85 protein-coding genes, 1 tRNA gene, 1 pseudogene and 1 riboswitch are annotated in these 105447 nt (G+C 46.1%); of the genes and pseudogenes, 45 read left to right on the forward strand and 42 right to left on the reverse strand.

Annotated features, from left to right (window positions below; all coding sequences use genetic code 11):
- A pseudogene (locus tag QUA34_RS13890) lies at positions 1-111 on the forward strand (photosystem II q(b) protein); the annotation flags it as partial.
- A gap of 438 nt (positions 112-549) precedes the next feature.
- Complete coding sequence (locus QUA34_RS13895; protein WP_333329799.1) at positions 550-1305, forward strand: GerMN domain-containing protein; 756 nt, start codon at positions 550-552, stop codon at positions 1303-1305.
- 115 nt (positions 1306-1420) lie between these two features.
- Here the strand turns inward: QUA34_RS13895 and QUA34_RS13900 are convergent, their stop codons facing one another.
- From QUA34_RS13900 to efp, 3 genes are all read right to left on the reverse strand, one after another.
- Entirely contained in the window at positions 1421-1813 is a 393-nt protein-coding gene (locus QUA34_RS13900) for an ArsR/SmtB family transcription factor (protein WP_006631662.1), read from the reverse strand.
- A gap of 30 nt (positions 1814-1843) precedes the next feature.
- Entirely contained in the window at positions 1844-2401 is a 558-nt protein-coding gene (gene accB, locus QUA34_RS13905; RefSeq protein ID WP_333329797.1) for an acetyl-CoA carboxylase biotin carboxyl carrier protein, read from the reverse strand.
- Positions 2402-2600: 199 nt separating this feature from the next.
- A complete protein-coding gene (gene efp, locus QUA34_RS13910) occupies positions 2601-3158 on the reverse strand; it encodes an elongation factor P (RefSeq protein WP_041622404.1) in 558 nt (185 codons plus the stop codon).
- Positions 3159-3588: 430 nt separating this feature from the next.
- Between efp and QUA34_RS13915 the strand changes: the two genes are divergently transcribed.
- From QUA34_RS13915 to thiL, 3 genes are all read left to right on the forward strand, one after another.
- A complete protein-coding gene (locus QUA34_RS13915) occupies positions 3589-4713 on the forward strand; it encodes a peptidylprolyl isomerase (protein ID WP_333329794.1) in 1125 nt (374 codons plus the stop codon).
- Between the two features lie 242 nt (positions 4714-4955).
- Positions 4956-5270 (forward strand): hypothetical protein, encoded by a 315-nt coding sequence (locus tag QUA34_RS13920; protein WP_333083817.1) that lies wholly within the window; start codon positions 4956-4958, stop codon positions 5268-5270.
- Positions 5271-5443: 173 nt separating this feature from the next.
- Positions 5444-6439 carry a thiamine-phosphate kinase gene (gene thiL / locus QUA34_RS13925; protein ID WP_333387409.1) on the forward strand — a complete coding sequence of 332 codons (996 nt, stop codon included), beginning with the start codon at positions 5444-5446 and terminating at the stop codon, positions 6437-6439.
- A gap of 71 nt (positions 6440-6510) precedes the next feature.
- Here the strand turns inward: thiL and QUA34_RS13930 are convergent, their stop codons facing one another.
- From QUA34_RS13930 to QUA34_RS13945, 4 genes are all read right to left on the reverse strand, one after another.
- Entirely contained in the window at positions 6511-7167 is a 657-nt protein-coding gene (locus tag QUA34_RS13930) for a hypothetical protein (protein ID WP_333387412.1), read from the reverse strand.
- 172 nt (positions 7168-7339) lie between these two features.
- Positions 7340-8119, reverse strand: coding sequence for a Uma2 family endonuclease (locus tag QUA34_RS13935; protein WP_333387415.1), 780 nt, complete (start codon positions 8117-8119; stop codon positions 7340-7342).
- A gap of 96 nt (positions 8120-8215) precedes the next feature.
- Positions 8216-9406, reverse strand: coding sequence for a cysteine desulfurase family protein (locus QUA34_RS13940; RefSeq protein ID WP_333387418.1), 1191 nt, complete (start codon positions 9404-9406; stop codon positions 8216-8218).
- A gap of 276 nt (positions 9407-9682) precedes the next feature.
- Positions 9683-10087, reverse strand: a complete 405-nt coding sequence (locus QUA34_RS13945; RefSeq protein ID WP_333387421.1) for a DUF7682 family zinc-binding protein — start codon at positions 10085-10087, stop codon at positions 9683-9685.
- Positions 10088-10278: 191 nt separating this feature from the next.
- Between QUA34_RS13945 and QUA34_RS13950 the strand changes: the two genes are divergently transcribed.
- Positions 10279-11943 (forward strand): DUF655 domain-containing protein, encoded by a 1665-nt coding sequence (locus QUA34_RS13950; RefSeq protein WP_333387424.1) that lies wholly within the window; start codon positions 10279-10281, stop codon positions 11941-11943.
- A gap of 202 nt (positions 11944-12145) precedes the next feature.
- Positions 12146-12790 (forward strand): hypothetical protein, encoded by a 645-nt coding sequence (locus QUA34_RS13955; protein ID WP_333329774.1) that lies wholly within the window; start codon positions 12146-12148, stop codon positions 12788-12790.
- 253 nt (positions 12791-13043) lie between these two features.
- Here the strand turns inward: QUA34_RS13955 and cax are convergent, their stop codons facing one another.
- Complete coding sequence (gene cax / locus QUA34_RS13960) at positions 13044-14144, reverse strand: calcium/proton exchanger (RefSeq protein WP_333083821.1); 1101 nt, start codon at positions 14142-14144, stop codon at positions 13044-13046.
- Between the two features lie 194 nt (positions 14145-14338).
- Here cax and QUA34_RS13965 point away from each other — a divergent pair, with 194 nt between their 5' ends.
- The gene (locus QUA34_RS13965; RefSeq protein WP_333387427.1) at positions 14339-15109 is read left to right on the forward strand and encodes a Uma2 family endonuclease; all 771 of its coding nucleotides are present in this window, start codon (positions 14339-14341) and stop codon (positions 15107-15109) included.
- A 225-nt stretch (positions 15110-15334) separates the two neighbouring features.
- Here the strand turns inward: QUA34_RS13965 and QUA34_RS13970 are convergent, their stop codons facing one another.
- From QUA34_RS13970 to QUA34_RS13985, 4 genes are all read right to left on the reverse strand, one after another.
- Positions 15335-15955 carry a DUF6391 domain-containing protein gene (locus QUA34_RS13970; RefSeq protein ID WP_333329768.1) on the reverse strand — a complete coding sequence of 207 codons (621 nt, stop codon included), beginning with the start codon at positions 15953-15955 and terminating at the stop codon, positions 15335-15337.
- A gap of 177 nt (positions 15956-16132) precedes the next feature.
- On the reverse strand, positions 16133-16846 hold the full coding sequence (locus QUA34_RS13975; RefSeq protein ID WP_333329766.1) for an MORN motif-containing protein: 714 nt from the start codon (positions 16844-16846) through the stop codon (positions 16133-16135).
- Between the two features lie 105 nt (positions 16847-16951).
- The gene (locus QUA34_RS13980; protein ID WP_333329763.1) at positions 16952-17704 is read right to left on the reverse strand and encodes an MORN motif-containing protein; all 753 of its coding nucleotides are present in this window, start codon (positions 17702-17704) and stop codon (positions 16952-16954) included.
- Positions 17705-17887: 183 nt separating this feature from the next.
- A complete protein-coding gene (locus QUA34_RS13985) occupies positions 17888-19300 on the reverse strand; it encodes a hypothetical protein (RefSeq protein ID WP_333329761.1) in 1413 nt (470 codons plus the stop codon).
- Between the two features lie 231 nt (positions 19301-19531).
- On the opposite strand from QUA34_RS13985, the gene QUA34_RS13990 reads away from it, so the two are divergent.
- From QUA34_RS13990 to QUA34_RS14010, 5 genes are all read left to right on the forward strand, one after another.
- Positions 19532-20203: a retropepsin-like aspartic protease gene (locus QUA34_RS13990; RefSeq protein WP_333329755.1), complete on the forward strand. Its 672-nt coding sequence runs from the start codon at positions 19532-19534 to the stop codon at positions 20201-20203.
- A gap of 429 nt (positions 20204-20632) precedes the next feature.
- Positions 20633-22231: a 2,3-bisphosphoglycerate-independent phosphoglycerate mutase gene (gene gpmI, locus QUA34_RS13995; protein ID WP_333387432.1), complete on the forward strand. Its 1599-nt coding sequence runs from the start codon at positions 20633-20635 to the stop codon at positions 22229-22231.
- A gap of 337 nt (positions 22232-22568) precedes the next feature.
- On the forward strand, positions 22569-22808 hold the full coding sequence (gene secG, locus QUA34_RS14000; RefSeq protein ID WP_333057626.1) for a preprotein translocase subunit SecG: 240 nt from the start codon (positions 22569-22571) through the stop codon (positions 22806-22808).
- Positions 22809-22899: 91 nt separating this feature from the next.
- Positions 22900-23646, forward strand: a complete 747-nt coding sequence (locus tag QUA34_RS14005; protein ID WP_333387434.1) for a peptidase — start codon at positions 22900-22902, stop codon at positions 23644-23646.
- Positions 23647-23720: 74 nt separating this feature from the next.
- Positions 23721-24155 carry an NUDIX domain-containing protein gene (locus QUA34_RS14010; RefSeq protein WP_333387437.1) on the forward strand — a complete coding sequence of 145 codons (435 nt, stop codon included), beginning with the start codon at positions 23721-23723 and terminating at the stop codon, positions 24153-24155.
- 290 nt (positions 24156-24445) lie between these two features.
- On the opposite strand, the gene QUA34_RS14015 is transcribed toward QUA34_RS14010, so the two are convergent.
- The gene (locus QUA34_RS14015) at positions 24446-24958 is read right to left on the reverse strand and encodes a rhodanese-like domain-containing protein (protein ID WP_333387440.1); all 513 of its coding nucleotides are present in this window, start codon (positions 24956-24958) and stop codon (positions 24446-24448) included.
- 379 nt (positions 24959-25337) lie between these two features.
- Between QUA34_RS14015 and QUA34_RS14020 the strand changes: the two genes are divergently transcribed.
- Genes QUA34_RS14020 through QUA34_RS14030 form a run of 3 tightly spaced genes read left to right on the forward strand, consistent with a single transcriptional unit; the run spans position 25338 to position 29534 of the window.
- On the forward strand, positions 25338-26060 hold the full coding sequence (locus QUA34_RS14020; RefSeq protein WP_333387443.1) for a hypothetical protein: 723 nt from the start codon (positions 25338-25340) through the stop codon (positions 26058-26060).
- Between the two features lie 48 nt (positions 26061-26108).
- On the forward strand, positions 26109-28037 hold the full coding sequence (locus QUA34_RS14025; protein WP_333387446.1) for a P-loop NTPase fold protein: 1929 nt from the start codon (positions 26109-26111) through the stop codon (positions 28035-28037).
- Between the two features lie 42 nt (positions 28038-28079).
- Positions 28080-29534 (forward strand): DUF1802 family protein, encoded by a 1455-nt coding sequence (locus tag QUA34_RS14030; RefSeq protein WP_333387448.1) that lies wholly within the window; start codon positions 28080-28082, stop codon positions 29532-29534.
- Positions 29535-29593: 59 nt separating this feature from the next.
- On the opposite strand, the gene QUA34_RS14035 is transcribed toward QUA34_RS14030, so the two are convergent.
- The 3 genes from QUA34_RS14035 to QUA34_RS14045 form a co-directional block, all read right to left on the reverse strand.
- Positions 29594-30385 (reverse strand): Uma2 family endonuclease, encoded by a 792-nt coding sequence (locus QUA34_RS14035; protein ID WP_333387450.1) that lies wholly within the window; start codon positions 30383-30385, stop codon positions 29594-29596.
- A gap of 163 nt (positions 30386-30548) precedes the next feature.
- Complete coding sequence (locus QUA34_RS14040) at positions 30549-33560, reverse strand: EAL domain-containing protein (protein ID WP_333387454.1); 3012 nt, start codon at positions 33558-33560, stop codon at positions 30549-30551.
- Positions 33561-33833: 273 nt separating this feature from the next.
- Positions 33834-34667 carry a prohibitin family protein gene (locus QUA34_RS14045; RefSeq protein WP_333387457.1) on the reverse strand — a complete coding sequence of 278 codons (834 nt, stop codon included), beginning with the start codon at positions 34665-34667 and terminating at the stop codon, positions 33834-33836.
- A 727-nt stretch (positions 34668-35394) separates the two neighbouring features.
- Here QUA34_RS14045 and nfi point away from each other — a divergent pair.
- The 12 genes from nfi to QUA34_RS14105 all read left to right on the forward strand — a co-directional run bounded on the left by nfi (position 35395) and on the right by QUA34_RS14105 (position 48817).
- The gene (nfi, locus tag QUA34_RS14050; protein ID WP_333387460.1) at positions 35395-36042 is read left to right on the forward strand and encodes a deoxyribonuclease V; all 648 of its coding nucleotides are present in this window, start codon (positions 35395-35397) and stop codon (positions 36040-36042) included.
- A gap of 458 nt (positions 36043-36500) precedes the next feature.
- Entirely contained in the window at positions 36501-36731 is a 231-nt protein-coding gene (locus QUA34_RS14055) for a KGG domain-containing protein (protein WP_333083789.1), read from the forward strand.
- Between the two features lie 478 nt (positions 36732-37209).
- Positions 37210-37737, forward strand: a complete 528-nt coding sequence (locus tag QUA34_RS14060) for an FHA domain-containing protein (protein ID WP_333387463.1) — start codon at positions 37210-37212, stop codon at positions 37735-37737.
- A gap of 237 nt (positions 37738-37974) precedes the next feature.
- Positions 37975-39978, forward strand: coding sequence for an FHA domain-containing protein (locus QUA34_RS14065; RefSeq protein WP_333387466.1), 2004 nt, complete (start codon positions 37975-37977; stop codon positions 39976-39978).
- A gap of 59 nt (positions 39979-40037) precedes the next feature.
- The gene (locus QUA34_RS14070) at positions 40038-40466 is read left to right on the forward strand and encodes a hypothetical protein (RefSeq protein WP_333387469.1); all 429 of its coding nucleotides are present in this window, start codon (positions 40038-40040) and stop codon (positions 40464-40466) included.
- Between the two features lie 126 nt (positions 40467-40592).
- Entirely contained in the window at positions 40593-41744 is a 1152-nt protein-coding gene (locus QUA34_RS14075; protein WP_333387472.1) for a DNA cytosine methyltransferase, read from the forward strand.
- Between the two features lie 195 nt (positions 41745-41939).
- Positions 41940-43280, forward strand: coding sequence for a tRNA (N6-isopentenyl adenosine(37)-C2)-methylthiotransferase MiaB (gene miaB, locus QUA34_RS14080; protein WP_333042505.1), 1341 nt, complete (start codon positions 41940-41942; stop codon positions 43278-43280).
- A 193-nt stretch (positions 43281-43473) separates the two neighbouring features.
- Entirely contained in the window at positions 43474-44544 is a 1071-nt protein-coding gene (locus QUA34_RS14085) for a D-alanine--D-alanine ligase family protein (protein WP_333387475.1), read from the forward strand.
- 261 nt (positions 44545-44805) lie between these two features.
- The gene (locus QUA34_RS14090; protein WP_333387478.1) at positions 44806-45888 is read left to right on the forward strand and encodes an AI-2E family transporter; all 1083 of its coding nucleotides are present in this window, start codon (positions 44806-44808) and stop codon (positions 45886-45888) included.
- A 271-nt stretch (positions 45889-46159) separates the two neighbouring features.
- On the forward strand, positions 46160-46360 hold the full coding sequence (locus QUA34_RS14095) for a hypothetical protein (protein WP_333387480.1): 201 nt from the start codon (positions 46160-46162) through the stop codon (positions 46358-46360).
- 102 nt (positions 46361-46462) lie between these two features.
- Positions 46463-47701, forward strand: a complete 1239-nt coding sequence (locus tag QUA34_RS14100) for an HhoA/HhoB/HtrA family serine endopeptidase (protein ID WP_445242819.1) — start codon at positions 46463-46465, stop codon at positions 47699-47701.
- Between the two features lie 243 nt (positions 47702-47944).
- A complete protein-coding gene (locus tag QUA34_RS14105) occupies positions 47945-48817 on the forward strand; it encodes an MBL fold metallo-hydrolase (RefSeq protein ID WP_333387486.1) in 873 nt (290 codons plus the stop codon).
- An 11-nt stretch (positions 48818-48828) separates the two neighbouring features.
- Here the strand turns inward: QUA34_RS14105 and QUA34_RS14110 are convergent, their stop codons facing one another.
- The 8 genes from QUA34_RS14110 to acsF all read right to left on the reverse strand — a co-directional run bounded on the left by QUA34_RS14110 (position 48829) and on the right by acsF (position 56918).
- On the reverse strand, positions 48829-49464 hold the full coding sequence (locus QUA34_RS14110) for a 4Fe-4S single cluster domain-containing protein (protein WP_333387489.1): 636 nt from the start codon (positions 49462-49464) through the stop codon (positions 48829-48831).
- Positions 49461-50276 (reverse strand): radical SAM protein, encoded by an 816-nt coding sequence (locus tag QUA34_RS14115; protein ID WP_333387492.1) that lies wholly within the window; start codon positions 50274-50276, stop codon positions 49461-49463. Before QUA34_RS14115 ends, QUA34_RS14110 begins: the two co-directional genes overlap by 4 nt.
- Positions 50277-50298: 22 nt before the next feature.
- Complete coding sequence (locus QUA34_RS14120; RefSeq protein ID WP_333329699.1) at positions 50299-51147, reverse strand: fatty acid desaturase; 849 nt, start codon at positions 51145-51147, stop codon at positions 50299-50301.
- Between the two features lie 200 nt (positions 51148-51347).
- Positions 51348-51449, reverse strand: a complete 102-nt coding sequence (locus tag QUA34_RS14125; protein ID WP_333329696.1) for a helix-turn-helix domain-containing protein — start codon at positions 51447-51449, stop codon at positions 51348-51350.
- 390 nt (positions 51450-51839) lie between these two features.
- Positions 51840-53489, reverse strand: coding sequence for a hydroxylamine reductase (gene hcp, locus QUA34_RS14130; RefSeq protein WP_333387496.1), 1650 nt, complete (start codon positions 53487-53489; stop codon positions 51840-51842).
- 110 nt (positions 53490-53599) lie between these two features.
- Entirely contained in the window at positions 53600-54997 is a 1398-nt protein-coding gene (gene hemN / locus QUA34_RS14135; RefSeq protein ID WP_333387499.1) for an oxygen-independent coproporphyrinogen III oxidase, read from the reverse strand.
- Positions 54998-55083: 86 nt separating this feature from the next.
- Entirely contained in the window at positions 55084-55830 is a 747-nt protein-coding gene (locus tag QUA34_RS14140) for a heme oxygenase (biliverdin-producing) (RefSeq protein ID WP_333387502.1), read from the reverse strand.
- A gap of 11 nt (positions 55831-55841) precedes the next feature.
- The gene (gene acsF / locus QUA34_RS14145) at positions 55842-56918 is read right to left on the reverse strand and encodes a magnesium-protoporphyrin IX monomethyl ester (oxidative) cyclase (RefSeq protein WP_333387505.1); all 1077 of its coding nucleotides are present in this window, start codon (positions 56916-56918) and stop codon (positions 55842-55844) included.
- A 189-nt stretch (positions 56919-57107) separates the two neighbouring features.
- Here acsF and QUA34_RS14150 point away from each other — a divergent pair, with 189 nt between their 5' ends.
- Positions 57108-57509, forward strand: coding sequence for a helix-turn-helix domain-containing protein (locus tag QUA34_RS14150; RefSeq protein ID WP_333387508.1), 402 nt, complete (start codon positions 57108-57110; stop codon positions 57507-57509).
- Positions 57510-57622: 113 nt separating this feature from the next.
- Here the strand turns inward: QUA34_RS14150 and QUA34_RS14155 are convergent, their stop codons facing one another.
- The 3 genes from QUA34_RS14155 to gcvH all read right to left on the reverse strand — a co-directional run bounded on the left by QUA34_RS14155 (position 57623) and on the right by gcvH (position 61864).
- Positions 57623-57934, reverse strand: a complete 312-nt coding sequence (locus QUA34_RS14155) for a hypothetical protein (protein WP_333387511.1) — start codon at positions 57932-57934, stop codon at positions 57623-57625.
- A gap of 164 nt (positions 57935-58098) precedes the next feature.
- A complete protein-coding gene (gene gcvP / locus QUA34_RS14160; RefSeq protein ID WP_333387514.1) occupies positions 58099-61050 on the reverse strand; it encodes an aminomethyl-transferring glycine dehydrogenase in 2952 nt (983 codons plus the stop codon).
- Positions 61051-61474: 424 nt separating this feature from the next.
- Positions 61475-61864, reverse strand: a complete 390-nt coding sequence (gcvH, locus tag QUA34_RS14165; RefSeq protein ID WP_333307394.1) for a glycine cleavage system protein GcvH — start codon at positions 61862-61864, stop codon at positions 61475-61477.
- Between the two features lie 60 nt (positions 61865-61924).
- Here gcvH and QUA34_RS14170 point away from each other — a divergent pair, with 60 nt between their 5' ends.
- The gene (locus tag QUA34_RS14170; protein WP_333387517.1) at positions 61925-62767 is read left to right on the forward strand and encodes an alpha/beta hydrolase; all 843 of its coding nucleotides are present in this window, start codon (positions 61925-61927) and stop codon (positions 62765-62767) included.
- 100 nt (positions 62768-62867) lie between these two features.
- Here the strand turns inward: QUA34_RS14170 and gcvT are convergent, their stop codons facing one another.
- The 3 genes from gcvT to QUA34_RS14185 form a co-directional block, all read right to left on the reverse strand.
- Complete coding sequence (gene gcvT / locus QUA34_RS14175) at positions 62868-64019, reverse strand: glycine cleavage system aminomethyltransferase GcvT (RefSeq protein ID WP_333387520.1); 1152 nt, start codon at positions 64017-64019, stop codon at positions 62868-62870.
- 192 nt (positions 64020-64211) lie between these two features.
- Positions 64212-64284: transfer RNA gene (locus QUA34_RS14180), tRNA-Ala, on the reverse strand.
- A 153-nt stretch (positions 64285-64437) separates the two neighbouring features.
- On the reverse strand, positions 64438-64641 hold the full coding sequence (locus tag QUA34_RS14185) for a hypothetical protein (protein ID WP_333085722.1): 204 nt from the start codon (positions 64639-64641) through the stop codon (positions 64438-64440).
- A gap of 381 nt (positions 64642-65022) precedes the next feature.
- Between QUA34_RS14185 and QUA34_RS14190 the strand changes: the two genes are divergently transcribed.
- From QUA34_RS14190 to QUA34_RS14200, 3 genes are all read left to right on the forward strand, one after another.
- Positions 65023-68406 (forward strand): Eco57I restriction-modification methylase domain-containing protein, encoded by a 3384-nt coding sequence (locus QUA34_RS14190; protein WP_333387523.1) that lies wholly within the window; start codon positions 65023-65025, stop codon positions 68404-68406.
- Positions 68407-68527: 121 nt separating this feature from the next.
- Positions 68528-68761 carry a hypothetical protein gene (locus QUA34_RS14195; RefSeq protein WP_242718023.1) on the forward strand — a complete coding sequence of 78 codons (234 nt, stop codon included), beginning with the start codon at positions 68528-68530 and terminating at the stop codon, positions 68759-68761.
- A gap of 6 nt (positions 68762-68767) precedes the next feature.
- Positions 68768-69166, forward strand: coding sequence for a PIN domain-containing protein (locus QUA34_RS14200; protein WP_333332407.1), 399 nt, complete (start codon positions 68768-68770; stop codon positions 69164-69166).
- A 176-nt stretch (positions 69167-69342) separates the two neighbouring features.
- Here the strand turns inward: QUA34_RS14200 and QUA34_RS14205 are convergent, their stop codons facing one another.
- A complete protein-coding gene (locus QUA34_RS14205) occupies positions 69343-74073 on the reverse strand; it encodes a glutamate synthase-related protein (protein WP_333387526.1) in 4731 nt (1576 codons plus the stop codon).
- A 1559-nt stretch (positions 74074-75632) separates the two neighbouring features.
- Here QUA34_RS14205 and QUA34_RS14210 point away from each other — a divergent pair.
- From QUA34_RS14210 to QUA34_RS14225, 4 genes are all read left to right on the forward strand, one after another.
- Entirely contained in the window at positions 75633-81125 is a 5493-nt protein-coding gene (locus tag QUA34_RS14210; RefSeq protein ID WP_333387529.1) for an AAA family ATPase, read from the forward strand.
- Between the two features lie 165 nt (positions 81126-81290).
- Positions 81291-83390, forward strand: coding sequence for a phosphodiester glycosidase family protein (locus tag QUA34_RS14215; RefSeq protein ID WP_333387532.1), 2100 nt, complete (start codon positions 81291-81293; stop codon positions 83388-83390).
- 567 nt (positions 83391-83957) lie between these two features.
- Entirely contained in the window at positions 83958-84818 is an 861-nt protein-coding gene (gene aroF, locus QUA34_RS14220) for a 3-deoxy-7-phosphoheptulonate synthase (protein ID WP_333325028.1), read from the forward strand.
- Between the two features lie 173 nt (positions 84819-84991).
- Positions 84992-85189 (forward strand): heavy-metal-associated domain-containing protein, encoded by a 198-nt coding sequence (locus QUA34_RS14225; protein WP_333081422.1) that lies wholly within the window; start codon positions 84992-84994, stop codon positions 85187-85189.
- Between the two features lie 163 nt (positions 85190-85352).
- Here the strand turns inward: QUA34_RS14225 and QUA34_RS14230 are convergent, their stop codons facing one another.
- Positions 85353-85760: a metalloregulator ArsR/SmtB family transcription factor gene (locus QUA34_RS14230; protein WP_333081430.1), complete on the reverse strand. Its 408-nt coding sequence runs from the start codon at positions 85758-85760 to the stop codon at positions 85353-85355.
- A 146-nt stretch (positions 85761-85906) separates the two neighbouring features.
- Here QUA34_RS14230 and QUA34_RS14235 point away from each other — a divergent pair, with 146 nt between their 5' ends.
- Positions 85907-86074, forward strand: coding sequence for a metallothionein (locus QUA34_RS14235; protein ID WP_333081421.1), 168 nt, complete (start codon positions 85907-85909; stop codon positions 86072-86074).
- 289 nt (positions 86075-86363) lie between these two features.
- Positions 86364-86624: a DUF7219 family protein gene (locus tag QUA34_RS14240; RefSeq protein ID WP_006631574.1), complete on the forward strand. Its 261-nt coding sequence runs from the start codon at positions 86364-86366 to the stop codon at positions 86622-86624.
- Positions 86625-86741: 117 nt separating this feature from the next.
- Here QUA34_RS14240 and QUA34_RS14245 read toward each other — a convergent pair whose 3' ends face one another.
- A complete protein-coding gene (locus QUA34_RS14245) occupies positions 86742-87842 on the reverse strand; it encodes a metal ABC transporter solute-binding protein, Zn/Mn family (protein ID WP_333387537.1) in 1101 nt (366 codons plus the stop codon).
- 66 nt (positions 87843-87908) lie between these two features.
- On the opposite strand from QUA34_RS14245, the gene QUA34_RS14250 reads away from it, so the two are divergent.
- Complete coding sequence (locus tag QUA34_RS14250; protein ID WP_333307430.1) at positions 87909-88628, forward strand: metal ABC transporter ATP-binding protein; 720 nt, start codon at positions 87909-87911, stop codon at positions 88626-88628.
- Between the two features lie 192 nt (positions 88629-88820).
- Positions 88821-89657: a metal ABC transporter permease gene (locus QUA34_RS14255; RefSeq protein WP_333325022.1), complete on the forward strand. Its 837-nt coding sequence runs from the start codon at positions 88821-88823 to the stop codon at positions 89655-89657.
- Positions 89658-90003: 346 nt separating this feature from the next.
- On the opposite strand, the gene QUA34_RS14260 is transcribed toward QUA34_RS14255, so the two are convergent.
- From QUA34_RS14260 to QUA34_RS14280, 5 genes are all read right to left on the reverse strand, one after another.
- The gene (locus tag QUA34_RS14260; protein WP_333325020.1) at positions 90004-90684 is read right to left on the reverse strand and encodes a CADD family putative folate metabolism protein; all 681 of its coding nucleotides are present in this window, start codon (positions 90682-90684) and stop codon (positions 90004-90006) included.
- Positions 90685-90805: 121 nt separating this feature from the next.
- A complete protein-coding gene (locus QUA34_RS14265; protein WP_333387541.1) occupies positions 90806-91894 on the reverse strand; it encodes a WD40 repeat domain-containing protein in 1089 nt (362 codons plus the stop codon).
- A gap of 189 nt (positions 91895-92083) precedes the next feature.
- The gene (locus QUA34_RS14270) at positions 92084-93055 is read right to left on the reverse strand and encodes a GTP-binding protein (RefSeq protein ID WP_333387547.1); all 972 of its coding nucleotides are present in this window, start codon (positions 93053-93055) and stop codon (positions 92084-92086) included.
- A 182-nt stretch (positions 93056-93237) separates the two neighbouring features.
- Positions 93238-94272, reverse strand: a complete 1035-nt coding sequence (cobW, locus tag QUA34_RS14275) for a cobalamin biosynthesis protein CobW (protein WP_333325017.1) — start codon at positions 94270-94272, stop codon at positions 93238-93240.
- Positions 94273-94535: 263 nt separating this feature from the next.
- Positions 94536-94946, reverse strand: coding sequence for a DUF1636 domain-containing protein (locus QUA34_RS14280; protein ID WP_333325015.1), 411 nt, complete (start codon positions 94944-94946; stop codon positions 94536-94538).
- A gap of 22 nt (positions 94947-94968) precedes the next feature.
- Positions 94969-95115, reverse strand: a riboswitch (cobalamin riboswitch).
- Positions 95116-95249: 134 nt separating this feature from the next.
- Here QUA34_RS14280 and QUA34_RS14285 point away from each other — a divergent pair.
- Positions 95250-97211, forward strand: coding sequence for a serine/threonine-protein kinase (locus QUA34_RS14285; protein ID WP_333325013.1), 1962 nt, complete (start codon positions 95250-95252; stop codon positions 97209-97211).
- Positions 97212-97294: 83 nt separating this feature from the next.
- Positions 97295-98569, forward strand: a complete 1275-nt coding sequence (locus QUA34_RS14290) for a serine/threonine-protein kinase (protein WP_333325011.1) — start codon at positions 97295-97297, stop codon at positions 98567-98569.
- Here QUA34_RS14290 and QUA34_RS14295 read toward each other — a convergent pair.
- From QUA34_RS14295 to cynS, 3 genes are all read right to left on the reverse strand, one after another.
- Entirely contained in the window at positions 98561-99157 is a 597-nt protein-coding gene (locus QUA34_RS14295) for a type IV pilin-like G/H family protein (RefSeq protein ID WP_333325009.1), read from the reverse strand. The two genes, QUA34_RS14290 and QUA34_RS14295, sit on opposite strands and share 9 nt — an antisense overlap.
- Positions 99158-99212: 55 nt before the next feature.
- On the reverse strand, positions 99213-100592 hold the full coding sequence (gene clpX, locus QUA34_RS14300; protein WP_333325008.1) for an ATP-dependent protease ATP-binding subunit ClpX: 1380 nt from the start codon (positions 100590-100592) through the stop codon (positions 99213-99215).
- A 226-nt stretch (positions 100593-100818) separates the two neighbouring features.
- Positions 100819-101262 carry a cyanase gene (cynS, locus tag QUA34_RS14305; protein ID WP_333325007.1) on the reverse strand — a complete coding sequence of 148 codons (444 nt, stop codon included), beginning with the start codon at positions 101260-101262 and terminating at the stop codon, positions 100819-100821.
- A gap of 451 nt (positions 101263-101713) precedes the next feature.
- Between cynS and QUA34_RS14310 the strand changes: the two genes are divergently transcribed.
- The gene (locus QUA34_RS14310; RefSeq protein ID WP_333081406.1) at positions 101714-102058 is read left to right on the forward strand and encodes a slr1659 superfamily regulator; all 345 of its coding nucleotides are present in this window, start codon (positions 101714-101716) and stop codon (positions 102056-102058) included.
- 147 nt (positions 102059-102205) lie between these two features.
- Entirely contained in the window at positions 102206-104344 is a 2139-nt protein-coding gene (locus tag QUA34_RS14315) for an ATP-binding protein (protein WP_333325006.1), read from the forward strand.
- A 725-nt stretch (positions 104345-105069) separates the two neighbouring features.
- Here the strand turns inward: QUA34_RS14315 and QUA34_RS14320 are convergent.
- Positions 105070-105327, reverse strand: a complete 258-nt coding sequence (locus QUA34_RS14320; RefSeq protein WP_333387545.1) for a hypothetical protein — start codon at positions 105325-105327, stop codon at positions 105070-105072.
- Between the last annotated feature and the right edge of the window lie 120 nt (positions 105328-105447).

The raw sequence follows: 105447 nt of genomic DNA on the forward strand, positions 1-105447 counted from the left end.
AACTTGGGTATGGAAGTAATGCACGAGCGCAATGCTCACAACTTCCCGCTTGACTTGGCTGCAAGTGAAGTCACTCCCGTAGCTTTGGTTGCTCCTTCTATCAATGGCTAAGTTTTAGCTATCGATTGACAAAAAGCGCTCCTAGTAATAGGGGCGCTTTTTGTTTGGGGAAAAATATTTTCCTAGAACTGTTTCTATCCGTTAAATCCCTTAAATCCGTTACCCCCCTTACCTCCGTTACATCCATCCGTGACATTTCTTCTTGCTTTTTACTTATTTTTTCTTCCTTTATTCTTTAATTTTTTATGATTACTATAGAATATAGCCACTAGGCCGATCGAGATACTGTGACATACTCCACGGGCGAAATCTTATATTATGGTCTAGGATTCCAATAGTCGGATTCAGAATATGTTGGGCTTGCTATAAAGTGTTCGCTAGCAGCAATGCAATTGTGTCAATTCCAGAATCTAACCATAGACAAATGTAGCTGATCGGGAGTCGCTCCTCACCGTCCCAAGCGCTCTATTTCTAAAGAGGATTTGTATTATGAAAGATGGACAAGAAGTACGCCGCGTCTCCACAGCCGTCATTGCCGGTGTTTGCGGGTTGGCTTTACTGACGGGAGGGGGCATTGCCTGGTGGACTGCGAACCGTTCGCCAACCCCCGCAGATACGCCGTCTTCTGCTCAGACTACCGCTCCGCCGCTGTCCCCAAGTCCAGCGGAATCTCCTGCTGTAGTTATCCCCGTACCCCCTCCAAATCCTGTACAAGTGCCACAGGTTCAGACGCCACAGGTTCAGACGCCGCAGGTTCAGACGCCTAACGCTCTGATCCCAAAATCGCCGCAGCCAAAGCCTTTGCCACAGACTGATGTCCAGACAGTGCAAGTCTACTGGGTTAAAGATGCCAGCGGCAAATTTGAGGGAGTTCCTACGAAAGTAGCTGTCAAACAAGCTGACAAGCCTGATGCAGCTTTACAAGCTGCTTTTAACAGTTTGTTGGCTGGGCCGAAGGATGGAACTGTTTCTAGCGAAATTCCTAATGGGACAAAACTCAGGGGTTTGAGTGTTAAGAATGACGGAGTTTATGTCGATTTGTCGGCCGAATTTACTTCGGGGGGAGGGAGCAATTCGATGACTGGCCGGTTAGGGCAAGTTATCTATACGGCTACGAGTTTACAACCGAATACCAAGGTTTGGATTTCGGTGGAAGGCAAGCCTTTAGAACTTTTGGGTGGCGAAGGTTTGGAGGTGGCTCAGCCGAGTACACGCCAAAGTTTTGACAAAAATTTTCCCCTTTAGTAATGATGAGTCATTAGTTACAAGTGATTAGTCATCGGTCTGAAGGCCGAGAATAGGAATTGATAACTGATGACTCATGACTGAGGATTGAGGATTGAGGACTGGCAACTAATTTTCAGTGCTTCGTAGTTAGGCTAAATGCCCGAAAGTGTAGGGCTTGCTGTTCGATCCGGCTGGCAAGCCGATCGCACACCATATTACACAGCTCAAAAATTAACTCGTCTTGCACCTTATAATAAGCTGAAGTCCCTTCACTCCGGCGAGTGAGGATACCAGCTTGGAGCATGAGTTTTAGGTGCTTAGAAACATTGGCTTGACTCGTTTGAGTAGCTTCCACCAATTCTTGCACGCATTTTTCGCCGTCGCGAAGCAAGTTCAAAATTCGTAAACGCATAGGTTCGCTCAAAATACTGAAATACTCAGCAACTTGTTGCACGACCTCTTGCGGGACAGGCTGGGATGACTTCATCAAACTCACCGGAGAGAAGTGATCGGGAAATATTAGCATTTATTCTGTCCATAACAATAAAGTAATCCTTCAATCCGGATTAATTCGCATCAACACTTGACCGTATTCGACAGGTTCGCCATTTTGAACTAAAATTTCCATCACTTGACCGGAGACTTCATCAGCATCGATCTCGTTCATCAGCTTCATCGCTTCGATAATACAGACTGTCTGGCCGACCTTGATGCGATCGCCCACATTGACAAAAGGTGGCTCATCAGGAGCAGCAGCGCGATAAAAGGTTCCTACCATCGGCGAGATAATTGGCACCCATTTCGTATCGACAGAAGCAGGTACGGCAGCAGGTACGGCGACAGGGGCGACGGGTACAGGTGCAGCCAGATCCGCTGCTAAATTTTGGTCAACAGCAGGAGGTGACGCTAAGGTGGGGCTAGCAACAGCGCCCAACAGGCTCGGAGCGACACTCGCCACAGCAGCAGGGAGCGCAGCAGAGGTGCCTGGTGAACTTGCCAGAATGCCTTTGCGTACTGTCAGTTCGATATCCCCACTTTTTAAGGTGAGTTCCGAAATGCCAGTTTTGTCTAATACAGTTAGCAGGTCACAAAGCTGGTTTAAGTCTAGTTGCACAGCAGATTCAAGGGTAATTGAGAATTGAAAATTGAGAATTGAAAATTGAAAATTCAGAATCAGGCGAAGCTAGGAGCATCAACGACTTTGGAGGAAAAAGGGATAGTTTTTAAGCTGTGAGCGATGAGTATTGAATTGGGAATTCTTTAACTCATAACTCAGAACTAAAAACTAAAAACTCCCTTTTATTCCCTCGTTTCTATTCTCGGCCGAGGTACTTGTCTTCACGAGTATCAATCCGAATCCGTTCTCCAATGGAAATAAATAGAGGCACCATAACCTGAGCTCCGGTGGAGACGATCGCGGGTTTGCTGCCACCGGTGGCAGTATCTCCTTTGACTCCGGGATCGGTTTGCAGCACTTCCAAGACAACAGAGTTGGGCAGTTCCACTTCCATGATTTGGTCGTTCCAGCGGAGGATGCTGACTTCCATCCCTTCACTGAGGTACTTGACTCGATCGCCTATTTGCTTAGCATTGAGGCGACTTTCCTCGTAAGTTTCCATATCCATAAAGACGAAATCGTCGCCCTCTTTATAGGTATGCTGCATCACACTCTTTTCCAGGTTGGCTTGAGGCATAGTCTCGCCCGCCCGGAAGGTTTGTTCTACTACGTTTCCGGTTTGGACGTTTTTTAATTTTGTCCGCACGAAAGCCGAGCCTTTTCCTGGCTTGACGTGGAGGAATTCGATAACCCGCCACACGCCGTTATTCCATTCAATTGAAACACCTGGTCGAAAGTCGTTACTGGAGATCATATAAATTTTTGCGGGCAATCCCGTCGCCTTGAGGCACGGGGGAACTAAAGTCAGTCGATTTTAGATTTTAGATTTTAGATTTTAGATTTACTCCACAGATGAATTTGGGAGATTGAACCTTGGTCTAAAATTTTGATCTCTCCACGACAGGAGTCTGGGGATTGTATCCGTTTTTGAGCGGCTCAGGTTAAAGCCGCAGTCTAGCTGACGGCATCAAAAAGCAATTGGCATTTTATTTTACCGTTCAAAGGGAGCAAGTGCTTTACTGAAATGTTAATGGCAGTGGGCAGTGGGCTGTTGTCAGTTGACTGTTGACTGTTGTTAGTGGGCAACTCCTCCCGGGCCAAACCAACAGGCACTTTAGATGGGTAGCAGCTTAGAGGGCGGGCAGCGCTGTGGGAAGATAAGAGAGGCAATAAAAGTTAAAGTTATGTTGCATTGGCCTAATTTCTCGATCGATACGTGCAAGCGCTGGGTCAAAACCGTCGCTTTAGCACTCTTGCTGTTCACTCTCTCCCTGAGTTTCAGTGCAGTCTCCCATGCGAAACGCCCCAGCAGCAGTATGCCTGCAGGGAATGCGATTACGGACGGGCGGGCGCTGCTGCGCTTCGCTTTACCTATTGACAATCAGACTGTACGAGAGTTGCAAATTAGTCTCGAAGACATTGGCAACCACATACGGTCTAAACGTTGGGGACCTATTAGCAGCGATGTCAGCAAGGCTTCCAGGATTCTCAACCTTCGGGAATCTGACCTTTTAGAGAGTATTCCCGACGCCAAAAAGCCGGAAGCGGAGGCGCTAGTTGCAGGAGTCAAGGAGAAAGTTGCTCAACTGGAAAAGGCTGTTGAGGCTAAAGACAGGGACAAAGTGATGGACTTGAAAGCCACAATCCTAGGTTCGGTAGGCGAAATCGAAGAGTTGATGGTGACAAAGTTTCCGTTTGAAGTGCCTGCCAAGTATGCTAATCTGCCTCAACTGAAAGGCCGCGCTACTGTGGCTGTACAAACTGAAAAAGGGGAAATTACTGTTGTGGTTGACGGCTACAGCGCCCCGGTTACGGCTGGTAACTTTGTGGATTTAGTCGATCGAGGTTTTTATGACGGTTTGCCGTTTATTCGATCGGAAGAATCCTACGTTTTGCAAACCGGAGACCCCGAAGGCAAGGAAGAGGGTTTTATTGACCCAGCTACTGGCAAATACCGGAATATACCGCTAGAAGTGCTCGTCAGGGAGGAAAAAGAACCTATTTACGGGATTACTCTAGAAGATGCGGGACGTTATCGCGACGAACCTGTTTTGCCTTTTTCTGCTTTCGGTACTGTGGCCATGGCCCGTACAGAAACTGACCCTGATAGCGCTTCTTCTCAGTTTTTCTTTTTCTTGTTTGAACCTGAACTCACGCCCGCTGGCCTGAATCTGTTGGACGGCCGCTATGCTGTTTTTGGTTACATGATTGAAGGAAAAGAAGTTTTGGAGCAACTGAAGCAGGGAGACAAGATTGTATCTGCTAAGGTAGTTAAAGGAATCGAAAATTTGGTGCGACCTCAAGTTTAATTAATGACGGCGATTGAAATCGCTTTTACACCAAAGTGACGGCGAGTGAAATCGCTTTTACAGAAACAAAGCCCGCCTGCGCGGGCTGAAAAAATCAATAGTGACAGGCATTGAAATCTTTTCTAAATACAGATGACGGCGATTGAAATCAATTTGACATAGACAAAGCCCGCCGGAATCAGGCTGGAAGAAGAGATAATTTTTATAGTTTCGTTATTGAAAATAGGAATTCAATCGAGAATATGGCTATTTTACAATTTTTATTGGTAATGGGTTTGGGCGGATTCGCAGGCTTGTTGATTGTAAAAAATGTGAATGAAAACAAGCAAAAGCAGCGGTTGGATGAGGCTTTTTATCAGTTGTTGGAAACTCAAAATAGTCAAATTGCGCTGATTCAACTGGCGGCTAATGCTAGAGTTGAGGCTGAAGTTGCTCAGCAGTATTTAACTCGGCAAGTTAAGATTTTTTCGGCCGTTTTAGAGGTAGATGATGAAGGAGATACTTTTTATAGGTTTCCTAGGTTGCGCTTACCACCGAGTTCGGGTAAGGAATGGTAATACAGTTGACAGTTGACAGTTGACAGTTGACAGTTGACAGTTGACAGTTGTCATTGGTTCAGGAATTACGCACCAATAACGTGCTACAGGTAAGATACCTGTTCCATAATACATTGAGTTTATTGTGGGATGGGCATCTTGCCCGCCCGCTTCTCACTAAAAAATCCTTTTTAATGCTGATTAAAGATATCGGTGAACAAGGTCTTTTAAGAATATTGCAAAAATTCTGCCCCGCAGAGATAGTTGGTGATGATTGCGCTGTCATACCTACAACTCCCAACCAATCTCTGGCTATCACTACAGATATGTTGGTGGATGGAGTGCATTTCAGTGATCGCACTACGGGGCCTTATTACGCAGGATGGCGCGCCGCAGCGGCAAATTTGTCGGATCTGGCTGCGATGGGAGCAACACCTCTGGCGGTGACTGTAGCCCTCGCTGTGGCGGCGGATACGGCTGTGGAGTGGGTTGAAGAGTTTTATCGGGGGATGACGGCTTGCTTGCAAGAATATCATACGCCGATCGTCGGTGGCGATGTTGTGCGATCGCCCGTGGTGACGGTGGCGATTACTGCTTTTGGACAGGTTGAGTGCGATCGTACCATTAGTCGGTCAAATGCGCGATCGGGCTGGGCGATTGTGGCTACTGGGGTTCACGGAGCATCGCGCGCGGGATTAGAATTGCTGTTAAATCCTGAATTTGGGCAAAATCTGGGAAAGGTCGATCGGGCTTCTCTAATTCTCGCTCACCAGCGCCCTAAACCGAGGCTGGATGTTTTGCCGGTGGTTTGGGAAATATTAGGTTTCGAAAGTGAATTTTCCATCGCCGGGATGGACAGTAGCGACGGTTTAGCAGATGCGATTATTCAAATTTCTCGGGCTAGCGGTGTTGGCGCAAAGGTCGATCGCACAAAAATACCAATTCCCGATATTTGCAGCAAAATCGTATCAACCGAAAAAGCTTTAGATTGGGCATTATATGGCGGCGAAGACTTCGAGTTAGTGCTGTTTTTGCCAATAACAAGCGCTCACTTATTGGTAGAAAAAATAGGAAATGGAGCCGCGATTGTGGGAACCGCTACGGATAGCACCGATATTTGGTTGACTGATAGCAGCGGCATTTATCCTGATACTGTATTAAAGCTCGATCGAGGATTTCAACACTTCTGAATTATCTCGCTTATCCGCATAGGCTGACTTGGTTTGTATAGACGCGGTTTTAAGCGCCTAGTTTTTGCGCGTTACAGATTTTCCGCCAGCGAACCGTTGATTCTGTTATTGTAGGCAGTAGCCAGATTATTTTGAGTTTGCGTCCATTTTTCGCTACCTGGTTCCCGATTACTTAAAACTATTTGATAACCAGTAATGGCAATTTCAATATTATTCGCTCTCTTCCCACTGGGAAAGTCACTAATATGAATACTCAAATTTTCAAGAAGACCGATAATTGAGCTAATTGTTTCTGAGTTTTCGCCGGCAATTAACTTCTGCGCCACTTGCTGTAAAGTCTCTGCAAAAGTGGCATTAAGGAGATGTTGTCGCTCTTCCAGCATGGGGTAAATTACTGCTATATCCCCGTTGCTATCTTGTTCTGCTTGCAATAATTCTAGGAAAAAATTTGCATACTCTTGGAATTTTTCACTCTTCGAGTTGTTGCTATTTACGTCATCGTTCATATCGATGAGTTGCGCTAGGTAACGGGCTAGATGTCGGAGGAATTTAGCGCCATTTTCCCCTCCTTGCTCTGCTAAGGTTGATGCTACTAACTCGCAAGTTTCCAGAAATCCGCGATCGAGTAATTCTGAGTTATCCTGTAATATTTGCGGTTCGTCTCCTTTGGGGGCATTCAGCAGAGTGTGAATTAATTGCAGATAGGCTTGGGCGCGGGTTTCGTCCATTGTGGGGAGTTGTGAATAACACCGGGATTTATTTTATCATGCTTGGTGGGTGGCCAGAAACCGGGTTTTTGCGAGAATATTTGGTTACAGGCGAAGATTCTGGAAAAAACCCGGTTTCTTTGGTTGTGCGTAGAAAGAATGGACTCGGCGGTTTCAATCGCCGAATCATCTATTACAATTGATTTAGATCGATTCCCATTTCTCGCAGTCTTGATTCTAAAGCTTGCGATCGCGATCGTTCTTGTTGCAGCAAAGTTTCTGTCTCACTGGCGCGTCGCTCTGCTTGCTGAGCTTGTTGCTCTGCTTGTTGTCGCAGTTGCTCTGCTTGCTGAGCTTGTTGCTCTGCCTCAATAGCCCGCGCTTGGGCCTGTCGTCGCAATTGAGCGAGTTCCACAAAACTCATAAACGCTTCTCCAGACGGCCCAAACATTTCGAGTCCCGTTTCAGATAATTGAAACCGGACGCCCAGTCTGGGACTGATCCAACCGTCTATTTGTTCGATCGCTTCTAATTGTTCCTCTTGACGTTGCCATCCAGTCAACTCTAATGTTTGTGGGTCGTACAAATAGTATTCTTCCACACCATAACGTTCGTAAAATTTGAACTTTTGAATCATCGGAGCGGGCCGATTTCCCGGCGACCAAATTTCAAACACAACTTGTGGCCCAATATTATCTTCATTCCACTGTTGATAGGAACCACGATAACCTTTTGGTCTACCAAAAACTACCATCACATCTGGTGCTTGGCAAAGTTTATTATTTCCTTCAACGGGATACCAAAGTAAGTCACCGGCGACAAAAACATTCGGGTCATTCGCAAACAATAGTTCAGAATTTTCTTTAATCCAAACGATTAATCGAAACTGCTCGGTATTATCTGACATTGGTTCGCCGTTATCGTCGGGGTAGATGATATTTTGTTTGTCGGGAGATTGCAGTTTTGTAACCATTGCTTTTTCCCCAAAATAGATGGTGATTTTATTTTATTGTAAATGATATCAAGCGGCTTTTTTGTGGGAAACGTGTTTTCAAGATCGGAATCATTCCTAACGCCTAGATAATGCTACCTTTGGCATTAATCTATCCAAAATTTGCTCGATCGCAATTACTGTCCAATCAATATCAGCTTCTGTGGTTTCTAGTCCGAGAGTCAAGCGGATTCCACCAACGGCGCCGATTTCGTCATATCCCATTGCTAATAATATCGGACTGGGAGTTAGTTTGCCGCTGCTACAAGCAGAACCGGAACTAATGCCAATTCCTGCTAAATTTAGCTGCCGCACCAGAGTTTTGCCTGTGATTCGCCCTGTATCTCTCTTTTGGTAAGGGCGGGAGGAAGGGGAGATTATGCAAAAACTTACGTGGTGTGGGAGTCGGAAATATCGATCGCCAGTTGGTACTAAACTGGGTACGTGGGATAATCGGTCAAAAAGTCGATCGCGCAATGCAATTAACCTCGGCGTTTCCACATCTATTTCCTGCAATGCTAACTCTGCCGCTACCCCAAAACCGACAATTGCCGGCAGCGCTTGTGTCCCGGAACGCAGTTTCAATTCTTGGCCACCACCGCCTAACATTGGCACTAATTCTACTCCCGGACGCACGTAAAGCGCGCCTGCACCTTGTGGCCCGTAAAGTTTGTGACTGGAAACCGAAAGCAAGTCTACGGGCAGTTTCTGCACGTCAACTTGCAGCTTGCCGGCAACTTGAACTGCATCGGTATGAAACATGATATTGCGATCGCGCGCAATTTGTCCTAATGCCTCAATTGGTTGCAGCGTGCCAACTTCACTTTGTCCGTAAATGATTGAAATTAACACTGTATTTGATCGCAGCGACTCTTGCAAATCCAAAGGGTGAATGCGCCCAAATTTATCCACTGGTAGGCGCGTTACCTCCCATCCCAACTGTTCGAGTTGTCGCGCCGGTTCTGCTACTGCGGAATGCTCTACACTGGAGATAATAATATGCTGTGGCTTTGTATAAAGACGGGCAATTCCCAGAATTGCCAAATTATCCGCTTCAGTGCCGCCACTGGTAAAAATTATCGATTCCGGTAGCGCGTTAATCAAGCTAGCAACCTGCATTCTTGCTAATTCTAAAGCTGTCGCCGCCCTTTGTCCCCACTCGTGCAAGCTGGAAGGATTTCCCCACTGCTGAGTGAGAGCTTTTTGCATGGCTTGAATCGCTTCTGGGCGTGTCGGCGTTGTAGCACTATAGTCGAGATAAATTTGCATGGCTTTAATTAAATGACGAACTAATAATGAATGATTGACTACCTAATGAATAAGGCACTTATCCTAAAGGCATAAATGATTATTGACTCATGACTCATGATTGTTAAATTATGACTGATCGCAACCGCCAATTGCCAACTAATAACGGCAAAGCCAACTCACAACTGTCAAATCCCAACTCCCAACAGTCAACTGTCAACTCCCAACCCTTCTCTCTTGCAAGCTGTCAACTGTCAACTGCCAACTGTCAACTGTCAACTGTCAACTGTCAACTGACTAATGACTTCCGGGTTTACAGACGTTGTAATCTTCGTGCGACAAAACTTTTTGGGGAATTAAGAAAGTGCCGCAATCTTCACAAAGCATTCTGTAGTTGCGAGTTACAGGAATACTGATTATCAAACGGTTGTGACGCAGGCGTTTGCCGCCGAAATCTCTGTAATTCTTATTTTCGCCCAAAGCTGCTATAATTGCGCGGGCTTTAGTAACTACGTGGTCTGGCAGACCTCTGAGATCGATGATATCTTTAGCAAATGATGCTTCCCTCTCTTGTTTTTTGGTTTGTTTTTGTGTCAGCACTTCAACGTAATGCTGCTGCGCCACCAACTCTTGCGTGCAGCGATGGCACGCTTTACCATATCCTTTGTGACCGCACGGAAAAATTCTTTTTCTTTTAGCCATAAAGCAGCGGTATCGGGTTTGACCCACGCCCCTGAATGCTGCTACCCTACCAGTGATGCTTCCGGCATCGAGGCAGTTCTACAAGACGCAAAATCTATTCCCTTGCATAAATTTAATAGGTTGTAACTTTACTTGATCCAATAACTTTGAACTTTGGTTCGGCTAATAACCTCTATTTTTTTTAAAATTTTGTGACTGTATTGTATTATCATTTACTCGGTTTGTGTTTTGCTGGGCTGGTGGCGATCAATCTGGCGGGCTGCGGACAAACAAAGCAAGACGTGCAGAATTTACCTCTCAGTCTGGCTCCATTGCCTCAAGACCCCTTGTTGCAAGTATACTTCAATCAGTCGATCGCTTCGAGTTATACAGAGCCTTACCGCCAGCAAACTAGACCTGGAGATGATTTAGAAAATTTGATCACTGTGGCGATCGCTAGTGCTGGATCGACGGTAGATGTAGCAGTTCAGGAGTTTCGATTGCCAGGTATTGCGAGGGTTTTGGCCGATCGACAGCGATCGGGAATTAAAGTGAGATTAATTGTCGAACATATCTATAGTCGCCCTTGGAGCGATTTTACAGCTCAGGAGTTAGCGAAATTACCGGAAAGAGAGCGCGATCGTTATACCGAATTTGTGCAACTTGCCGATACCAATAAAGACGGTAAATTAACGGCCGAGGAAATCAAGCAAAACGATGCTTTGGTAATTGTCAAGGATGCGGGTATTCCTGTAATTGATGATACTGCTGACGGCAGTAAAGGCAGCGGTTTGATGCACCACAAATTTGTGGTAATTGATGGCAAAACCGTAATCGTCACTTCTGCTAATTTTACCACAAGCGATATACATGGCGATTTCAAGACAGCCGCAAGTCGCGGCAATGCGAACAATTTACTGAAAATAGAAAATGCTCAATTAGCGCAACTGTTTACTCAAGAATTTAACATCATGTGGGGCGACGGGCCCGGAGGAAAACCGGACAGCAAGTTGGGCATCAAAAAGCCGTTTCGTCAAGTGCAAAAAGTAAGAGTAGGGAATTCGACAGTTGCGGTGCAATTTTCGCCGACTTCCCAGACTTTGCCTTGGGAAAAAAGCGTTAACAGTTTGATAAATCGAACTTTGGGTAGTGCGAAAAAGTCGGTCGATTTGGCATTGTTTGTATTTTCGGCTCAGCGGTTGTCAAATACTTTGGAAATTGAAGCTAGCCGGGGAGTTGCGGTGCGAGCTTTAATTGACTCTAATTTTATTTATCGCTCTTACAGTGAAGGGTTGGATATGATGGGGGCGACTTTGATGCAAGATTGCGGGTTAGAAACTAACAATCGCCCTTGGAGAAAGCCGCTGACTACGGTGGGAGTCCCGCTGTTACCAATGGGCGATCGCCTGCACCACAAATTCGGCGTTGTGGACGGCAAAACGGTGCTTACAGGTTCTCACAACTGGAGTGAGGCGGCAAATCACGGGAATGACGAGACGCTGCTGGCGATCGAGAGTCCCGTAGTTGCAGCCCATTTTGAGCGGGAGTTCGATCGGCTTTACAAAGGTGCAATTTTGGGAATTCCCGCCCGAATCAAACAGAGAATTGATGCTAAGAAAAAAGAATGCGATTCACTACAAGCAGCATCAAAATTGCCGAGTGCTAAACCTCAAATTGCTGCGGGAAAAAAGTTAGTTAATTTGAATGCAGCGACTCAGGAAGAATTAGAAACCTTGCCTGGGGTTGGCCCGAAGTTAGCCGAGAGAATTATTGCAGCGCGGCAACAGCAACCTTTCACTTCTTTGGAGGATGTGGCACGGGTACAGGGAGTTGGGGACAAGATTTTAGAGAGATGGCGCGATCGAGTAACTTGGTAGTTAAGTTCGTACTCAGGACTTCATTCCTGACTCCACAAAGTTCGCACGCACTCAGGAGTTCAGTTTTCCCTTTCGCAACTCAGGATCAAAGACTCAAGTCCTCACTAGAAACCTATTGGATCTACTTTGACAACACATCAGCTCTCAAGTTAAAATAACTTCTAAACAAAATGCTATCTATTCACCTGAGAGGTAGAGAGAGATGGAACACGCCAGATTTGTTACGGGGAGGCCACAAATCAAATTTCTAGCTATTTTTCTGGGGGCAATTTTTTTGACGCTAGCAGCTTTCACAGTTAGCGCCCAGCAGAGTAGCGAAGCACAATTTAGGGTCAAAAACGAAAACGCTTTTAATATTAATTTAATTCAATTTAAGCGCACTGAATATGTAGGCCCGTGTGCCGGTACTGTCTTCTCCCCTGATTCGCAAAGCGCTCGATTTGTCTCCAGCAAGACTCCTCCCGGCCCTAACAGAAGGGTAATGATTAAAAATGTGACTGATGGCATGGAAACTAACCCCTATCCTTACACAGACCGAGGTTACAATAAAGGTGAGTTCTCCGAGGATTTTGGATTTAAGTTGGGTAACAGTCACAAAACAAGAACTTTTTCGGTTTTAGAGGGAGAAAATAAGTTTCTCTATGAAATTAAAGAAAATGACCAAGTTATAGAACAGGGTGCGCTTACGGCTGAAGTTTCTATACAAAACTTAGGTACTTTTCCCCGTCAGCAAATTTGTCAAGATCAGGTAGAATGTCGGGATACTTCTGATTGTCGCGATCGTAAAGGCAGAAAAAGAAGTTGCAGACAAGAGTGTTTTCCTGTTCAACAATGTCGCTGTCCCTAACTACTTTCTGTCCAAAAAATTTTTTATTTAATTAAGGCCAGAAGACAAAGAGGAATAACAAACCAGAAACAAGATAAGTTATTACTCGTTACCAGGCAGAGCCTGGTAACGCAGATCCGGAGGCTCTGCCTCCAATTTTCATGGAAGCAAACGAGGCAGAGCCTCGCTTACATCGGTTCCCAGGCACAGCCTAGGAACCAGTTAAGAAAATTGAGTTTTTGTGGAACAGGCAAGATGCCTGTTCCACGAGAAATCAAGTAATGGGGTGAAAGTAAAATGCGGCTCCTAACACGATGTATGTTGCTAAAAGCAACACTCCTTCGAGCCAATTCGATCGCCCGTCAAGACTAATTAGATTAGCAATTGTCACGGCAATGGCAACTGCAACTACTTCAAACGGATTGAAGTTTAAATCCATCGGCTGATGAATTATTAATCCGATAATTACCAACACCGGCGCTACCAGCAAAGCAACTAGCAAACTCGAACCCATTGCGACAGAAACTGACAAATCCATATTGTTTTTCATGGCAACTCCCACCGCAGTTACATACTCGGCCGCGCCGCCAACAATCGGCAACAGAATTACCCCTGTAAACAGTGGCGTCAATCCCAATCCTTTGGTAGTTTCTTCGACAACACCCACGAAAATTTCTGATTCAAAAGCAACAGCAACAGTTGAGGCAACTAGCACTCCTATCCACAACCACAAATTCGGTTTGTGCGTAGTAGATTCCTCTTTGGTATTTTGAGAATTTTCTGACTCGAGTTCTAGTAAGCTAACATCGTAAAGATAGCTGTGGGTTTTTAATGAAAATAGCAGAGTTAGAGCGTAAACTGCGATTAGGACGATCGCAGTTATTAAGGAAAGATTCTGAATGGCTGCGGGTTCGACTCCATTTGAGGTGTAAATTACCATTGTCGGCAGCAGGATGGCAATCACTGCTAGAGTCATTGTGGAACCGTTCACCCGCGCGATTATTGGCTTAAATTCCTGTTCTTTGTAGCGGATTCCTCCTAACAGCATGGAAAATCCCATGACTAAAAGCAAGTTGCTGATAATTGTACCGGTTATGCTGGCTTTCACAATGTCAATTAAGCCAGCTTTCAGAGCAACTATTGCAATAATTAATTCCGTAGCATTGCCGAAGACTGCATTTAATAAGCCGCCTATGGAGGGGCCTGTAACGATCGCCACTTCTTCTGTTGCTGTGCTCAACCAAATAGCCAGAGGTATAATGCCTAAAGCGGATGTGATGAAAACTGCGAGGGAACCCCAATGCAAATACTCAGCGGCGATGGAAATGGGGATGAAAATTAACAGCGCTATGGAAAGAATTTTTTTGATTGACATAGGAACTCGGATGGTGTAATGAAGGGTGAGGTCTAGTTACCGGGGCGATCGCAAAGTTGATTTTACACTATTCAACTATTCTCTGACAATTCTGGTGGCGAGTGCGATCGATAATTGGGAATTTTTAACCGCAAATGCACGCAGATCGAGGCAGATTAAATATAATAGAATTATATCGACATCGGTGAAAAGATATGTCTCAATCGGTAGTGCCAGTTGTTGAATCAAAGCAAATTGATACTTCACCCACCTTGACCTTTGAAGAATACCGATTTTATCAAACTGCTTCCGATCTACAATATGAACTGTACAAAGGCAAATTAATTCCGATACCAACCGCCACAGTTTTACACATCAAAATTTGCGAATATTTAGTTTACAAATTGCAGCGTTACCTAGCTGAATACAATCTTGATTTAGTAGCAAAAACAGGTTTAGGAGTAAGAACAGAAGAAGATACCTCTCGGATTCCTGATGTAGTTGTTTGCACTCAAAGTCTTTTGGAACAAGCTGCTGCTAGACCAAGTTCTGGTATCCTCGATTTTGAGGAAAAGCCGCTGTTAGTCATAGAGGTAGTGAGTCAAAATCGGCGCGCCGATTATGTGATTAAACGAGCTGAGTACGAACTAGCTAACGTACCTGAATATGTCATTGTTGACCCTACACCTCACAAAGAATTGGTGCGAGTTTTAGCCTTTCCTGAAGGTGAAGACATCTATACCCAGACTGATTTTAGGGCGGGGCAACAAATGGTGTCTGTAGTATTTCCCAATCTAACATTATCAGTGAATGAAATACTGTCTCCGCCATTAGTTGAAGGGTTGATTAAAGCAGAACAAGCTCGGTTCCAGGAACTTGAGCAGCAAGCTGCGGTGGAGCGCCAACGGGCTGATGAGCAGGGCCAACGGGCTGAAAGATTGGCGGCGATGTTGCTAGAATTAGGAGTAGATCCCGATCGCATTTAGGAGCTTAGATGACCCAGAATTCATGAGTTAATGGTTATTAGTTATATCAAAGCAGCCCTGCATCATAATTATTCAGATATCTATGCTCGACCTCTGCTTGAATTAGCTTCAATTTATTGTCATCTGCGGTTAATAAATTCTCTTTTTTTAACCGCAGATACAGGCAGATAAACACAGATTAACGCAGATGAGCTAGATCTATCGATCGGGCTTGATACTGTGCAACTATTCAACCCAACGCACCCGCACAAAATGAGCTTCGCGTCCCCAGAAGTCGTGACTTACAGTAATATCAACAACACTCAAATTAAACGGAATAGCAGTGGTGACGTATCGCTGAGCCAGAGCTCCCACATCAGGGGCTAACTGAGCCGCCGCCGCCGCCGCTGCACCCAAACCTAAAAGTTGCAGAATGGGCCCGCGAGGCAGGGCTAAATTGATGCCAACAGCAAGTCCTGCCGTTAGCAGCATTGCCACCGACAAATTCGTGCCACAGCGGGGATGTACAGCTAAATCCCACTCTCCGCTGGCAATCCGCTGCAAAGCCTCGCGCACTGCCTGACGCAACTGTGCAATGTTAACGTGGCCATAAAGATAAAACCCTTGGTCTGTGGACATCCCGCCCAATAACTCATTATCGGTTCTTGCTGTGGTCGCACCAAACGATTGGCCCAGTACCCAAACAGTAGCGTGTTCCAAAGCATGAACTTGGCGCAAAGTCAAGACTTCCTTCAAACCGGGCACAAAATTGAGTTGTCGCAACAAATCAGCATCTTGAGTGCGCTGCGGGGCAAAGTCGAAGGGAAACTGGCCGGTGCGGCCGGAAGCAGAAGCAGTAGTTGTCATATCAAAACGCCTCCATTAACTCCATTAAGTGGATATTTAACATTAGCAATTCGGTTGAGAAAAAGCCGGTCATAAATTATCAATAGTTTTGACTTTAAAACCTAGCAATGGCAGGTTTTGTGCAAAAATTATTAGCCCTCAACCTGCCCTTACTAATAGATCGCACTTATTCCCAGTTTATTGCTCTTGCCGCTGGCCGTCGCGGAATACTCCCGGAATTCGCCGGCCTCTGGTATCGATAATTGTGCCTTTACCGTGAGGCAATCCCTTGCGTAACTCTCCCTCATAGCGGATACCGTTGGAGAACGAACAGTTACCCCTGCCATCAAGTTCTTGAGTATAGAACTGTCCCGAACACCGACTGCCGTCAGCGCGGGTGAACGCTCCTGTACCTAAAGGCTTGCCTCCTAAAAATTGACCCACAAAGCGATCGCCATTAGCAAAAATGAATTGGCCTTGTCCCGTGGGCACGCCTACTTTTTGATCAAGAGAAAACGACCCCACATACCGATCGCCATTAGTAAAAATAGCTGTGCCGGAACTAACTTTGCCATCTCGGAATATGCCCTCGACGCGGGCGTCGTCCTTAAATATAAATTGTCCTCGACCATTTGGTTTGCCCAGACGGAACTGCCCCTCATAGCGATCGCCGTTGGAATATATGTATACCCCAGTGCCACTGGGCAAACCGTTAACGAACTGTCCGATGTAGCTATCACCGCTGTCATAATCGCACCTAACTCTACCTGTAGCGATAGCTGGCACGCACCGGCCGGTTCTAGCTTCTGTTCCTTGCGCCATTGAGGGCAAAGGATAAGTCGCGTAACTACCAATTCCCAACACTGATGCAACTAATAAAGCGATTCCACTGGTCCAAGAACGGGAAATCATCAATCAACTTGCTCCTATGCGCTGTTAGATATTATCTTCTTCTGTCCTTTGTCTTTTATCCCATTTGTTGTCAAAAGTTAGCTGAAAACCTCAATCATTTATCCTTTACGAAACTCCGGGCTTGCCATTGCGAAATACCCCCGGAAAGCGCCTACCGCTAGCATCGATCATCGTCCCGACACCGTGAGGCACTCCCTTTCGCAATTCTCCTTCATAGCGCGTCCCGTTGGGGAAAGTGCAGGTGACAGTAGCATCAAGTTCTTGATTAAAAAACCTGCCAGAACAGCGAGTGCCGTCTTTGCGTACTAATACCCCTGGGCCAAAGGGGGAACCTGCAAAGAATTGTCCTTCATAGCGATCGCCATTAGTATAAAAAAATTGACCCCGCCCTGCTGGTTGGCTGCTAATAACTTTAGTCTGAAGGTTCTGGACGACTCCGAAGTCTCCCACGTAGCGCTCACCGTTGGGGAAAACCACCGTCCCAGATCTCATCGTGCCGTCTTGGAACACGCCTATGTAGCGGCCATCATCTTTAAAAATGAATGTCCCTCTACCATTGGGCACTCCCCTCCGAAATTGTCCTTCGTAGCGATCGCCATTAGCGTAGACGTAAACTCCGCTGCCGTCGGGGAGGCCGTTAACGAAGTTTCCCTCGTAGTTATCGCCTGTCTCGTAATTGCATTTCACTCTTCCCGTAGGAAGGCTGCCTTGGCAGAAGGGAGAGCGTTTTTCTTCTTCTGGTTTTGGATCAGGTGTTGCTTGAGCCATTGATGGCTGGGGATTGAAGAGATTAGTAGCGCTGCCGATAGAAGAAGCAACTAATATCACCATCCCTAATTTTTGAATTGAACCGAGCATGATCAATCTCCTTTAACTTCAATTACTAATAGGGATTTTCTAGAAGCTAATACTCGCTGAAAAGTCGTCTATTTTTTAATCCCTGTACTAATTTTACCTTCAGGTTTGAGATCTGCCCTAAATGCAAAAAGGCAAAAATTAGAGTTTTTGCCTTTAGCATTTTTCCTGCTTTACTGTCAATTTTCAGCGTCGCGTTGAGCTATTCGGATTTGGGAGACGGCTAATAACTGCATTGGCTGGTTGTGGTTGGCGACTGGCGGGTTTTTCGCCCACACCTTTGGCTACCTCAACGCCGTTTTCCTCCAGAATCACGATCGGATCTGCTCCTTGCTTGAGATCGACCCGCTTCACCAACACTTGCCCGTTAGACAGCCGCTGCCCGACTTTGACATATCGGCTGGTTGGTTCATTCGGTACTTTGACAATCACTTGCGTCTCGTTCCCGACTTTTACCACGCCACTGACTTCAGTGCCTGTAGCGAGGTCAGTAGAAGGCGGTGGCGGAACTACTGGGATGACGGGAGGAGGCGGGGGATTTGGGTCTACCCACTGGGGGGGGCGCTTGTCTACTGGCAGTTCCGGCAGATCCGGCACTCCTATGGGTCTCGCTGCTATTGGCTGGGGCGGGCGCGGGGGTGCTGGAGGGCGACGCTGCGGATTCCGCGCATCTTGGGGTCTACTTGCTATTGGCCCAGTAGTTCCAGGGGGACGGGTGCCAGGACCTCTTCTTACCCTGGCATTGGGGTCTCTCCATTGGGGGGGGCGCTTGTCTACTGGCAGTTCCGGCAGATCCGGCACTCCTATGGGTCTCGCTGCAATGGGTTCGAGTCCAGGGGGGGATGTACGATTACGACCTAACTGAGGAGCATCTAGCCCCGGAACTATGGGCGGCAAGCCAATTTGTCCCCCGGTGCTGCCTCCGGGTAAGGAACCATTTCTGCCACCGCCACCGCCACCTAACCGAGGAGCAGTTGGCCCTGGAACTATGGGACGCGAGTCAATTTGCGCCCCATCACCTTCGGGAAGTAAATTTCCCGATCCATCTCGTAGTTGCTGAGTGCGTCCTCGACGATCCGTGCGTGACATGGGGATAACCGTCTGATTAGGCCTGTTAAGTGGGGGGGGAGCCAATAACTCGGGAAGTTCGGGTAGCACGGCAACTTGTCGCTGTGGCAGTTTGGGGAGTTCTGAGGTAGTCCCACCCGCTCCGTTGGCTCCTGGAGGGATTTGTAATACGATCGGCGGCAGCGGCCCAAAGGGGTCTAACTGAGAAGGATTGGCTGTCACAGGGCCTTGGGGCACGGGCTGAAGCGGAAGCGTTGGATTCCTGTCCTTGTTGTCGCCGATATTTGTTTGAGCCTGTCTGGCCCGTTCGTCTGGGTTGGTTGATCGAATTAACCCTGGAGGCTGGGCGGCTACTACTGGGGACGGGAAAGCCTGAGCTGCTGGGGTGGGGCTGGCAGAGGCGGTCGGAGATGGAGAGGCTGCACTGGGGCTGGGGCTGGGGCTGGCTGTGTTGCTGGCCTCGTCGCCACCGCATCCTCCGATCGAGAAAGCTAGTAGTCCTATAGTCGCAAAATATAAAAGTTTGTGCATTGCCGATCGCCCCCAAATGCTTAATTTCAAGATATCCAACAAGGCTATGCAATTACAGCCTGTTGCCGTTTATTAGTTTATCTGTGTTTCGATGTTATGTGATCGCTTGAAAATTGCCAAGTTTTCCTGATGATCTGATCGGACTCTTCGGCCGCTGGGTTTTCTGGAGCAAGTTAGGATATCAATGGCGGTCGTTGTGGGAAATATTGAATCAATCAAGGTATTTAGATCATGGCAAAAGTCATTCTCAAGCGGATTTGGCGATCGAGCTTGGTTTGTGCGAGCGTTTTGGTTGGTCTGGGATCGGTGGGGGGTGGCGAGGTGCATTCTGATTCACATCAGCCAGAAACTCAGGTGATGACATTGGTTTCCGATGTGAGTTCCCAGCAGCACGCGCGGCGGAGCTATCCCGAAGGGAATCGGACTATAACGGGATCGGGATTGACAACTGGCCCATTGTACTCTCAGTTTTGGAACCCATCCAATCCTGGTGCCAAACCGCGAGCAATTCAACCGGCGAAGCCACCGGGGAATCCACAGGTATTTCAAGCTAAAATCAAGCGTCGCGCTGGCGGGACGCCGGTGATTGATGTGGTATTTAACGGCAACAAGACTTTTGAGATGATTCTCGATACCGGGGCCAGCGGCACTTTGATTTCTCAGCGGATGGCTACTGCACTGGGAGTGAGGCCGGTGCGTACCATCAGAGCGGGGATCGCTGACGGTAGCGTTGTCGAGTTCCCGATCGGTCTAGTGCGATCGATCCGGGTTGGGGGTGCTGTGATCCAAAATGTCGAAGTGGCGATCGCCAAACAAATGCCAATAGGTCTGCTCGGTCACGATTTCTTTGGCAATTACGATGTCAAAATTAAAAAAGATGTTGTAGAATTTTATGTTCGCTGAAAGTGAGCGGAGTCGGAAACCGATTTTTGCTCAACTCGTGTCCTATAAAGTTATTCGCAGCCCGGTCAAGGCTTTTAAATTTATTTTTTGAAGCAGTAGCAAAATGCAACCAAGTGTGGTATGGTTTCTAGTGTTTCAACAGCCACCGACGGTTAAACTATCCGTGAAATCCGGCCACAAAAGCACGGCTGCTGTTGGTGAGATCGGTAACAGTCTGCGACAACGATTCACAGTACAAGCCAAGGCAATCAATTAAACAATTCGCCAAGCCGGTCGAAATAAGTTCCCAAAATGCTGTGGCTGAGGGAATTTTGGTTGGCATTGTTCAGCCGGAGCTTAGAAAATATGTAAACTGATTAGCGGCAGATGTTCCGCAAAATCGGCAATCATGACGATCGAGAAATTAATTATTGTAAATAAGGTATTCACATGGCACAAGCGTCTGTATCTCCTGTAGTGCTGATTATTCTAGACGGCTGGGGTTATCGTGAAGAAAAAGAGGGAAATGCGATCGCCGCTGCGAAAACACCCGTGATGGACAGTCTCTGGGCTGCTTATCCCAGAACTCTGATTAAAACATCGGGTCGGGCGGTAGGGCTGCCTGACGGGCAAATGGGTAACTCAGAGGTTGGTCACTTGAATCTGGGCGCAGGCCGCGTCGTTCCTCAAGAGTTGGTGCGGATATCGGATGCCGTGGAAGATGGTTCTTTGCTCAACAATCAAGCGCTGGTTAGGCTTTGCGAGAAAGTCCGGGCCACGGGCGGCAAGTTGCACCTGACTGGTCTTTGTTCTGAAGGTGGGGTTCATTCCCATCTCAGTCATATTAAGGGTTTGCTGCAATTAGCAAAGGCACAGGGTATTTCTGATGTCTGCATTCACGCGATTACAGACGGTCGTGATACTACTCCGAAAGAGGGTGTCGAAGCTTTAGGCAAGATTGAAAGTTATATCGCAGAGGTCGGGGTCGGTCGGATTGCGACCATCAGCGGCCGCTACTACGCGATGGACAGGGACAAGCGCTGGGATCGGGTGCAGCGCGCTTACGAGGTGATGACGACTGAGGGTGCTCCTGACGGTCGATCGGCTGTTGATGTCTTGCAGGCCTTCTATGCTGAAGGAGTGACCGACGAGTTTGCAGTTCCGACTCGGATTTCGCGCGGGGCGGTGGCATCCGGGGATGGGGTAATTTTCTTTAATTTTCGCCCGGACAGGGCTAGAGAATTGACTCAGGCTTTTGTATCTCCCGATTTTAAGGGGTTTGAACGGCAGTTAATTGAGCCGCTGGCGTTTGCGACTTTTACTCAGTACGACCCGAAACTGTCGGTAATGGTGGCTTTTGAACCGCAGAATTTGAACAATATTCTGGGCGAGGTGATTTCTAAGCACGGTTTGCAGCAGTTGCGGACGGCGGAAACTGAAAAGTACGCTCATGTGACTTATTTTTTTAATGGGGGTCTGGAAGAGCCTTTTATCGGGGAACACCGGGAGTTGGTGCAGAGCCCGATGGTGGGGACTTACGATGAGGCGCCCCAGATGTCGGCGGACTTGGTGACGGATGGGGTGGTGACGGCTTTGGAAAGAGGCATCTATTCGTTTATGGTGATTAACTACGCTAACCCGGATATGGTTGGTCATACGGGGATGATGGATGCGACGATAGTTGCGATCGAAACTGTGGATAAATGTTTGGGGCGGCTGGTGAGCGCCATTAGTAAAGCTGGGGGAACGGCAATTATTATTGCTGACCACGGAAATGCTGAGCAGATGTTTGACGAGGACGGGAATCCCTGGACGGCTCACACTACTAACCCCGTGCCGTTTATTCTGGTAGAGGGTGAAGGTCGGAAGATTCCGGGTCACGGAACGGATGTTCCTCTGAGGGCGGACGGTTGTTTGGCGGATATTGCACCGACGATTCTGGAGCTGTTGAGGTTGCCTCAGCCCCCGGAGATGACGGGACGCTCTATGATTCGATCGCCTGAGTTTGAAGTTCGTGCCAATCGCACTCCGGTGCGAGTCCGATTGTAGTAGGGCTGGGCGAAATCTCGCTAAAGGTGGGGACACGGCCTCGTGTCCATTGTTGTCTATTTAAGGTATAACCCATAGTCCGACAGGGGTTGAAACCCCTGCCTCATAGCGAAAGTCCTCTCAAGAGGACTGAGAAGAAAAATTTTTAAACTCATGAGTCCTCATAGCGAGGACTTTAGCTATTAGACAGGGAATTCATTCCCTGGCGGACTGGCGGACTAACAGCTTAATTTGACAACAATGGGTACTGCCGTGCCCCTAAGCGAGTTTGCGGGCGATCGACCAAATTTGATATCATAATAAATTACCGATTACTAATTACCAATTCCCCCCGATTATGAATATTGTTGCTGTGTTACAAGTTATCTGGTCTTTGTCTGCTTTAGGACTTGTGATTTTTGTGTTGCTGCACAGTCCTAAAGGCGATGGTATTGGCGGGATTGGCGGACAAGCTCAATTGTTTACCAGCGCCAAGAGTGCAGAAACAAGTCTGAACCGGATTACTTGGGGTCTGTCTATTGTTTTTATGGGTTTGACTGTGATTTTGAGTGCTGGTTGGTTGGCGCCTAAGTTATAAGATTTGGATTTTTAACCGCAGATGAACGCAGATAGACGCAGATAATATCAAGTTCATCTGCGTTTATTTTCGTCTATTTTCGGTTGCAAAAATGCGGTTGTGGAAAGTTACGGTAAAATCTCGATTGCTGGCTGGCTTGGGATTGGCTGTATGTTGTTTTAGCCTGATAATTTTTACTCAGGTTAATACTCCGGCTGCAAGTCTTTCTTCTCTCCCGAATAGTTTGCCGAATCCACAGCTTCACCCTTTGCCACCAACGCTAGCGAATTGGCAAGATTCCACGGATAGCGGTGATTATTTTGACCAGGTTAAGCCACCGAATTTCGGTCATTTGTTGTGGTCGAAGTTTCCAATTCAGGTTTATGTTGAGCGTCCTGTTGATGCTAATAAGTCTGGAGAATGGGTGGCGACTGTGTTGGATGTGGTGCGGGAATGGGGGGTTTATTTGCCTTTGGAAGTGGTGGATAGTTCGGAGGGGGCTGATATTAGGATTTTACGTCGGGCTCCGCCTTTGCGTCAAGGGATTTTGCGATCGCGCTCTGGAGAGGCTACCTATGAATTGTACGCCCGTCGGGATGGGGATAAAACTGTGTTATCTCATCGGTTTTCGGTTTATTTGAATCCGAATCAAGTGGGTAAGTATATTCCGGCGACGGCGCGGCACGAGTTGGGTCACGCTTTGGGAATTTGGGGCCACAGTTTGATGGAAACTGATGTGCTTTATTTTTCTCAGGTGAGAAATCCTCCGCCTATTTCAGCGAGGGATGTTAATACTTTGAAGCGGGTTTATGCACAGCAGACTCGCTTGGGGTGGGAATTTCAGAGACTCAGCGATTGAAATCGCATCTACACAAATTAAGTTCGCTTACGCGGACTAACAAAACCTAATAGTTAATAGGAAACATCAGGAAAATGAAAGATGAATGTTTTGGGATTGTGCCGATTTTTGGAAAGGAAGCTGATGCTTTGTTTTTGTTGATTCAACATCAAGCGGGACATTGGGCGTTTCCCAAAGGTCACGCGAATCCGGGGGAATCTCCAGCGGAAACGGCTAGGCGGGAATTTGAGGAGGAAACTGGTATATCGGATTTTGAAATGCTGGATGAGCCGAGTTTTACGGAACACTATTCTTTTGTTAAGGATGGGGAGCCGATTGAAAAGACTGTGACTTATTTTTTAGGTTTTGTCAATTCGATGGAAGTTGTTTTGCAAGAGGAGGAAGTTCAAAATTCTGCTTGGCTTGCTTTTGAGGAAGCGGTTAAACGGATTACTTTTGATGCAAATCGCCAAATGTTTGGGGAAGTTAAGGCATATTTGGATGGCAGGAAGTTAAGAGTCGGCGGTTGAAACCAAGGCTATACAAAGGAAGTCACTCTGTAAGAGACTAAGAAAATTGAGGCAGGATTTGGTATAAGTCAATATGGTTCAGTTAAGCCCGATCCCCTTCTTAAGGGGGGGACAAGAAGTTACTCAAAGTCCCCCTTCTTAAGGGGAATTTAGGGGGATCTCCGGGGAATAAACAGTTTTAACCCAAGCGTATTGGGGTATAAGTTCTGATAGAAAAACCCGGTAACTTTTGCGATACCGGGTTTATTAAGTGTCAGATTTTATGGGCGACTCCTGCCGCCAATCTGAGGTTATTTGTGGATTTTCTGAGCTTCGGCGTGGTGTTGCAAGCGAGAGAAAACGTTGTAGGCGTCGGGGCCGGGAGTATCGTGTTCGGCAGCGCCGTCGATGGGGCCGTCAATGGCTTTCCAAGCAGGAATTCCGCCTTTTAGTTCGGCTACTTTTCTAAAGCCTGCTGCGCGGAGAAGATTGGCAGCTTCGGCGGTTTGTTCGTCGTTTTCGCCGTAGATGTAGATGTCGCGGATGGGTTCTAAACTCGATTGTGCTCTAGCGACTAATTCGTCCATTGGCATCATTACGGCGCCGGTAATGTGGCTTTTGGTGAAGCTTTCAAAGTCACGGGCATCGATGATTGTGAGTCCGGGTTCGCCCCAGTCTAAACGGGCTTTGAGGTCGTGGCTAGATGCTTGAGCTTTTAAACCGGGAGGGGTGGGAGTAACGTCGGGAAGTTTTTCTTTGATGTTGGAAATTTGGTCGGGAATAGTTTTCATGGGTAAAATGTTGTTCAATGTTTTGATTGCCATTGCAATGTAACAAGAGGTTTAGGTTGAATTCGTCTTTCTAAAGGCTGAATCTGGCATTGAACTAAAGTCGCAGTTAAGCTGATTTGCTGGTTGTTAGCTGCGGTTGGGATCGCTACATTTGTTGAGGTTGCTAGAGTGTAGCGGGCTGTGCTAAAAATTGTTTCGATCGCATTTGGTGCAGAGAATTTGAACTGCGATCGCTCGTTTGATTCGCTATTTTATCAAAAGAACACATTTTAGTCAATTCCAATTATTTTTAAATGAAATTTGCATAAGTTGTGGGTAGCCTCCGGCGGAATTTTTCGGAAAAGTTTAAATGTTTCCCAGCAAGGTTTCTGGTAAGATTTGATAGTAAGAACAAGTATTTAAAGGTATAGATATGTCTGAGAAAGATGAAATTGCGGTGCCTAAATCTTTGACACCTGAAGAGCAAGCGCTTTGGGATGCGAAGGCTAAAGTTCGGGTACTGCTGAATTTGTGGGATTTGAGCGGCGGGAAGATGAAGGTGAAAAAGGGGGAGTTGACTAAGCGGATTGTGCGGACTAATGAGACGAGTCAGAGATATGTGGAAGTGCTCGGCGAGTTGCAGGCAAGTGGGGCGATCGAGTATTCGCTGGTAAATCGGGTGACGCTGGTGGAATTGACGGCGAAAGGGAAAGAAGTTTTAGCGCAGGGGCTCAAAAGTAAGGATTCTTTGTTTGAGTTTGATGGTTCTCAAATTGGTACTCGGCTGGGAAATTCTTTGTTGAAGTGGATTCGCCATCAGGATGGTGCGGCAAGTGTTGCGGTTGAGAAAGGGAAGGGGGATGTAGGGACGATCGCATCCTATGAAGATTTTAAGGCTGTGGCGATCGATGTGTATGACAGCTTGAACCGGGATTATAACTTAGACGATTTAGTGCCGATTTATCGGATGCGTCGGGCGATCGGGGAAATGGTAGGGCGATCGGAGTTCAATGAGTGGCTGTTGGAAATGCAGGCTAATGACATTTTTCAGCTTATAGGTGGTGAAATGACAGACATCACGCCCGATAAAGCTGAAGATTCCATCAAAACTGCACTTGGTGCACTCCGTTACTATGTCAAACGGCTAAATCCTTAAAATTGGTCTAAATCCCTTTGTAAATTCGTTAACCTCACACAAAAAACCATGACTAATTCTTCTTTTTCTTCCATTGAAGACCTGAACGTGGCTCTTTTAAATCAAAATCCATTTGCTAAACCTCCTTTTCTCAATGCTGGTGATGTTTGGGGCCAGGAATTCTTCGATGTTGAGACAATAAATGCCCACGCCTCTGATGCTGTATTTCAGGCACTCGCTCAAATTCGTGCTGGTCACTACAAGACAAGTTCCATCGCTATAACTGCTCAGGATGGAACAGGCAAAACTCACATTATTAGCCGCATTCGCCATCGCCTACAGGAGCATGGCGGGGGCTTGTTTGTCTACGCTAATAAATATGGTAATATCAATCAAATTAAGCAAGGATTTCAGCGAATATTGGCTGAGAGCCTCGGAAAGATTGGTAGAGATGGGGTGAGACAGTGGCAAGAACTAGCAACGGCAATGGCTAACAATGCTTTAAAGGTTTCCAAACCCAATGCTAAAGTTTATTCTCCTCAAGAATTATTGGAAAAATTTAAGGCAGGCACGCCCCAGCAACTAAAGAAGTGGGTTAAGGATCTAACAAAAGCATTTCTGCAAGCGAAAAGTGTTAACGATCCTGATATTGTCAAGGCAATTTTTTGGACACTCTCCGACGAGCAATCACTTTATGCAATCAAATGGTTAGAGGGGCAAGAACTTGCTAAATACAAAGCCGATGAGTTGGAACTACCAACTCAATGCCAATCTTTTGAGGCGGTTTTGCAAATCTTAGATTTGATTAGTGAGTACAAGGAACTGGTCATTTGCTTTGATGAGTTAGACACGCCTGATGCCTACGACGATATTAGTGGCTTACACATCAGTCAGATTGTTGCAGGACTAATCAAAGATTTGTTCCAAAATCTAAACCGGGGTTTGATACTGAGTGTAATGATGCCTCCTCAATGGAGCAATAAAATAAAGCAGCTACCTGGTGGAGTGTTCACTAAGGTTTCGGTTCAGGGAAATCCGATTGACTTGAAATACATGGATTCAGAATCAATTATTAACTTAGTTAGCTTTTGGTTAGACAAATATTATGAACGGCAAAACTTAATTCCTCATGAGCCAATTTATCCATTCACTCAAATTCAACTTAGCGAGCTTGGCAAAGGAAAACCCACTGCTAGAGAGGTTTTGAAGTGGTGTAAAGAAAATTGTAATCCTCCTATTTTTACGGGTGAAGGCACTAAAAATCCAGAGATTTCTAATCCCGTTGAACTTGCTTTTGTCAAAGAGCTAGAGGAAGACATAGGAATTTATTTAGAAGATAATTATCTGCTTGCTGATGCTATTTTATTTGGCTTTCAGAGTTTGATTGGTCAGACGGTGGAAAGGGTAACAGTTCAGGAAGCCACAGATAAAGTTAAGAAACGTGGAGGCAAGGATGATTACATCAATTTCAAAGTAATTGGCAAAGACAACGGAAAAGATGTAATCATTGGAGTAGCAGTGCTTCAGTATGCTGGTGGAAAAGGGTTAGGCTCGGGTTTAAAAAGGTTAAATGATTACCAAACTTTTAATTTAACTCGCGGTTGTTTGGTTCGTTCCCAGAGCAAAAAGATTACTTCATACATGGAGCAAAAGTATCTTGTACCGCTCATTAAACAACAAGGTGGAGAATATGTCCCACTGAAAGAAGATGAAATCAAACCGCTGTTAGCTATTCGGGCTGTTTATCAGAAGCGCGAAGTAGATTATGGGGTTAGTGAGGAGCAGATTTTCAATTTTATTGCAGAAAAAGGTGCTGAGAAAATGCTAGGGGCTAGCAACCCCTTGCTTAGAGAGATTCTGAGCGATCCGTCCTATGAGGTTCCTACCGATCTGATTGAAGATGAACCCGTAGCTGTAGCGGAGTCTATTATGGATGACTTATCGGAGTCAGAAGAATTAGATAAGTCCTGCGATAATTTACTGAGCGAGTTTAATTAAGGCTTCCTAAACTATCAACTTCATATTGGGACAAATACTCTCATGTCGCTAGTCAATATTGACAGGGCTATCCGTTTGCCGGCCCCAGACGTAGAAGCTTTAATCCAAGGGCGAATGATTGCAGCAATAGTTTGGCGAAGCTTTGATGCTGGAGAAAAATATGCCCTCTATCCAGCCGATAATTCTAATATGCCCTTGATGAAACCTAAGCAAATGAGCTTGTTTCCAGAGTCAGGGCAATTAGAACTCCCACTGGTAGTTTCCGATCAAGTTTCGATCAAAGCTTGGGGTAGGTGCGAATTGTGCCAAATGCTCAACGATTCTGAATCATTAGAAGCTTTGTCGCGATTAACCATCTGGACAACAGAGGCATTGCAGCAAATTCTCCAGCAGCGTCCTTTTATTTATTTAGCTTACCTGCGGGTTTATTTGCTACCTCAGCCGCTGGAAATGCCAGTGCATCCCAGCGGCAATTTTGTACCTTTGCCAAAATCCCTAAATGTTACTGATTCAACGCCAGTGTTGAGCGAGTCTATCTTTGCCAAACGCCGTCAAAAGCTGGAAAAACTAGAGCCGCCAGAACATCCAGAATTGGAAGAGTTGCAAAGTGCATTAGTGCATTTATCCACCACCAACCCAAAAGCCAAACAACTAGACGCAGAAATCAAAATATTTCTAGGTTGGAGTAGCGATAAGCCTGTAAAACCAATCAAACGGGATTTAGCTTGGATAAAGACTATAGCAGCTTTGGGAAATCGCACCAAAGAACTAGATAAAGACAAAAGCAACTATCAAGCAGGAACAGACTTTGAAATTGTAGTGCGCGATAGCCTTGAGTTTTTGGGATTTACCATAGATTATGCTCACAAAGGTGGTGCTGGCGGCTTAGATTTATTATGCTCAAAACCTTACCCCTTAGTTGGGGAGTGCAAAGCCGGTAAAAAAATCCCTAACGATACAGCAGTTCAATTGCTGAATTTAGGAACGCTACGGCTCAAAGATAAAGAAACACTCGCAAAAGCAACTAAGTTGATTATTGGCCCTGGCGTTCCAACTCCTCAACTTATGGATGCAGCAAAAGTACACGGTATGGCAATTATGAACCCTGAGACGCTGGAAAAACTGGTTAAACTTCAAAGCAAATATCCTAACTCGGTGGACTTATTTAAACTGAAAAAATACTTAAAACCGGGGCAATCTGATGATGAAGTTGCTAAATATATTGAGCAAGTTGAACAAGAAATTAAAGTGCGATCGCACGTTCTTTCTATTCTGAAAAAGTATCACGAAAATTCTGGTTCTGAACGAGCAAGTGTGGATGCTCTTAGCGGTGCGTATTCAATGTCTAACCCACCCAAGAAGTTGTCCCGCGAAGAGTTGCACCAAATTTTAATAGAACTTTCCTCACCTTTGACCGGTTTCTTAGGGCGAATTAAAGGCGAAGATTTAGGGCGCGATCGCTTTTATTTCCTGCGCGACTTGCTGCTAGATGATTGAGATATATCAAGGGCGATTCCCTACGGGATAGCTTCGCCGCGCGTACTTTATCCAATTTCCTACACAGCATCAGGATCTACGCCCAACTCCCGTAACCTCGCCGCCAACCTTTCAGCGCGTTGATGCTCCTCTTGGGCACGTTGACCCTGCTCTTGGGCGCCTTGACGTTCCATTGCAGCTTCCTGTTCAAGTTGCCGCAATTGAGCGTTTTCTGCCTTAACTAACTCCTCTACCAATGGCGGGTTTAGTATTTCATCCACCGATAAAACCAGATCGGGAAATACTACAGACACTATTTCCTCCCCAGGCAAGAAATCTGTATACGTGTAACCATCTTCACTTTCAATCAATGCAAAAAGCCTGATTTTTTGCTTACCAGCTTTAGGGTCAACTATGCAATATTCCGGCACATTAGCTAATTCGTACTCTCCGCGTTTAATCACGTAATCTTCGCGGCGATTTTCGCTGACTACTTCTACCACTAACAGCGGCTTTTCATCAAATTGTAGGATACCTGCACCGGGTCTAGCAGCAGCTTGTTCCAAAAGACTTTGAGTGCAGACAACTACATCGGGAATCCGAGATTTATCTTCATCGGTTCTCACTCCCAAGCCAGTTTTTACTACTAAGTCTAGATTGTGTTCAGCTAGGTAACGCTGCAATTGGTAAACTAAATATTCGCAAATTTTGATATGTAAAATTGTGACTGTTGGCATCGGGATTAATTTGCCTTTGTACAGTTCATATTTTACATCAGATTCTCCTTGATAAACTCGGTATTCTTCAAAGGTTAATGTCGGCGAAGTATCGAGCTGTTTTTCTGCGACTGCTGGCACAATAGATTGAGACATATATTTTTACCCATCTCTATAGTTTGCTATTATACTCAATTGTAATTTTAACACTCAAGACATCGATTACCAAAAGATCGATCGCCATTATTGACTTTCCAATAAGCACAGGCCGCAAGAGTTTTAATATTTTTCAAAATACAAATTAAATATTTGGTTCAGATCACCATTTGGGCGATCGCCTCAACAAGGCTGTAGCTGCCTCGCTGTCGAGAGGTTTAGAGAAAAAGTACCCCTGACCGTACTCGCAGCCGATCGCCCGCATTTGAGCCAATTGGACGGCGGTTTCGACCCCTTCTGCCACTACCTCCATCCCCAAACTGCGGGCCAGCATGACGATCGCCCGCACGATTTCCAAGTTTTCACCCGTTTCTCCGATGCGACTGACAAAAGAGCGATCGACCTTCAAAATATTAATCGGGAACTTGTGCAAATAACTCAGAGACGAATAACCAGTGCCGAAATCATCAATACACAGCCCGATACCCAAGTCTCTCAACTGCGAAAGCATCGCCGCCGCCGCTTCCCCATCTTCCATCACCACACTCTCAGTAATCTCCAACTTCAAACAGCGAGTGTCAACACCCGTTTCCTGCAAAACTTGTTTAATTTGCTCGATCGACTCCGGTTCCGCAAACTGCCTCCCGGAAAGATTTACTGCTACAGTCAGCGGTGAATTTACCTGTGGGAAATTCAAACTCTGCCACTGAATAATTTGGCGACAGCTTTCGTTCAAAACCCACAAACCCAGAGGCATAATTAACCCTGTTTCCTCCGCCATCGCAATAAATTCCATAGGGGAAACTAAACCCCGTTCTGGGTGCAGCCAGCGCACCAAAGACTCAAATCCGATAACAGAGCCAGTTTTCAAACAAACGATCGGCTGATAATAAACAGTAAAAGGACATTCCAATTTTAAAGTAGGCAATTGCGACTTCGGACGCTCCAATCTGCGATCGATTTCACTCATGGACGAGTTTTCTGCCGTCGTCCCACAGGCGAAATCCACTATCGAATATTTCAAATTTAGTTCTTCAACCGACTCCCGCAAATCGTGTTCCAAGTGCATCAAAGCCACAGCCTGAGTGTGCATCGCACTGGTAAAAACTTCGTAGCGAGCTTTACCGAGAGCTTTTGCCCGGTACATCGCAATATCAGCATCGCGCAAAATATCTCCCGGCCACTGATATTTGTCGGTACTCAAAGCAATGCCAATGCTAGCAGTAATTAAAACTTTATTACCTTCCAAATAAAGCGGTCGTTCGATCGTTTTGAGAATTGCCTTCGCTTGGGCGATCGCCTCATCAACACCGTGAATTTCTTCCAGCAAAATCACAAACTCATCTCCCCCCAGACGAGCCACCGTATCCCCTGGGCGCAAACAAGTCAAGAGACGGCGAGCCACAGCCACCAACAGTCGATCGCCCGTGCGGTGTCCCTGACTGTCATTAATCACCTTAAACCTGTCCAAATCGAGAAACAGCACCGCAAACTGATAGCTGGGATGCCGTTGGGCGCGGGCAAAAGCTTGGCCCAACCTGTCAGTCAACAAAGCACGGTTCGGCAACTCTGTCAGCGCATCGTGCAAAGCATCGTGCAACAGTTGTTCTTCAGCCATCTTGCGCTCAGTCACATCGTGACAGTTGACGACAATTCCCCGCACCGAAGGTTCGTTGATCAAATTCGTCGCCACCGCTTCCAACACGCACCAGGAACCGTCCTTGTGTTTCACTCGGTATTCCGCCATTCCCTGGCTAACTTTCGGCATTTGCATGACACATTTGAACACTTGATCGACAATCAGCAATTCGTCAGGGTGAATCAAGTCAAATATTGATCTGCCGAGGACTTCCGCCGTCGGGTAGCCCAAAATCCGCTCTAGGGAAGGAGAGACATAGCGGCAAAAGCCTTTCTCGTCGAGAATCACAATAATGTCTCTAGCATTTTCTATCAACGATCGAAAGCGCTTCTCGCTTTGCCGCAGCTCTTGTTCCGTGCGCTTCTGGTCGGTAATATCGGTATTCATGTAAATCAGACCGACAATTTTCCCTGTGCGGTCTTTAATAGCATCTGCCCGCAGCAAAACTTGCAAAGTTTCACCGCTTTTAGTGCGGTTGGTAATTTCACCAAACCAAGAATAACCTTGGGCGATCGTGTCGAGTACCTCCCTGGCGACTGCGGGGTCAGCAAAAACTGCCGATATACCTCCGGCTAGTTTACATTCCTCTGCCGTGTCCCATTCAAATAGCTGAGAAAACGCTTGATTGTGATAAATGTGAGTGCCGTTCGCATCGCTGATGCCGATCGCGTCACTCGAACTTTCCACCGCCTTGCGAGTCAGCACCAGAGCTTCTTCTGCCCGCTTGCGCTCGGTAATGTCAATCCCTACCAGACAAGCTGCTTTGCCCTGATCGTACTTTTGAGCCACAATCAAATAGTATTCCTCCGACTGTCCCGCGTCGGTTTGTACCTTAACGTTGAGTTCTTTAACCGCTTCCGTAGCGTCACCGGCAAAAAACTCCACCACAAAAGAGTTAAAATCCGAGCTCGCGCCCAGAAAACCAATATCTTGACCGACAAAAGCCGACGGCCGCAAACCATGCAGTTTCGCTAAGTGCTGGTTAACCCCCAAATAGCGCAAATCCGAGCTAATCCAAGATACTGTTCCCGGAACAGCTTCCAAAATCGTTTGCAGTTGGTCGTTAGCTTGCTGCAATGCTTGCTGCACTTCAGATATGGGTTCCGACAAGTCGGACTGAACTCCTACAAAGTGAGTTAAATGAGCGTTGTCGTCTCGCACCGGAGACAGCGACAATTTGCTCCAAAAAGGACTGCCGTCTTTGCGGTAATTTTTGATTGTTGTCTGGATTTCTCGACCTTGGCGCAAGGCGTCGCGGATCTTAGCTACGGTAGTTCGATCGGTATCCGGGCCTTGCAAAAATCGGCAATTGCGCCCCAAGATTTCACTCGCACCGTAACCTGTCATCCGTTCAAAAGCCGGATTGCAATAAATTATGGGACAGTCGGGTGCATTGGCGTCAGCAATGACAATGCCGCTGCTAGTAGCGGCCAAAGCTCGATCGCGTAGCCACAGGGCTTCTGATGCAGTATGGCGATCGCCGACATCCCCCACTTCACCTAAATTAGAAATTGACTGGTTCTCCCGATCTCCCATCAGCCGAACTTTCAAGCAAACCTTTACAATTTCCGAGTTGTTTCTTACTCTAACGTTTTTCAGGACTCGCGCAACGCAAATTGTATCTCCACATTTAAGTAAGCGGGATTTCACCTTACTTAGTGGTTAGTTGTATTTTGTACCCTTGCTGTTCGGCATTTAAAAAAGCACATCTTCACTTCTGCTGTGACAAACCCTCCATTCTTCTCCCCCTCAGACTCTCTCCCCCTCTCCCCTTCTCCCCGCGCCCTGGCAATCATGATCTGCAGCAGCTTATTTAGCAGGAGTTGCAGCTTGAGAAGTCGGCGGCGCAATATTAATTAATGGCAAAGTTCCGCCTCCTCCCATTACTGTCGGAAACTGGCCGTTCCATTTTTCAATTGCTTGCTGCTGCAAAATTTCGGCTGTTAAAGTTTGCCGCTGCAAGCGTTGAGCTTCAGCTTTACCTTTAGCACGGTTAATTTCAGCTTGAGCATCTTGGGTTGCTTTTTGAACTGTAAATTCTGCTTGTTTAGCTTCTTGTTCGGCTATTTGTTTGGATTCAATGGCTTTGCTAAATTCTGGAGAAAAGCCAAAATTTATTAACGAAACATCTCTGACGATGACGCCGTAAGGTTCCAAACGTTTTTTGAGGCTGTTGTCGATTTCTGTTTTGAGTTCCGTGCGCTTAGTGATAATTTCTTCTGCGGTTTTTTTAGAAGTTGCTGCTTTGAGAACTTCCGAAATTGCCGGACTCAGAATGCTGGTAACAATTTGTTCTTCGTCTCCCACTTGTTGAAAAACTTGATTAACTTTGGCGGGGTCAACATTCCAGTTGACTGCCAAATCTGTAGTAATGCTTTGCAAATCTTTGGATGCTGCATCTGCTTTCAAATCAGTTTTTTGTACGCGCACACTGATAGTTTTTACAGAGGTGACGATCGGTAAAATCGGGTGGATGCCTTCATCTAAAATCACGTCTTGAACTTTCCCGAAGCGCATCATGACGCCCCGTTCTCCTGCGCCGACGAGGGCAAAAGGTCTTAAAATTAAGGCAGCGATGATGAAGACGATGCCACCGACTAAGTAGAGAGCTAGGTTGTACTGAACACTTTGCACGGTTTTCATATGTTGATTCACCTATGTTGTGTTACTTGATGTTAGTTTTATATTCGATATTATCTAAAATTATAACTTCATGTTAATGGTGCAACACCTCATAAATTATTTTATTTTTTTTCATAAAAGTCATATAGTTGTGAGGGTGTGGGAACCTCTTAGCTCGATGAGCGGGTATGAAAAATGGGACTTGTATAGCAATCCTTGCAGGAGTCGTAAATTTTGACCCTACCCCAACCCTCCCCGCGGGTTCGGGGAGGGAGTAAGAAATTCACAAATGATTTAGGATTGCTATAGCTGGGTGAGATTATTGATGAATAAATGTTTCAATTATCTTGACAAAGTGGATTTTTTTAGATAAAGCAGAAGTAGATAGATAGCTCGATCGCTCTTTGACAAGCGATCAAATGGCGATCGGAAAGAGAAAGCTTTCTAGAAAGCGAAAAAATCAGAATTGAACAGCTAATTTTTGGGTAAATTTTAATGGTAAATGGCAGGTGCGTGCCACAAAAACCTTTGCGGGTTGCTGCAAGCCACGAAAGATAGAATTTCACTCTCCGACCTACAGACTCTATTTGTAGAATTGGCATCTGCCCGACTTCCTCAACCCTCCTGAGTAGAAAAAAAGACTCCTTGGGCAAGTTGGGAATTTGTAGCGAAAAACGATAAAAATCTGAGTTTAAAAATGCCCGAAAATAAGTTAAGCTTAGATGAGAACGGTTGAAGAAAAATCAAAATGTTGCAGCGACACCCTTGGCCGCAGACAATTGAAGAGGCGATCGCCATTCAAGAACAGCTTCGGTCAGAGGTAATTACCGAAAATCAACTGGACACAGTTCGGTACGTCGCCGGTGTAGATGTCGGCTACGACAGTGCAAACGACGTATCGCGGGCCGCTGTAACAGTTCTGAGCTTTCCAGACTTGCAATTGCAGCAGCAAGCTGTGGTTCGCAGTCCTACAACTTTTCCTTATATTCCGGGTTTCCTGTCTTTTCGAGAAGTGCCTGCAGTTCTCGAAGCTTTAGAAAATATCAGTTTGAGGCCAGACTTGATATTGTGCGACGGTCAAGGACTAGCCCATCCCCGCAGATTCGGTCTTGCGTGCCATTTGGGGGTGTTGACCGGGATTCCCACGATCGGAGTTGCCAAAAATCGATTTATTGGAGAACATTCAGAAGTCGGACTCGACCGGGGCAGTTGGCAACCCTTGCAGCTAGAGGGATCAACGGTAGGCGCAGCGCTAAGGACGCAAACAGGGGTAAAACCGATGTATGTTTCGATAGGTCATAAGGTAAACTTGATAAGTGCGATCGAGTACGTGCTGCGCTGCGCCCCAAAATATCGCTTACCAGAAACAACTCGATCGGCAGACCAACTAACATAGGGATCAGTGGCAAGCGCGGAATGCCTCAAAAAAAAAGTAAAAAGACCAAAAAAGCATCCGTCTTTGGACTTTTAATTTTTGAGGGGGCGCGGTTAAGTCGAAAAATCCTCTGAGTCTACTGCCAATCAGCTTTCGGTTCCATCCTTCCAGCGAACTAAAGAATGACTATACCTGAGAAAGAGGTATAAAAGTTGGGGGGTTTATAGAATGATTGAAAGACAGTAACCAGCTTAAAAAATTGGCGGCTCTAACTATAGTGCCCGGGCGTGAACTATTTTTAGTTCACATTTGTAAGTTATGAAATATTCATTCTGCGAGTTAAACCAAAAGCTTAGATTCGTCTGATGAGGTTTCATAATTTACCGTCGGATATCTCACCACTGACTGGGAGTAACCACGACAGTGGGAGGCGAAGGCGCGATCGAGCTAAAAAATCAGAAAAAAACAAGGAGACAGTCATGGCTGAGAAAAGCAAACGCGGATTCGCTTCTATGGATGCAGAAAAACAGCGCGCAATTGCTAGCAAAGGCGGAAAAGCTGCACACGAGAAAGGAACTGCACACGAATTCACCTCTGAAGAAGCCAGACAAGCTGGTCAAAAAGGTGGCGAAGCTGTCAGCAGAAATCGTGAACATATGGCTCAAATTGGTCGCGAAGGCGGTCGGAAAAGCCGCAAGAGCGAAGCTTAAGTCTCTCAAGGCTGGCCCTGTAATGAAAGATTGCATAGTTGCAGCGTGAGAGATACCACTAGGACAGTAAACGTTTGAGGAGGGGGGCGATCGAAGTTACCGAGGTAGTTCGATCGCCCAACCTCCAAAAATCGTCACTAGCGCACAACAGCCTCGCCAAGGTGAAAACCCCCCAGGAATTAGTTTTTAGCAATCGCTGGCAAATCTTGAACAGCAATTTTTTAACGAAGCTGCACTGCGGTCAATAATTTTGCGGGAAACAAAAGCTGACAAGCGCCATTAAGTCTCTCAAAAAAAGCCAATAGGAGCACTAAAAGCCCCGAAGTCAGGGCTTTTTTGTATAGGTGCACATCATATTTTTAGAAGTGCGATCGAGTCGGCGTCAATAATTCTAATTAAGTTTTTTGGTGAGGAACTCCGTCCTCAAAATAAATCAGCTAATATTTTTTTATTATATTTTTGAGCAAACTATACAATCATGACAAACCAGCTAACTTTAGCATGGACAGAAGCTGGGGTGCGTCAAACTCGAACAATTCAAAACGGACAGCCGAGCAAAAATCCGGGAACCGTGAGGCTAGGGCGCGATCCGGCGAAGTGCGATCTAGTATTTTCGCATCCCAGCGTATCGGGGCTGCACGTTGAAATATTGTTTAATCAGGAATTGCAGGAGTATGCAGTGCGGAATTTGCGCGAAAGCAATCCGCCCCTGGTAGATGGGAAAATTCTCGCCCAAGGCGAAGCAAAATTGAAATTGGGAAGCCACATCCATTTAGGGCAAGTGCAAATCGAGGTGGTAAATGTCACGGAGGTGCAGGTAGCCGCGCCCCAGACAGTTTTGCTGGGGCCTCCCGCACCTGGTAACTTTCAGCCGACGGGACCTTCAAAATATGGTTTGCAGTGTCCCAAATGCAGCCGAATTGCGCCTTACGCACAGTTGAATGCGGGGTGTCCGTGGTGCGGTACTTCTTTGGCGGCGGCGGCGAGTGTGATGATCTCTCCGTGAAAGTTTGAAAAACTCACATCTTGCACCATTCTCGCTTAACAGGCTTTTCGACCTGTTCCACAAAGAGTGAATTTTCTTGTGGAACAGGCCGAAAAGCCTGTTCATAAAAGGCTAATTGACAATGGTGCCACATATGAGAAAAAGGGAAAATGGGGCTATCCGCTAAACACTCTCAACTTCAAAAATCTTTTTTTTGCAGAAAGCTCAAAGCCGATGGCTGATGTTTAAAAAATAATCATGAATTCTCAACCCTTGCGCCTGCGACTGACTTGGACAGATACACCTACGGGGGATTGTCGATCCCCCATACTCGACTTACCCATCGCTTTGGGACGAATTTTTGAAGCTATGCCCGCCACTATCAACGGGAAACGAGTTTCTCGAATTGCCCTCAGCAGCAGTCAAGTTTCTCGCTTTCATGCAGTGATTGGCAGCGAAGGTAACAGTATTTTACTTACTGACACGGGTAGCCGCAACGGTACTTTTGTTAACGGCATTCGCCAAACCCGGTGCGTGCTGGCAAACGGGGATATGCTGCAAGTTGGGCCCTACGCGATCGGCATTTCTTTTGCTGTTAATTCCCTAGAAACGCCGTCGGTCAATTCTCACATTTTCTTTAACCCGCAGACCAATGGGCCAGACCCCGCGTTGGGGCCGCAAATAATGTCGCAGGTTTCTCAAACAAGTAGTAGGGGAGAATTTCCGCCGATCGCATTTTTGCACGCTTCTCAAGTGTCAATGCGATCGCTCCAATCTATGGGACTCCCTGTGACAGAAGTTGATTGGGCTGCCGTTGGCGGCGGTTTGGGCAGCTTTATTTGGGTGGATTTGCTCAGAATTTGCGGCGTGAAAATCGATCAAATTGCGGTTTTGGGCATGGAAAACCAGCCTTACGCCCGCTATCTGCGTTTGTGCCTGAATTCTCAAATTCCGCTGCGGGAACGCCTACGATCGAATTCTGACTCTTGTCCAGACAACATTTGGGGCTGGCCTCCCTATGCTTTGCGGGAAGCTTGGCAGGAATTGCTCAAAGGGCGTTTGGGGATGTCGTTGAAGTTGATGTGGCAGGTGTTTGCTGAACCGACTTTTGCCGAAACTTATACGCCTCGCGCGGGGAATGTGTTTGATTCTATTGACAGGGAAGTCGATCGAATTGGGTGGAATCAGATGTTTCGCTACGGTAGAGTGCGGGGAATTCGCAAAACAGATGACGGCAGGTACGCGATCGCTTATTCTCGATCGAATGCGGATCACCGCGACCACGCTTTTTTAATCGCCCAATACGTACACTTAGCTACCGGCTATCCTGCCATTCAATTTCTGCCGGACTTGCAAGCTTATCGCGAAAAAACCCAGGATTTTGACTCGGTTGTCAACGCTTACGAAAAGCACGACGGCGTTTACGAAAAATTGGAGGCCAGTGGCGGCAGCGTGTTAATTAGAGGCCGGGGAATTGTGGCTTCGCGGGTGGTGCAGCGAATTTACGAAGCGCGACAGCGGAACCGCAATATTCAAGTATTGCATTTGATGCGATCGCCCAAACCTCAAGGAAACAAATTTAAACTCGCTCAGCGAAGAGTGGAAAATCACTACGAATTTCAACCTTTCAACTGGCCAAAAGCTTGCTGGGGCGGGGAACTGCGAGTAATTTTGGAAAAAGCCGCCCCCGAATTTCGCCCGCAGTTGCTCACAGACTGGGGCGGAACTACTACAGCCCAGCGCAGCGACTGGCGGCGGATTGTCAAAGAAGGTTTAAGTCAAGGATGGTATCAAATTACCTTCGGTGAAGTCGAGCGAGTCGAGCGCGACAGTCAAAACCGCACGGTGACGTACATTCAGGAGAAGGAACTTAAAGGGCAAATTAAGTTAGAAGCTGATTTTATTATTGATGCTACGGGTTTGGACGCTAAGGTAAAAACCAGTCCCCTGTTAAACGATTTGGTAGCTCAATATAATCTTCCCCTCAACGGTTTGGGCCGGCTGAGTGTTAACAACGATTTTGAAGTGCCCGAATTGCGGAATTCTTCTGCTAGCAATACAGAAGGCCGGGTATACGCAGCCGGCGCAATTACTTTGGGAGGGCCTTACGCGCCCGTAGACAGTTTTCTGGGCTTGCAATACGCCGCCTTGCGATCGGTTGAAAGTCTGGCCGCCAACCGAGTTGCAGGTGTGCGGAAATTGAGCGTTTGGCGATCGTTCGTGCAGTGGTTGAAATGGATTTTAAATAAATCTCCAGATTGATTAGAAACAAAACCGTTTCGCATTCAATCTAAAATCCAAAATCTAAAATCCAAAATCGAATGACTCCCACCTTATTTGGCCGATGGCAAACTCGAATATTATTATTTGCGACTGTAGGGGTTTTAGTAACACTGCCATTTTTTCTAGGTTTAATCGCTGGTAAATCAGGCTCGCTCTTTTTCTGGATTTTAGGGTATGTAGCGATTTTTGGTATCGGCTGGGATGCCTTATATATCTACATTCAGCAATTCCGATGGGATCGAGATTGGCCAGGCGCATTTCAATTGCTCGCGGGAATTTGGGAAGCACTTTTTGTGCTATTTTTAATCAAAATTATCGGTTTACCGGGGATACCTGCACAAGATTTTGACTTGGGAGCTTTTGCTTTGCATTATAGTTTAGTGTGGCTGGCCATTTATCTGGCATCCCAAACACTGATGCGGATTTTGTTTCCCCACTGGCGTTTCCGTGGCGGCCAATGGTTGTAATAATATTGTGTGATTTTTGTGATGCCTGTAGGGGGGTTTTTACAATCATAATAATCACCTCAAATTAATAATCTCATAAACCCGCCCCGCCCCGGTCAAATACCAATTACCAATTCCCAATTCCCCATGCCCAATTCCCAATTCCCCATCCCCTGTATTTTCTCATTTTTTTCGGGTTCTGGCTTGCTCGATTTGGGCTTTGAGTCGATCGGCTTTAATGTAGCGTATGTCAATGAAATTTTCCCACCTTTCATGCAAGCATACCGCTATTCTCGCCAGTGCCTGAATTTGCCGCTACCAGAATACGGATATTGCGAAGGAGAGGAAGCAGATGTAACTCGACTTGTAGGGGGAGAAGCAGCTTTTCGCCTGCGGGAATTGATGCAAGATGCGCGCAAGCATCACGATATTGTGGGATTTATCGCGGGGCCGCCTTGTCCTGACTTTTCTATTGGTGGCAAAAACCGAGGTGGGGAAGGAGATAAAGGCAAACTTTCCGCTTCATACATTGAATTGATTTGTCAGCAGCAGCCAGATTTCTTTTTATTTGAAAATGTCAAAGGTTTGTGGAGAACCAAAAAACATAAAGCTTTTTATGATGCACTAAAACATCAGTTGGCGGATTCGGGATACGTTTTTGCCGAACGTTTAATTAATGCGATAGAATACGGGGTTCCGCAAGATAGGGATAGAATTATTTTGATTGGACTTAGAAAAAACCTTGTCAAAAATCTGGGCATTTCCCTAGAGGAAAAAAGCCCAATGCTAGCCGAAAGTGTATTTCCTTGGCAAAGTCAGGTATTATATCCCAAATCAGAAATTTTTTCTCATCCTTGGCCTGAGAGAACAGCCTTTGCAGATGATGGTTTCGTGCCTTGTCCTGATGGCATTCCCCAAGCTTTAACGGTAGAATTTTGGTTCCAAAAAAATGACGTTCTCAACCATCCCAATGCCGAACACTATTTCCAACCCAAAGCAGGCCTTAAGCGTTTTGCTTCCGTTGATGAAGGAGATGATTCAAAAAAATCTTTCAAGCGATTGCACCGATGGCGTTATTCGCCAACAGCTTGTTACGGCAATAACGAAGTTCACTTGCACCCTTACAAACTTCGCCGGCTTTCTGTTGCAGAAACACTAGCTATTCAGTCACTGCCAAAAGATTTTGCACTGCCGGCTAAGATGACATTGACTAATATGTTTAAAACTGTTGGCAATGGGGTTCCTTATTTAGCTGCACAAGGTATTGCCAAAACAATTTTACAGTTTTTATCTCACTAAAAAAACCGAAGAGCCCGATACCAGACTTCGCAGATTGTGTGGGTATCTAAAACTATTTGTAGCGATAAGGGGCGCATTGCACACCCTATAATTATTAAAATTCCCAATTACCAGACCTATGTCGTTTAACAGAGAAGTGTTATAATAAACTGTTAAGGTTGAAAACCTATATTTTTTATTTGCCTGCAATTCGCCATGACCGTTAAACCCCGCCGCTATCACATCACTACTTTCGGATGCCAGATGAATAAAGCCGACTCGGAACGGATGGCCGGCATTCTGGAAAATATGGGCTTTGAGTTCTCGGAAGACCCGAACGAAGCTAGCTTGATTCTCTACAATACTTGCACGATTCGCGACAATGCCGAACAAAGAGTTTATTCTAACCTCGGAAGGCAAGCTCATCGCAAACGCCAAGAACCGGGTTTAACTTTAATTGTAGCTGGATGCGTGGCGCAGCAGGAAGGTGAAGCGCTGCTGCGGAGAGTGCCGGAATTAGACTTAGTAATGGGGCCACAACACGCTAACCGACTTGAAGATTTGCTGGAACAAGTTTTTGAGGGCAATCAAGTTGTGGCGACTGAAGCTGTTGAGATTATGGAGGATATTACTAAGCCGCGCCGCGACAGCAAGGTGACTGCTTGGGTGAATGTAATCTACGGCTGCAATGAACGCTGCACTTATTGTGTTGTCCCCAATGTTCGCGGGGTTGAACAGTCGCGAATGCCGGAGGCAATTCGGGCGGAAATGGAGGATTTGGGCCGTCAAGGTTACAAGGAAGTAACTTTGTTGGGGCAAAATATTGATGCTTACGGACGCGATTTGCCGGGGACAAAACCGGACGGCAGCAACCAGCATACTTTGACGGATTTGCTTTATTTTGTGCAGGATGTGCCGGGAGTCGATCGCCTCAGATTTGCTACTAGCCACCCGCGCTATTTTACGGAGAGATTGATTAAGGCTTGTGCTGAATTACCGCAGGTTTGCGAACATTTTCACATTCCTTTTCAGTCGGGAGATAATGATATTTTGAAAGCGATGTCGCGAGGCTATACTCAGGAAAAATATCGCCGGATTATTGATACCATTCGCCGTTATATGCCGGATGCTTCGATTACTGCGGATGCGATTGTCGGTTTTCCTGGGGAGACAGAAGCGCAATTTGAAAAGACTTTGAAGTTAATCGAAGATGTTGGTTTCGATTTGGTGAATACTGCTGCTTATTCGCCGCGCCCTGGGACACCGGCCGCTTTGTGGGAAAATCAGTTGAGTGAGGAGGTGAAAGCCGATCGCCTGCAACGAATCAATCATGTAGTCACAACAACGGCGATGGAACGATCGCAGCGCTATTTCGGACGCACTGAAGAGGTTTTGGTGGAAGTCCAGAATCTCAAAGATTCAACTCAGGTGATGGGACGCACTCGCGGCAATCGTCTCACATTTTTTAAGGGCGATATTGCAGAATTAGCAGGTAAAATTGTGCGGGTTAAAATTACAGATATTCGCGCTTTTAGTTTGACGGGAGAAATGCTGTAAGCTGTTGGGGCATTTAAATTGTATGTCAAGAAATAATCAAACTATGACTGGGGAGTTTCTTCGAGGTCGCCCGCAATATACAATTTAAATTTGCAACAGCTTATGCTTAATTCCTAGTTTCTGTCGCATACTTCCTGTGATAGCTGCGCTAACTGCGTGTATATTTGTCAAAAAGTACCGGGAGTATTAAAAAATGACAACGATGCGGATCGGGCTATTGTTCGGGGGGCGATCGGGCGAACACGAAGTCTCAATTAGTTCGGCGCGGGCGATCGCCCGCGCCCTCGCTGCGGAGGAAAATGCTTCTAAATACGAAGTTCTGCCCTTTTACATCCAAAAAAACGGCCGCTGGCTGTCGGGAACATTACCTGAACAAGTCTTAGCCACAGGAAAACCTCTGGAAATAGAGGAACAAACAGCACAAGACGACTCTCCCGCTGGACAGTTTCCTAATTTTAATGCTGTAGATGTTTGGTTCCCTGTTTTGCACGGGCCAAACGGCGAAGACGGTACGGTGCAAGGATTGCTGAAATTAATGCAAATTCCTTTTGTCGGTTCCGGGGTTTTAGGTTCGGCGCTGGGAATGGATAAAATTGCCATGAAAATGGCTTTTGCTCAGGCTGGTTTGCCGCAGGTAAAATACATCGCTGTCAACCGTTCCGAAATCTGGTCTAATCCTTGCGTTTTCCCCAAACTCTGTGATAAAATTGAAGCAGATTTGGGCTATCCTTGCTTTGTCAAACCGGCGAATTTGGGTTCGTCTGTGGGAATTTCTAAAGCTCGATCGCGCGCTGAATTAGAAGCAGCACTCGACAGCGCCGCCAGCTACGACAGGCGGATAATTGTCGAAGCGGGTGTGGTGGCTAGAGAATTAGAATGTGCAGTTTTGGGTAACGATAATCCCCAAGCTTCAACGGTGGGAGAAATTAGTTTTCAAAGCGATTTCTACGACTACGAAACTAAATATACCCAGGGACAAGCCGACTGCTCAATCCCGGCAAAAGTCAGCGGTGCGATCGTCTCGAAAATCCAAGAAATGGCAGTGCAAGCATTTTTGGCTATAGACGCAGCAGGTTTAGCGCGAGTAGACTTTTTCTACATTGAATCAACCGGAGAAGTTTTGATTAACGAAATCAACACTTTCCCCGGCTTTACAGCTACCAGTATGTATCCGCAGATGTGGGCAGCGGACGGCATTTCTTTCCCTGAATTAGTAGACCGTTTAATTCAATTAGCTCTCGAACGGCACGGGGAAAAAGGTTGAATCGCCAGTTGCAAACTGCTGCCTTGCCAACAGCAAAAAATATTTTTTTCGCAGGTGATATATCCATACCAGCGGAAACGATATAACATGGTTGTGGCAGGCAGTGCCTGCCAGTAACCAAATTTCCGCTGCGGGTCGATCAACTGGGAATTTTCAGCGGTCGGGTATAAATAAATGCACTATAAAATGGTTAACGGAGAACGGCAAATAGCAGTGTCAATCTCACATCTTGCATCTCAAATTTTAACTCGGTTAACTTAGATGAGACGTTTCACTCAACTGCCGCAGTGGTGGACTTACGGACTGGTATTTCCCCTAGCGGTACTCAACTGCTGGTTAGCCCTCCTAGTCTTTGAATATTTTCGCGCGCTGATTACTGTTTTGGTAGTGGCTACAGTGCTGTCTTTTTTGCTAGATTATCCAGTGCGCTTTCTGCACAGATACGGCTTGAAGCGCGATCGAGCAGTTTTGTCGGTATTATTTTTGACTTTACTGGTATTGGTAGTTTTAGGTGTAACTCTGGCCCCGATTCTGCTAAACCAAATCACTGAACTCGCCACCAGACTGCCGACTTGGATAGTTTCTGGCACAGAACAGATTGAAGCATTCCACAATTGGGCAGAAAATCGCAATCTCCGCATTGATGTCAGCGGTTTGACTACCCAATTGAGCGATCGACTTTCATCTCAATTGCAGTCTCTCACTGGCGAAATTCTCAAATTTGGCTTGGGTGCTGCAGACAGCCTGTTGAATTTCCTCCTCACAATAGTCGTGACATTTTACTTGCTCTTGCACGGCGATCGCGTATGGGAAGGATTGTTTAAATGGTTTCCCTCCAAGCAGAGCCTTCAATTGCGAGAGTTGCTAGCGCGAAGCTTCCACAACTACTTCGTCGGCCAAGCAACTTTGGCGGGATTGATGGGATTGTCTATTACTGTTGCTTTTTTAATTTTGCGAGTTCCCTTCGGACTTCTGTTCGGTTTGGGAGTGGGTGCAATGACTATGATTCCCTTCGGGGCACCTTTCAGTATTTCCATTGTCAGTTTGCTGATCACCTTAAACAATTTTTGGCTCGGCATCACAGTTTTAGCTGTCGCTACAGTAATTGAGCAAATAATTGAAAGCGGGGTTGCTCCTCGGTTATTAGGCGGTTTTATCGGCCTCAATCCTGTGTGGATTTTAGTGGCGCTGCTGGTGGGGGTTAAGGTGGCAGGAGTAGCAGGTTTGTTAGTGGCTGTGCCGATGGCTGGTTTTATTAAGAATACTGTTGATGTTTTGGAAATTTCGAGGAACAAGTCGAGGGAAATCGATTCGGTTAGTTCCATTGAACCTATGGAGCAATAATATTGCAAACTCCGTTTTTATCTCAAATTTTAACAGAGTTTGGGTCGGCTATTTTAAGTTGGTTTAGTTGATATTTTAGCTTGAGGGTTTACAGTTTTTTTACTTCCTGCTTTAGGTTTAGGCTTTCCGCCTGCTTTAGCTAATGGCATGGACGCAGGCGGTATTAAAAACCCGGTTTCTACCTTAACGTCGATCGCTCACAACGAATATTTGGCGTAGAAACCTGGGTTTTTGGAGTCCAGGGTTGTTGTTGACTTCGGATATCAATCCTGTGAAATTTTCACGGGAAATGCGGAATATGCGAGCTGGCTACCGTAGTTTATATTATCGCACTCACACAGCAATTCACCAGTGCCGACTCAGCTCGATCGCACTCAAAAGCTGGAATCAACACTTTGCTTACGACTGTCCGGTTTCTACCCCACCTGGTAGGGTAAACCCCACCAGTCAAACAGACATCACAAATGCTTGAATTAAAATTAAAGCTCCTTTACTTCTAACTTAATTACAGTAGGTGCTAAAAATGCAAAACCATAATTATAACTCTCGCTCTAACTGCCATCAAATCAATACTATGTCAACCAAAAATATGCCTGCTACCACTGTGACTTCTCGCCGTTTTGCTTTACCGAAAAAACTGGCTTTTTTATCCCTTATTTTACTCGGCTCCACCGCAACTGTTGGCTGCAACGCCCTAACTTCTCAAGTTCCTGGAAGTTCTAACGCCATTCAAGCTGAACCTTCAAGTACAGCGCCAATCTCAGCATTGCCTGCAAATATACTGCCCTCTCAAGACTCTAATTTTGTTACTAAAGTTGTGCAGGAAGTCGGCCCGGCGGTAGTGCGGATTAATTCTTCTCGCACCGTGACGAACCAAGTTCCAGATGAGATACCTGAGCAATTCCGCCGCTTCTTCGGTTCCGAATCTCCGATTGCACCGGGAAATCGAGTAGAACGGGGTTCTGGTTCGGGTTTTATTTTTGGTTCCGACGGTCGCATTTTGACTAACGCTCACGTCGTTGACCGCGCGGATACGGTGACGGTAAAACTGAAGGATGGCCGCGAATTTGTCGGCAAAGTTTTAGGCGTCGATACAGTTACTGATGTGGCTGTTGTTAAAATTGAAGCTAACAATTTGCCTGTGGTGAGTTTGGGCAAATCTGAAGAATTAGAGCCGGGAGAATGGGCGATCGCGATCGGCAACCCCCTCGGTTTGGACAATACTGTCACTGTGGGCATTATTAGCGCTACAGGCCGTTCTAGCGCCGATGTCGGTGTTCCTGACAAGCGCGTCAGCTTTATTCAAACCGATGCTGCGATCAATCCCGGCAATTCCGGTGGCCCGCTGCTGAATCAGCGCGGTCAAGTTATCGGCATGAATACGGCGATTATTCAAGGCGCTCAAGGATTGGGTTTTGCTATTCCGATCGATCGAGCACAACAAATTGCCGACCAATTAGTAACAACAGGAAAAGCCCAACATCCTTATCTCGGCGTTCGGATGTTGAGCATTACTCCCGAAGTCAAGGCAGAATTCAATAAAAATCCCAACACCAAATTGAGGCTGACTGAAGATAAAGGCGTGTTAGTTTTGGGAGTTGCGAAAAATTCTCCGGCGGCACAAGCTGGAGTTCGCCTTGCCGATGTGATCAAGAAAATCAACGGTACAGAAGTAACTGATGCTGGCAGCGTACAAGAAATTGTGGAGAAAAGTACAGTGGGCAGCGATCTACAGCTTGAATTGAGCCGCGGCGGACAACCTGTTACTGTGGCGGTGAAAGCGGGTGCTTTTCCAGCGGATCAGCAGCAGTAGAATTGTTGATTGAAACTGAGATATTGCACCATTGTCAATAATCCTTTTAGGAACAGGCATCTTGCCTGTTCCACAAGAAAATTAATCTCTTGTGGAACGGGCATCTTGCCCGTTCTTGAGAATGGTGCAAGAAGTGAGTTGTAACCGGATTGTGCTGTGAGACGGGGTTTAATCCCCCGTCGGGATGTCGTAGTAATTATACTAAGTTACCATAATTTATATTGTTTATTAAGAGGTAGAAAAATGGCTAACATTAATCGGAGGCGTAATGAAAATATTAATGGTAACTTTTATGTAGACAGTACCTGCATTGACTGTGATACTTGTCGGTGGATGGCACCTGAAGTATTTGGTCAAGCGGGAGAACAGTCTGCGGTTTACCACCAGCCAACTAATGAAACTGAAGAAATACGATCGCTCGCGGCTCTTTTGTCTTGCCCCACAAGTTCGATCGGCACTGTAGAAAAACCCAAAAGGATCAAAGAAGCCCAGCAACTGTTGCCCGCACTCGTAGCAGAAAATGTCTATCACTGCGGCTACCACTCAGAGAAATCCTACGCCGCAGCCAGCTATTTAATTGTCCGCCCCGAAGGAAACATTTTAGTTGATTCTCCTCGTTTTGTGCCGCCGCTAGTCAAAAACATAGAAGCAATGGGCGGCATTCGCTATATGTACTTGACTCACCGCGATGATGTGGCAGATCATCAACAATACCGCGACCATTTTGGGTGCGATCGCATCATTCATTATGACGAAATTAACGCTGATACTTGCCGTGTAGAAATTCAATTGTCGCCCAGCGAACCGTATCAACTAGCAGACGATTTGTTGATTATATCGGTGCCAGGTCACACGAAAGGTCACACAGTTTTGCTTTACAATAACAAGTTTTTGTTCACCGGCGATCATCTTGCTTGGTCGGAAAGTTTGCAGCAGCTAGTTGGGTTTCACGATGTCTGTTGGTATTCTTGGCCGGAACAAATCAAATCAATGCAGAATTTGGCTAATTACTCGTTTGAATGGGTGTTGCCGGGACACGGCCGCAGGTATAATGCCGATCGACAAACGATGAGCGAGCAAATGCAAAAGTGTATTGCTTGGATGCTTGATGCTTAGTGCGATCGGGTTCATAACTCCGACTCAGCCAGATTCATTTGACCCCGGTAGCCTGTGAAAATCCGACTGCCATCTTTGAGAATATGAATCTCCATCTGATCGCTCGCCCAACTCAGTTGATCCTGAAGCGCAGGATTGAAAAGATGTACCCGTTGGTTGCTGGAAGAAACGAGAGAATCGGGTGAGTTGACTGCCAAAGACTGCACATACGCACCATCGATTAAAATATCGAGTTGTTCGAGCAACTCCTCAACACCGGCGGGCCTCTGTTCCGATCGCAATTGTTCTAACGTGAAGCCAGTAAACGACATGACATTTAATCTCGCTGCTTTCACTTGGCGTGCCAAATCTGCCAAGGCTGGAGCTTGCCAGAAGGGTTCTCCGCCCGAAAACGTGACACCTCGATTGCGAGGATTGCTGAGAATCTGCTGAGCAAGAACATCAACCGCAATTAATTGATTAATCTCAAAGGACCAGGAAGCCGGATTAAAGCAGCCTGGACACTCCCGCAGACATCCTTGCACCCAGATCACGGCTCGACAACCGAGCCCATTCACTTCCGACTCGTCTACATATCCCATGATGTTGAGATAGCCTGGGGGAATTTCTAAAAGCTGAAAATATGGGTTTGTTTTCTGAGGTTTCATAGCTTCTCTGCCTCTGGTTTTAATGATGGGTAACGCACTGGAATTCCTATCACACGTTCAATGCGATTGCCAAAAACCTGTAGCACTTCAGGATGGACTTGCTTCAGTTGCCTTGTCGGATATAAACAGGCATTGGGCGGATCATTCCCTCGTGCTTCTAGCTGATGCGTCAGGGGGCAAAGTCGCGTCGGCGTGTTGAGTTGGATTTCGTCCGGCAGTAATGCTTGCATCCGGCGGATGTACTCTGCCCGATCCTGTTCGTTCCACTCGGTTAGTAGCATCGTCTGAATTGCCAGGTGTCCTGAATAGAGTTGGCGAAATTCGAGGAGACCGGCCCAAATGTCCTGGAGGTGGATGGTTGGCATGGGGCGATTGATGCGACAGAATGATTCAGCAGCAATGGCATCAACTTTGACAGCTACCCAATCGGCGATCGCCAGTTCCTCACACACCGCGCGATCGCCCAGCAAACTGCCGTTGGTCAATACCCCAACGGGCTTCCCGGTCATCTCCTTCGCCATAACCAGAATTTCGCCTAAATTCAGCGCCAGAGTTGGCTCACCGCTACCGCTGAGGGTGATGGTGTTCACATCGCTGACAGGGAAGGATTGCAGATCCTGTTGAATTTTCTGAGTCGGGACAAAAATCTGGCGGTTGCAACTCTGGTACTCAATCTCACCTAACTGGCAATACACACAGTTAAATGAGCAAGTAGAATCAGGCCCGATCGGATCAATTCCTAGCGATCGCCCAAAGCGCCAGGATTGCACGGGGCCGTAAACAGAAGTGAAGGGTTTAGTGACAGTAGACATGGCTTCATGTCGCTCTCCAATTTTATGAAGGTGTACCATTTTGAGCAGGTGGCATCACCACTTTTCGGGCGACACCCAATTTCTTTAACAGCCAAATTGCCCACCAGGTCGGATCGTACTCCCACCAGCGCCAGCCTGCTTTGGCAACGTTAGGATGGGCGTGGTGGTTATTGTGCCAACCTTCGCCATAGGTGAGAATAGCCGCCCACCAAAGATTGCGGGAGTTGTCGTTTGTGTCAAAGGTACGGTATCCCCACAGGTGAGTGACCGAGTTAATAAACCAGGTGCTATGCCAGAGTAAAACGGCTCGGACAAACATACCCCAGATCACAAATGACCATCCCCCCAGTGCATACAGCAGTAGCCCCAAGGGGATTTGCAGCAGCAAAAAGTTTCGATTCAGCCAGCAATAAAATCGATCGCGTGTCAGATCGGGGGCAAACCGCTGGTACTGTTCATAATCAAAGAATTCTGAATGGGGGTAGAAAATCCACAGCATATGGCTCCACCAGAACCCCCGACGGGCTGAGTAAGGATCTTTATCGACATCCTCGGTATAGGCGTGGTGTAGCCGATGACCCGCCACCCAGAAAATTGGCCCTCCTTGCAAAGCAAAAGCACCGATCAGGGCGATCGCATATTCCAGCCCTTTAGGAACCTGAAAACTGCGATGGCTCAATAGGCGGTGATAGCCCAAACAAATGCCAATACTGCCAAATAACCAGTGCAAAAAGAGAGTCATACCCAAGGCAGACCAGGAGAAGCACCAGGGGGCTAAGAGGGCGAGGGCATGAATAGTAGTGAAAAAGAAGACAGCAGTCCAATCCAGCGGAACTCGAGTCGGAGTTGTTGGCAACAGTTTAGCGGTCATTAATTACCTCACAAAACAAAAAGTTTGGGAATAAACATGAGAAAAAGCAATCGCTGTTATAGCAATCCTTGCAGGAGTGGTAAACTTTTTACCCCACCCCAACCCTCCCCGAACCCAAGGGGAGGGAGTAAGAAATTCACAAATGATGCGACGATTGCTATACCAGTCAAATAAATGCGCCCATTTGGTTAAACTGTAAATCAATCCCAATTCCAAGCGTGACGTGCTACTCCACAGTGTTTAGCTAACATTACGTGCTGAGAGTTATTTAGTTTCAATTCGGTTTTGAAGCCGAGTAGCATGGCAATTCTTTAATCCATTCTCTAAATGCTTGTGACCTATTCCCACCTTGGTGGTCGGGGTAGGCTTGAAGTTTGTCTAACTCGGACGCTGGGCGAGCAAAGCTTTAAACCATCAATCTCTCTGGCGTGACATACACTTTTGTCAGATGTGGTCTTCTTGTAGCCGATATTAGACCACATTTAATTACTAAAAACCCTACAGAAGCAGAACTTGCTTTAAAAAGCCTACCCACAATTGAGAAATAATGGGTAGGTTTGTCAAAGAATCAAGTTACAGTTTCTAGCCCTCTGTATAGACGTGGCGAATCACTTCAGCTATTTCCTCAATGGGTGCTTTCTTGCGACAATAACCTTCCGCTTGTACAGTCCACGCATCCAAGAGTATTCCACTCAGCTCAAGCAAGCTGCTAGATCGGCATCAGGGGTGGTAATGGCCTGCAAGTTATATTTTTCCGACAGAAGCTTGAATACATTGGGAGAAATAAACGCCGGCAATGTCGGCCCTAGACGAATGTTTTTAATCCCCAAATGCAAGAGAGTTAGCAAGACGGCTACTGCCTTTTGTTCATACCAGGACAGAATCATGGAAAGGGGTATATCGTTGACACCTACCTCAAAGGCATTGGCTAGGGCTACAGCAATCTGAATCGCGGAGTAGGCATCGTTGCACTGACCAACATCCATCAGGCGGGGTAGTCCGTCAATGTCGCCCATTTGTCGATCGAAGAAGCGAAACTTACCGCAAGCTAGGGTGAGCACGACACAATCATCAGGTACTTTTTCTACGAACTCGGTGTAGTAGTTGCGATCGGGTTTGGCTCCATCACAGCCCCCTACCAGGAAGAAATGGCGGATTTTACGCTGTTTCACAGCCTCAATGATTTTATCTGCCACACCTAGGACTGTATTGTGGGCAAAACCAACTGTGACTTCCCTGGGGGGTGCATCTTCAGTAAAGCCGGGAAGTGCCAGTGCTTTCTCAATAACTGGAGTAAAATCGGGTGTGTCATTGTCGATCGCACTCAAGTTAATCAGACCCGGATAGCCGACGGGGCCAACGCTAAAGAGTTTATCTTCATAATAGGAATGGGTTGGCATTAAGCAGTTGGTCGTAATCACGATCGCACCGGGGAACTTGCCAAAATCCTTGGTTTGGTTCTGCCAAGCAGTGCCGTAGTGACCGTAGAGATGGGGATACTGCTGTTTTAGTTTGGGATAGCCGTGGGCTGGTAGAAGTTCGCCGTGGGTGTAAACAGTAATTCCCGTGTCTGCTGTTTGCTTCAGCAAGCCTTCGAGTTGTTTGATGTCATGTCCTGAAACCAGAATCGCCTTCCCTTGCCGTGGATTGAGGGGAACAGGCGTGGGAATTGGGTGCCCATAGGTACCGGTATGTCCGGCATCCAATAGTTCCATAGAGCGCAGATTAATGGCTCCCACCTCAAGAGCAAGATTCACCCACTCCTGCAAGCTCAAGGTCTGGTTATCGAGGGCGACAAGTGCCTCATAAATGAAACGATACACCCGCTCGTCTTCCTGTCCCACTTCGTAGGCGTGGAAGGTGTAGGAGGCAAGACCCTTAACCCCATATAGCACCGTGAGTTTGAGCGAGAAAATATCCACATTCGAGGCAGACTGACTCATGAACTGGATGGAAATCAGCTCACCCTGCTCAACCAGGCTATCCTCAAAGTTGGGTTCAAAGTCGGAAATTGCAGCCCAGGTAGGTGGAGTGTCTGTTGCTTGCTGCACTTGAGCCTTGAGGTTGGCGCGATGGGCGATCGCTTCCTGGAGATACTCAACAAACCGCTTTTCGGAAAAGTTGACATTCGTCATCGTGGCAAAGATCGCTTCGCAGGTGAAGACATCCACTGCATGAGTATCAAGGCCTAACTCTTTTGCTTTGAGGGCAATCGGAGCCAACCCGCGCAGATAATAAATCAGCAGATCTTGGATAGCATTCACCTGGGGACTTTTCCCACAAGCACCAAACTGATGGCATCCTTGTCCGCTTGCTGTTTGTTCGCATTGTTCACAGAACATTGATTTTTCCTTGTTGAATTGGTTATAATTTACGCAACAACTCGGTTATGAAAGTATTTATCCGTCCCTAACTATGTTAACTAATCTGAGTTAACAAATATGACGACGATTCATAGGGACTTGGAAAACCGTTTGCTTGAGTGGGGGATGAGATAGCTATCAAACACCGATGCAATATTGCGAATTAGCAAGCGGCCGATCGCCGTTACTTCAATGCCATCGCCCCAACGTTTGATTAACCCATCGGCTTCTAAGGCATCAAGTTGTGGCAAAACCTGAGCGAAATAGTCATTAAAATCGAGATCGAAGCCGAGATGGTATTTTTCTTCCAAATCTTGCACGGACAGTTGGAATTGACACATCAATTCCATGATTACTGTGCGCCTAATCAGATCGTCCTGATTAAGTATAACACCTTTTTCGATAGGTAATTCACCCGCATCGATCGCCTGATAAAAGTCTTTCAATCCCTTGTGGTTTTGGGTATACACATCCTGCAACATACTGATGGAAGTCATGCCAAAGCCCAACAGATCCGATTCGGGCTTAGTGGTATAACCCTGAAAATTACGATGTAGTTGCCCAGCTTGTTGCGCGATAGCTAGTTCATCATTGGGCTTAGCAAAGTGATCCATACCAATAAACACATAGCCATTTTGCGTCAGTTGGGCGATCGTACTTTGCAGAATTTTCAGCTTTTCGCCCGCAGTCGGCAAAGCAGATTCCGGCATTCGTTTCTGAACCGGTTTGAGCCAGGGAACATAGGCAAAATTAAAGACAGCAATGCGATCGGGATTTAATTGCAAGGTCTTCTGTACCGTTTCCTGGAATGTTGATTGTGTCTGGAAAGGTAAGCCGTAAATCAAATCTACGTTGACACTTTCAAACCCTGCTTCCCGCATCCAATCCATCACATCAAACAACATCGCTTCGGGCTGCACCCGATTGATAGCTTCCTGCACGGTGGGATTAAAATCCTGAATACCAAAGCTAATCCGATTGAATCCTAATTGTCGCAAAAATAGAATATATTCGCGATCGATATAGCTAGGATTGACTTCGATCGATATTTCGGCCGCGTCATCGAACCGAAAATATCGATTTAACTGGTTCCAGAGAAACTCTACCTGACTGCGATCGAGATAGTTGGGTGTGCCGCCGCCCCAGTGCAACTGATGCACCAGCCGATCGGCATCCACCAAACTGGCAACTTGGCGAATTTGGCAATCGAGATAGCCTAAATAGGGTTCTACCACCTCCTTGCGCTGGGTAATGATGGTATTGCAGCCGCAGAAATAACAGGGCGTTTCGCAAAAGGGGATGTGGCAGTAAAGCGATAAAGGGGTTCGTTTGTGATTGCCGATGGCGATCGCGGTTTTAAATGCTTTGCGATCGAAGTCAGTAGTTAATTCGGTGGCGGGTGGATAGCTGGTATAGCGAGGTAAAGGCTGGTTGTATTTATTTAACAATGCAGCATCAAATTCAACCGTTTGTGATAACTGTTTCATTAACTAATGTATCCTTCTGTTGTTGTGTAAATTCAGAACCCCGGCATATTTTAGAGATACGATGGATCTTGTTTTCGTGGGGCGAGTTATTTCGCGACAGATTCTCGCTTGGCATGAGGGCTGCGGCCTTCTGTGCTGCCGGGGCGATCTTGCCGAGTCAGCAAATCAAAGGTATGTTCTCCAATCGCCGCTTTCACATCGGCTTCGAGTTCGTGCATTACATCCTGGTTAAGGGTAAATGCCGTATTTGCTTCTGCGACAATTCGATCGATTGTGTCAGCATCCACCGGAAACTCATCAAAGGTTTGGCGATAGCGTTCCTTAAATACTCGCCTTGCTTCTGGTGTCGAGATTTGGGAAAATTCATAGAAATTTGTTCCTTGATCCGGCGGCAGAGACAACGCCGATCGAATCACGTTTTTCAAGCTTTGTCCGCCGGATAAATCACCCATGTAGCGGGTATAGGCATGGGCAATCAGCAGGACTGGATCGGTTTTTGATAGGGTTTGAATGCGATCGCGATACACACAACCCGCTGGAGAAGCTGTAATTTCCTCCCGCCAATTTTCACCGTAATAAAAAGCTAGATCGCAAGCCAAATTCTCAGTGCGATTTAACTCAGGGAAATAGAGAGTCCCGATAATCGGGTGGTTGACATGGTTCTGCAAAGCCGTTTCTAGGGCGCTGTAAACAAAGTACAAATCGGCAAATAGTTTACGCAAAGGTTCCCGTTCCACAATGCCTTTCATAAAGCATTTCATAAATGCCGTATTTTCGGCTGTGGTGTGGGATTGCATCGTGCCTTCTCGGAGGCGTGTCGATAGATTAGTCATGGCAATATCTCCTAATTAATAGCGGTTCTGGACGATTCAGCATTAATCGAAGGCAGTAAATAAAGGCGCAACAACTGCCAGACAATCACAGCAATCCAGGGTAATTTTTGGCAAAATTGGATGGCGGCCGGGCGCTGGTTAGTTGAGATTTCTGCTAGCTTCTGATTGGCGATCGCACATCGCTCCAAACGGGGAAAGAATTCTGGATGGTGGGTATCTAAAATACTGGGAAACGCCCGTTTTGCCGTTTCATTGGTGTGATGAATCACCTGCTGGTTATATTCATCGGGGTCGATCCCGATCGAGTCATAAAATGTGGAGCGTTCCAACACCGTCATTGTGTGGGTGGCAAACACCGTCAGAAGGAAAAAGCGCGCCCAGAGTCTTGCCTTCCAGTTATTCCAAAGCTTAGGCTGCGATCGCAACAATGCCTTAAAGAAATCCCCATGCCGATTTTCGTCCTGGCACCAATTCTCAAAGTAGCGAAACAGGGGATAAATTTGATGTTCGGGATGTTTTTCGAGATGGCGATACACCAAAATATAGCGCCAGTAGCCGATTTTTTCCGACAGATAAACAGTATAAATTACCCATTCTGGAGGGAAGAATGTGTAGGTACGATTTTTTGTTAAATAGCCCAGATCCAGAGACAAGCCAAAATCTGCCATCGCCTTGTTCAAGAAACCGGCATGACGCGCTTCATCCCGTGCGAGTAAGCTAAACGCTTCCGATAACAACGGTTGGCGATTCTTAAGTTTGCGGGATAGTTCTTTGAACAACAGAAAACCCGAAAATTCTGAGGTACAGGAGCGCTCTAGAAAGTCAATAAATGCCTTTCGCGTTTCGCCATCAATCTTGTCCCAGCATTGCTCAAACTCTTGATTGCGGACAAAATGGTGGCGGTTATAGTCCGCGCGCAATTCTGCTACAACTGCTTCTAATTCCGCTTGTTGCCCGGACAGATCCATTTCGGCAACGGCATCAAAATTGGTGGTGTAAAAGCGGGGTGTTAACAGGGTTTCTTGAACAGGTGCTTTAATGCCGGATGGCAGACCAGCAGACTCCGATTTACTAATTGAACTGACCATAGGAGTGGAGAGTGGATTGTTCGGAATTGATGACTGTGCACCACATTGCCTTAATCCGCGATCGCCCACAAGTCAGTTACCAGTGGTATCCTATAGTTACTTGAGGTAAAGCATTGAAGCAAATAGGACGCTTGAGCCATTTCTAAAGAAATATGGAAATTATCGTGAAGGCAACTGTGAAGGGAGTTTATGGTGGAAGCAAGTCAGTGCGTAGAGGTTAAATGTCCGATTCAATTTGTGCTGGATTTGTTGGACAATAAATGGTCAATTTTGGTTCTACGCGAACTGTTTGGAGGCGCGAGGCGTACCCACGAATTACTCGCGGCACTTCCGGGCATCAGCACCAAAACCCTCACCCAACGCCTACGAGAGTTGGAATCTCAAGGGTTAGTCGATCGGCGTGTTTATGCCGAGATTCCGCCCCGTGTAGAATATTCCCTCACGCCCAAGGGTCGCCAAATTCAACCGGTGATGGCAGCCCTGCATCAAGTAGGATCGCAGTGGCTGGGACAGGAGAGTTGTATTTGTCCCCTAACACACTCGGATGCTGAGGACGATCGCATGGACGCTTCAGGTCTAGTTTCAGATTAAAAATGGTCAGAATTATTAATCTCTCTCTTCTCTTCCTCAGTGTCCTCTGCGCCCTCTGCGGTTTAACCATTCCGGTTATGGCGGGTGAATGCCGTGGGTTAAATTAAGTTCCGCTAAGAATTAGCCTTGGGAATAGCCACCAAAGTCATAGAATTAGCTGGGTAAGTTGCCATAAAACCATATTTATATACTCTAAAGACGCAGTTCCAAGTGCTAATTTTATTTACACCGTAGATGTCGGGGCTGATGGGATGTCGATCGGCTGTAAGATCAACAGATAAAGCCGGGCCGATAGTTTGCGCGATCGCCATTTTGATGTAAGCTGTTGTTGCCACTACCCCCAAAGCAGCCAAAAAACCTAACAATAATAAGATAATCCAACGCGGTTTATTTTCGGGAGCCAACCACAAAAATCGTCTATTCATTTTTTATTTTACCTGGGGATGTGGGGATTCTTGTATTACATTTTTTTCGGCGCGTTTATCTAGCTTGATAAGCTGTTATACATTTAAATTTTATTTGTTTGGCGGGCTAGAAGCACCCCACAAGAGTATATGTGTAAGGTGCCCATTGCCCCGGAGAGACTTATTTAACCTTGACTGTAAGCCTCCATAGGTAAACAAGAACAGACAAAATTGCGATCGCCAAACGCATTATCTATTCGCCCCACCGCCGGCCAAAACTTATGTTCGCGAGTCCAAGGTGCCGGATAAGCCGCTTGCGCGCGAGTATAAGGACGATTCCACTCATCAACCATCAGAGATTCTGCGGTGTGCGGCGCATTTTTTAATACGTTATTTTGCGCGTCAACATTACCGTTTTCAATCTCCGCAATTTCAGCTCTAATTGCAATCATTGCATCGCAAAAACGATCTAATTCCTGCTTCGATTCGCTTTCCGTCGGTTCCACCATTACCGTACCAGCAACCGGCCAAGAAACCGTCGGCGCGTGATAGCCGTAATCCATCAACCGTTTAGCAATATCTTCAACTTCAATAGCCGCAGACTTTTTGAGCGATCGCAAATCCAGAATACACTCGTGCGCCACCAAACCAGCTTTCCCTTTGTACAAAACCGGATAGTAAGATTCTAAGCGTTTTGCCATGTAATTAGCATTAAGAATTGCTACTTTTGTCGCCTGAGTTAAACCCACCCCTCCCATCATCCGAATGTACATCCAAGAAATAGGCAAAATGCTAGCACTTCCCCAAGGCGCGGCGGAAACAGCACCAACTGATATTTGTTGACTGTTAACTGTTGACTGTTGACTGTTAAGAATAGAATGACTGGGCAAAAATTCTACTAAATGAGACATTACCCCAATCGGCCCCATTCCCGGCCCGCCGCCGCCGTGAGGAATACAGAAAGTTTTGTGCAAATTCAAGTGGCAAACATCAGCACCAAAATCACCGGGGCGGCACAAACCAACTTGAGCATTCATATTCGCGCCGTCCATATAAACTTGTCCACCGCAGTTGTGGACAATCTCGCAAATATCTTTAATCTCTTCCTCAAAAACGCCGTGCGTAGATGGATATGTCACCATCAAAGCCGCCAAGTCATTTTTGTGCTTCTCGGCTTTTTTCCGCAAATCGGCAACATCAATATTGCCCTGATAATCGCACTCGACAGCAACTACTTTCATCCCCGCCATCACCGCGCTAGCCGGATTTGTACCGTGGGCTGACTGGGGAATCAAACAGATATTTCGGTGAGATTCGCCTCGGTGTTCGTGGTATTCGCGAATAACTAACAAACCCGCATATTCGCCTTGGGAACCAGCGTTTGGCTGCAAAGAAATTCCCGCAAAACCTGTAATTTCTGCCAGCCACTGTTCTAGTTGCACGAACATCATTTGATACCCGCGAGTTTGATCGTGGGGGGCAAAGGGATGTATCTTGCCAAATTCCGCCCAAGTCACGGGCATCATCTCTGCTGTGGCATTCAATTTCATTGTGCAAGAACCCAAGGGAATCATCGATGTATTTAGCGATAAATCCTTGGCTTCTAAACGGTGCAAATACCGCAAAAGTTCAGTTTCTGAATGATAGCTGTTGAAAACTGGATGGGCGAGATAGCTGCTGGTGCGATCGCAAAAATCTGGTAAAGTCAAATAACCACTCAATGCGTCTGCATCCAGCGGAATGTTGAGAGCCTTCTGCCCGTCGGGCCTGATATAATCTTTATCCTGTGCAAAAATTTTCCATAACTCTTGCACATCTTCAACGCTGACAGTTTCATCTAAAGTGATTCCTACTGTCGAATTATCGAAAACTCGGAGATTAATTTTGCGAACTTTAGCAGCTTCTAGAATTTCTGACAGCGGTTTATCTCCCAATTCTACCCGCACAGTATCGAAGAAATGTTGAGAACCAATGGTGTATCCGAAACTTCTTAAACCGGATGCCAAAAGTGCTGTTAAACTCCATACTTTCTCAGCAATGTCTTTCAGTCCAGACGGGCCGTGATAAACAGCATACATACTCGCCATTACTGCCAGCAAAACTTGAGCAGTACAAATATTGCTAGTAGCTTTTTCGCGGCGGATGTGCTGTTCGCGAGTTTGCAAAGCCAAACGTAAAGCAGATTTGCCATTAGCATCTTTAGAAACGCCGACAATTCTCCCCGGAACTTGCCGTTTAAACTCTTCTCGCGTGGCGAAATAGGCTGCGTGGGGCCCTCCGAATCCCATCGGCACTCCGAAGCGCTGAGTGCTTCCTACGGCTATATCCGCGCCGAATTCGCCGGGGGGTGTCAGCAAGCAAAGGCTCAATATGTCGGCGGCGACTGTGACTAATGCGCCGACTTCGTGAGCCGATCGAATAAAATCCGTATAGTCGTAAATTGCGCCGTCTGTGGCGGGGTATTGCACGAGAGCGCCGAAGATTGTACGATCAAACTCAAAGCTTTGATGGTCGCCGACAATTACCTCAATTCCCAACGGCTTAGCGCGAGTTTGCACCACTTCAATAGTTTGAGGGTGGCAATCTTGGGAAACAAAAAACGCTTTTGCCCCCTTTTTGCTGGCGCCGTAACTCACCGCCATCGCTTCCGCCGCCGCTGTCCCTTCATCCAGCAAAGAAGCGTTGGCAATTTCCAAACCCGTGAGGTCAATTATCATGGTTTGGAAGTTCAGTAAAGCTTCCAATCGCCCTTGAGCAATTTCGGCTTGGTAGGGAGTGTAAGCTGTATACCAGCCGGGATTTTCTAGGATATTCCGCTGGATGACGGGGGGTGTGATGCAGTCGTGATATCCAGTGCCGATGTACGATCGAAATACCTGATTTTTTGCCGCAATTTCTTTCAATTCTGCCAAAGCGCTGTACTCGCTTTGCGCTGCGGGAAGTTGTAAGGGTTGAGAAATGCGAATCGCCGCTGGAACCGTTTTGTCAATCAACTCATCGAGGCTGGAAATGCCCAAAACATTGAGCATTTGCTGGATTTCGCTGGGTGTCGGGCCAATGTGCCGGCCCGCAAAACCATTGATGGAGGAAAGGTTTTGCTGCTGGTTGGGTTCAAGTTGAGGGCTGTAGAGTACCAAGGCGGATTCTCCTGAATAGACTTTTGCTTCTTTGTTTGTAACATTTTGCTAAGAAAACAAGGAAGATTTTCTGCGTCTATCAAAGTCCGAGAGTCCGACAGGGGTTTCAACCCCTGTCTCATAGCTAAAGTCGTCTTCAGACGACTAAGCAAGATTTTTTGCGTGTATCAAAGTCCGACAGGGGTTGAAACCCCTGTCTCATAGCTAAAGTCGTCTTCAGACGACTGTAGATTAAGGTTGGTGGTTGAAACCGCTGTCGAGAGTCAAACGAAGTCTGCCATAGCGGACAAGCGAGATAAAGGGGGTATTTAAGCCGGATTGGGTATCAGTCGTCTAAAGACGACTTGTGCTAAAAGCCCCGTGGGTTTCAACCCCTGGCGGATTGTGGAATTATCAACGAGCCCCATGCCCTATGCCCTATGCCCTATTCCCCTTCGACCATTTTGCGATACTCTGGGGCCGAGAAAGCGTCGTCTGCTTCGCTGGGATTGTCAACGCGCACTTTCAGCAGCCACCCAGCGCCATAGGGGTCTTCCGCCAAATTTTCGGGAGACTCTATAATTTCATCATTGCGTTCTACAACTGTACCGGTAACTGGTGCTTTCAAGTCTTCAACCGCTTTCACTGACTCGACTGTACCGAAAGCTTCGCCTTTTTCCAACCCTGCACCGACTTCGGGCAAATCTAGAAACACGATATCGCCGAGTTGGTCAACTGCAAAAGCACTAATGCCGATGGTGGCAATTTCGCCTTCGAGTCGGATGTATTCGTGGGTGTCTAGGTATTTCAAGTCATCGGGGTATTTTAGTGCCATATCTTTTCTCACAATAAACAAAGTATCAAGTAAATCTTAGTGAACTATGGGCATTTATTGATGACTAAGTGGAACAAAAAAAATATTAAACGCTTGCTTTTCGGAGAATTTTCTGTCAAACGACTGATGCGCTCTATAATTTTTATTTACGCATTTCTATGTTTTTACGGTTTCTTTTTTTCAGAACGGCTAATTTTTCAACCTCCGCCATCTAGCCAGAGTGATAGCAGGGAAGTTATCAAAGTTAGCTCAGCTAATGGCGTGAAAATTTCTACTGTTCATTTACCTAACCCGCAAGCTAGATATACTATACTTTACAGTCACGGGAATGCGGAAGACTTGGAGGGAATTTTGTGGCTTCTCAGAGAGATTCGAGATAGCGGCTTTGCTGTGTTTGCCTATGATTATCAAGGTTACGGCACGAGTCAGGGAAAGCCTTCTGAGTATAATACTTATCGTGATATTGATGCTGCTTACAATTATTTAACCCAACAGTTGGGAGTACCTGCAAACCGAATTATTTTTTACGGGCGTTCTGTGGGCGGTGGGCCAGCAATTGATTTGGCTTCGCGGCAGAAAGTCGGCGGTTTGGTGGTTGAAAGTTCTTTTGTTTCGGCTTTTCGGGTGTTGACGCGGATTCCGATTTTACCCTTTGATAAGTTTGTGAATATTGATAAGATTGGCAAAGTTAGATCGCCTGTTTTGGTGATTCATGGTAAGGCTGATGAGGTTGTGCATTTTTGGCATGGAGAGCAGTTGTTTGCCACCGCCAACGAGCCGAAAGTGAATTTTTGGGTTGATGGGGCCGGTCATAATGATTTGATGGATGTGGCGGGCGATCGCTATGCTGCAACTTTGCGAAATTTTGCTAAGCTTGTAGATGAATCTTCTCGACCAAAATGAGCAACGGGCTAGAAGCCCGTTCCACAAGAACACATACACCTACAATTTCTTGTGGGGTGGGCTTCTAGCCCGCCCCTGAATCAATGCTTACCTACTTAATTTAACTGGGGCGGTTTGGCGAGCGATAAAAGGGTTTTTTCACCACACTAGCCAGATAGTTTTTCCCGCGAATTTCGATTTCTAATTGCTGCCCGATTTTAGCTAATTTTGCGGGAACAAATGCGAGGGCAACTGCGCGATTCAAAGTAGGTGATAATGTACCGCTAGTAACTTCTCCTACTGTTTCGCCTTCAAATATTACCGGATAGCCGTGGCGCGCAATGTGCCGCCCCTGCATTTCTAGCCCTACCAACCGCTTCGATACTCCACTCGCTTTCTGCTGTTCCAAAACCTCGCGACCAATAAAATCGCCTTTGGTGTCGAGGTGAACAACCCAACCCAATCCAGCCTCTAAAGGTGTGATATTGTCGTGGATATCTTGACCGTAAAGAGCCATTGCTGCTTCTAAACGCAAGGTATCTCTCGCGCCCAATCCGCAAGGAACAACGCCAGCAGCTAACAATTTTTGCCACAGTTCTTTTCCTACTGCGGCATCCACCATGATTTCAAACCCATCTTCGCCGGTGTAACCAGTTCTGGCGATAAAACTCGGCTGTCCCAACAGATTTGTTTCTAAGTGACCGAATGCCTTAATGGGTGCGAGGCTGTCTTCCACAAAAGGCTGGAGATAGTTAACAGCTTCCGGGCCTTGAATTGCTATTAAAACTTTATCTTCGGAGAGGTCTGTAAAACTGAGTTCGCTCAATTCTAAGTGCGTGGTGATCCATGCTTTGTCGGCGATGCGAGTGGCGGCGTTGACAATAATTACTGCACGTTCTTCGCTAGTGATAGCGTCGGGTTCTTGCCAGTAGAAAATAATGTCGTCTAAGATGCAGCCTTTGGCATTTAGCAAGACTGTATATTGAGCTTGACCGGGTTGCAAGCGGCTCAAGTCTGAGGGTACTAAGGGTTGAAATTTTTCTCTTACTTGTTTCCCTCTCAAACCAAATTTTCCCATGTGGGAAATGTCGAACATTCCTGCTTGCTGGCGTACTGCTTGGTGTTCGCTGCTGATGCCTGCGTACTGTACTGCCATCTCCCACCCGGAAAACGGCACCATTCGGGCTTTGAGTTCTAATGATAGGTCGTACAGAGGCGTGCGGGCAAGTTGGCTCGGACTCTCTGGATTGCTGGGTTCAGTTGACTTTGCCACAGGTAGCGCTTTGGTTGCGGGTAGACTGTTTTGATTTTACGGGAAAAATGGTTTTCGCGGTGTGTAGCGCGATCGAATTTAAGGCCACGGCAATGCTGTTTAGGTACAAGTCGCGATCGAATTTAAGCACGCGGTGGTAATGTTTCGGTACAAATTAGGACACAGCAGTGATGTATCCCTAATTTTAATTTATGGAGAATAGCGGGCTCGAACCGCTGACCCCTACAATGCCATTGTAGTGCTCTACCAACTGAGCTAATTCCCCTTTCTTTTCGCGCTCTCAATCATGCCTTAACTGACCAATATTTGTCAAGCTTTTTGGGGAAATTAGTTTTGAGCCTTCGGCTGGCAAGGCTTTCGGCTTTTTTTCCACAAAACTCTCCTCGCTTCTGGACAATGGTCAATCCCCTACTATCATCTAGTAAGTGTGTTGGGATATTTCGGTTAAATGGCTCAAACAAGAGCCCATGAGAAAGTAGACGACTAGCAGAGCGGCGGCTGAGACCGCAACTAGGGTGCCGGCTAGCATTAGTGAAAATTCCCGTTGCGCGATCGCCTCTTGCATTAAGTGCAAAGACCAGGCAACGAGGGCAACGTCAATTATTAAAATAGGAACCAGCATAAGTTACGATTTGTAACAGCTCACCTATTGTAACAAAACTTTTGGTTAAGTGCAGATAAGCTCAGACGTATTTAACTATTGCTGTAAAACCCGAAGGGAGCAGCGGAAAGCCGCTGAGAAAAAGTTATAGCTTTTCTTGATAATTACAATATGCAAAGTTAATGAGAGCTAGCTCAGCCTTAGAGGTGCGTTTTTGACTCTTGAGCGATCGATTAAGAGTCCGATAGCTGCGCTTTACACGCATTTTTGAGGGGGTAGGGTGTGTTAGCGAAGCCCTTGAAGAGGCTCGACCTTTGAGTATAACTGATTTGATAGCAGAAGGTCTGAGCCGCTGTTGCACTTGGATGCTGTAAAATTAACTTTATTAACCTGCTTGAAAAGATGACAAATCGCTCTAGTCGCGCCCTTTTTCACAGCAAAACATTCAACACTGCTTTGCGTGCTTTTAGCTTTCCGCAAGATATGGAAGTGCGCCACCAAAAATTGGGAACGTGGATTGCAACACTTAAAACTGGTACGTTAGACGAAGTTAAAGAAGTTGCGCTGCACGGTAGTTTTATTAATGATATTTTTCAGGATGTTTTGGGATATTGCTCGGTAATTCAAGGTGCGGGGAAAGCTTGGGAAATTAACGCGGAACAAGCGATATCTGATGGCGGCGGTTCTGCTGACGGGGCGATCGGCTTTTTTACTGCTGCTGACAATCCTAAAGGCAAAGCCGTGTCCCTGCAAGGTAAAGTGATTGCTCCGATCGAACTCAAGGGAGCGAAAAATGATTTAGATCGTCCCGCATCCGGGCGATCGGAATCAGCAGTTGACCAAGGTTGGCGCTACGCTAATTATACACCCGATTGTCGCTGGATTATTGTCTCGAATTATCGAGAGTTGCGACTTTATCATACCAATAAAACTCCCGCTTATTACGAACAATTTTTTCTGACTGACTTGGCGGATATTGCAGCTTTTAAGCGGTTTTACTTTCTGCTGTGCCGCCGCAATTTTTTGCCTAAAAACCAAGACCAAACAGTTTCTGTTATTGACAGACTGTTAAAAGACTCTGACGAAGCTCAAGAGGAAATTACCAATAAATTATATCAAGAATACAAAGCAATTCGACTCGCTCTCGTCAAGCATTTTCGCTTTTCTGGGCCGTCGGATATCCCCAACCGCGATCGCGTACTCATTGAAAAAGCTCAAAAAACTTTAGACCGCGTTTTATTCATTGCTTTTTGTGAAGATAAAGGATTGCTGCCGCCAAAAACCCTCAGCAACGCTCACGACAACAAAGACCAATACAATCCTAGATTAATTTGGGAAAATTATCAATCTGTATTTCGCTGGGTTGATGTGGGAAATGATGACCCTCCTGTACCGGGATACAACGGCGGTTTATTTAAATTTGATCCGATTTTAGACGCACAATTGACCGTGCCAAATCCTTTATGCAGTCTGCTTAATAAGCTGAGGCGATTTGATTTTGACACCGAAGTTTCCGTCGATATTTTGGGGCATATTTTCGAGCAGTCTGTTACAGATTTGGAAGAATTAAATGCTGAAACTACCGGACAGGAATACAATCAGAAAAAAGGCAAGCGGAAAACTCAAGGTGTGTTTTACACGCCTGCTTTTATTACTCAATATATTGTCGAGGTTTCTCTCGGCGGCTATCTGCATCGGCGAGAGCAAGAGTTACGCGATTTCTTCCTAATGAGCGAAGTTGCTGAAGTGTCGGTTAAGCCACCCAAGAAAACTGCAATTAAGTTTTGGAAAGCGTATCGAGAGGAAGTGCTGCAAAAAACGCGAGTCATCGATCCGGCGTGCGGTTCGGGTGCTTTTTTGATTGCGGCTTTTGATTATTTAATGCAGCAGTACGAAAGAGTCGATCGCGAATTGAATGCTTTGGGGTATAAGCCAAAAAACGGCAAGTCGCTGGAATTTGACCGAAGCATTTTAAGCAACAACCTGTACGGCGTAGATTTGCTGTCGGAATCGGCGGAAATTACCAAACTTTCCCTGTGGTTAAAGACGGCCCAAGCGGGTAAAACGCTGACTTATTTGGATGATAACATTAAAGCGGGAAACTCGATCGTCGCTGACAGTAATGTAGCAGATACAGCGTTTGATTGGCAAGCTAAATTTCCCCAGATTTTTGCTGATGGCGGTTTTGATGTTGTGATTGGCAATCCGCCTTACGTGCGGCAGGAGTTGCTATCTCCAATTAAACCATACTTGCAAGCAAATTATGAATCTTATAACAGCGTAGCAGACCTTTATACTTACTTTTATGAACTCGGATTAAACATTCTCAAACCGGGGGGAGTGCTTTCGTATATTGTTACAAATAAATGGCTGAGGTCTGGATACGGCGAACCTCTACGCAAGTTTTTTGCGAGTCAAGGTTTACTAGATCAAATTATTGATTTTGGACACGCGCCAATTTTTGAAGATGCTGATACTTTTCCCTGTATTGTCGCAGTCAGAAAGCCTAACGCTTCTCTATGTATCTCTGAAACTGAAAGCGAGATTGAGCCAGGTAAATCTGAACCTAATTCGCCTGTGATTGTTTGTCCGGTTCCGCGCGAGTATCTTGCTAAGATCAACCTTACACAATACGTTCAACAACACGGTTATCAAATTTCGCGAGATCGTTTTACTGCGAATGCTTGGAGTTTGGAACCTCCTGCTGTTGATGATTTGATGCAAAAAATTCAACGAGTGGGTGTTCCGCTTAAAGATTTTGCAGGGGTTAAGCCTTATCGAGGTATTTTAACAGGATTGAATGAAGCTTTTTTAATTGATGAAGCGACTAAAAACAGTCTAGTGCAAGCAGACCCTAAATCCGCTGAAATCATCAAGCCATTATTGCGAGGTCAGAACATTAAACGCTGGAGTCCAGAGTGGGAAAATCTTTGGATTATTCTGCTGAAGTCTAGCAGCGATAGTGTATGGCCGTGGAGTACCGCAAACGATAAAGCAGAGGAAGTATTTGCACAAACATTTCCATCGGTATATAAGTATATGAAGCCGATGCAAGAAAAACTGTCTAAGCGTTCCGACCAAGGGCGTTACTGGTGGGAACTGCGATCGTGTGCCTACTATAACGTTTTTCAAGAACCAAAAATTATCACTCAAGATTTGGCTACTTATTCTTGGTTTTGCTTCGTCTCTCAAGAGATATACCCAGTGAATACTTGCTATCTATGGCCAACAGGAAATTTTTATATGCTTGGGTGGCTGTGTTCGCCAATAAGTTGGTGGATTTGTCACCACACTTTGCAAAAAGGAATCAATGACACACTGCGAATGTTTAGAGAACAGGTAGAAACTTTACCCATCGCACCACCAACTGACTCAATTCGTGCCGAAGTAGAACCAATTGTCAGCCGTTTAATTGAAATCGCCAAAACTAATCAAGAAACTCACCGAGATGTCTTGCAATGGCTGGAAATCACTTATTTAATTGATAAAGTCGGACAAAAACTCGAAGATTTTTCTGCGCTTTCCTTTGCAGAGTTTGTAGCAGAAATCAGAAAGCGAATGCCGAAAACTAAATCCTCCGATCCTCTCGGCGTTGCTGGACTAAAAGCAGTCCGCGAAACTTATAATGAATATGCACCGGCCATTCAATCTCGCAAAGCTGAGGCGTTGAGACTCGAACACCGTTTATCCGACTTAGTTAATCAAGCTTACGGATTGACACCGGAAGAAATAGATTTGATGTGGAAAACAGCACCTCCACGAATGCCGATCGCCCGACAGATTTGATATAAGGTTATATTTGCTGAAACTATTATATCAAAAATTTGTATTTTTGGGGGAAGATTTGTTAGACTGGGATTGTTAGCTAGCGAGTCGATAGACCATATTGTACGCGAGGTGAATCATTATGCTCCAAGCATTTGAAGGAATTTACAGAAATGGAGTCATCGAACTGTTAGAATTTCCTGAAAATATTTATGAAAGTCGCGTGGTGATTACTTTTTTGGCTGCGCCCTCCATTCCTCGAACGCCTACATTTATCCAGTTTGGAATGTTTGCAGGTTCTCATCAATCCACCGAAGCTGATTTCGAGATTGCCGAATTTCAAGGGGATACTGACGATGAATTAGATTGGTCATAGCTGCCGATGAAATATGTCATTGATACCCACGCGCTGATCTGGTTTCTCGAAGGAAATCAAAGATTTGGGACTCAAGTCCAAGCCATTCTATCCAATTTGGACAGTCAGCTTGTTTTACCTGCGATCCCCTTGGCTGAAGCTGCATGGATTGTAGAACGAGGAAAAACATCAATTCCATCTGTTAATGCGTTGTTCAATGCGATTAATAGCGATTCTAGAATCGCAGTTTATCCACTCGATCGAACTATTATCAATCAAACGCTCAGCTTATTGAGCATCCATGAAATGCACGATCGTCAAATTGTAGCAACGGCAATGATTTTGCAAAATCAAGGTGAAACTGTTGCGCTGTTGACGTGCGATGGAAATATTACGGCTTCAGGTGTAATTTCTGTTATCTGGTGATTAATAAAACAACGGTTAAAAGAGGAAAGCCAAGGTTTAGGAATTATTAAACCGCAGAGAGCGCGGAGAGCGCAGAGGAACACAAGAGAAAGAGAGATGAATAATTTCGCTTTTGATATGAAGATGAAAAAAGGGGCAACTCGCGTCGCCCCTCATCTATTTAACCAACTGGAAAATTAAACTTCCACAGCAATCTTTTGTTCCGAAGCCTCCGGCGAATTCGCTTCACTTGGCGGCACAACTTGCCAGAATTTCGGCAAATATTCCGACCAATTTGCTAAAATCTTCTCAGCTTTCTTGCTGCCAGTTCGATCGCGCTGAGCCTCAATTAACTCCTTCAATTGCGCCTCCCCAGCCGCCGTACAAACGCGCTGCATCTTCACAATCTCCCCGTTGACGTGAGCCGGGAAAGTCCCATCTTCATCGAGGAAATAAGCCAAGCCGCCAGTCATTCCAGCGCCGACATTCCGGCCGACTTTTCCTAACACCACAATCACGCCACCAGTCATGTACTCGCAGCAGTGATCGCCCGCACCCTCGATCACTGCTTTCGCCATCGAGTTACGCACTGCAAACCGTTCGCCAGCTTTACCCGCAGCCAACAGAGTTCCCCCCGTCGCACCGTATAAACAAGTGTTACCGACGATCGCATTTTCGGAAGCATCATAAGTCGCACCAGCCGGCGGTGCGATCGCGATTTCGCCACCGTGCATCCCCTTACCAACGTAGTCATTGGCTTGGCCTGACAGCACCAGCGTCATCCCCGGCAAATTGAACGCGCCGAAGCTTTGGCCCGCGCTACCAGTGCAATTGAGGGTGATTTGACCGCTAAAGCCGGTGTTGCCGTGTTGCTGTGCGATCGCACCTGCCAAACGCGCTCCCACAGTGCGATCGGTATTCACCAATTTTACATTCTTGCTAACAGTGCCGTGATTGGCGATCGCACTTTGAATCTCAGCATCCGCCAGCAAATCGTCGTCTAACACTGGCCCGTTTGTGTGTACGTCGCCGTGGATCAAGAAAGAGCGATCGCTCTTAGTATCCGGTAACTTGGTCAAACAATCCAAATTAATTGCTTGGGTTTTAGTTAGTTGCACCCCATCGCGCATTTTCAGCAAATCCGCGCGGCCGATGATATCTGCGATCGACTTATAACCCAATTTCGCCAGCAAACTCCGCACTTCTTGTGCTACGAAATAGAAGAAATTCACCACGTGTTCCGGCGTTCCGGGGAACCGTTTCCGCAAGTGTTCTTGTTGAGTTGTCACGCCGACCGGACAACTATTCATGTGGCAAACGCGAGCCATAATACAGCCTTCTGCAATCATTGCCACCGTACCGAAACCGTACTCTTCGCCGCCCATCAAAGCGCCTACAATCACGTCCCAGCCGCTTTTAAAGCCACCGTCAACGCGCAGCAAAACTCGATCGCGCAATTTATTTTCCATCAGCACCCGGTGAACTTCTGTCAATCCGAGTTCCCACGGAGAACCTGCGTGCTTAATCGAACTCAGTGGCGAAGCACCAGTGCCGCCATCGTGGCCGGAAATTTGAATCACATCAGCATTTGCCTTGGCGACACCGGCGGCTACAGTCCCGATGCCGACTTCCGACACCAACTTCACCGAAACTCCCGCTTTCGGATTGATTTGGTGCAAGTCAAAAATCAACTGCGCCAAATCCTCGATCGAATAAATGTCGTGGTGAGGAGGAGGCGAAATCAGCGTGACACCCGGTTTCGATCGGCGCAAATAAGCAATGTACTCGCTCACTTTCGCCCCTGGCAATTGACCGCCTTCACCTGGTTTCGCACCTTGTGCGATTTTAATTTCAATTTGTTCGGCGTTCATCAGGTACTCAGGAGTCACCCCGAAGCGTCCCGAAGCTACCTGTTTGATGGATGAAGAAGCTGTATCGCCGTTCTGCAAACCTTTCAAGTGAGGTAGCGTTTGTGAGAAACCCGCCGCGCTCACATCGTTTAGCACTTTGTAGCGCACCGGATCTTCGCCACCTTCGCCGGAGTTGGATTTGCCGCCGATGCGGTTCATCGCAATCGCTAGCGTTTCGTGGGCTTCTGGGGACAAAGCGCCGAGAGACATTCCGCCGGTGGCGAAGCGTTTGACAATATCTGCTACAGATTCTACTTCTTCGATCGCAATGGGAGGGCGATCGCTCGCAAAGTCGAGCAAATCCCGCAAAGCAGTTACCGGGCGATTTTCGAGCTGTTTCTTGTAAACCTCGTAATGGTCGTAGGCACTTTCCGAATTTTTGTCACCAATTGGTGTCATTTTTGGTTCGGCCCCATTGCCATTACTGTTAGTTTGAGCCTTAAAAGTAGTCACGGCTTTGTGCAAAGCCTTGGCCATTTCTGGGCTGTTCATGTGATATTCGCCGCCGCGACGGTACTGCACGAAGCCGAAGTTTTCCAGCTTTTTCAGAACCAATTCTGGGAAAGCCTGACTGTGGAAAGACATTACCTCGTTAGCCAGTTCCGCGACACTCAAACCGCCGATCCGAGAAACAGTGCCTTTGAAGCCCAAATCGAGCAAATCGCCGCCAATGCCGATCGCCTCAAAGATTTGTGCCCCCTGATAGCTAGCCAGTAGTGAAATCCCCATTTTCGAGAGAATCTTCAGCAGCCCATTTTCCACCGCTGTGCGATATTTAGCTTGAGCCTGTGTCACGGTAATATTGGGAACTTTGCCGTGCTGCATCAAGTTTTGAGTCTTGCTGTCAGACCACCAGGCGCGCACGCTTTCTAAGGCCAGGTAAGGGCAAACAGCCACCGCACCGTAACCGATCAAACAAGCGAAGTGGTGAGTGCTCCAACATTGGGCGGTATCGACAACTAGGGAAGTTTGCATCCGCAGCCCGACGCTAATTAAGTGGTGGTGAACCGCGCCAACGGCCAGGAAGGGCGGAATATAAGTGCATTCTGCACTCAATCCAACAGAAGATCCATCGCCTTCTTTCTTCAAAAGTCGATCGCTCAAAATCAGAATTCTCGAACCCTCGCGCACGGCTTGAGCCGCCTTTTGACAAAGTTGCTCGACTGCGGTTTTCAAACCTCCAGGCCCGGCCGCAATTTTGTAAAGCGTTGACAATTCGGTTGCGGGGAAAGACTTTTGATCTTTCAAGAAAGACAGTTCAGCGTCGTTGAGTACGGGGGAATCAATTTTCATGCGCTTGGCATTTTCTGGTACTGCTTGCAGTAAATTGCCCCGCAGGCCCACATTCATCGTCAGCGACATCACCATCCCCTCGCGCAGGGGGTCGATCGGCGGATTTGTCACTTGAGCGAACCGCTGTTTGAAATAGTTGTACAGCAACTGAGGCTTTTCTGACAATACAGCTAAGGGAGCGTCGTCGCCCATGCAGAAAGTCGGTTCTTTCCCAGAACTCGCCATCTCGACGATCACCATGTCCAAATCTTCTGCTGTGTAGCCAAAAGCAGTTTGGGTTGCTAACAGGGTTTGGGAGTCGAGGGTTGCTGTTTCGGCAAAAGGCTGCGGTTGCAAGATTTCGCGGTTTTGTTGCAGCCATTCGCCGTAGGGATGCCGCTTAGCAATTCGCTGCTTGAGTTGCCAATTTTTGAGAATTTCCTTGGTTTGCAGGTCAACTGCAATCATTTGTCCTGGCCCCAAACGGCCTTTTTCGACAATATCTGCTTCGGGAATATCGACAACTCCCGCTTCCGAAGCCACAATTACCAAACCGTCTTTAGTAATGCAGTAGCGGGCCGGCCGCAAACCGTTGCGATCGAGCGTAGCACCTACTTGTTTCCCGTCGCTGAACACCAGCAGTGCCGGGCCGTCCCAAGGTTCTTGAATACCGCTGTAATACTCGTAAAAATCGACAATTTCTGGATAAGGAGCCAAATCCGGCTGATTTTTGTAAGCTTCGGGCACCAGAATTGTCAGAGATTCTAGGGGGGTGCGGCCGGAGTGTACCAACAACTCCATCACGTTGTCCAAGTTTGCCGAATCGCTGCTTTCGGGGTTGACAATGGGGTTGAACGTGTCGATATCAGCTTGAGTCCAATTCGGGTGAGCTAAATTCGCTTGCCGCGCCTTCATCCAGGTAATATTGCCCAACAGCGTGTTAATTTCCCCGTTGTGTCCCAGCAAGCGCATGGGCTGGGCTAAGTGCCAGCGGGGCATCGTGTTGGTGCTGAAGCGCCGGTGATAGACGGCAAAGGAGCTTTTATAAGCGGGATTTTTCAGGTCAGGGTAAAATTCTGCCAGTACGGCCGATCGCACCATGCCTTTATAGACGATCGTGCGGCAGGAAAAAGAGCAAGTATAAAAGTCTTGGCGGGTGAAGTTGGGGCGATTTGACAGCGCGTGTCCGATCGTGCGGCGCGCCAGAAATAGATGTTTGTCGAGTTCGTCTCCGGCTAAGTGCGGTGAACTGACAATTACTTGTTCGATTTGAGGTTGATTTTCTAGCGCTTGCTCGCCCAAAACCGACGGTACAATGGGAACTTTGCGCCATCCCACAACTGTCAGCTCGCGATCGGTCAGAACTTGCTCAACCACCTGCCGCGCTATAGTCGCTTGAAATTTATCTTGAGACAGAAACAGCATTCCCACGCCGCAGTTTTCCCGCGCCGGAGGCACAATTCCCTGTTCGACAAACCAAGTATCCAGCAATTCCCAAGGAATCGCGGTCATCAAACCCGCACCGTCGCCGGAATCTTGGTCGGCGCTGCAACCGCCGCGATGTTCTAGACAAGTTAAAGCTGGGAGCGCTTTTTCAATAATCGAGTGCGTAGCTTCGCCGCTTTGGTTGGCAATAAAACCCACACCGCAGGCATCTCTTTCTTCCACTAACCAGCTTTGGCCGGCGAATGGAGTTCCTCGCTCAGTCTGATGCACGTTTCTGTTTGGATCGATCGTGTTACCCATGTTGATTGAATGTTATTTCCGTGATTGTGTGGTTGATGCGTTTTTATAGCTCGGAGAGAGAAGGCTGCCGAGCGGTGGGAGCCTAGTAAACTTTAAGACAGCACATTGGAAGCTGATTTGATTAAAAATTTACGTCTATGCGGCCTGTACCTAGCACTGAAACCCTGTTTGCAGATTTTAAATTATCTCGCTCGCATCGCCTCAGAGATGTCTCCTAGAATACCCTGCTGTTAAAAAGCAGTGATTCTTTGGGCGATCGCCGCCCTGCAACTAGATACATTGCAGCCGATCTAGTTTTTTGTGTGGGTTTTTCCTGAGCTCGGAAGGGTAGCCTTGCGGACTCAGGTAGATAGTAACTTTAGCGTTATTTTGCTTGCTGCGCTGTTGAGTTGCTTTCGTCAGCGCCCGCAGACACAAAAGCAACCTGCCCGCTCAGTCGGTAGGTGCAATGTAGCAGCGCGGTTCACAACTGGTGAAACCTGTCTTATTGTGAAGTCAACTCTCAAGCCGCGAACATCAAGTTTATCAAAAAATTGATAAAATTTCACCCATTAGACTTAGAGTTTGCGTGCAAGTCTTGTCAGCGATCGTCCAGAACTCACGCTAAAATGCCTAGCCGAAAAAAGTTGACAGTTTTCCATAACTCTAATTTAGATTTTTTTACCCACAAAGTTTTGTCATCTCAAATCCGTTGGCATCGGAATTATTCATCTCTCTCTTCCCTTTCTCTGTATCCTCTGCGTCCTCTGCGGTTTAATCATTCCGATACAACCGGAATGGATATCACTCATCAATGCAGGATATTTCAAGGATTTCTAACACATTCGGAGCATCTGGTAGAGCCTGCGCCGCCTTTTTGACCACGCGCCCCATGGATACTTGCTTGCTGACAAGATTCGGGGAGAGGCAAAAATTTTAGACCACTGTTCAATCTGCCAGATTCATTGAAGTAAATCTCAAACTCAACTCGACTAACGCTCACAAGCTTGTCCTTGGTAATTTTGTTTAGCTCAACCGTGAGCGTTTTTACAGATTTGATTGGCATGGGGAATATTTCATGCCTATCTTTTATAAAAGAAAGGTTAGTTAGCGGCAATCGTAAGACTGGTAAAATGTGCCGATGGTGATTACACTCAATTCTGCATACAGGTAGACCGAAGCCCAGTGATATAAATCATGGTAATCCTATTATATGAGAGATATAATTAAAATAACTTGACACTGATTAAAATAGCATAGCGCTTGAGAATTCACGCTTTTTTTCGTAAGGAAGAGGTTAGCTTAAATTAACCCCGCACACTTGTATCAATGCGTGTTAATGACTCAGCAAATAAGCCAAAAGCTAAAGTAATTTTAAATCAACGCTATCTCAAAAAAAGTATACAAGCAAAAACAACCAAAATATTAAGTCTGGTTTTAAGAGAGCGCTTTCATAGTTTGAGCGACAAAGTAGATTAAACTAAATATAGTTAATCAATAGCACAGCCGATAGAGCGAAAATAGTAGATAGTAACTCTAAAAAGCTTCAGGCTTGACAGAAGCAGTAGGAGTAGGTAGGTATGGCGAGCATAACAAATATTTTTCGAGGATATCAAATTAACGAGCAAATATACGCAGGCAATCGAACTCTAGTTTATCGTGGCCGTCGGTCTTCAGATCAGCAGCCCGTCGTGATCAAACTGCTGCGAAATGACTTTCCCCGCTTTCACGAACTGGTTCACTTCCGCAACCAGTACGTCATTACTAAAAACTTAGAGATCCCCGGCACTGTCAAGGCATACAGCCTGGAGACTTACCATAACCACTATGCTCTGGTGATGGAAGACTTTGGCGGAATTTCCTTAAGTAGCTACCTCGCTAGTCTGGTGTTCGCCAGCAAGGAACCCCTAGAAGGCTTGCCCCTTAACGAGTTTCTTCCCATTGCCATTCAAATTGCCAACTCGCTTGAGGGACTTTATCGCCACCACATCATCCATAAGGATCTCAAACCCGCCAACATTTTAATTAACCCTGTCAGCAAACAAGTTAAGCTGATTGACTTCAGCATCGCTTCCCTGTTGCCGCGCCAAACCCAAGAAATTCAAAATCCCAACCTCCTTGAAGGCACTTTACCTTACATATCTCCAGAACAAACTGGGCGAATGAACCGAGGGATTGACTACCGCACGGATTTCTACTCTCTGGGAGTCACATTCTACGAACTGCTGACGAGACAGTTGCCTTTCCAAAGCGAAGATCCGATAGAGTTAGTACACTGTCACCTTGCCAAGCAGCCTATCTCAGTTCATCACCTCAACAATAAAGTTCCATTGGTGTTGTCTGAAATTGTTAGCAAACTGATGGCGAAGAATGCTGAAGATAGGTATCAAAGTGCCCTAGGACTCAAGTTTGATTTGGAAAATTGTTGGTACCAGTGGCAAAAAACTGGAGACATCGCCTCTTTTAAACTAGGGCAGCGAGATTTGTGCGATCGCTTCATCATTCCCGAAAAATTATATGGTAGAGAGATCGAAGTATTCTCCCTACTGACAGCCTTCGATCGCGTCAGTGCAGGAAGCGCCGAAATGATGCTGGTGGCTGGCTTCTCAGGCATTGGCAAAACCGCCGTCGTCAACGAAGTTCACAAACCGATTGTCGCAGCTAGAGGCTACTTCATCAAAGGCAAATTCGACCAATTTGGACGCAGCCAACCCTTCTCAGCTTTTGTACAAGCTTTTCGCGATTTAATAAACCAATTGCTGAGCGAAACAGATGCTAAAGTTGAACAGTGGAAGACTCAAATCCTGGCAGCATTGGGCGAGAATGCTCAGGTAATCGTTGAGGTAATTCCTGAACTAGAACGGATTATCGGAGAGCAACCACCGGCACCAGAACTCGTCGGCAGTGCTGCCCAAAATCGCTTCAATCGCTTATTAGAGAACTTCATTCAACTCTTCACAACCAAAGAACATCCCCTCGTCATCTTCTTAGACGACTTGCAATGGGCCGACTCAGCCTCATTGAACTTGATTAAACTTCTGACGAGCGATCGCGATCGGCGCTATCTCTTATTAATTGGAGCATATCGAGATAACGAAGTCAGTCCCGTACACCCTTTGGTGCTGACGTTATCCGACATTCAACAAAGCGGAGCTACGGTAAACACCATTACCCTCGCGCCGCTCGATTGCTTCAATTTGAATTGTTTGATTGCCGATACTTTAGTTTGTTCTAGAGCGTTGGCTATTCCCTTAACAGAACTGGTCGATCAAAAAACCCAAGGCAATCCGTTTTTTAGCACGCAATTTCTCAAATCTCTGCATAAAGATGGGCTAATTACATTTAATTTTGACGAGCGGTATTGGCAGTGCGATATCGCCACAGTGCGAACCTTAGCCCTGACAGATGATGTGGTAGAGTTCATGGCGCTTCAATTGCAAAAGTTGCCATCCCAGACGCAAGAAGTTTTAAAGTTAGCTGCCTGCATTGGCAACGAATTCGATTTAGCAACATTGGCGGTAGTTTGTGAAAAATCTTCTTCAGATACGGCAGCCAACTTGTGGCCTGCTTTGCAAGCAGGGTTGATTCTCCCACTAACTGAAGTTTATAAATTTTTTACTTCAGACGAGGTTGAATTCATAAATCAGAATTCACAAGGAGACAGCAATACTTCTGACTCATGGTTCCAGAATCCCGACTCCTGTTATTACAAATTTCTGCACGATCGCGTACAGCAAGCAGCTTACGTTTTGATTCCCGAATCCCAGAAACAATCCACTCACCTCAATATTGGCCAACTGTTGTTGATTAATACTCCGACAACTGAAAGGGAAGAGCAAATTTTTAATATAGTCAACCAGTTGAATTATGGTGTTGATTTAATTGCCGAAACAACACAGCGTTACCAACTGGTTGAGTTGAATTTGACGGCGGGACGCAAGGCGAAGACTGCTACTGCTTATGCTGCAGCACGCAAATATTTAAGTTTTGGCAGACAAATCCTAGCTCCCGATAGCTGGCAAACTCACTATGAAACAGCCCTCGAACTGCACGTATTAGCGGCAGAAACTGCATACCTGAGCTATGATTTTCAGGAAATGCAGGAATTAGCAGCTTTAGTCCTCCACAATGCCAGAACGCTGCTGGATAAGGTCAAAGTTTATGAAATCGAGCTTTCTGCTTGTACGGCGCAAGTCAAACCCAAACAAGCCGTTGAAATGGGGTTAGCAGTTCTCAAACTCTTGGGAATCTGCTTCCCAGAAAATCCAACTCCGGCAGATATTCAGCAGCGACTAGAACAAACCGCGTCACTTTTTGCGGGTAAAAAAATCGCGGAGTTTATTGATTTGCCAGAAATGGAAAATCTCCAAAAGCAAGCAGCATTGCGGATTTTATCAGGTTTAGTTTCTCCAGCCTACATCACGGCTCCACTTCTCCTGCCACTGGTTATTGTGGAAATGGTGCATTTGTCGGTTAGTTATGGAAATGCTCCCTTATCTGCTTTTGCTTACGGCTTGTATGGATTGGTATTAAGCGGTGTAGTTCAAGACATTGAAACAGGGTTTGAATTTGGGCAATTGGCGTTAAATATTGTTGATTTATTTAATGCTAATTACCTCAAAACTAAAGTATATTATACAGTCGGCGTTCACATCATACATGGTAAACATCATGTTAAAGAAACCATCCCTCTTTTAAAAGAGGGTTACGCCAGAGGACTGGAAACAGGAGAGCTAGAATTAGGATATTCAGCCAAAGAAATCTCTCAATATTCATATTTAATCGGTCGGGAAATTGCCGGACTCGAAGAGGAGGTAGCGACTTACTGCAATGCGCTGGTTCAATTTAAACAAGAAGCAGCGTTAAATTATACTCAAATCGTTCATCAGGCTTTATTAAACCTGCTGGGGCGATCGGAAAATCCATGTCAATTTGTGGGAGATGCCTACAATGAAGAAACAATGCTCCCATTTCACATCCAAGCAAACGATCGCAACGGGCTCCACTATTTGTACTTCCATAAAATGCTTGTGTGTTACCTATTTGGAGAAACCGAGCAAGCTTTAGAAAATGCTCGGCAAGCCGAACAGTATTTAGACGCGGTGACGGGTATGCTGAATGTGCCCATGTTCTACTTTTATGACTCTCTAGCACGGCTGGGCGTTTGTACCGATGTGGCTTCCTCCGAAGAGAAACAAGAACATCTGGAAAAAGTAAAAAGCAACCAAGAAACCCTTCATAAATGGGCGCATCACGCCCCCATGAATTTCTCTCACAAATTTTTCCTAGTGGAAGCCGAACTTTTCCGAGTGCTGGGTGAAAATGTGCAGGCGATGGAGAATTACGATCGCGCTATTGTTCTTGCTAAAGAAAACGATTATCTCAACGAAGAAGCTCTGGCGAATGAATTGGCTGCTAAATTCTACATGGCATGGGGGAAAGAAAAACTTGGCCAGGTATATCTAAGAGATGCTTACTATGCTTATGCTCGTTGGGGAGCGAAAGCAAAAATCGACGATTTAGAACAACGCTATCCCGAACTTCTTGCTCCTATCTTCAAACAGGAAAATGCTGGTTCGTTCGAGAAAGGTACTACCTCCCATGAGACTTCATTAATTTCTAGTCATCGCCAAACAATTGCTGGAAGTACGAGTACCACAGTAATAGATTTACCAACTGTTATCAAAGCTTATCAAGCTTTGTCTAGCGAAATTAAGCTGGAACAATTGCTCACTACCCTTATGGAAGTAGCGATTCAGAATGCAGGCGCTCAAACAGGAGTATTGATTTTGAAAGAAGAGGACAACTGGAAAATCGCCGTCCACTGTAGCGATCGCCAAGGTTGTCTTCTGCAAGAAACTATTGGGATTGAGGATAGCGAATCAATTCCCCAGACTGTGATTAATTACGTCAAACGCACCCAGAAAACCCTAGTTTTCGATGATGTCAAGACTGAATTAATATTTACTTCTGACCCCTATATCAAGCAGCATCAACCTAAGAGCATCCTCTGTACTCCGATTATCCATCAAGGCAAAATGATGGCAATTCTGTATTTGGAAAATAATCTGACGACAGGGGCATTCACTGGCGATCGCGTCGCTCTCCTCAACATCCTCTGTTCCCAAGCTGCCATCTCGCTGGAAAACGCCCGCTTATATCAGCAATCTCAACAGCTTTATCAACAATCTCAGGATTATGCCCAAAAACTGGAGCAGTCTATCCAAGATCTCAAACAGACGCAACTGCAATTGGTGCAGGGTGAAAAGATGTCGGCTCTGGGAAATTTAGTCGCAGGGGTAGCCCACGAAATTAACAATCCCGTAGGCTTTATCGCCGGCAACTTGCAACCTGCTCAAGAATACGTGGGGGATTTATTCAATTTGATTGATTTGTATCAAGCAACATTTCCCCATCCGGGAGTGGAAATTGAAACAGAAATTGAGGATATAGACTTGGAGTATTTGCGAGAAGATTTGCCCAAATTGATTGGCTCGATGAAAGAGGGGGTCGAGCGCATCCGCAATATCAGTACGAGTTTGAGAACGTTTTCCAGGGCAGATAGCGATCGACCCGTTTCTTTCAATATTCACGATGGGATCGAAAGCACTCTGCTAATTCTCAAGCACCGTTTAAAAGCCAGCGAGTTCCGCCCTGCCATTGAAGTTGTGAGAGAGTATGGTAACTTGCCTCTAGTGAAATGCTTTCCCGGACAGTTAAACCAGGTATTTATGAATGTGCTGGCTAATGCCATTGACGCTCTGGAGGAGTCAAATAAGGAGCGCACTTTTAGTGAAATTAAAGCCCTACCTAATCAAATCACGGTTCAAACTGCTCTGAGCGAAGACAAAAATCAGGTTTTGATTCGGATTAAGGATAATGGAGTGGGGATGTCGGCGGAAGTCCAGGAAAACATCTTTAACCACTTATTTACAACCAAACCTGTGGGTCAAGGAACTGGATTAGGGTTGTCGATCGCACACCAAATTGTTGTGGAAAAACATGGAGGTACGTTACTCGTAAATTCTTCTTTGGGGCAGGGTTCGGAGTTTGTGATTTCTATTCCGGGGTGAGCCTTTTGTAGTAGGGCTTGAGGGCAATTAGTGCGATCGCCAAAAATATCGGATTTAGTAAGAAGAGACATACGGATTGTCCGGGTTCCTAAATCCCCATGCGTTTAAAAGTGAAATTGTGAGTTGTAAGCTGTGAAACGTAATTTTTTCTATTGGCGTCTAATATTGTCAGTCTCGATTTTACCCGGACTGGCGATCGTCCCGTCTTTGCTCTGGAATCAACCCGGAAGAGCACAACAGGGGGAGATGGGTGGGCGGATTGATGCTTCGAGAGCCCGCCAGGGAATGAATTCCCTGGCTGATAGCGAAAGTCGGTTAAAACCGACTGAAATATTGAGCGATAGTTCTTTTGAGAGAACTTCAGCTATGAGAGAGGGAATTCATTCCCTGTCGGAATATAGGCTTTTGGCTCAATCTGTACCGCCATCTTCGATAATTAGACAAGGCCGCCAAGTTTCTCTAAACGGCCGCATTCTCCCCCTAAGTTGGACTCAGCAGCCGGCAAACAGCACTTCTGGGAATTTCCGAACTTGGATTGCTGATGTTGGATTGATGCAAAGTGCGGGAGTGGATTTGCTCAGCAGCGCCGACAGTGCCAAACAACCGGTGCAGTGGTTTTCGGTATCTTTAACCGGCGCTCAAAGCTTAGCAGCGCGGGCAACAGGCCCGTATCGTTACTTAGATGTTACCGATTTTGCTAGACTTGCGGGCTGGGAGATATCTGCTGATGGGAATATTCTAAAAATTACTTCTCAAAGTGCAAGTGTTACCGGAATTCGGCAAGCAGAAATAGAATCGGGCGATCGCATTGTAGTAGATCTCGATCGACCAACTCCTTGGCAAGTTAACTTTGTCAATAAACCAATCCCGTCGCCGACACCCACACCCAACCCCCCGGACGACCCCACAAAGCCCGCTATCCCACTGCCCAACCTCCGCGCAGCGCCAAACCTCGAAACACCAGACGACCCTACCAAACCCGCTCTCCCGCTGCAAATAACGCCCGCAGCGCCGATCGCCGGTCAAGAATGGTCGATCGCGATCGATGCCAAAGTCGATCCGGCGTTACTTCAGGACACTTTTCAAACCAGCAAACAATTGCTATCACTAAAAGTCGAACCTGACGGCGATCGAACCAAAGTCAAAGTGAAGATTCCTTTAGGTTGGCGGCCGCAAGTTTTCAGCCTGGGAAATCCCAATCGATTAGTTATCGACATTCGGCCAGATTCGTTAGTAGAAAAAAACATTGTTTGGGCGCCCGGTGTGCAGTGGCGGCAGCAGTATCAAAATTTAGGAACTGCTCGTTTTCCAGTAGTTTGGTTAGAAGTTAATCCGCGTCAATCCGGTGTGAAAATTAGACCAATTCTCAGCAATCCTCCTGCCGAACAAGGCACTGCACCTTTATTGCAAACAGCAGAAGTTTCGGGTGCGGCGGCTGCAATTAATGCAGGTTTTTTCAATCGAATTAATCGCTTAGCTTTAGGGGCAATTCGGCGTGACAATAAATGGCTTTCCGGGCCGATATTGAACCGGGGGGCGATCGCCTGGAACGATCGGGGAGAATTTGCGATCGATCGTTTAACTTTGCAAGAAATTTTGATCACTCCGGCCAATCAATTTTTGCCTGTTTCTCATCTCAATAGTGCCTACGTACAACCGGGAATCGGTCGCTACAATTCTGATTGGGGAACAACTTATACTCCGTTGTCTGGCAATGAAATAGTTGTGACAGTTGCGGACGATAGAGTTGTCAGCCAATCCCCCGCAGGTGCGGTGGGAATAACAACTTTTCCCATTCCAGCTAACGGTTATATTTTGGCTTTGCGTGCCGATTTGTTCCCTGCATCTGAACTCTCTATCGGCACTTTATTGCGTTTAGAAACTAACACTTTTCCTGCTGATTTTAACCGTTTTCCGTACATTCTCGGCGGCGGGCCGGTGTTGGTACAAAACAGTCAAGTTGTGCTGGATGCTAGGGCGGAAGGGTTTAGCGATGCCTATGTTAGACAGACAGCAATTAGAAGTGCGATCGGGCGAAATGCTGCGGGGAATTTGCTGATTGTAGCGGTGCACAATCGTGCGGGCGGGGCGGGGCCAAATTTCGCAGAACTGGCGCAGATATTGCAGCAAATGGGTGCTGTGGAGGCTTTAAATTTGGATGGGGGAAGTTCGACGAGTTTGTATTTGGGAGGTAGTTTGCTCGATCGACCTCCGTCAACTGCCGCGAGAGTTCATAATGCGATCGGTATTTTCATTCAACCATAAGTAGTTAATTTTCGACAATTTTCGGCGGTTAGAAACCGCTACTACACAAACAAAGTTCACCTACGTGGACTGGTAAATGTGAATGTCCCAACCTGCGGAGGCAGGTTTCGTCTTTGTAGCCGCGGTTTCCAACCGCCGCGGCATTTACAAATCTTTTGCCAAAAATAACTTGACATCCCAGTCTCCCTGTGCTAGCTTGTCGAATAGTATGGTGTTTAATCCACAAATTGCAGCACTTTAGCTATGTTCACAGCCCACAGCAATTTTTATTTTTGGTGCAGCCAAGTTCGCCCGGAGTGAATTGGTAATTCACTGTGAACATCCGGGCGAACCGCAGATTAACACCTGCGGTTTTGTTTTTTCTACTTCTTTCCCCAACAACCAATCGAGCACAAGCGAAAACAGCAATGACATTATTCAGTAACTGGTACTACAGCTTTTATTTTTGGCCCCACAGGAGTTCTGGGTAAATTGTCGTGCTGTCTTTTCGCACCAACCCGGAACTCCTTAAAAGTTCCGGGTTTTTTATTGTCAACCACCCACTTAAATTTCTAGGAAAATACCCTCATGTTAGAAGCAAAACTCGTAACCAAATCTCATCCCGAACACCAAACAATTGTCAAACTCTCAGAAACAGTCTCAGTCGGCGGCACAGAATTATTAATCATCGGTGGCCCCTGTACCGTAGAAAGTTCCGCACAAATGGAAACAGTCGCCCGCCAACTATCCGCCGCATCCGTGCAAGCTTTGCGAGGCGGAGTCTACAAACCCCGCACTTCTCCCTATGCTTTCCAAGGGATGGGAATTGAGGGACTGGAAATTTTAGCTGATGTCAGCCGGCGTTACGGTTTGCCCGTGGTGACAGAGGTAATGTCGATCGCCCAAATCGAGCCAGTTGTCACCTATGCTGATATGCTGCAACTAGGCAGCCGGAATATGCAAAACTTCGAGTTACTAAAGGCGATCGGTCAAGCCGGAAAACCAGTCCTGCTAAAACGCGGCTTATCAGCCACCATCGAAGAATTTGTGATGGCCGCCGAATACATTCTCAGTCACGGAAATCCTCATGTAGTTCTCTGCGAAAGAGGCATCCGCAGCTTCGACAATTACACCCGGAATGTATTAGATTTAGGTGCAGTCGCAGCGCTGAAACAGTTAACTCATTTGCCAGTAATTGTAGACCCTTCTCACGCCGTCGGCAAGCGAGAATTAGTCGCACCACTAGCCAAAGCAGCGGTTGCTTGCGGTGCAGACGGATTAATTATTGAGTGTCACCCGCAACCGGAAAAATCGGTTTCTGACGCGCGGCAAGCTCTTTCTTTGCCCGATATGGTAGATTTAGTTGTTAGTTTGCGCCCTGTAGCCGCCGCCGTTGGCCGCTGCATACCGGAGATTAATGTGCCTTCAGAGGTATTAAGTTGGAAGTGATATTGGTAGGAAATAATCTATAACTTTTAACGTCAAACTCTACAGTCGGTTTTAACCGAATTGAGCTTTGAGGCAGGGGTTTAAGCCCCTGCCGAAATCGGGGAAAGCGCGTGTTTCACGAATTTAGATTAAAATAAAAAATAATACTGTCATCTACGAAAATTTGCTTAATTATGGCAATACTACTTAACGTTCCCTCGATCGTCTGCTCTGGCTGCGCTGATACAATTACCAAAGCCATCAAAACTGTTGACTCCGATGCTACTGTCAATGTGGATGTCGCAGCTAAGACTGTTACAGTTGAAGCTCAAGCTTCTGAAGAGTCAATTTCACAGGCGGTTGTTGCTACGGGCCACACCGTCAAAGATTGATATTGAGTTTGGTGAGGGCGGGTTTACGAGATTAGTGGTCTTAAACCAAAATAATTGGTAAAAGCCGCCCCTACAAAATTTTAAATCGATTAGCAATGCCCAATGCCCAATGCCCAATGCCCAATGCCCAATGCCCACTGCCCAACGCCCAACCCCCAAAAGATTATTCTTCGTCTAAGTGTTCGGCGACTGCTTGGTAAAGTTCAAAAACGTGGCGATCGAGTAAACTATAAAAAACTTGTCTCCCAACCTTGCGGTAACTTACCAACCGCATCGCCCGCAAGGCCCGCAACTGATGCGATACTGCTGACTCGCTCATACTTAACGCCGCAGCCAAGTCACACACGCACAGTTCTTGTTTTGCCAAAACCGACAGCAGCCGCAGGCGATTCGCATCTCCCAAAAGACTGAAAAACTCAGCCATCCGCTGAGCTTTTGCGGTGTTGAGAACTTGTGTTTGGATGTCCCCGGCCCGTACACTGTCAACTAGGTGCGGTCGATCGCACATTGGTGTATCGTTTTCTTGGTGAGGCTGACTTATCGCTCCATTAACAGCAGAGTTGGGTGACATCTTTTCCCGGCTAATTTTAATTCTCATTTTCATTTTAGTGCGATCGGCAAAGCTTTTGTAACAAAACTTTTACACTCCCTTGACTTATATCTGAATATGTGTTCATATATTAGTATAGACAAACAACCCCACCAGGAGAATGTAAAATGACTACTGCCACCCAAACAAAATGTGCCTGTCCTTCATGCTCGTGCGTTGTCAGCCCCAGCGAAGCCATTGAAAAAGACGGCAAAACATACTGTTCCAGTGCTTGCGCTGACGGGCACCCCAACGGCCAAGGCTGCGGCCACACAGGCTGCGAGTGCCACAAATAAATATTCGGCTTCAGAAAAGGTTAATCACCAACTGCCAAATATATCTTAAGGGAGATGCGAAGCGCGCATTTCCCATTTTTTGTGCTTTTAGGTTAAAGAAAAGTTAAAATAAAGCTAACTTAAGGTTAAGACTGCATTAATAGACTAAATACAGAGCGAAAAAGCACAATTGCTACTTACGCAATACAATAGAAGCAAGTTGGCGCCGCGATACAGAGTACAAATAGTGCTATTAACAGCAGAGACCGAACCAAAAGTTGAATACCAAAAGTTTAATTAGGAGGGGGCAATGAAAGAGCGGGAAGATTTTTTACATCCTCGCAATCGCTACTACGGTGATTTCACGCCAGAAAACTTGGCGTTTAATGCCAACTTGCAGGAGTTTGCTCAAAAAATAACTTATATTTGCTCGCTGGAAACAGGGGGGAAAATTAGCGCTGAGAAAGCTTATAAAGATATTAAGATGCTTTGGAAAGACTTAAAATCCTCTAAGAAGCAATTGGGAATTGGTCAAAAACCCCCCAGTACCGAGGAGCAAAATTCACCTTAAAGTCATCGCAGCAAACGCAGCGTTTGCAATCGAAAACCCCTGCGATTGCGAGCGCTGCATTTTGCTGCTTACCCAGAAAATGTAAGGTTCTTGGTAGTAGGCGAACTTTAGAAAATTCTATGGTTTGGGAGTTGGTGCAGTTTCTCCGGCAAAGGAAGTACAATTACCGCCGAGGCCAGAAATAATCGCGCAAGTATTAGTTTTCAGCATTCCCTGATATGTATCAGCACCGGTGCCCGGGCCGCCCAACTCGTCGCTGTAAAGTTCTTTGTCCCAAATTTTGACATTTGCCTCCCTCGCCACAGTCTCCATCAACTTCGGATTAGTTGTAGTTTCTGCAAAAATTGTCGGCACTCCTGTGGTCTTAATTTCTGAGGACAATTCGGCAATTCTTGCGGCGGTGGGCTGTTCCTCTGTCGTCACACCCTGCAAAGCTCCAGCCATCTCCAAACCGTAAGCATCGGCATAGTAACTCAGAGCATCGTGAGTTGTTACTAACTTGCGTTTTTGGGCTGGAATAGTCGCAATTTGAGCTTTAATCCAAGTATCTATTTTTTGCAACTCATCTGTTAAGCTGGCTGCATTTTTTGTATAAATTTGAGCATTGTTGGGGGAAACTTTGATCAATTCATCGCGAATTGTTTCTACCATACGGATGCCATTTTGAGGGTTATGCCAAACGTGAGGGTCAGGGACTTTTTCGCCTTCTGCATGAGATTGGTTTTCCCCTTTCTCTTCACCGTGTTCGTGCTCGTCTTTGCCCATCAGCGGTTTGGGAACGGCGAGTTCGTGGACGGCGATTTTGGGCGCGGAATTACTGCTGGATTGAATTAACTTAATGATGCTGGGTTCGTGGTTGTAGCCGCCGTATAAAATCAGATTTGCTGTTTCAATCGCTTTGCGGTCTTCCGGCTTGGTTTGATAGGCGTGGGGGTCGTCTCCCGGCTTGATTAGACAGGTGGTGTCGATCGAACTTTGAGCGATTTCTTTAGTTAGGTTGCAGATAACGCCAGTCGTGGCCACGACTTTGGGCAAGTTGGCGGCCTGACTGGCTGGAGTTTGAGTTGCGGCGGGACTCTCTGGCACTCCATTACTTGCGTTCTGTGCTCCACTGCACGCAACCACTCCGCAACCAATTGCCAAAACAGCCGTACCCCACAATCTGCGGGTTTTTCCAGCCAAGTTCTTTAACATTTTCACCTTTGGAACGATAATCATTATTGCTTTTTCGAGTTATCCTATTGTAGTAGCTACGAACAAGAATCGTTCTCAAAATCTCTAATTATGCTAGAAGTGCAAGACTTGGCTGTCAATTATCGCGGAATTGCGGCCCTCAACAGCGTGAATTTCCAGTTAGATCCCGGACAATTAACTGGCGTGTTCGGCCCCAACGGCGCGGGGAAAAGCACGATGGTGAAAGCGATGCTGGGATTGATACCCACCTGTCGCGGTTTGGTCAAATATCAGGGGCGGCTGCTGAAGGAACAGTTGTCGCGGGTGGCTTATGTGCCGCAGCGATCGCAAATTGACTGGGATTATCCGATTACTGTGTGGAATGCGGTAATGATGGCGCGAACCGTTCAGACTGGTTGGTTTCGCAGTCCCTCGAAGCAGTCGCAAGAATTGGTGAAAGCTGCTTTGCTGCGGGTAGGAATGTGGGATTTGCGCGATCGGCAAATTGGCGAACTGTCTGGCGGACAGCAGCAGCGGATTTTCTTAGCAAGGTCGATCGCCCAACAAGCCGATTTATTTTTTTTCGACGAACCTTTTAACGCGATCGACAAAGCAACTGAAGAAATTATTTTCAATATTTTTGCAGAGCTCAAAGCCGAAAATAAAACATTGCTAGTAATCAGCCACGATTTAGGCGAAACTTTAAAACAGTACGACAATTTATTATTGCTAAATAAGCAGTTAATTGCAAGTGGTACCTGCCGGGAAGTGCTCACCGCAGCAAATATTCAAAAAGCCTATGGATACGATTTAAGTTTAGTTTCCGCGTAAGCCAAAAAAGATTTATCTTTAAAATTGATAGTGGCACGGGCGTCCCGCCTGTGCAATTGATAGTGGCACGGGCGTCCCGCCTGTGCAATTGATAGTGGCACGGGCGTCCCGCCTGTGCAATTGATAGTGGCACGGGCGTCCCGCCTGTGCAATTGAAGGTGGTTGAAAAAATCCTATTATTGACGTAATTCAATGTTAAACCTACTAATTGAGCCGCTAAAATTCGAGTTCATGCGAAATGCGATCGCCGTCGGCGTTTTGCTAGGAATTCTCTGCGCCGTTGTCGGCTCCTACTTAATTGTACAGCAAATGGGAATGATGGTTGACATGATTGCCCATTCAGTATTAGCAGGATTGCCCGTAGCTTTTTCTTTAGGTTTCAATATTTCGATCGGCGCCTTTATATCGGGAATTATCAGCGCCGTGATTATGGCGTGGATTCAATCGCAATCGCGCCTAAAAATTGATGCAGTCATGGCATTAATTTTATCTACATTTTTAGCCATTAGCGTCACCTTGATTAGCTTATTGCGGACAACAAAATTAGACTTAGACGGGTTTCTGTTCGGGAATATCTTGTCAGTTGCGCCTGCGGACGTGCAGCAGACTTTTGTCATTACTTTGATTATTTTGGCGACGGTTAAAATCTTTTATAAAGAACTGCTATTTTATACTTTTGACCCCCTGGGGGCGCAAGCGTGCGGTTTGCCTGTAAACTGGATTTATTTCGGGATGATTTCGGCGATTACGCTGACGATTGTTGCGAGTTTGCAAACTGTGGGAGCGCTGTTAGTAATTTCGCTATTAATCGGGCCGGGAATAACGGCGTATTTGTTGGTAAAAGAGCTACATTTAATGATGGGATTAGGAGCAATTCTTGGGATTACAGCTAGCGTGAGTGGTATGTATCTCAGCTATTATTTTAATATGCCGTCTGGGGCGGCAATTGTATTAGTTATTTTTGGGTTATTTTTAGGGGCTTTATTGTTCAGTCCCAGTCAAGGAATTTTGACAAGAAAGAGAGGATAACTCTCTTGGATGCACACACTCTATTTGTTGTGGGTTTTTTACGCTTACTTACGAAAAATTTTCCCGTAGGAACACGGTAATGCCCATTGGTGTCAACTTAAGATATAACCCATAGTCCAGCAAGGGTTGAAACCCCTGCCTCAAAGCTAAAGTCCTCTTAAGAGGACTGAAGAAAAGAATTTTCAACTCATTAGTCCTCATAGCGAGGACTTTAGCTATTAGACAGGGAATTCATTCCCTGGCGGACTGACGGGCTGACTGGCGGACTTTCGGTTTAAGTTGACACCTATGGGCATTGCTGTTTCCCTACAAGGGCTACATATAGAGATTCTGCGTCCAGTACAGCTTACTTAGCTTGACAATAAGCTTCGTAAACGCCATCAAGCAGTAAGTTGATAGCAAAAGTTGCTTTCTCGGTGGCTAACAGCGCTTCCTGTTTTGCTTCTTCAGTTTGGCAAAGTTCTAACAGCGCTTCGCGGGTAGCTTCCGAGTGGAACTCGTCGGCTTTTTCGTGGACTTTAAAGAAAGACAAAGCAGATTCGGAATCGATGCCGTAAAATTCCTTCAAACCAGCGATTTTGGTTGTAGAAACTTCGGGGATTTGCGCTTCGTAAGCGTAAAGGGCTGCTAAACCTGTGACGGGCGATTCGCTGCGCGCTAAGTCTTTGAGAATGCGAACGGATTCGCTGGTTTTTTCTAAGTGTTCGTGATCGATAACTGCATTTCTGTCTAAACCCAAACCTTCGGCAAAGCGCAGCCACAGTTCAGGGTGATTAGCAGCGCCTCTCTCTTCTTCTATCAGGTTTTCGAGGAGCATTTGACGAATTTTGATGTCGTCACAGGCGGCGTGCGTAGCGCTGACGTAGGTGGGGAAGTTGTGGACTTGCAGATAATATTCTTTGGCGTACTCTTGCAGCATTGCGAGGTCGAGTTTACCTTCGTTCCACATTTGGTAGAACGGGTGTTTCAGCAAGTGGTTTTGGTCGAGAATAGTGTTGAGTTGTTCGAGAAATTGCTGTTGGGTCATAATTGTCGATCGCCTTGGAGGATAGTTCAGCCACTAAAATGGTATTGTAATCTAGCATTTTGTCAAGACCAAGTTTTCAATTTTTATGTTTTGGTCAAACTGGTGCGCCCGTTATGCCAACTTAGCGCCGCCCGAAGCCTTGGCCGCGCATAGACTTTGACCAAACCAGCAATTCGCCACCGCATCCGCCAGCGGCGAGAAACTGGCCTTCGGGATGCCATGCGAGACAGGAAAAACCGCCCTCTGCACCTTCTAGAATTTGCAGCAATTGTTCTGCTTCGTACCACAAACAAACTTGACCGTCTGCCGCTGCGGAAGCTAATAAAAATGTGCTAGGTTGAAAGGCGATCGCATTTACCACATTTTCATGCACCTCTAACGCCCAAGAATCCCAACCGACACTTTCATCAGCGTCTCTTTCCCAGACAGAAATGCCTTGAGAACTCGAAGCAGCTAACAAAGGTGCACCCAAAGAATTAGTTTTATCCGACCAAGCTAACTCCCGAACTTTCCCCGGAAAACCCTGCATTACCCACGGTTCAAAATTGCCCCATTCATTAACAATGAGAGTATTGTCCATATTGCCACAAGCTAAATATTCTCCTTGTGGCGACCAAGCAATTGCACCGGTTGCAGAGGGTACTGATAAAATTTCCGGGTCTTCGTCCCAGTCTTCGCCATGCCAAACTTTGACGCCTTGATAGCCGCTAACTGCCAGATATTGAACCATCGGATGCCATGCTAAATCGAGGATAGATGATGACTCGAAATTCAGCGTTACTTCAACAACATTATCCTCAACATTCCATACTTGAACGTAGCGGCCCATACTGAAAGCTAACTGGTTGCAGTTGGGACTCCAAGCTAACTTATCAACCCAGACGCGCTGGTTGTCCAAATCAGCAATTAATTCCCCAGAATTAACGCGCCAAATTCGCACTTTTCCATCTTGTCCGCCAGCAGCTAGGAATTGACTGTCGCGGGAAAAAGACAAGCAATCGGCTGATTTACCCGTAGCAGTTTGTAGCATTTGCAAGGACAATTCATTAACTGCCCCTACTGCCACCAGCATCACTTCGCCCGCACCAGAACAGACTGCTAAAGTTTTGCCGTCCGGCGACCAAGTAACAGCAGTTACGTAGTCAGACAGCATTTCTTTAGCGTGAAATTGCAGGGTTAGTTCACTTTTATTTGTCTTTTTGTTAACCATATTTATTGAATCTGAGATGTTGCACTATTCTTAAGAACGGGCAAGATGCCCGTTCCACAAGAGATGAATTTTATTCCTGTGGAACAGGCATCTTGCCTGTTCCATTCCACAAGAAATGAATTTTATTCCTGTGGAACAGGCATCTTGCCTGTTCCTAAAAGGCTGATTAAAAATGCTTCAATATGCCAGTTAAACCAGACATTTCCGAAAATCCTCTTTCAATTGATTTTCATTTAAGTTGCGACCAATGAATACGAGTTCGTTTTTCGGAGTTTCTGTAGCTTTCCAAGGTCTATCCGGTCTGCCATCGAACAGCATATGCACTCCTTGAAAAACAAATCTGTTGTTTTGTCCAGCCATATTCAAAATGCCTTTTGTCCGAAAGATATTCGGGCCTTGAGTTCGCAACAATTCGCCGATCCAATCGCTAAATTTGTTGCCATCAATAGCACCAGGTTCGACTATTGCTACGGAAGTTACTGTTTCGTCATGTTCGTGTTCGTGTTCGCCCAAAAAGTCGGGTTCGATTTCTAATGCCCGGTTCAAATCAAATGCTTTAACGCCCAACAAAGCATCCATTGCTAATTCAGCGTTGCGGGTGCGGTGAATTTTGGCCATTGCATTCATTGCACGAATTCGCTTTTCTAATTCTGCCAATTCTTCGTCAGTTACTAAATCTGTTTTGTTTAGTAAAACTACATCTGCGAAGGCAATTTGTTCTTGAGCTTCGTCTGCATCCCAGTGCTGCCAGATGTGCTTGGCATCGACTACCGTGACAACTGCATCTAGCAGTAATGTGTCCCGCATATCTTCGTCTACAAAAAATGTCTGAATTACGGGCGCGGGGTCGGCTAAACCTGTGGTTTCGATAACTATGTGGTCGAATTTGTCGCGCCGCTTCATTAAGTTACCGATAATCCGAATTAAATCACCTCGGACTGTACAGCAAATGCAGCCGTTGTTCATCTCAAAAATTTCTTCGTCGGCATCAATTATCAGTTGGTTGTCGATGCCTACTTCGCCAAATTCGTTGACGATGACTGCAACTTTTTTGCCATGTTCCTGTGTTAAAATGCGGTTCAGTAGCGTAGTTTTGCCTGCACCCAGATAGCCTGTGAGAACAGTAACAGGAACTGATTCGATCGCCCCAGCAGTCACCATACTTGACCTCGATTTTTGTACAATGATAACCATTATCGCTATTTTACACCAGACTTGCTGGCAGTGGTCACAATATTAAATAATGTTAATTAATTGTTCGTCAGAGCTTGGAGGAGCGAGTTTTGCCAATAATATTTGCTGCAATTCAAAATATCCATCAACCCGCCCCTCTCAAATGACAATTAGTTGTTAATCATAGCTGCAATTCGATCGCGCTCTAACTCTCGACCGATCAGCACTAATTTGGTTTGCCGGAGTTCGGAAGGTTGCCAAGGACGATCGTAAAAATATTCTATCCGCGAGCCCACACCTTGCAACACCATCCTCATCGGTTTCTTGGGAACCGCCACAAACCCTTTAATCCGATAGATTTCCTCCTGCTGCATCAAGGATTGCAGTTTTTTTACCAAAGCTTCAGGTTCAAATTCGCGATCGGCAATAAAGTAAGTCGAGTTAATATCATCATCATGTTCATGTTCCTCCTCAGTGTCGTGGTGACTGGGGCGAGACTCCAAATCATCCTCAACCGCGGCATTAAATCCCATGAGCACATCAGGGTTAATTTCGCCACCTTTGCAGGGTACAATTTTTACACTCGGACGTAACTCTTGCTGCAACCAGCTTTGGACTTTCTTGTGAGTTTCCGCATCTACGCGATCGACCTTCGTTAAAAGTACCATATCGGCACAGGCTAACTGGTCTTCAAACAATTCCTCGATCGGAGTTTCGTGATCTAAACTATCATCAGCCTGCCGCTGTGCCATCAAAGCATCGATATCACCGACAAAAGAACCGCTAGCAATAGCTTCGCAATCGACAACAGCAACAACACCGTCCACTGTAGCACCCGTCCGAATTTCCGGCCAGCGAAAAGCTTGAATCAAAGGTTTAGGAAGTGCGAGGCCCGAAGTCTCAATTAAAATACAATCAATTTGTTCTCTGCGCTTCAACAATTCCTGCATAGTCGGCAAGAATTCCTCTTGAACAGTGCAGCAAAGACAACCATTTGTTAGTTCAACAATATTGCTGCTTACAGTTTCTTCTTCGTCGCAAACTTGGCAATCGCGCAGCAGTTCTCCGTCAATTCCGATTTCGCCAAATTCGTTAACCAGAACAGCAATGCGGCGACCTTGATTATTTTGCAATAAGTGGCGAATTAAGGTAGTTTTGCCGCTACCGAGAAAACCAGTGATGACAGTAACAGGAATTTTGTGCATTGATAATTTTGTTGTTGTGTGATTGAATATCTTTCAATTTTGGGTCAGTCAATTGCTGACAGGAAACTCGTTAAACCGACAGTCCGGCAGGGGTTTAAACCCCTGCCTCAAAGCGAAAGTCCTCTCAAGAAAACTAATGAGTTTAAAATTTTTATTCTCAGTCCTCTTTAGAGGACTTTCGCTATTAGCCAGGCACTTAAGTCCCTGGCGGATTGGTGGCATTAGTTGTCACCAATGGGCAGAGCATGGTAACGAGAAATGCTCTAGTTTCCCAGGGGTGGAATCTTTGCTAAAACGCCTTTTTTCAGAGCTTGAGGACGCTCAGACCAAGGCAACAAACCGTCGGGTTTAGCATAGTATTGACCAGCGCATTCAAGTACCGCCTCGACGCTTTCCGAGTCATTTGCTGGTAAATCGCCAAACAGATAAGTGTACTTTCCAACAGCAGCAAAACACACCGCACAAGAGTGACTGCAAGCACTCATGCACTCCACCTCTTGAATCTCAAACTTATCAGAAAACTCCCAATCTTTAGCGAGTTGCGACAAATTTTCCATGAATTGTTGACCGCCGCTTTTGCCTTCTCGCTTGCCGTTTTTCCAAACACTAGCGCAAGCAGTGCAAACAAATAGACTGTGCTTTGTGCGTACAGCCGTGTTAATTCCATCCATCATCCGTACCTCGCAGATGCGTTCAAAAGTGAGTTAGATATCGGCGGGCATTCTGACTTGAGAAACCCCAAGGGTTTCATTACAGTTGCGGGACAGCGCCGGACTTGCACCGAACTTTCCCCGTTTCCTCTAACGGCTGCTCCCCGCTAGAACCGATCGCGAAATCACATCATACCGCACTTGCCGCCTTTTTTCAAAAAAGTTATGTTTGTAGGAGCGATCGTTTCGTTCGTAGTAAGGACTTTAGTCCTTATAAGATAACGGCTTCAGGACTAAAGTCCTTACTACCAACCATAGTAATTACCTATGAACGCTTTTCCTGACTTTTCCAAACATGGCTATCAAATAAGTCGCGAACTCGGATACAACAGTTTGGGCGGTCGCGTCACCTATCTCGCCACAAAAATTAACACAAAAAAATCCGTTGTAATTAAGCAATTTCAATTTGCCCAATTAGGTGCTAGCTGGACAGAATACGAAGCTTACGAACAAGAAATTAAAGTGCTGCAAAAACTGGATTTTCCGGGCATTCCCCGCTATCTCGATTCTTTTCAAACTGACAGTGGTTTCTGCATGGTGCAGGAATACAAAAATGCCGAATCTGCTGTCGCGCAGACTTTTTCCGTGCCCGATATCAAGCAAATTGCGATCGCAACTTTAGATATTTTAGTTGACCTGCAAGCTCAAAAACCGCCGATAATTCACCGCGACATTAAGCCCGAAAACTTGTTAATAGATGACCAGCTCAATGTTTATTTAGTAGACTTCGGTTTTGCTCGTCTAGGAGGTAGAAATATCGCGGCTAGCAGCGTTGTCAAAGGCACGATGGGATTCATGCCGCCGGAGCAAATGTTTAACAGGAAATTAACAAAAGCCTCCGACCTTTACGGCTTGGGGATAACACTAATTTGCTTGTTAAGTGGTACGAAATCTGCGGATGTCGGTAATTTAGTTGATGCCAATTATGGCATTCATTTCCGGCATTTAGTACCGCCATTGCAGCAGGGTTGGATGAATTGGTTGGAGAGGATGGTAGCGCCGAGATTGCAAGACAGATATCCATCGGCTGCGGATGCTTTAACTGCGCTAGAATCTTTGGATGTCAGCAGCTTGCCTAAAGTGAGAATTGAGCGCGATCGCATTCAATTCATCGCCGCAGAATATGGAGAAAAAGTAACACAAATCGTTACCGTTAGCAACCCTATTCCGGATACAATTTTAGCAGGTCGATGGGAAGTAGCACCGCACCCGAACGATCCGCCACATACTCCTTACGACCACCCTTACATCTCCTTTGAACCGCAGAAATTTGAGGGCAATGAGGTTAGGTGCAAAATAACGGTAGATACGAGCAAATTGCTAGCAAGTAAAATTTATCATCGCCAGATGATACTCCATGTTAATTCCGATCCAGATACCCAAAAAATTGAGATTCAAGTTAAAAGTGCTCCTCTTATAGAACCCAAGAAAATGCCATATTTGTTTAAAGATAGAGGGAGTTTTATGTTGGTGTTTATCTGCGTCGGTTGGCTGCTAAGCAACCCGATGGATCCACCGATGTTTTTCACGTTAATAGCTGTCCTACTTCCGGGTTTTGCAGCAGCAGAAAAGACGCTCTATACAGAAAAAGAAAAGACTATATATACAACAGGAAATAAAACTGTAAATTGGTTTCAATCTATCTTAGGAGGCACTTTAGGGATTACAGCAATATTGCTGGCAGCGACTACTGTTTTATCACTTGTTGGTAGTGGTTTTGGTAATAGTACGGGTAAAGAAATCGCTTTACTTGTTGGTTTTGTGATCTCAGCTATAGTTGGTGCTTCAGGTGGTTTTGAGAATAGTAGGAGTTGGACAATGCTGGCATTTGTAGCTTGTGGACTTTTGATTGTCTTTTCTTTACCGACAAGTATAGCAGTGATATTTGTGCTTTTTGTTACTAATTTGGGTTGTTTTAAGGTAGTTTATACCTTAGCTAAAGCCAGGAGTTACGAACAGATTAAAAGAGGTTTTTTTAAGAAAGATGCTGTAGCAATCGCATTTCTAACCGCTGGATTTTACATCAGTTTAGGAGCTGTATTTCAACGGTACTTAAGGTTGGCAAATGAGATGGGTTCGATCGAACCATTAAAAGTTTTAGTTTTAGCAGCAAGTGCGACTGCCCCTCTCCTCGTCACCGCTATTCCCTTACTTTACTTGATTGTTCTTAAAAGAAACAGAATGATGGCTGGCTACCGCAAATCCAAGCCATATTTGATTAAACCATAATCAACAGTTCCTACTAATAACTTTTGTTGGGATTCTTCAATAATTTTAAATACTGAAGTCCTTACTACAAACTTTACAAATTTATGAACGCTTTTCCTGACTTTTCTAACTACGGCTATCAAGTAACTTGCGAGCTCGGGTACAATCGCGCCGGCGGGAGAGTTACCTATCTCGCTACCGAAATTAATACCCAACGTTCCGTCGCTGTCAAACAATTTCAATTTGCCCAAACAGGCGCTAATTGGGCTCAATATCAAGCGTGCGAACAAGAAATTAAGATTTTGCGAGAACTCGATCATCCCAACATTCCCCGCTATTTAGATTCCTTCCAAACTGCATCGGGTTTCTGCATGATTCAGGAATACAAAAATGCCGATTCTCTCGCTATTTTGCGCCAGCTAACACCGCAGCGAACCAAACAAATTGCTATCTCTGTTTTAGAAATACTCAAATACTTGCAAAACCGCGTTCCGCCAGTGATTCACAGAGATTTAAAACCGGAAAATATCTTGGTGGATGATCGTCTGAATGTCAGCCTTGTCGATTTTGGATTTGCTAGAATCGGCGGGGGAGAAGTGGCCGCCAGCAGCGTTGTTAAAGGCACTTTGGGCTTTATGCCGCCAGAACAAATGTTCAATCGGCAGCTAACAGTTGGATCGGATTTATATAGTCTCGGCGCAACGCTAATTTGCTTGCTAATCGGCATCCATTCTACTGAAATTGGCAGCTTGATGGACGATACGGGGGGGATTAATTTTAAACCTCGCTTGCCGCAGCTAACTCCAGAATTTCTTGACTGGTTGCAAAAAATGGTGGAACCTAATTTCAAACACCGTTATCCTTCCGCAGATGTGGCCTTAAATGCTTTGATTCCCCTCGAAGTAGTTCAGCAGCCTAATAACTTAAAACCGGTATTGATATCAGTCGGAATATTAACAGCAATTTCTGCTATTTTTATTCCGCTTTTTTGGAAATCTCCCGAACCTCAAACAGCAGTAGATATCAAACGAGTAATCAACTCAGAAAAATTAAACCCTAAGACTCAAGTAATGTTAACTGACGAATTAGAATCAACGAAACTTAGGAATGTTTGGTCTTTGAAGAAAAACAAAAAAGTCTATTTTGCTGTAAGTGCTGCTAACTTGCCAGAAGGAGAATATAGAAGTTATTGTAAGGTTGTCAACCCTCAAGGACTATTGGCAGCCCAAAGTCAATCTTATTTAAAAACGACGGGCGATCGATTAAATACTTGGTGTTGGTACAATTTTCAAAAGGATGACAAGCCGGGAAAGTGGAAGTTTGAATTTTACTTAGACGGTGAAAGAGTGGCGCAAAATAGTTTCAAGGTCTTACCTTAAGATAGTTGTTCCGGGCTGGCAGTGAATTTCTTTGCCGTCAAAAGTTGGCGGATTCCAAGTTTCTGCATAACTTGCATTAATTCGATCGCTCTCGCAAATGGCAGCAATAGTTGTTATGCCACCCTTTTCTTTAAAAGCAAACACTGCGCCAGTGTAGGATTTCCCGGTGTTCATATCATTAGGTTTCGCAATCGCGATCGCGCTTTCAAATTGTGCTGGTTTGCGGTGATTGTGCAAAGTTTGAACCGGGCCCATTGATGAAACGATCGTGTAATTATAGTTATTGGTCTGTTCTTTAATTCCAATACCCAATTTTCCAATGGAATCGCTAAATTGACCGTATTCTGCATAGTAAGCTTGCTGCGCTCTATTGATGCTTGAAATATATTGTATGGCTTCAAAAAAATTCTTACCCCTTGACGGGGACGGGGGCGGGACGATCGTATTGAGTGGGAAATCGTAAACTGACGCCATGATGCCAGCCACAACCGCGCTGTAAATTGCAATCCTCGGCAGCAAACTGGATACTAACAATCTCGATTTTTTACTGGCTTTAGCTACATTGACTGACATTTTTTTAACTGTCATAAAGTAAATTTGCCAAGCTTGTAGGGTGCGCCACAAGCACCCTACAGATTACAAATTATGCAGTTTCGTGCTGCCGCCATGCGGGATGCCACAGCAATTCAGCAGTCGATCGCTTCTCGACCATTTCAGGAGTAATCATACAGTTAGCCACATCCTTGCGAGAAGGCAACTCGTACATCACATCCAGCATTAACTCCTCTAAAATGCTGCGAAGAGCTCTCGCGCCAGTTTTGCGTCGATAGGCCTCCTGGGCGATCGCCCGTAGCGCTTCCGGCTGGAATTCCAACTCCACGCTGTCCATCTTCAACAGCTTTTGATACTGCTTCACCAGCGCATTCCGGGGCTCGGTCAATATCTGCATCAAAGCTGCTTCATCCAGCGGCGAAATCACCGTTACCACCGGAATCCGCCCCACAAACTCAGGAATTAAACCAAACTTGACTAAATCGTCCGGCTGTACCTGCTGCAAAATATCAGCAGCCCGCTTGTCTTTCCCCGGCAAAGTCGAGTTGCTTTCGCTTTCCGTTGGCTGAATAAAGCCTAAAGATTTTTTACCCAAACGCTGTTCAACTATTTTTTCCAAACCGACAAAAGCACCGCCACAAATAAATAGAATTTTGCTAGTGTCAACTTGAATAAAATCTTGGTAAGGATGTTTGCGGCCGCCTTGCGGGGGAACGTTAACCACTGTTCCTTCCAACATTTTTAGCAGCGCTTGCTGAACTCCTTCTCCCGATACATCCCTAGTGATCGAAGTGTTTTCACTTTTGCGAGCAATCTTGTCAATTTCATCAATATAAATAATGCCACGTTGCGCCGCTTCAACATCAAAATCTGACATTTGCAACAGCCGCAGCAAGATATTTTCTACATCGTCGCCGACATATCCAGCTTCTGTCAGTGTCGTCGCATCCGCTACTGCAAACGGAACTTCGAGCATTTGCGCCAAACTTTGCGCTAACAAAGTTTTGCCACAACCTGTGGGCCCGACTAGCAGGATGTTGGATTTTTGCAGTTCTACATCGCTGTCAGGGGAAGACTTCTCGCTATCTTTAGCTTGGTCAACGCTCAAGCGCTTGTAGTGGTTGTAAACTGCTACAGAAAGAACTTTTTTTGCTGAATGCTGGCCGATGACGTGGTTGTCTAAATGCTGCTTAATCTCTGTTGGTTTCGGAATTTGAGCTAGAACGATTTTCGATTTGTTCGATCGACCCGGGCGCCGGGTTCCTTGTCCCTGAGACTCTCGCACCTCTGATTGGGGAATCTGTTGACCAATTGTTTTACTGGAGTCAAAGAACTCCTCCTCTAAAATTTCATTGCACAGTTCCACGCATTCATCGCAAATGTATACGCCGGGCCCAGCTATTAACTTGCGGACGTACTCTTGCGACTTGCCGCAAAAGGAGCATCTGAGATGGGAGTCATATTTTGACATATTTGCCTCTTAATTTACGGTTGCGGTTGCTTGTTTCGACTGGGAAGTTGCCGCGGGAGCGACCTTAGCTTTGCCCTAGAAGGGTTTCCCGATCGGACACCCAAGCCAGTCAAGCTTCGCGATCTCTATTTCTAAGTTAACACTTTTGAGGCTTTAGTCATTAGTCACGAGTCATTCGAGAAAATTTGAATTTTTCATTTTCACTTGAAAATAAAGCCGCACGGGCTTACCATTTTTTGTATTCCAAAAATTTTCCCGACATAATTATTTTCACTCGATCGCCTTTTGGGTCTGCTTCTTTCTCGACATCCATAGTAAAGTCGATCGCGCTCATAATCCCGTCACCAAATTTTTCGTGAATCACTGCTTTGAGTGGCATCCCGTAAACCTGCATAATTTCATAGAAACGATAAATCAGAGGGTCAACTGGAACCGGGGATTCCAAAGAACCTTTTAAGGAAGGTTCACAGAGAACCGCAGCCGTCTCGCTATCTAGCCCCAAAGCCGAGACAATTTTCTCGGCTTCATCTTCTGATGCGGTAGCTTGACGATAAAGAACCGCCGCAATCCAAACTTCGTCGCGCCCCAAAACTTTTTCCAAATCTGCAAAACTAATTCCTTGAGCTTTTTTAGCAGCCAAAAGCTTTTCTGTAATTCCTGAAATTGCCATTAAATATTCTCCCCTTCACTCCAGTGTCAGATGTGAAATATCTCTCATGTTTTGGGGATTTTGTCAATACCAAGTTGAGAATAAAATCCAATTGATAGCTCGGATCATCAGCAAAAGCCGCTCTCGTCAACCCACAACTCATACAATTTGAGATTTGAGATTTGAGATGTTAGGTTGGCAATGACTGATGACTATCAGGGTTTGGAGCTAGTCAACAGTTGCATTCTTTTTGCCAACTGGTATCACAACTCACACAACTGATAAATCCTAAAATAACTCATAACTGCCCTGTGGCAATGGTACAGTTGGCACTATATGTAATAAAAGTTACACAAGCCAAGGCATTCGGCATTGGGCAAACGGCTGAATTTTGATCGTGCTAGCCTGAAGCTCAATCCTCGCTCACGCAGGCAAGCCCCTTTACCACTCAAAACCGGCAACTGACAAAAGTATGGAGATTCAGACCAAAGATTACACGATCCAGTACGATCGCGCTACGCAAACAGTCACCTGTAGCGGCTCGTTCCGACTCAGCCAGGCGGAAGAATACGAACCGATCGTCGATCTGCTCAACGAAGTGGCTGACTCCTGCCCAAACACCGTTACTCTAGACTTGCGAAAGCTAGAATTTTTAAATAGTTCTGGAATTAATATTGTCTCAAAATTTGTGATCAAAGTCCGCCAGCAAAAAAATATTCAAATCGCCATCAAAGGCTCTAAACAGATCCCCTGGCAGATAAAATCCCTGAAGAACTTGCAGCGGCTGATGCCTTCCTTGCACTTAGAATTGGAATAATAACGAAAAAGGTAAACAGGAATCCCCGGCTAAGTCCGAGAACCAGGATGAGGGTGGCTGAAGTTAATCGCAATAAGTCATAGTTAAACTAGCACAAAACCCTAAAAAACTTCAGAACCGACTAAAAATTACCAATTTTCAATTGCTATGCAGGAAGAACCATCCACAGAACAGCTACTTTTCGACGTTCAGCGGCTGAGTGCGGAACTTGAAAACTTGAAGCGCGAAAAGGTTGACCTAGAAATTTTGCTGGAGACTACCACCGAACATTCAGATACGATGGAAGCTCACTTGCTGAGCAAAGCTCAGTTGGCGCTGCGTTCAAGCGAAGAGCAGTTTCGGGCGATCGCCTCGGCAACTCCCGTGCCGATATTAGTTTCTCGCCTCTGTGACGGCTTAATTATGTATGCGAACGCTCAATTGGCTTCTCTCCTGAACATACCCCTAGAAAAATTGATCGGCTGCTGCACTCCAGACTTTTACTTCAACCCCGCAGATCGCCCAAAGGTACTTGAGGCACTTGCTAAAGAGGGATACCTGCAAAACTACGAAATCCACTGTAAAAAATCAGACGGCACCGCTTTCTGGGCGATGATCTCGGTTCAGTCGCTGGTGTTTAACGGGCAGCCGACAGCATTGTGCGCCTTGTACGACCTCACCCAGCGCAAGGAAGCAGAACAAACCCTCCAAGAGAGCGAAAAGCGTCTCCGCCGCCAGAGTTTGGCTTTGTTGCAGCTAGGTAGGCAGAGGACTCTCAACAGCGGTGCGCTGAATGTGGGAATTCGCGAAATTACCGAGGCTGCTGCCCGGACTTTGGATGTGGAAAAAGTCAGCGTCTGGCTTTACAACCATGGAAGATTTGGAAATCGCTACCCCAGCGATCAGCAGCTAAATTTTACGGAGAGAGTGCTCGCCCACAACCAAACAGAGCCACTCGATACAGAGGCCACTACCCCTGATCAAAACGAGGGGGTTAATCATTCTAAGTTTAAAATCCCCAACCTCAAATTAGTTTGTCTCGACGTGTACGATCGCACCCAAGAGAATCATTTGAACCGGGAGTCCATATCGGCAAGCGATTTAAATTTATCAATTTTAGATGTTGAAGGCGACGCACCGGGCGAAAATTTGCGATCGGACAATGCTTTAGAACCTACGACAAAGACTCAAAACTCTCTACAAACAAATTTGTCCCACTCATCTTCCCTAGCCGAACATTCCGGTGTGCTGCCAAATGCCAGCAAGCCGAATTCATCCATATTAAATGTAGCAATTAGGCTCGGTGGCCAGATCGTGGGCATCCTCTCTCTCGAACATATCGGCGCGCCCCGCCAGTGGGCTCTGGAGGAGCGCACCTTCGCTGATTCTTTGGCAAATTTGGTAGCACTGGCGATCGAAGGATTTGAGCGCCAGCGGGCTCAGGAAGCACTCTCCAAAGCCAAAGCGCAGCTAGAAATGACCGTCGATCAGCGCACCACTCAACTCACCACCGCCAATAAACTGCTCCGCATCGAAATTGCCGAGCGCAAAAGAGCCGAAATAGCCTTGCAAGAAGCCTTACACAAAGCTGAAGCAGCTTCGAGAGCTAAAAGCACTTTTTTAGCCAATATGAGCCACGAGCTGCGGACGCCGCTCAACGCGATTATCGGTTACAGCGAAATGCTACAAGAAGAAGCACGGGAATCGGGACTCGAAGAGATCATTCCCGATACCCAAAAAATTTATAACGCCGGCAAACACTTGCTGACTTTAATTAACGATATTTTAGACCTTTCTAAGATAGAAGCAGGTCGGATGGAGCTTTATTTAGAAAAATTTGACCTCAGTAATTTAATAGAAGAAGTTGTTGCAACTTTGCACCCTTTGGTCGAAAAAAATCACAATCAATTGCAAGTTTCTTGCTCTGAAAATTTGGGAGTGATGTATGCAGATTTGACTAAAGTCCGGCAAATTCTGTTCAATTTGCTCTCGAATGCCCTGAAGTTTACCGAAGGTGGAACGGTGCTGTTGAGTGCGACTCGCGAACCAGCAGGCGATAGCGATTGGGTGTATTTGCAGGTATCTGATACGGGGATTGGAATGTCGGCTGAACAGCAACAGAATTTGTTTCAACCTTTTATTCAAGGGGACGCTTCGACTACTCGCAAGTACGGCGGCACCGGTTTAGGATTGGCCATTAGCCGCTTGTTTTGCCAGATGATGGGCGGCGATATAACTGTTGAGAGTGAGTTGGAGGTTGGCTCTACTTTTACTGTTCATTTAAAGACAAAAGTTGATATTAGTTAGAAGCAAGTTGGGTAACTAGCAATGTAGCGGATTTAAGGGATTTAACGGGTGGGGATTTTTCCAGAAATTGTGGACCGGATTTAACGGATTTAACCCATAGCAAAAAATGGAATAATTTCCCCATTACCCATTTTCCCATTACCAATTATATCAAATCCGTTAGCATCGGAATAGTAAACTCGAGTTGACGGTTGACTGTTGACTGTTGAGAGTGAACAGTCAACAGTCAACAGTCAACAGTCAACAGTCAACATCATTCCGGTGTAACCGGAAATGATATTACCCATTACCAATTACCAATTCCCTTTTTAATTGTGACACCGATCGCGATCGACCTCTGTTGTCGATCACACAGTAGCATTTTTTTTCAGCCTAGAATACCTATATTATTCCAAGATTGTCCTGCAGGCACGATCGGGGGCCTCGCTGCATTCACAATTCCCACCTCAACCTAATTAAGGCGGTGGGGGGTTGCTTCCAGAAAGGCAATTTGGTAAAAGTAATGCTATGGTCGCGAAGCAGTAGAAGGCAAAATTTAACAGGAAATCAGGAAGTTTCAAAAGTCTCTGGACGCAGAAACACAATTCTGCTTTTTGCCTTCATACTGCTTCTACGGGCGAGATAGCACTGCTGCTGAAAGCAATGCACAATTTCTCAGAATCAAAGGAGTGCATCTACATGATTAAACCTTGCAGTCAACCACTAAAAATAAACCCTTTTACTTGTTATCGCGATCCGGCTACAGGCAGGTGGACTACTGTAGTTACAAGTGTTCCAAACACTGGCGAAACAGACTCTAGTTTAAAAGCAGAAGCCGAAGGCGAAAACGAAGGTAAAGCAGAAACGATCCTTTCTGCTTCGCCTGCTGGCTCGGTGTCGAAAAAAGTCCTTTCTTTCTCCCTGCCTCCGTTTAAACACCGTGCCAAAAAATCTGCTGTTAGTGTCAGCAGGTAGCTATAGCAGGGGTCTAATCTAGTTTCCACGGTTAGTCCCCGGCGATCGTCAAACCAAACAAAACAAACTTATTCGTAAGGATTCAGGTCTAAATTTGAGGAATTAAAGATGGTTCTTGCAGATCTGGATTAACCATCGCTTTTATAGCT

The organism is Microcoleus sp. POL10_C6 (assembly GCF_036701585.1).
Lineage (GTDB): Bacteria > Cyanobacteriota > Cyanobacteriia > Cyanobacteriales > Microcoleaceae > Microcoleus.

Excerpts from the sequence above, each read along its gene's own strand:
- QUA34_RS14240 (WP_006631574.1), top strand. The coding sequence starts at position 86,364 with ATGAAAGAGCGGGAAGATTTTTTACATCCTCGCAATCGCTACTACGGT.
- QUA34_RS13965 (WP_333387427.1), top strand. The coding sequence starts at position 14,339 with ATGTCTCAATCGGTAGTGCCAGTTGTTGAATCAAAGCAAATTGATACT.
- miaB (WP_333042505.1), top strand. The coding sequence starts at position 41,940 with ATGACCGTTAAACCCCGCCGCTATCACATCACTACTTTCGGATGCCAG.
- QUA34_RS14090 (WP_333387478.1), top strand. The coding sequence starts at position 44,806 with ATGAGACGTTTCACTCAACTGCCGCAGTGGTGGACTTACGGACTGGTA.
- QUA34_RS13930 (WP_333387412.1), bottom strand. The coding sequence starts at position 7,167 with ATGGACGAAACCCGCGCCCAAGCCTATCTGCAATTAATTCACACTCTG.
- QUA34_RS14120 (WP_333329699.1), bottom strand. The coding sequence starts at position 51,147 with ATGACCGCTAAACTGTTGCCAACAACTCCGACTCGAGTTCCGCTGGAT.
- QUA34_RS14105 (WP_333387486.1), top strand. The coding sequence starts at position 47,945 with ATGGCTAACATTAATCGGAGGCGTAATGAAAATATTAATGGTAACTTT.
- QUA34_RS14070 (WP_333387469.1), top strand. The coding sequence starts at position 40,038 with ATGACTCCCACCTTATTTGGCCGATGGCAAACTCGAATATTATTATTT.
- QUA34_RS14020 (WP_333387443.1), top strand. The coding sequence starts at position 25,338 with ATGTCTGAGAAAGATGAAATTGCGGTGCCTAAATCTTTGACACCTGAA.
- QUA34_RS14030 (WP_333387448.1), top strand. The coding sequence starts at position 28,080 with ATGTCGCTAGTCAATATTGACAGGGCTATCCGTTTGCCGGCCCCAGAC.
- QUA34_RS14295 (WP_333325009.1), bottom strand. The coding sequence starts at position 99,157 with ATGACAGTTAAAAAAATGTCAGTCAATGTAGCTAAAGCCAGTAAAAAA.
- QUA34_RS14285 (WP_333325013.1), top strand. The coding sequence starts at position 95,250 with ATGAACGCTTTTCCTGACTTTTCCAAACATGGCTATCAAATAAGTCGC.
- QUA34_RS13985 (WP_333329761.1), bottom strand. The coding sequence starts at position 19,300 with ATGCACAAACTTTTATATTTTGCGACTATAGGACTACTAGCTTTCTCG.
- QUA34_RS13980 (WP_333329763.1), bottom strand. The coding sequence starts at position 17,704 with ATGCTCGGTTCAATTCAAAAATTAGGGATGGTGATATTAGTTGCTTCT.
- clpX (WP_333325008.1), bottom strand. The coding sequence starts at position 100,592 with ATGTCAAAATATGACTCCCATCTCAGATGCTCCTTTTGCGGCAAGTCG.
- QUA34_RS13945 (WP_333387421.1), bottom strand. The coding sequence starts at position 10,087 with ATGGCTAAAAGAAAAAGAATTTTTCCGTGCGGTCACAAAGGATATGGT.
- QUA34_RS13940 (WP_333387418.1), bottom strand. The coding sequence starts at position 9,406 with ATGCAAATTTATCTCGACTATAGTGCTACAACGCCGACACGCCCAGAA.
- cax (WP_333083821.1), bottom strand. The coding sequence starts at position 14,144 with ATGTCAATCAAAAAAATTCTTTCCATAGCGCTGTTAATTTTCATCCCC.
- QUA34_RS14195 (WP_242718023.1), top strand. The coding sequence starts at position 68,528 with ATGCTCCAAGCATTTGAAGGAATTTACAGAAATGGAGTCATCGAACTG.
- aroF (WP_333325028.1), top strand. The coding sequence starts at position 83,958 with ATGTTAGAAGCAAAACTCGTAACCAAATCTCATCCCGAACACCAAACA.
- QUA34_RS13915 (WP_333329794.1), top strand. The coding sequence starts at position 3,589 with ATGTTGCATTGGCCTAATTTCTCGATCGATACGTGCAAGCGCTGGGTC.
- QUA34_RS13895 (WP_333329799.1), top strand. The coding sequence starts at position 550 with ATGAAAGATGGACAAGAAGTACGCCGCGTCTCCACAGCCGTCATTGCC.
- QUA34_RS14205 (WP_333387526.1), bottom strand. The coding sequence starts at position 74,073 with ATGGGTAACACGATCGATCCAAACAGAAACGTGCATCAGACTGAGCGA.
- QUA34_RS14310 (WP_333081406.1), top strand. The coding sequence starts at position 101,714 with ATGGAGATTCAGACCAAAGATTACACGATCCAGTACGATCGCGCTACG.
- QUA34_RS14230 (WP_333081430.1), bottom strand. The coding sequence starts at position 85,760 with ATGTCACCCAACTCTGCTGTTAATGGAGCGATAAGTCAGCCTCACCAA.
- hcp (WP_333387496.1), bottom strand. The coding sequence starts at position 53,489 with ATGTTCTGTGAACAATGCGAACAAACAGCAAGCGGACAAGGATGCCAT.
- QUA34_RS13935 (WP_333387415.1), bottom strand. The coding sequence starts at position 8,119 with ATGGTTACAAAACTGCAATCTCCCGACAAACAAAATATCATCTACCCC.
- QUA34_RS14265 (WP_333387541.1), bottom strand. The coding sequence starts at position 91,894 with ATGGTTAACAAAAAGACAAATAAAAGTGAACTAACCCTGCAATTTCAC.
- cynS (WP_333325007.1), bottom strand. The coding sequence starts at position 101,262 with ATGGCAATTTCAGGAATTACAGAAAAGCTTTTGGCTGCTAAAAAAGCT.
- QUA34_RS14085 (WP_333387475.1), top strand. The coding sequence starts at position 43,474 with ATGACAACGATGCGGATCGGGCTATTGTTCGGGGGGCGATCGGGCGAA.
- secG (WP_333057626.1), top strand. The coding sequence starts at position 22,569 with ATGAATATTGTTGCTGTGTTACAAGTTATCTGGTCTTTGTCTGCTTTA.
- QUA34_RS13955 (WP_333329774.1), top strand. The coding sequence starts at position 12,146 with ATGGAACACGCCAGATTTGTTACGGGGAGGCCACAAATCAAATTTCTA.
- QUA34_RS13920 (WP_333083817.1), top strand. The coding sequence starts at position 4,956 with ATGGCTATTTTACAATTTTTATTGGTAATGGGTTTGGGCGGATTCGCA.
- QUA34_RS14185 (WP_333085722.1), bottom strand. The coding sequence starts at position 64,641 with ATGCTGGTTCCTATTTTAATAATTGACGTTGCCCTCGTTGCCTGGTCT.
- QUA34_RS14075 (WP_333387472.1), top strand. The coding sequence starts at position 40,593 with ATGCCCAATTCCCAATTCCCCATCCCCTGTATTTTCTCATTTTTTTCG.
- efp (WP_041622404.1), bottom strand. The coding sequence starts at position 3,158 with ATGATCTCCAGTAACGACTTTCGACCAGGTGTTTCAATTGAATGGAAT.
- QUA34_RS14245 (WP_333387537.1), bottom strand. The coding sequence starts at position 87,842 with ATGATTATCGTTCCAAAGGTGAAAATGTTAAAGAACTTGGCTGGAAAA.
- cobW (WP_333325017.1), bottom strand. The coding sequence starts at position 94,272 with ATGCACAAAATTCCTGTTACTGTCATCACTGGTTTTCTCGGTAGCGGC.
- gpmI (WP_333387432.1), top strand. The coding sequence starts at position 20,633 with ATGGCACAAGCGTCTGTATCTCCTGTAGTGCTGATTATTCTAGACGGC.
- QUA34_RS14065 (WP_333387466.1), top strand. The coding sequence starts at position 37,975 with ATGAATTCTCAACCCTTGCGCCTGCGACTGACTTGGACAGATACACCT.
- QUA34_RS14255 (WP_333325022.1), top strand. The coding sequence starts at position 88,821 with ATGTTAAACCTACTAATTGAGCCGCTAAAATTCGAGTTCATGCGAAAT.
- QUA34_RS14200 (WP_333332407.1), top strand. The coding sequence starts at position 68,768 with ATGAAATATGTCATTGATACCCACGCGCTGATCTGGTTTCTCGAAGGA.
- QUA34_RS13900 (WP_006631662.1), bottom strand. The coding sequence starts at position 1,813 with ATGCTAATATTTCCCGATCACTTCTCTCCGGTGAGTTTGATGAAGTCA.
- QUA34_RS14115 (WP_333387492.1), bottom strand. The coding sequence starts at position 50,276 with ATGTCTACTGTCACTAAACCCTTCACTTCTGTTTACGGCCCCGTGCAA.
- QUA34_RS14190 (WP_333387523.1), top strand. The coding sequence starts at position 65,023 with ATGACAAATCGCTCTAGTCGCGCCCTTTTTCACAGCAAAACATTCAAC.
- QUA34_RS14210 (WP_333387529.1), top strand. The coding sequence starts at position 75,633 with ATGGCGAGCATAACAAATATTTTTCGAGGATATCAAATTAACGAGCAA.
- nfi (WP_333387460.1), top strand. The coding sequence starts at position 35,395 with ATGTTGCAGCGACACCCTTGGCCGCAGACAATTGAAGAGGCGATCGCC.
- QUA34_RS14100 (WP_445242819.1), top strand. The coding sequence starts at position 46,463 with ATGTCAACCAAAAATATGCCTGCTACCACTGTGACTTCTCGCCGTTTT.
- QUA34_RS14260 (WP_333325020.1), bottom strand. The coding sequence starts at position 90,684 with ATGACCCAACAGCAATTTCTCGAACAACTCAACACTATTCTCGACCAA.
- QUA34_RS14055 (WP_333083789.1), top strand. The coding sequence starts at position 36,501 with ATGGCTGAGAAAAGCAAACGCGGATTCGCTTCTATGGATGCAGAAAAA.
- QUA34_RS13990 (WP_333329755.1), top strand. The coding sequence starts at position 19,532 with ATGGCAAAAGTCATTCTCAAGCGGATTTGGCGATCGAGCTTGGTTTGT.
- QUA34_RS14150 (WP_333387508.1), top strand. The coding sequence starts at position 57,108 with ATGGTGGAAGCAAGTCAGTGCGTAGAGGTTAAATGTCCGATTCAATTT.
- QUA34_RS14170 (WP_333387517.1), top strand. The coding sequence starts at position 61,925 with ATGACTAAGTGGAACAAAAAAAATATTAAACGCTTGCTTTTCGGAGAA.
- QUA34_RS14250 (WP_333307430.1), top strand. The coding sequence starts at position 87,909 with ATGCTAGAAGTGCAAGACTTGGCTGTCAATTATCGCGGAATTGCGGCC.
- QUA34_RS14060 (WP_333387463.1), top strand. The coding sequence starts at position 37,210 with ATGACAAACCAGCTAACTTTAGCATGGACAGAAGCTGGGGTGCGTCAA.
- QUA34_RS14025 (WP_333387446.1), top strand. The coding sequence starts at position 26,109 with ATGACTAATTCTTCTTTTTCTTCCATTGAAGACCTGAACGTGGCTCTT.
- QUA34_RS14040 (WP_333387454.1), bottom strand. The coding sequence starts at position 33,560 with ATGGGAGATCGGGAGAACCAGTCAATTTCTAATTTAGGTGAAGTGGGG.
- QUA34_RS13975 (WP_333329766.1), bottom strand. The coding sequence starts at position 16,846 with ATGATTTCCCGTTCTTGGACCAGTGGAATCGCTTTATTAGTTGCATCA.
- QUA34_RS14035 (WP_333387450.1), bottom strand. The coding sequence starts at position 30,385 with ATGTCTCAATCTATTGTGCCAGCAGTCGCAGAAAAACAGCTCGATACT.
- hemN (WP_333387499.1), bottom strand. The coding sequence starts at position 54,997 with ATGAAACAGTTATCACAAACGGTTGAATTTGATGCTGCATTGTTAAAT.
- QUA34_RS14155 (WP_333387511.1), bottom strand. The coding sequence starts at position 57,934 with ATGAATAGACGATTTTTGTGGTTGGCTCCCGAAAATAAACCGCGTTGG.
- QUA34_RS14140 (WP_333387502.1), bottom strand. The coding sequence starts at position 55,830 with ATGACTAATCTATCGACACGCCTCCGAGAAGGCACGATGCAATCCCAC.
- acsF (WP_333387505.1), bottom strand. The coding sequence starts at position 56,918 with ATGGTCAGTTCAATTAGTAAATCGGAGTCTGCTGGTCTGCCATCCGGC.
- QUA34_RS14045 (WP_333387457.1), bottom strand. The coding sequence starts at position 34,667 with ATGAAAACCGTGCAAAGTGTTCAGTACAACCTAGCTCTCTACTTAGTC.
- QUA34_RS14315 (WP_333325006.1), top strand. The coding sequence starts at position 102,206 with ATGCAGGAAGAACCATCCACAGAACAGCTACTTTTCGACGTTCAGCGG.
- QUA34_RS14015 (WP_333387440.1), bottom strand. The coding sequence starts at position 24,958 with ATGGCAATCAAAACATTGAACAACATTTTACCCATGAAAACTATTCCC.
- QUA34_RS14010 (WP_333387437.1), top strand. The coding sequence starts at position 23,721 with ATGAAAGATGAATGTTTTGGGATTGTGCCGATTTTTGGAAAGGAAGCT.
- QUA34_RS14280 (WP_333325015.1), bottom strand. The coding sequence starts at position 94,946 with ATGATGGATGGAATTAACACGGCTGTACGCACAAAGCACAGTCTATTT.
- QUA34_RS13970 (WP_333329768.1), bottom strand. The coding sequence starts at position 15,955 with ATGACAACTACTGCTTCTGCTTCCGGCCGCACCGGCCAGTTTCCCTTC.
- QUA34_RS14125 (WP_333329696.1), bottom strand. The coding sequence starts at position 51,449 with ATGCTACTCGGCTTCAAAACCGAATTGAAACTAAATAACTCTCAGCAC.
- thiL (WP_333387409.1), top strand. The coding sequence starts at position 5,444 with ATGCTGATTAAAGATATCGGTGAACAAGGTCTTTTAAGAATATTGCAA.
- QUA34_RS14290 (WP_333325011.1), top strand. The coding sequence starts at position 97,295 with ATGAACGCTTTTCCTGACTTTTCTAACTACGGCTATCAAGTAACTTGC.
- QUA34_RS14235 (WP_333081421.1), top strand. The coding sequence starts at position 85,907 with ATGACTACTGCCACCCAAACAAAATGTGCCTGTCCTTCATGCTCGTGC.
- QUA34_RS14110 (WP_333387489.1), bottom strand. The coding sequence starts at position 49,464 with ATGAAACCTCAGAAAACAAACCCATATTTTCAGCTTTTAGAAATTCCC.
- QUA34_RS14270 (WP_333387547.1), bottom strand. The coding sequence starts at position 93,055 with ATGGTGACTGCTGGGGCGATCGAATCAGTTCCTGTTACTGTTCTCACA.
- QUA34_RS14005 (WP_333387434.1), top strand. The coding sequence starts at position 22,900 with ATGCGGTTGTGGAAAGTTACGGTAAAATCTCGATTGCTGGCTGGCTTG.
- gcvH (WP_333307394.1), bottom strand. The coding sequence starts at position 61,864 with ATGGCACTAAAATACCCCGATGACTTGAAATACCTAGACACCCACGAA.
- QUA34_RS14225 (WP_333081422.1), top strand. The coding sequence starts at position 84,992 with ATGGCAATACTACTTAACGTTCCCTCGATCGTCTGCTCTGGCTGCGCT.